Genomic DNA, 91574 nt, shown 5'->3' on the forward strand with positions numbered 1-91574 from the left:
CCAGATAGTCGCTGCCCGCCACGAAGATGTGCGTCGTCACCGGGCTGTGCCCCTCGGCGCCCACGATGAAGTGGACGTGGGCCGGACGGTAGGGGTGACGGCCGGTCGCCTCCAGCAGCGAGCCGACCGGCCCGTCCGTCGGAATGGGATACGGGCTCGGAACGCACGAGCGGAACCAGAACCGCCCCTCGGCGTCCGCTGTGAACAGCCCGCGCCCATTGCCCGGCGGCTGCTTCTTCGGCTGCTGGACGTCGTAGAAGCCCTGGTCGTCGGCCTGCCACACGTCCAGCGTCGCGGCGGGCAGCGGGGTGCCGTCGACAGAGACGACCCGTCCGCTGATCACACACGGCTCGCCGCCGCCGACCAGATCGATGTTCGCCCCGAGTTCACGGACCGGGGACTCGGTCATGTGGAAGGGGCCGAGCACCGTCGAGTCGGTCGCGGCGGCCGCCTTGTGGTCGTTGATCGTCTCGACGAGCATCGACACACCCAGGACGTCCGACAGCAGGATGAACTCCTGCCGGGTGTCGTCGCACATGTGCCCGGTCGCGGTGAGGAAGTCGATCGCCCGCTCCCACTCGGCCTGGGTCGGCTCGATGTCCCGTACGAAATCGTGCAGGTGACGCGTCAGGGAGACCAGCACCTCGCGCAGTCGGGGATCGGACGTGTGGGCGAAGCTTTCCAGCACGGCCGTCGTCGTCGCGGTCTTCGCGGTGAGGTCCACGGCCGCTCAGCCCCGCCCGAGGATCTGCCGCAGTGCGTCACTGAGTGCGGCCGTGACGTCGCCGGTGGCGTCCTGGCGGCGGAAGGCCACGTGGTTGTCCGGCCGCACCAGCAGCGCGCCCGAGTCGCCGATCTCCCGCAGCCGGGCCCAGTCCCCGTACGGGTCCTCGTACTCCTGGCCGGGCCCGATGACCGCCGTGGCGATCTCCAGGCCGAGCTCCTTGCCCACGATGCGGGCGGCCTCCGCCCAGGGCTCGCCGCCGATGCCGGTGATCAGGGTGAACCGGCCCTGCCCGCCCAGGTCCAGGGTGGACAGGTTGCGGGTGCCTGCGGAGATCCAGGCGTGCGGGAGCTTGGCGCCGGGGCGGGTGCTCGGCTGGAAGTGCAGCTCGGGGTCGCGGGCGAAGCCGGGGTCCTCTGTGCCGTCCGGGACGATCGCGGCGGAGGTGTAGCGCTGGTTGAGGTCCACGCCGTGGGCGTTGAACTCGTATGCCTTGAAGGCGATCGCCTCCCGCAGCCGCTCCCGCTGCTCCTCCGCCTCCGGGGTGGCGTCCTTGCGCGCGGCGATGTTGCGCCACAGCTGCTCGGGGGTCTGCGGGGACAGGCCGCCGAGCGCCTCGAAGACGGGTGCCGTTTCACCGATGGACTGGTTGGCCCGGGTGACGACCTGCTTGCCGACCGGTGCCCGCTCGTCACTGTAGGTGTCCAGAAGGGACGGGGACGCGGTGCCGTCCAGGACGAGCTTCAGCTTCCAGGCCAGGTTGTAGGAGTCCTGGATGGAGGTGTTGGAGCCCAGCCCGTTCGACGGTGGGTGCCGGTGGCAGGCGTCGCCCGCGCAGAACACCCGGCCGCTGGAGTACTTCTCGGCGTACATCTCGTTGACCGTCCAGGCGGAGGACGACTTGATGGTCACCGGTATCTCGTCGTCGCCCACCAGCTTGCGCACGACCGACAGGGCGTACTCCTCGGTGAGGTCCGGAGGGCCGCCCTCGACGTCGTACCCCCACACGATCAGCCACTCGTTCCACGGCCGTACGCAGCGCACCAGGCCTGCGCCGATGCCGCCGACGGTCGCGCCTGGCGCCAGCACCCAGTAGAGGGTGGCGGGCCGGTGCGCCACGTACTTGGTGAGATCCGCGTCGAAGACGATGTTGATGCTGCCGGCCACGCCCATCTGGCCGCCCATCGGCAGCCCGGCGTCCTCGGCCACCTTGCTGCGGCCGCCGTCGGCGCCGATCAGGTACTTGGCGCGGATCGCGTAGGTGTCGCCGCGCACCCGGTCGCGCACCGTGGCGGTCACGCCGTCCGCGTCCTGCTCGTGCGACAGGTACTCGGTGTCGAAGCGCAACCGGGTGCCGCGTTCGACGGCCGCGGTCACCAGGACCGGCTCCATCAGGTGCTGCGGCATGTCGCACATCCGGGTGGGGCTGGCCAGCTCGTGCGCCGCCTGCACCAGCGGCTCGTTGCCCCAGGAGCGGAGCCGGCCGAGTTCCTCACCGGCGATGGCGGTGCAGAAGACGGTGTTGCCCATCAGGTGTTGCGGCGTGGCCTTGACGATCACGTCCTGTTCGACGCCGAGATCGCGCAGCACCTCCATGGTGCGCTGGTTGGTGATGTGCGCCCTGGGCGTGTCCGCCAGCCGTGAGTAGCGCGTCACCATGATGTTCGGAACGCCATAGGTGCTCAACGCGAGGCCGGCGCTCGCGCCCGCCGGTCCGCTGCCCACGATGAGCACATCGGTCTCCACCATCGTCATCGGGCGTCCTCCTCCACCGCTGCCGGCTGCTTGCCCAGCCAGGCCATCAGCGCCTCCGCCACCTCGTCGGAGTTCTTCTCGCCCATGGGCAGATGACCGTTGCCGGTGATCCCCATCTCCGGCAGGCGCAGCAGCTCGGCGTCCGCACCGGCCTGCGCCAGATAATCGGCGACGCCGTGCCCGGACGGCGCGAACGGCGAAGTGTCGGCCACGACGACGGCGATCGGGAAGCCCTTCAAGTTGGGCAGGGACCGGACGGGTTCGTCCTGCACGAGGCAGTCCTGCACCCCGTCGGCTCCGGCTGCCCGGAGCCTGGTGCGCAGCTCTTGCGGATCCCGGACCGGCGGCTCGTAGGTGATCGGGGCCGCGGTGAGGCCCCAGTCCAGTCGGCCGAAGCCGGGCAGCTCGGTGAACGGCGGCCCGATCGGCTCCACCGCGATGATCGCCTTGACCAGCCCGGGCCGGGCGTCGGCGACGAGCCACCCGAAGGGGCCGCCCATCGAATGGGTGATGAGCACAGCCGGCCCGATGCGGTCGAGCAACTCGGCCCCGCAGCGCCGCATCTGCTCCTCGTTCTCGGTGAACGTGGGCAACGCGGGTCCCTGGCTCGCCATCAACTGGTCCAGCGCGGAGTCGTCGCCGATCTGGCCGCTGCCGGGCCACTGGCTACCGGGTCGCCCCGCCCCGTCGCAGAACAGCCAGCGGATGAACTCGTACGTCGGCGCCGCGCCCTCCAGGGGCCCGAGGACATCGGGGTGGTACGGGGAGCGCCCGTGACCTGGACGGTCGACCACGTACACGGCGTAACCGGCCTGGAGGAACCGGGTGGCCCAGCCGGGTCGCCCGTCCGGCGTCGACAGGTAGTCCGTGCCCTGGCCGCCGCCTCCGTGGACCATCACCACGGGCAGCGGATACCGGAGATCGGCCGGGATCTGGTACTGGACGTACATCGCGGCCTCGGCGGCGGTCCCGGCCTCGGTCGGCTTGCGCCCGACACCGACCCAGAACGCGCCTTGCTCGCTGATCGTCAACGACGAGGCGGCACGGGCCGGCTCGGCGGTCCCGGCTGGTGGGGAGATGGTCATCGGCGAACCTCCGTCACGGCGTCTGCGCCCATGCCCAGCACTATTGGTGACCGGCTCCGGGGCGGTCCAATGCCGGTTGGGGACGCCGTGATGCATGGCGCTCATCAAGGCCGTTGACCACTGACATGGTCGTGGCGAACCGCTGGCCGATCAGTCAAGGCCGCCTCGGCCCGTGATCGTCGGGCTCGCTGCTGATCCCGCCCGGTGGCTCGGCCTGCAGATCCCCCAAGCGCGGCACCACCCTGACGCCGCCGATCCGCGGCAGGACTCCGCGTCCTCGCCTCGCTGTGGGTGTCGAAACACGGCCGCTGCAGCCTGACCTGTACACCAGGCGCGTGGGTTCGTACTCGTTGATCAGGCCGCGCGGACTGATCAACGAGTACCGACCGCCTCGTCGAGGAAGCCACCGGACTGGTGGCGCCACAGCTTCGCGTACGTCCCGCCCACGTCGAGCAGTTCCGCGTGGGTGCCCTGTTCGACGATCCGGCCCCGGTCGAGCACGATCAGCCGATCCATCCGCACGACCGTGCTCAACCGATGTGCCACGACGATCGCGGTGCGGCCCTCCATGAGCCGCCACAGCGCCTCTTGGACCAGCACCTCGCTCTCCGAGTCCAGCGCACTGGTCGCCTCGTCCAGCAGCAGGATCGGCGCGTCACGCAGGATCGCGCGGGCCAGCGCGACCCGCTGCCGCTGTCCGCCGGACAGTTTGACGCCGCGTTCGCCGACCATCGTGTCGAACCCATCGGGCAGCGCGTCCGCGAACTCCGTCACGTGCGCCGCATGCGCGGCACGGTAGATCTCGGCGTCCGTCGCGCCTGGCCGTGCGAACGCGATGTTCTCGCGCAGCGTCCGGTGGAACATGGCCGGGTCCTGGGGCACGTACCCGATCAGGCCGCGCAGGTCGGCCTGACTCAGGCGGGCGATGTCCTGACCGCCGATGAGGACGCGGCCCCGATCGACGTCCATCAGCCGCAGGAGCAACCGGGTGAGCGTGGTCTTGCCGCCGCCGGAGCGGCCGACGAGCCCTATCCGCGTGCCCGCCGGGATGTCCAGGTCGAGCCCGTCGAACAGCGGCTCACCGCCGCCGTGCGTGAACACCACGTTCTCGAACCGGACCTGGGAGTCCTTCACTCGCAACGGTTCCGGGTGCACAGGGTCGAGCACGACCGGCGGGTCGAGCAGCAGTTCGGTGAACTGAGCTGCCTCGGTGAGCGCACTCTCCACCTGCCGGTAGATCTGGTTGAACTCGAACATGATCCGCGTCGCGTTCCCGAAGTAGGCGAACGTCACCACGATCGCCTCCACGCCGAGCCCATCACTGACCCCGATCGCGACCACGAGGCCGAGCACGTTGGTGAGCACGGACAGCGGCGCGATCACGGTGTCGATGCGCAGGTTGTTGTAGTCCCACGACCGCAGTGCCAGCGTTCGCTGCTTGGCGGCACGGGTCCGGTGCTCCGCGCCCTCGCGCCGCTCGGCGGCGAACGCCCGCACCGTCTCCATGTTCGTCAGCGTGTCCGAGACATGGCCGGACACCTGGGCGATGGCGGCCTCGCGCTCGTCGACCAGCCGCTGGCGTTGGCGGATGAGCGGCGCGACCACACATCCCGTGACCAGGATCAGGCCGACCAGCACCGCGACGAGCATCGGGTTGTAGCGCCACAGCACGACGCAGGCGAAACCCAGCGGGATGAGGTTGGCGAAGATCTTGAACGCCAGCGTGTCCACGAAGTCCTCGAAGCGGAACGCGAAGCTGAGCACCCGTTTGGTGAGCGAGCCGGCGAAGTTGTCGTGGAAGAACGCCGCGTCCTTCCCCAGCAGTTCATCCATCGCGAGGGCGGACAGGTTCTCGATCCCGCGGCCGTCCACGCGGTTGAGGCAGTGCAGGCCGATGCGCCACAACAGTTCCGAGAGCAGCATGAAACCGGCGAAGGCCAACACGTACGGCAGGACGGAGTCGAGACTTGTGCCGCCACCGCCCGCGAGCTTTCCCACGAGCCCGCCCACCGCCAACGGCGCGAGATAGAGCTGACACGTGACGCCCAGCGCGGGCAACACGAGTGCGCCCGCGGTGAGGAACCCGTGGCGCCGCAGTTCCTTTCCGTACAAGCGCAGGGCGAGCGGCACCGCGTTCTTGCGGACGGGCCTTTCCGAACCTGGCACGACCATCCGCCCCCTCCGGACACCTCGGCTTCCTCATGCTGCCGCAGAGGGGCGGATGGCAGCGATCGAATATCGCCGCGTGGGGCACGGCCGGCGGAGTGACTCGCGACGATGCGGTCGCGATCTCTGCGAGGCGGCGGAGCCGCGATCCGAGGCGTTGTGGGGGCGCCAAAGCACGGCCTCATCCGTCTGACCCGCGCGTCAGGCTGCCACAGGTTCGCCGCCGCAAACACCCATCTGCCCGAACTGGAAGGGCACCGCTCCCGTACGTTGCACCCGAAGGCGGCAGCTGGTCACCTCCTCCGCTTGGCCGCCCACATGGGCCTCGCACGTCCACGGGCGTTCGTCGTCGACGCCGTCATGCGCCGGCGGCACCCGCGCTCGGCTGCCGGTAGGGCCGCACGGCACGGCGCGCGATGGCGAAACGGTGCGTCTCCGACGGCCCGTCGTAGATCCGGAACGGTCGCACCTCCCTGAGCAGACGGGCCAGCGGGGCGTCGGCCGCCGAGATGCCGAGTGCTCCGCAGATCTGCACCGCCCGGTCGACCACCCGGTTCACGGCCTCCGCCACGAAGGTCTTGGACACCGAGGTGAGTTGCGCGGCGGCCGAGCCGGTGTCCAGTTCCCAGGCGGTACGCAGGATCAGAGCACGGCTCGCCTCGATGTCGATCTCGGAGTCGGCCAGCATCTGCTGCACCATGCCGAGGTCCCCCAGGACGGAGCCGAACGCCATGCGACTGCCCGCCCGTTCCAGTGCGGCGTCCTGGGCGCGCCGCGCGGCTCCCAGCCAGCGCATGCAGTGCGTCATACGGGCCGGGCCGAGTCGGATCTGGGCTCCCTCGAAGCCGTGGCCGACCGCGCCGAGCACCTGGTCGTCCCCCACCACGCACCCGTCGAAGACGATCTCGCTGTGCCCGGCGAAGAGCCCTTCGTCCAGGGTCTCGATGTCCCGGACGATGGTCATGCCGGGTGTACCGGCGTCGACCAGGAACATGGTGGCGCCGCCTGGGTCTCCGGGGTTGCCGGCGGTGCGGGCCATGACGATGGCGAAGCCGGCACCGCGGGCGCCACTGATGAACCACTTGCGCCCGTCGATGCGCCACCCGCCGGGAACCCGGGTCGCGGTGGTCCGCAGGGAGCGGGGATCGGCGCCGGCTCCCGGTGCCGGTTCGGTCATGGCGAAGCAGGACCGCACCTCGCCGGCGGCGAGCGGGCGCAGATAGCGCTCCTTCTGGTCTTCGGTGGCGACCTTCTCCAGCAGGTGCATGTTGCCCTCGTCCGGGGCCGCGCAGTTCAGCGCCAGGGGGCCGAGCAGCGAGTAGCCCGCGGCTTCGAACACCACCGCCTGACCGCGCAGGTCGAGTCCGTGCCCGCCCCACCGCGTCGGCACGTGCGGAGCGAACACGCCCGCCTCACGGGCGCCTTTCTGCAGGGTTTCCCGCAGGGACTCGGGGGCGTCGTGCACGGACCCGCCGCAGGCGCGCTCCGCCGGGATCACCACCTCGCGTACGAACGCCGAAGTGGACGCGGCAAGTTGGGCAACAGTCGGATCGACATCGAACTGGATGGGCACGGGACCTCCCGCCGACAGGCGTACGGGCATCGGACCCGCCGCGTCCCTAGAAACTGTATAGCGTCTTCAGTATCTTGCCGAGAGACACCCTGCGACGGGATGACGACAGGAGAGACGTCCCATGAGCCACCCTGCGAGCACCGAGCCGGTCCGGGTCGTCCGTCACACCGACGGAGTCGTCGAGGTGAGGCTGGACGCCCCCGAGCGGGGCAACGCCCTTGACCTGGCAACGGCCGAGGCACTGCGGGACACGACCGCCCAAGTGGCCGCGGACCCAGGCGGCGCGGTCCTGCTGCGGGCGGCGGGCGGCACCTTTTGCGTGGGCGGTGACCTGCGCGCTTTCGCCGGTCGCGGCGAGGGGACGGGTGCCTATGTGCATGCCGTGGCGACCGCCGCGCACACCGCGATACAGGTCCTGCACGAGCTGCCGGTACCGGTGGTGACCGCCGTGCGGGGCGCCGCCGCGGGCGGCGGGGTGGGCCTCGCCCTCGTGGGCGACATCGTCCTGGCGGGCCGGTCCGCACGGTTCCGGCTGGCGTACACGGACGTCGGGCTCACGCCGGACTGTGGGGCCTCCTGGTTCCTGCCGCGTCTGGTCGGTCCCCGGCTGGCGGCGGACCTGATCCTCACCAACCGGGTCCTGACCGGGGACGATGCCGAACGGTGGGGGCTGGTCTCCCGGTCGGTCGACGACGCGGAGCTGGACGCGGCGGCGCACCGGACCGCCGCCGGACTGGCCGCCGGCGCCGGTGCCGCGCTGCGCGCCGCGAAGGGCCTGCTGCGTGGCCGTGCCGGGCACGGACTGGGCCGCCACCTCGTCGAGGAGGCGCGGCAGATCGCCGCCCTGGCGGACGGGTGGGAGGCCCAGGACCGCATGGCGTCGTTCCTCGCCGCCCGGGACCGCGCTCGGGCGGGCTTCAGGGAGCCCGAAGGTGTTTCTTGATTCCCTCTTCACTAACTGGCCCGCCGGAGCGTAACCTCCGGGCAACACAGAACCGAGGAGCCGGTTCACCACAGAACCGGGGAAAAGGTGTGGCGATGCAGCCTGCTGCCGTGGACCTTCCGGACTCTCCCGACGACACGCTCGCCGAAGCCCTCGTCGACCTCGTTCTGCGTGGCATGTGGCACGGCAGGCCAGAGTCGGAGCACCGCCCCTTGGTCGACGCCGGGCTGGCGATGGTGAAGGGGCCGATGGCGCTGCCGACCGAGCGTGCCAAGGCCGCCGCCTCGCGGATCCTGCGGATCTCCCCGGGATCAGCGCAGGAGGCGCAGATCACCGCGGCGTACGAGGCCTTCCTGCCGCTCAATAGGAAGATCCGCGAGGTGTGCACGGCATGGCAGTGCCGCCCCGACGGCACCGCCAACGACCACTCCGACAGCGTCTACGACGCCGGGGTGCGCGAGTCGCTGGAAGACGTGCACGAGGCCATCCAGCCCGTGCTGCGCAGGCTGGAGCGGGTGCTCGAAGGCAGCGGACGGTACCTCACCGCCCTGGAGGAAGCCCTCGACCGCTTCGACGACGGTGCGGTGCAGTGGCTGGCCTCGCCCCTGTGCGACTCGTACCACACCATGTGGATGCGGCTGCACCAGGAGTTGCTGCTCGTGCTGGGGATCAGCCGGGCCGAGGACGAGGCCCGGGAAGAGGAACTGGTCACGAGGAGCCGGGGTTGAGCGTCACCGACCGCGAGACGGGCCCCCTCACACCGTCCGAGGTCCCCGGCCGGATCCTGGTGCCCTACGGGCAGGGGCGGATCCGGGGGCTCGACGCCGACGAACTGGGCGCTCACGGCACAGCGATGGACCGTCTGGTGGCCCTCGGGCTGCCGGTCGTACCGGGGCTCACCGTGCCGGCCAGCGCCTCCGCGTCGCTGTGTGAACCCGGCACCGCCGAAGCCGCCGTCGACCTGATCGAACAGCTCTCGGGGCGGCGGATCGGCGACGCCGGCCGCCCGTTGCTGCTGCGCCTGTCGGCGAGCGCGCCGACCGAGATCGCCGGACTGCCGCCCGACCTTGCCTGCCTCGGCATCACCTCCGCCGGCGCCGACAGCCTGTGCGCCGTCATCGGGCGCGAAGACGCGCTGTACGAGGTGTGGGCCACTACCGTGCGGATGATCGCCGAGTACGCCCTCGACGTACCCGGCGCGGTGCTCGACGACGCTCTCCTCGACACGCCCGAGCCGCGGGCACGGGTCGATGCGCTGCTGTCCCTGGTCGCGCGGCACGGTTCACGGCCCTTCCCCGACGACCCGGCCCAGCAGCTCGCGCTGGCCGCCCGTGCCCTCCTCGTTCGGTGGGACTCACCGCGAGCGAGAAGATCCCGCAAGGCACAGCGGCTGCCCGCCGATCTCGGTATCGCCCTGCACGTGCAGGCGCTGCGCATCGGCCCGGCGGACCACTCCGGCTACGGCACGGCGGTCAGCCGCCATCCCGAGACCGGCCGCCTCTCTCCTCAGGGCTCGTTCTTCCGGGGGGTGCGCCGCAGCGCCCCACCACCGCACACCAGTGAACCGCTGGACCGGCTCGCGGGCGGAACAGCTCTCCTGGAGCATTCCCTGCTCACCCTCGAACGTCATCTGCACGCACCCGTCTCCGTCGACTTCGAGGTGCGCGACGGCGAGATCTCCCTGCTCGCCGCCGCCGCGCAACAACGGCCGCCGCTGCGGGCCTCGGTGTGCCTCGCCGCCGACCTGGCACGCGACGGCGCACTCGGCCTCGATGAGGCCGTGCTCCGGATCAGTCCGGCGCAGGTGCAGGAACTGCTCCATCCCCAACTCCGGCTGACCGGCGGCGAGGAGCTCCTGGTCAAGGGACTGCCCGCCTCGCCTGGCGCGGCGACCGGTGTGATCGTGCTGTCCAGTGAACGTGCCCTCGAACTGGGCGCGGACGGCACACAGGTCGTGCTCGCGGCCCACGAGACGAGCCCGGCGGACGTCCCGGGAATGCTGGCGTCCGCCGCCGTACTGACCGGCACCGGCGGTATCGCCTCGCATGCCGCCGTGGTGGCGCGGGGCGCCGGCAAGCCCGCGGTGTGCGGCGCCGAGGGGCTGCGCGTGGACCGGGCCGCCGGGACGGTGCGGATCGGGAACCGGGTGCTGCGCGAGGGCGACCCCGTCTCGATGGACGGCCGTACCGGCGCCGTCTACGCGGGGACGCTGAGCGTCAGTGTCGCCGGACCACCGCCCGAACTGTCCACCCTGCTGGAGTGGGCGGACGGCATGCGCCGGCTGGGTGTGCGGGCGAACGCCGACAGCGCCGCGGAGGTGAGCACCGCCGTCGCGCTGGGGGCGGAGGGTGTCGGGCTGTGCCGTACGGAGCACCAGTTCCTCGGTGAGCGGCTGCCGCTGATCCGCCGGGTGATCCTGGCCGCCGACCCGGCGGCCCGCGACGAGGCGCTGTCGGCACTGGAACACGCCCAGCACCAGGACTTCAGAGCTCTGCTGGCCGCGGTCGGGAACCGTCCCGTGACCGTGCGGCTGCTGGACGCCCCGCTGCACGAGTTCCTGCCGGGCCCGGGACAGGCCGAGAACGCCGGAGAGGAGCAGCGGGCCGCCGCGCTGCGTGAGGCGAATCCGATGCTCGGGCTGCGCGGGGTGCGGCTCGCGCTGCTGCACGAGAGGCTCTACCCGGCGCAGGCCGAAGCGCTCTTCGCCGCCTGGGCGGATGTCGCCGCCACCGGGGTCCGGCCCGAGCTGGAGGTGATGATCCCGCTCGTCAGCGTGCCGGAGGAGCTGGCCGCCGCGGCCGCGTACGTGCGCGGGGCCGCCGAGGCAGTCGCCGCCCGCACCGGCGTGCAGGTTCCGTACCGGTTCGGCACGATGATCGAGACGCCGCGGGCCGCGTTGCTCGCCGGCGAACTCGCCGACCACGCCGAGTTCTTCTCCTTCGGCACCAACGACCTCACCCAGCTGACCTACGGATTCTCCCGGGACGACGTCGAGCGCCAGGTGCTCGCCAACTATCAGGAGCGCGGTTTGCTGACGGCCAGCCCCTTCGCGCGGCTCGACCCGCACGGGGTGGGTGCCCTGGTCGCTCTGGCGGCCGAGCGGGCACGGAGCGTGCGGCCCGGTATCAAGCTTGGCGTGTGCGGAGAGCACGGCGGGGATCCGGAGTCGATCGCGTTCTGCGACGGCCTGGGCCTCGACTACGTCTCTTGTTCCGCGCACCGCGTGCCGGTGGCCCGGATGGCGGCCGCGCACAGTGCCCTGCGCGAGCGGCGTGACGAGATCGGGAGTGCGCGATGACGAGCACCGTGACCGACGGCACGGCGCTGTCGGACGGCGAACTGGACGACCTGCGCGAGACCGTGCGGTCCGTGTGCGCGGACGCCGGGGGCACCGCGGCGGTGCGCCGGCTGCCCGAGCGCTCCCCCGGCATCGACGCCGCGTTGTGGGACACCCTCGGCCGGCAGGTCGGCCTCGCGGCCCTCGGTCTGCCCGAGTCGGTGGGAGGCATCGGCGGCCTGGCCGAGATCGCCGTGGTCTGCGAGGAGTTGGGCAGGACGCTGGCACCGGTACCGCTGCTGTCCTCCACCGTGCTGGCCGGGCAGGTGCTGGCCGGCTGCGGTACGGCCGACAAGGCGCTGGCCGAACTGGCCGAGGGCACGGTGCACGCCCTGGCGGTGGCGGCGCCCGACGGAACATGGCGGCCCGACGCCGTGCCGGTGGCCGTCTCCTGGCAGGGCGGTGTCCCGGTCCTCGACGGCACCGTGCCGTTCGTCCTCGACGGCGCCGATGCCCAGGCGCTGGTGGTGGCCGGCATCGGGGCCGACGGCGTGGACCTCTTCCTCGCCGGCCCGAGCGAGCCGGGGGTCACGGTTCGCCGGGTGCCCACCCTGGATCTCAGCCGTGGCCAGGCGGTCGTCACCTTCTCCGGCGCCCGCGCCCAGGCGCTGACCACCGGGGGCGAGGGCGCGCAAGTCGTCTCCCGCACGCTGGACGTGGCCCTGGTCGCCCTCGCCGCCGAGCAACTCGGCGGTGTGCAGGCGGCGTTGGACATGACGGTGGCCCATGTGCGGGACCGCACCCAGTTCGGCAGGGCGATCGGCAGCTTCCAGGCGGTCAAGCACACGTGCGCCGACATGCTGCTCCAGGTCGAGTCCGCACGGTCGGCGGTGGTACGCGCGGTCCGGGCGGTCGGCTCGCCCGAGGCGCTGGCCGAAGCGGCGGCGGTGGCCCAGGCGTGGTGCTGCGAGGCGTTCGTCTCCGTCGCCGCCGAGTGCGTTCAGCTCCACGGCGGCATGGGCTTCACCTGGGAGCACGACGCGCACCTGTACTTCCGGCGTGCCCAGTCCGACGCCGTCCTGCTGGGCGACGCCGCGCATCACCGGGAACGACTGGCCGGGCTGCTGTCCTGGTGACGAGGAAGGCGGGAACGTCATGACCACCAGACTCGTGGCCGAGGACCTGTTCGAGGGTGTCGATCCCATGCGGCTCGTGGGCGCGCGATGCTCCGGATGCCACACCGTCGTCTTCCCCCGGCAGGACTCGTGTCCCCGGTGTGCGGACGGCGCCATGTCCGCGCATGTGCTGCCGGTGCGGGGCCTGGTGTGGTCGTGGACACTCCAGGCGTTCCCGCCCAAGCCGCCGTACCGGCCGCCGGCCGGGGGCTTCCAGCCGTATCACGTGGGCTATGTGGACCTCGGTGAGGTGCTGGTCGAGGCGCGGCTGGAGGTGCCCCGCCGGGAGATGCGGATCGGGCTGCCGGTCCGGCTCACCACGATGCCCGCCTACCACGACGAGGACGGGACCGAGGTGCTGACCTTCGCGTTCCGCCCCGACCCGTCCCCGGAAGAGGACCGATGACCGAGGGCCGACCGACGACCAGGGCGAGGTCCGACGAGGTTTACGTGGTCGGCTGCGGTATGCATCCCTTCGGCCGCGACGACACCGTCACCGGGATGGCCATGGCCGAGCGGGCCGTGCGCGAGGCGCTGGCCGACGCCGGTGTCGGCTGGGAGGACATCGGCTACGCGGCCGGCGGCTCCGACGTGTCCGGCAAGCCCGACACGCTGGTGGGCCGCCTGGGCCTGACCGGAGTGCCGTTCGTCAACGTGCAGAACGGCTGCGCGACCGGCGCCTCGACCGTGCTCGCGGTGGCCAACGCCCTCCGCGCGGGCGAGGCCTCGCTGGGCCTGGCGGTGGGCTTCGACAAGCACGAGCGGGGCGCTTTCAACGTGTCCGCGGCCCGCTACGGACTTGGCGACTGGTACGCCGAGAGCGGCATGATGCTGACGACCCAGTTCTTCGCCCTGAAGACCCAGCGGTATCTGCACGAGCACGGAGTCTCGGAACGAGCGCTGGCCATGGTCGCGGCACGGGCCTTCCGCAACGGCGCCCAGCACCCCATGGCCTGGCGGCGCAAGCCGCTCACGGAGCAGGAGATCCTCGACTCCCCCGAGGTCAGTCCCCCGCTCACCCAGTACATGTTCTGCTCGCCAGGGCAGGGTGCGGCGGCACTCGTCCTGGCCCTCGGCAACCGCGCCTTCGACCTGTGCGAACGTCCGGTCAGACTGGCGTCGTTGGCGCTGCGCACCCGGCGGTTCGGGTCGTTCGAGGTGTTCTCGCCCTGGCTACCGCCGGGGCCGCACCGCAGCCCGAGTGTGGACGCCGCGGAGGCGGTCTTCCGCAGGGCCGACCTGCGGCCGGCGGATGTGCGGGTCGCCCAGTTGCAGGACACCGACAGCGGCTCGGAGCTGATCCACCTGGCGGAGACCGGGCTGTGCGACCACGGCGAGCAGGAGGAACTGCTGGCCGCCGGGGACACCGACGCCACGGGCCGGATCCCGGTCAACACCGACGGCGGCTGCCTGGCCGGCGGTGAGCCCGTCGGCGCCTCGGGGCTGCGCCAGTTCCACGAAGTCGTACGGCAGTTGCAGGGCCGGGCGCCGGGAGCACAGGTACCAGGCGCTCCCCGGGTGGGCTTCACGCATGTGTACGGGGCGCCTGGGATCAGCGCGTGCGCGGTACTGACGGTCTGAGAGTCCGCGGACACAACCCTGCGATACGGCAGTGTGAGCCGGTGTGTGTCAGGTCTGTGCGGCGGCCGGCTTCTGGTCGGGGGCGACGATGCGCAGCGCCAGCGACCTGACCGCCTCCAGCACGGCCTGGGACGGCAGTTGGGACAGCGGCCCTCCCTCGGCCCGCAGCGCCGTGACGAGCATGGTCGTACTGATCAGGGTGCGGACCGCGAGTGCCTGCGTGGCGTGCCGTGACTTGGCCGCCCGTGGGCTGCGGGTGATGCCCTCGGGCAGATAGTCGTAGCCTCGCTGGATGTGCCGCTGTTCGAACTCGTCCCTCAGCGCCTTGACGCTGCCGCTGGCCGAGGCGATCTGTACCTGGTAGAGCCGGGCCTCGTCCGGGTTCCGCTCCACCCAGTCCCACACGGCGTCGATGACCCGCAGCAGGCCCTCCGCGTCACCGGGCTCTGACTCCGGCCTGGCCGCCTCCACGACCGCGTTCAGCTGGTCGAAGACCCGGCGCATGGCGAGTTCGAGCAGCTCCTCCTTGCCGTCGAAGTGGTAGTAGACGGCCGTGGGCACCACTTGGGCCTCGTCGGCGATGTCCTGGATGCTGGTCTCCGCGAATCCGTTCCGGCCGAACACCCGTACGGCGGCAGTGATGATGTGCTGCCTTCGCGAGGGGCGATGGGCGGGCTGCTTGCCGTTCTCCGTGCTGGCCATCATGCTCCCTGCGACTGCCGTGAACCCGCGTCCGCGCGTCCCGTGTACTGACCATGCTATCCAGTAACTCCGACGTTGGAACGCGCAATTCCAGCTGCACAAGTGACTCCAGAGCTCAAGGCTCCCGGCATACTTGACATCATGACGACATCCAGAGCCCGCGCCGCTCACCGCCCTTCACGCAAGCAGTGGGTGATCGAGGCGGCAACGGAGCTGTTCGCCACCCAGCCGCCGGACGAGGTGACGGTGGCCGACATCGCCGCTCGGGCGGAGATGACCTCGGCTGCGGTGTACTACCACTTCTCCTCCAAGGACCACGTCCTGGTGGAAGGTATGCGGGTGTTCGCGGCCGCGCTGCGCGAGCAGATGGAGGCGCTCACGGAGGCCCACACTCCAGACTCCGACATCGGTCCCGCCGTCACCGCACTGTTGGCCTGGCTGGGCGAGCACCGGTCGGCCGCCACCGTGTTCTTCGTGTCGTCGGCCGGTATGAGCCAGGACGCGGAGGCGCTGCGGCAGGCGAGCCGTACGGAGCTGGTGCGTGAACTGGTGCTGCTGATCCGCAAGGCCCGCACGTCGGTCTCCGACGCTGAGGCGGCGGTGATCGCCCTGGGCCTGCTGGCGCTGTTGGAGACCGCGGCGATCTCACAGGTCCGCGGCGACGACGTCTACCGCTCGCTCGGCCACCGCTCCTTCGTCCGTGAGGTCGGCCTGCTCGCAGAGCGGATCGCCGACCCGGCCACCTGAGCGGACCGGATCGCCGAGGCCTCGGATCACACCAGCAGGCGGAGGGGCTTGCGCAGCAATTCACCGACCGTGCGCAGATATTCGGCCGCGGGTGCCCCGTCGACGGCGCGGTGGTCGAAGGTCAGGCTCAGGGTGAGCACCCGCGTCCGCACGGGCCGGTCGTCCACCCACTCGACGCCGTCCTTGAGCCTGCCCACACCGAGAATCGCGACATTTCCGGTGTTGATGACGGGTGTGAAGAAGTCGACGCCGTATCCGCCCAGCGAAGTGACCGTGAAAGTGGCGCCTTCCAGCAGGGCCGGGGAGATCCGCCCCTCGCGCGCGGCCTCGGCCAGTGCCCTCGACCGGCGGGCGATCTCGGGCAGCGGCAGTGCCTCCGCGTCCTCGATCACCGGGACCAGCAGGCCCCCCGGAACGGCCACCGCGAACCCGAGGTGGATGTCACCGAGTAGATGGATGCCGTCCTCCCGCACCGTCGCGTTGAGCAGCGGGTGTCGGCGCAGGGCCAGCGCGGCGGCCTTGAGCAGGAAGTCGTTGAGGCTGGGCACCGGCAGGTCGCCGTCGGCCCACTCCTCCTTGAGCCGCTCCCGCAGGGACACCACGGCGTCCATCCGCACTTCGTAGCCGTGTGTCAGCTGCGCCATCTCCTGGAGGCTGGCGTGCATCCGGCGGGCGATGGTGCCGCGCATCCCGGTGAGCGGGAGGACGTCGCCGGCCTGGGGTTCGGCCCCAGGGCGCACGGGCGTAGGCGCGGGCGTTGGCGCGGGCGTCGGCGTGACGGCCTCGAGGTCGGCCCTGCGGATCCAGCCGCCAGGGCCGGTGCCGTTCACCTCGGAGAGATCGATGCCCCGTTCCTTCGCCAGCTTGCGCACCAGCGGTGAGACGGAAGCGCTCGGCGGGGCCGGTGCGACGAGGCCCCTGGGGAAGTCCGCCAAGAACTCCTCCACGTCCTCGGAGAGGATCCGTCCACCGGGCCCGGTGCCGCGTACCGCGGTGAGATCGACGTCGGCCGCGGCCGCCACCCGCCGAGCGTTCGGTGAGGACAGGAGCCGGCCATCGGCGCCGCGTGGGGCGGCGCTGCCATTGGGAGAGTTCGCCGCGCCGCTCGGGGTCGGCACCGCGGAGGCAGCCACGACACGCACGGGCTCCACGGCCGCGGGCCCGGCCCCAGGCCCGGCGGGCATCGGCGTACCCCCTGGGTCCGGTGGCTGCTCGCCCTCGGCCAGCAGCCAGCCGATGAGGGCCCCGGCCGGGACCGTGGTACCCGCCGGAACCACGGGGTGGAAGATTCCCCCGGCCTCCGCCTCGATGTCCACGTCCACCTTGTCGGTGGCCAGCCGCAGCAGTGCGTCGCCCTCGGCGACGACGGCGCCGGTGACCACGAGCCATTCGTCGATCATGCCTTCCTGCATGGAGAGGCCGATCTTCGGCAGCAGAACCTCGACCGCCACGTCGGTCACGACCTTTCGAGGAGGCGGCGGCAGCCCTCGGCGATCCGCGCGCGATCGGGCACGTACGCCTTCTCGAGGACCGGGGAGAAGGGAACCGGGGAGAAGGGGGCGCCGATGCGCAGGACCGGCGCGTCCAGGTGGTCGAAGGCCGCGTCCTGGATCTGGGCCGCGATCTCCGCGCCCAGTCCACCGAAGGTGACGGCCTCGTGCACCACGAGCACGCGGTTGGTCCGGCGCACGGAGGCGAACATGGTCTCGGTGTCCAGTGGCTGCACGGTACGGGGGTCGATCACCTCGATCTCCACCCCCTGCGCCGCGAGTTCGTCGGCCGCCGCGAGGGCCTCGCCCACCATGCGACCCAGGGCGATGACGGTGACGTCGGAGCCCTGCCGCGCGGTGTGCGCCTGGCCCAGCGGAATGCCGTAGATCTCCTCGGGCACTTCGCTGGTGCTGCCCAACAGGACCTTGTTCAGCATCACGACGACCGGGTTGTCGTCCCGGATGGCCGAGACGGTCAGGCCCTTGGCGGTGTACGCGTCGGACGGCATGACCACCTTGAGGCCCGGAACGTGGGCGAGCCAGGCCTCCAGGCTCTGGCTGTGCTGGGCGGCTGCGCCGAGGCCCGCGCCGGAGGCGGTGGTGATGGTGAGCGGCACGGACAGGGCGCCGCCGAACATGTACTTCATCTTGGCGGCCTGGTTGACGATCTGGTCGAGGCAAACGCCGATGAAGTCCATGAACATCAGGTCGACCACGGGTCGCAGGCCACGCGCGGCGGCGCCGACGCCGAGGCCGACCAGCGCAGCCTCGGAGATGGGTGTGTCGATCATGCGGCGGGGCCCGAACTCGTCGAGCAGGTTGTCGAACATGCGGAACACGCCGCCGTAACCGGCCACGTCCTCGCCGGCGACGAAGACGTTCTCGTCCTCGCGCATGGCCTGCGCGAGTCCCTCGTTGAAGGCCTTGACGTAGGTCAGTTTGCGGGCCACGACGTTCGGTGCGGCGGCCGGTGCTTCCTTGACGATGGTCATGGCGGTCATCCCGAGTAGACGTTGAGCAGCAGGTCGGCTGGATCGGGCAGGGGGCTCGCCTCGGCGTACGCGATGGCCTCGGCGATCTCGTCGCGGGTGCGCTGCCACACGTCGTCCAGCTCGGCCCGCGTCGCGGTGCCGTCGGCGACGGCCCGTGCCTCCAGCAGGTCGATGGGGTCACGGGCCTTCCACTCGGCGACCTCCTCGGCCGAGCGGTAGGGGTGACGCAGTCCCTTGACGCCCTGATGGTCGTAGAAGCGGTAGGTCTTGGCCTCGATCATCATCGGGCCGGCGCCCGCCCGAGCCCGTGCGACGGCGTCGGCGGCGGCGCGATGGACGGCGAGCGCGTCCATGCCGTCGACGATCACACTCGGCATGCCGTAGGCGGCGGCACGGTCGGCGACGTCGGTGAGCAGCATGTGCCCGGACTGCGGGGTGAACTCCGCGTAGCCGTTGTTCTCGCAGACGAACACCACCGGCAGGCCGAGGATCGCGGCCATGTTCGCGCCCTCGTGGAAGGCGCCGATGTTGGTGGCGCCATCGCCGAAGAAGGTCACAGCAACGCTGTCCTCGCCCTTGTACCGGGCAGCGAAGGCGGCACCCACGGCGATCGGCACGCCCGCCCCGACGATGCCGTTGGCGCCGAGCATGCCGCGGGTGAGGTCGTTGATGTGCATGCTCCCGCCGCGGCCGAGGCAGGCGCCGGTGACCCGGCCGTACAGCTCGGCGTACATCTCGCGCAGGCCGACGCCCTTGGCCACCGCGTGCCCGTGGCCCCGGTGGGTGGAAGTGATCTGGTCGTCGTCGCGCAGGGCCGCCATCACGCCGGCGGCCACGGCTTCCTGGCCGACGTAGAGGTGCAGGAAGCCGGGCAGCCTGCCCGCCTCCATGAGCTTTCCCGCCTCGGTCTCGAACAGCCGGATGCGCACCATGCGCTCGTGCAGATCCTTGACGACCTGCGCGGATTCCTGGTTCGCGGCCGGATCGGCCGACTTCTTCGATGCCCTCTGAGCCATCGTCCGCCCCTTCGCCCCGAGCGAGGTGTAACCAGCGATCGGACTTTGTTGTGTCGGCATACAGTAACTAGCAGGGGGCACCTTACTGAAGAGGTTCTCAAATTACTATGGGCAGGACCTCAACCGGCTTCGAGACCGCCGCCACGCCGGTCCACGACCTCCACACCGTTGCCCTCCGGATCAGCCCAGAAACTGATCCGCCGACCCGCGCGCCGACACCACGACCGGCGACGACAGCGGACTGGCACCGGCAGCCGGCAGCACGGCGACAAAGGGCGCGACATCGTCCACGTGGAAGGTGAGGTAGGCCAGACCGCAGCGCTCGGCGAGCGGTACGGCCGACGGGAACGACACCGCACTCGCCTGGGGCTGGATCAGCTTGATCCGGCCACCGGACGGCACCTCGAGCCAGACGACGAGGAGCTGTCCGCCCAGTCCGGCCGGGCCGGCGATCGCCTGCGGAATGCGGGAGCGGTGCACGGGGACACAGCCGAGCGCCTCAGCGTAGAAACGCTCCATCACCTCCATGTCCCGGACCACGACCCCCGCCTCGAAGGGCTGGGTCATCTGCCCCCTTCCGGGCGTCTCGGCCGGACCGGTCGCCTCATCGACCATCGGGCCCACCTCTCCGTCGGCCTGCCAGCCATCTCGTCCCAGTAGCTGGAGCCATTCACTAGAAAGATCCCACAGAGCCGAGCGTGACTCTGCCACAGAAGACGGGGTGACCTGTGGGATTCCACCCCACGAAGTTCGGCACTTACTATTGACACACAACACTAACTCCTGTTGTTGTGTCGGTCACAGCGCAGCTGTAGCACCAGGACCCCTTCACCAGCTCGCGGCTGGGAGGATTGAGGACACCGTGGTCCAGATCAATTCACCGGAGACCCGAACGGCGGACGACGATCGTCCCCTGCCGCCCCCCGCTCCGGAATACACGTCATGGATCGGCCAGGACCGCTCCACGGACGCCGCGGGCGTCGCGACGCGGCAGGACGCGGCCGAGCTCGCCGAGCGTGTCGTCGAGCACTACATCAACAACACCACGCACGAGGCCGAGGAGCAGTGGACGGAACCCGTCGACAACTACCTCGACGCCGACCGCTGGCTGCGGGAGATGGACGCCGTCCACCGGAGCGTTCCGCTGCCATTGGCCATGTCGTGCGAGCTCCCCGGACCGGGCACCTACAAGGCGTTGGACGTGCTCGGCGTCCCCATCCTGATCACCCGGGACCGCAAGGGCGTCGTGCACGCGATGATCAACGCCTGCCGGCACCGCGGCGCCGAGCTCGTCGAGCCGGGCTGCGGCGTGGCGAAGCGGATCACCTGCCCTTACCACGCCTGGTCGTACGACCTGTCGGGCGAGCTGCGCGGCGTGTACGCCGAGAAGACCTTCGGCGAAGTGCCACGCGAGAAGCGAAGCCTGATCCAGCTCCCCGTCGGTGAGCGCGCCGGCATCGTCTTCGTATCGCTCGATCCGGCCGCCGAGCACGACCTGGACGCCTGGCTGGGAGACCTGCGGCCGCTCCTGGAAGGGCTCCGCTTCGCGGACTGCCACCACTACGCGACCCGTGAGCTGACCAGTCCGAACTGGAAGGTCACCCTCGACGGGTACCTGGAGACCTACCACTTCGCGTCGCTGCACACGAAGACGGTCTTCGAGACGAACTTCTCCAACATGATGGCCCATGACACCTGGGGCCCTCACCAGCGTCTCGGCGCCGCCCTGCGACCCGTCGCCGACCTGGTGGAACTGCCCCAGGAGCAGCGCGATCCGGGCGACGTCGTAGGAGCCATCTACTGGCTCTTCCCCGGTATGGCGATCGCCGGCACCTGGCGCAACAAGATCGCCGTCTCCATCGTGATCCCCCGCACTGCCACCGAATCGGTGACCCAGCAGATCATCCTGCTGCGCGAGCCCGTCGTCACCGAGGAGGAACGTCACGCCGCCGACCAGTTCGGCGAGTGGTTCTACGAGGTGGTCCGCGACGAGGACTACGCGACCACCTACGGAGTGCAGCGGGGGCTGAAGGCCCTCGCCGGGACCGACTTCGTCTTCGGACGCAACGAACCCGGTCTCCAGCACTTCCACCGCACCATCCACCGCCTCCTGGACGAGGCGTCCAGATGACGAACCAACAACCCTCGCAGGAGAAGAACATGGTGGCTACGGGCAGCCTCGACGGACGTGTCGCGGTGATCACGGGCAGCACGCGCAGCATCGGCCGCGCCATTGCCGAGGCCTTCCTGGCCGACGGGGCAACGGTCGTGCTCAGCGGCCGCTCGGAGATCAAGGGCAAGCAGGCGCTGGAGGAACTCGAGGCCGGCGAGAAGGCCGTCTTCCACGCCTCCGACTCGAGCAGCCAGGCGGACATCGAGGCACTCGTCGACTGGACGGTCGAGCGCTTCGGCCGACTGGACATCATGGTCAACAACGTCGGCGGCACCGAGGGCTTCGCCCCGGTCCACGAGCTGAGCGACGAGGCGTGGCACAAGGCGCTCGACCTAAACCTCAACGCCTACTTCTACGGCACCCGCCGCGCGCTGAAGCCCATGCTGGAAGGCGGCTGGGGGCGGGTCATCAACATCTCCTCGGTCGAGGGCAAGCAGGCCAACAAGCCCGCGATCAGCCACTACATCACCAACAAGCACGCCATCCACGGTCTGACCAAGGCGACCGCCTTCGAGTACGGCACCCTGGGCATCACCTGCAACGCGATCTGCCCCGGCGCCGTCGACACCGACCTGATGCGTGCCGCGGGACCGGCCGCGGCCGAGGCAGAGGGCATCAGTTACGAGGAGTGGCTGGGCCGGTTCGCCGAGCACGCCGCCACCAAGAAGATCACCACCGTCGAGCAGATCGCGGGAGTCGCCAGGCTGCTCGCGAGCGACGCGGGCGCGGGCATCACCGGCACGCTGATCAGCGTCGACGGCGGCACGGCGCAGTGGTGAGCGGCGCGACGGACGGCGGGAGCCCCACCACCATGAAGCACTGGATCATCGACTGGCAGCGCAACGAGCGACTGCCCCACTACACCAGGGCCAACGCGGGCGAGACCCTGCCCGAGCCGGCCAGCCCGCTGGGCTGGAGCCTGGTCTGGGGGCGCGGCCTGCAGGGCTGGCGCCGCGGCTTCGTCGACTTCGGCATCTACCGCGAGGAGGAGGTCGCCGGCACCCGGCCCCCGTTCGTCGGAATCTTCGGCGGCTACTTCTACCTCAACCTCTCGCACCTGCGGCTGTTCGGCATCCGCATGGGGCAGACCGCCGACCAGATCGACGCGGCCTTCGTCGGCCAGCGCTCCGACACCCCGGTGTACGTGGCGCACCCCGACGACCAGGACGCGGAGCTGACGGCCAAGGCCGGAGGGATCCTCCAGCAGATGCTCGGCCGGAGCGGCTACCCGGAGGGCGACGCCGACCACGAGCGGCTGCGCCGGATCCGCCGCGAGCGGCCCGACCTCTCGCGGTTGTCCGACGCCGAACTGGTGGCGCGTGCGCGCGGCCTGCTCGACGACGTCGAGACGACCTTCCAACGGCACGTCGAGTCGTCGCTGCCCGCGTCGGTCGGACCGGCGATTCTCGGCCCGCTGTGCGCGAGCGTCGATCGTCCCGGCGCGATGCTCGACCTCATCGGAGGGCTGGGTGACGTCGACTCGGCCGGCCCCTCGGCGGGCCTGTGGACGCTGTCCCGGCAGGTGGCGGCCTCCGCCGAACTGACGGCACTGTTCGACCAGGGCCCGCTGGCGGTGGAGCAGTCGCTCGAGGGAGGGACCGGGGACGTGAAGGCGTTCCGGGACTCCTTCGCCGAGTTCCTCGCCGAGTCCGGCGACCGCGGCCCCAACGAGTGGGACATCCACGCGCTGTCCTGGGAGGCCGCCCCGATCCAGGCACTGTCCCTGGTCGACCGGATCCGGCACAGCTCCGACGGCGATTCCCCGGCCGCGCGGCACCAGCGGCTCACGGCACACCGTCAGGCGACGGCGGCGGAGGTCCGTGGGGCCCTCCCGGAGGACGTGCAGCCGATGTTCGACGCCGGAATGCACGCGTCCAACGTGTGGATCCCGGCGCGGGAGCGGACCAAGGCGAACTGCGTCACCGTCATCAACGAAATCCGGATGGCGATCCGCGAACTCGGCCGCCGCGGCACCGAGGCAGGACGCTTCGCCCAACCCGAAGACGTGATGATGCTGCTGGACACCGAGCTCGACGACTATGTCGCCGATCCGGACCGCTTCGGCCCAGTCATCGCCCAGCGGCTTCAGGAGTACGGCGAACTGCGCGAACTGGAACCGCCGTTCTTCATCGCGGACGACTCCCGGACCGAGATCGACAGCTGGCCGAAGCGGAGCGAGGAGCACACCGAGGCCGCTGTCGAGGGCGACGTCCTCAAGGGCGTCGGCGGTAGCCACGGCACGTACACCGGCAGGGTCCGGGTCGTCGCCGACCCGGCCTCGTGCGAGGCGCTGGAGCCGGGCGAGGTGCTGGTGGCACCGATCACCGACGCCGCCTGGACCCCGCTGTTCCTCGTCGCCGGAGCGGCCGTCGTGGATGTCGGCGCGCTCAACAGCCACGCCGTCGTGGTCTGCCGCGAGCTGGGCATCCCCGCCGTCATCTCCGTCGAGGGCGGTACGCAGCGGCTGCGGGACGGCATGGTGATCACGGTCGACGGTGAGCAGGGCACGGTCACCGTCGACCGCGTCCCGGTGGCCGCCCATCTCTGAAACCGACCGAACGCCACCCTCGGGTCGCTGCCGTGCGCAGCGACCCGAGGGTGAGCCTGGCCGTCAGCAGCAAGGGCCAGCCTCCTCGCCCAGCACATCCGCCGGAACACGCCGGGCGGCGAGCTCCACGTGGTCGCCGGGCGCTACGACGACGCATTGCGCCGTACGCCGACGGCTGGCGCTTCACCACCGCACCCTGACGCGCAGCTGGTCGGACGGCAACCCTGCCGTGGTGGCCTGCCGATGGCGCAAGGTGGTAACACGAGGAAGGGACGACTGTGTCCGAGGAAATCATCGTCGCCGGATGGATGGAGTACGCGCCCGAAGAGCGCGACACCATGCTGGGTCATCTCGTCGAGGTCCAGGAGCGCACCCTGGCGACGGAGCCGGGCTGTCTGGACTACGCCATCACGGCGGACCCCACACAGGCGGGGCGCATTCGGGTGTTCGAACGCTGGGTCTCCCAGCAGGCCCTCGACGAACACTTCACCACCCCGCACATCAAGGATTTCCGCACGGCGGTGGCCGGGCTGACCAGGGTGGGAGTCTCCCTGAACATGCACAGCGTCGCCGAAACACGAGCCATGCGCTGAGACCGTGTCTCTTCCCTGGGGTCGAGTAGGCCGGGGACCTGGGGGGGTACCTCCCACGCCCTTCAAGGCAGTGTCCGGCATGCCGAGCAAGCCGCTCAGGCCGGCGTGCCGTCCTACGCGTCCGGCGTGAGCCTCACCAACATTTTGCCGATGTTGCCACCGCCGAGGAGGGAGAGCAGTGCCTCAGCCGCGTGCTCGAGGCCGTCCACCACTGTTTCGCGGGCGACGATCCGGCCCGAGCGCAGCCAGCCCGCGACCCGCTGCTCGAACTCCGGCCGCAGGTCGTCGTGGTCGCGGACGATGAAACCGCACAACGTCAGCCGCTTGAGGACCGCTTGGATCAAGTGGTTGATGTCCACGGTCCGCCGGCCGCCGCCGAACTGCGACATCATGCCGCACAGGGCGATTCGGCCACCGGTCCGCAACGCGTGCAGGGCCGCGGCGAGCTGCTCACCGCCCACGTTGTCGAAGTACACGTCGATTCCATCGGGTGCCAGCCGGGCCAGCGCCTCGCGCACCGGCTCGGCACGGTGGTCCGCGGCCGCGTCGTAGCCGAACTCCTCGACCAGCAGGGCGCACTTGTCGGGGCCGCCGGCGGTGCCGATCACTCGTTCCGCGCCCAGCATGCGCGCGAACTGGCCGGCGGCGGTGCCGACTGCCCCGGCAGCCGCCGACACGAAGACGGTGTCGCCGGGGCGAAGCGCCGCGATCCGGGTCAGGCCCACGTACGCGGTGAATCCCGTCTGGCCGAGCAGCCCCAACCATGTGGGCAGCGGGGCGAGTCGCGGGTCGATGAGATCCGCCCCGTCGGTGTCCGCCCCGGCCAGGACGGCTCGCTCCCGCCAGCCCAGCTGGTGACGTACGAAGGCACCCGGCGGTACGGAGGGACAGCGGCTCTCCTCCACGACACCGAGGGCGCGCCCGTCGAGCGGTGATCCGGGGGCGAAGTTGTGGGTGTAGTGCTTCTCGGTGGTCTCCAGCCGCCCGCGCGTGGACGGGTCCACGCTCATGTAGAGATTGCGGACGAGGACCTGCCCCTCACCGAGGGGCGGCAGGGGACGTTCCTCGACGGCGAAGTCACCGGGGAGCGGTTCTTTCCCGGGTCGGCGTACGAGACAGACCACCCGTGTGGTGCGGGGTGTCACCGGCTCACTCCTCCGGCTGCCGGGCGACGCGCCGCTGGGCGAGCCGGCCCACCCAGCCGGCCATCTGGAGGTCCGCGTGGCGCAGTTCGCCCGACTGCCAGCGGGCCTGGAAGTCGAAGATGCCCTGCGCTCCGGTCCCGGGATCGGTCACCTCGACCAGGCCGTCCTCGGTGAGCCGGTAGACATGCCCGGTCAGCGGGTGGATCACTTGCTTGGGCATGGATCCTCACTCCTGCACTCGGCGGCGCACGCCGCGCTTGGTCACGGTCACCGGGCCCTCGACCCGGAGCCGGCAGGCGAGCCGGGTCACGCCGTCCGCCGGCATGCGCAGAGCCTCGATGCCCTCGCGTTCCAGCGGGCCCACCGGCGAACAGTTCTCGGCACCGTCCTCCACCCGAACGAAGCAGGTACGACAGGTTCCCTTGCCGCCGCAGACGGTGGGCCAGCGGTAGCCGAGCCGCTGGGCGGCGGTGAACAGGTCCTCGCCGTCGAGGACGTCGATCTCGGCGCCTGAGGGCCGGACCGCCACCCGGTGGGTCACGGTCACCGCTTCATCCACTGGTCGAGAGTCTGGTTGAAGTGACGGATGCGGCTCTCCTGGTAGTTGGCCAGGGTGATGCCCGGCTTCCGCATCGTCTTCAGGCCCTCCTGGACGTAGGGCAGGTTCTCGCAGTCCTGGTCGAAGACGGGCCCGAGCACACCCAGTTCCGGGATGTCCGCGAAGAGCACGTCCTCGGGCACCCAGCGGATCTTGACCGGCGGCGGCATCTCGCCGGGCTGCTTCGGGGCGGACATGAAGATGATCTCGGCGGTGCAGGAGTCCGGGTCGAGACCGTTGGGCCGGAACCGGTAGATGATGTTGGACTTGGCGCCGCCCCAGGGGTTGAAGTTGGGGAAGAGCAGGTAGTTGATGGCGTCGAGCAGCTCGGTGTCGGCGGTCTGCGAGAAGTCCTGGTGCGAGGTGGCCGCCAGCTGCTCCCGCATCCGCTGGGCGAGGACCTGACGGGCGGTGCCGCCGGGCGGGATGGCGGGGAGGTCGTCCCCCTCCTTCATCACCAGGTCACGGCCCTGGGCCGCCGAGTAGAACGAGCGCGAGTCGTAGAACGTCTCCAGAACGTCCTCCTCCGTGACGGAGTCCGCCACGTGGGGGCTGGGAGCGCCCTGGATGTTGATCATCCGGTTCCAGTTGGGCTGGTCGGCCATGACGTCGTACTGCGAGTTGGCGTCGGCGAGCCACGGCAGCATCTGCGGGTGCGTGGCGATCACGTGGAACGACTCGATGAACGCGTCCTGCGCGATCTTCCAGTTGCAGGGCAGCACCTTGCCGATGTGGAGCGACTTGTAGCGCTCCTCCAGCGGCCAGATGTAGTACTCGTCGAAGGTGCCGCGGTAGCTGTCGAAGGACTCCGCGTACGGGTCCATGTTGACGAAGACGAAGCCGCGCCAGGTGGCCACCTTGGCCTCGGGCAGCGTGAACTTCTCCTGGCTGACATGGGGGAAATCCCAGGCGCACGGCGGGCTCTGGAAGGAGCCGTCGAGGTTCCAGGTGAACCCGTGGAACGCGCAGCGGAACTCGCCGACGTTGCCGCCGCTCGTGCGCAGTTTGCGGCCGCGGTGCAGGCACGCGTTGACGAAGGCGCGGATCTCGTCAGGGGCCGTCCGCGCGATGATCAGCGAGTCGTTGCCGATCTCGTAGATCTCGTGGTCACCGACCTCGGGTATCTCGCTCTCCAGGCAGGCGAACTGCCAGACGCGGCGCCACACCTGCTCCATCTCACGCTCGGCCCATTCACGGGAGGTGAAGCGCGCGGCGTCGATGTCCTCGCTGCCGAGGTGGTCGTTGTGGTCGAACCTCAGCGCCGGTGGAACTGGCCGGCTGTCCCGGTCGAGGTAGTCCTGGACGCTGGGTCCGGGGCACCGAGCCGATCCCAGCCCCGATGATTCGTCCATCATCTCTCCTCCGGCAGAAACTTTAGATTGAGTGTAGTTACTATCTCCAGCCGGGAGCAACACTCACGTCGGTGTCTGAACGTTCACATCGCGCGAGGTCTCCAGGAAGTACGTCGCCTCCCGTGGAATTACTTGGGGCAGCGTCCGCCCCGAGCCCGCTGGGCCGTGCCACACTTCAACGCGCTTGAGGCTGTATTACCTCATAAGTTTCTTGGTGGAGGTCGTCGAGCCGGCGCGGCAGGGACTTGTCCTGACACCCAGGGTGGGGACGGGTAAGGGCGACGGGGGCGAAAACATCGCCCTGCCCACACGCCCCCGCTCAGCCGTGCGGCAGCACCGTCCGTGCCACACAGCGCCGCAGCACCGTCAGGAACTCCGGTGTCTCCCACGGCCCCCGGTCCACGCGCCTGGTGTCGGCCACACCGAGGTCCTGCATGTCGTAGCGGCCGCGGCAATGGCCGAGGGTGAAGTAGCAGACCTCGCCGAGCCCGTACCGGTTGAGATACAGCACCGGCCGGGGTGCGTTGTCGGTAGCCGCCGTGCCGCTCTCGTCGAACCCGCGGCACGGCCCCGTGTACTCGGCGTGCAGCAGCACCTCCAACTCCCCGTGCAGCTCGCACACGTACAGCTCGTCGGTGACCGTGAACGGTTCGATCCCGGCGACCAGCGGATGGCCGGGCCGGGTCACCCGCACCTCGTATGGTTCGATCGGCGGGTGGGCCAGGAACTGGCTGCCGAGCACGACCGCTACTTCGCCGAGGAGCCGCGGAGTTGTGAACACACGCGGTCCTCCGGAAGCCGGCGGCTCGATCACCGAGTTGGTGCCGTGCAGGGCCAGCCAGCGACCGCCCCGCTCGACGAACCGTGCCAGCGCGGCCCGCTCTGCCGGGCTGGGCCGGACATCGCAGGTGTAGGTGACCATCAGGTCGGCCCCCTCCAGCGCGGCGACACAGTCGTAGTCCTGGAAGACCGTCGTGCGTACCCTCGGATGCTCTCCGAGCAGTTCGAGCAGCCGGAGCCGCGCGTAGTCGAAGTCGTGCCACCTGCCGCCGCAGACCAGTACGGCGTCCAGGCGGCCGGCCGGGCCCGCCACGGCTCAGTACTGGACGCGGGTCAGCAGCCCGCCGTCCACCACCAGGTTGACCCCGACGCAGAAGGAGCCGGTCCGGCCGAGCAGGAACGCCACGGCGGCCGCCACGTCCTCCGCGGTGCCGTAGCGGCCGATCGGCAGCTTGGCGAGGACCTCCTCGTACACCTCAGGACGGCTGGTGCGGATGGTCTCCCAGGCGCCGCCGGGGAAGTCGATCGGGCCGGGCGAGACGGTGTTGACGCGGATGCCCTTCGGCGCGAGGGCGTGCGCGAGGGCCGAAGCGTGCTGGACCACGGCGGCCTTCAGGGCGGAGTAGGAGTTGGCGCCGGCGGGCCGGGCGGTGTCGGAGGCGTTGGTGGTGCCGATGGCGACCACGGCGGCCCGGTCGGAGACCTCCAGGTGGGGCATGGCCGCCTCGACGAGTCCCGCGAACGGGATCAGGTCGCCGCGCAGGCTGGCCTCCCACGACTCGGGGCCCTTGACGTTGCCCGCCGACACGTTGGACACCAGCAGGTCCAGGCCGTCGAGTTCACCGGCCGCCCGCTCCACGAAGCCCGCGAGCGCGGCCGGGTCGGTGACGTCGACCGGCTCGGCGAACACCGTCGCACCCTCGCCGCGCAGTTCGGCCGCGGCCTTGGCGAGCGCCTCCTCGCCCCTGGCGCACAGTGCCAGCGCGCAGCCCTCGGCCGCCAGGGTTGCGGCGATCGCCCGGCCGATGCCCCGGCTCGCGCCGGTCACCAGTGCCTTCGCGCCGGTCAGTCCCAGATCCATCGATGTCACTCCTTTGTGATTGCGGAACAAGCCCCGGTGATTGCGGGAACGAGCCGCGAGGCCCCTCGGGTCGTCGTCCCTCAGTTGCCGGAGATCTGCGAGAACGGCACCCGGTCCACGCGCGGCTCCGGCGGCAGCTTCAGCACTCGCTCACCGATCAGATTGCGCTGGATCTGGTCGGTGCCTCCGGCCAGCCGGTAACCGGGAGCGCCGAGCAGATGCTGCGTCCAGGCGAACGTTCCCGGCTCTCCCGTGTCGGCGCAGATCCGGGCGCCCATGAGTTCGGCGGCGACCTGCCCGGTGCGGGTGAGCAGATCGGAGGCCATGAGCTTGGTCAGCGACGCCTCGGGGCCGGGCCGACCGCCGGAGGCGCTGGTTCTGGCGACGCGGTCCACGGTGGCGGCGCGCAGCGCGGTGCGGACGTACAGGTCGGCAAGGCGCTGACGGATCAGCGGGTCGTCGGTGCGGCCGAGAGAGCGGGCGAGGGCGAGAACGTCCGTGAACGTGCCGCCCTTGCGCCGGTTGCCGCTGCCGGAGGCGGTCCGTTCGAAGCCGAGGGTGGTGGTGGCGACCTCCCAGCCCTGACCCAGGCGCCCGATCCGGAGCCGGTCCGGGACGCGTACACCGGTGAGGAAGACCTCGTTGAAGGAGGCACCGCCGCTCATCTGGCGGATGGGGCGCACCTCCACGCCGGAGGCGTCCAGCGGGACCAGGAAGGCGGTGATGCCCGCCTGTTTGACGACATCCGGATCGGTGCGGGCGAGCAGTAGGCCGAAGTCGGCGAACTGCGCTCCCGAGGTCCACACCTTCTGTCCGTCGACGACCCAGTCTCCCCCATCCTCCTGCCGGGCGCGGGTGCGCAGAGCCGCGAGGTCGGAGCCGGCGCCGGGTTCGCTGAAGAGCTGGCAGGCCAGCAGGTCGGTGCGGAGGAACGCGCGTGCGTACTCGTGGCGCTGCTCGGCCGTCCCGAACAGGGAGACGGCCATCGCGACCAGGCGCACGGTGACACTGATCAGCTCGGTGGACGGCGGCACCTCGAAGGCCGACTCCTCCTGGGCGAAAGCCGCCGCGTGGGCGGCGGTGAGGCCGGCGCCGCCCTTGTCCCGGGGCAGGGTGAGGGCCTGGTACCCGGCGTCGAAGCGGGCTCGCTGGTAGGCGCGGCAGCGCTCCAGCAGCAGGCGCTCCTCGGCTCCGGGGAGGTTGTGGAACACGGCGAGGCCGGCGGCCTCGCCGGTCGTCTCCTGCGCTCGCACGGGTTCGAGCACGGTGGCCAGCCACTGTCGGACCTGTGTGCGCCATGCGTCCGGATCGGGCTGGGACATGGCTCCTCCTTGGGACGACACTTACCAGACGACAGTTGCAGTAACAGTGATCAGAAGGAATCCGAGCCATCCGCTTGAACATGTGTGGATGCGCTCTGCTTGGTGGGGAGTGTTCCGCACTTTCTTGATAAACGCTACAGTCTGCGCATCGACTCTCCCTGTGAACGCGGGAGAGGACCGAGAGCCGCCGGAGGAGCCATGTCGCTGCTGCCACTCGACCGTCGCGCCCAGGAGACCCCAGCCGAACCCGCCCTGGTGGACGACTGGGGAGTGCTGTCCTGGTCCGGGCTCGCCGACCAGGTGAGTCGGGCGGCGGCACGGCTGCTGGAGATCGCCCCCGGCCCTCACGACCGGGTCGTCGTGCTGGGCGACAACGCCATACCGACGGTGGTGGCCCATCTGGCCGGACTGCGCGCCGGTGTGGGGACCGTGGCCGCGTCCCGGCATCTGACGCCGGGCGAGCTCGTGGACCAGATCATCGACGCGGGGGCGACCGGGATCATCGCCGGCCCCGCCGGGGCGGGTGCCGCCCTGGACGCGGCCAGGGAACTGGGCCTCCCGCTGGTGATGCACGGCACTCCCGCGATCGGGCACGCCTTCGACTGGGACCTGTGGCTGGCGGCCACGCCCGCCGGCCGCTCGGTTCCCGCGGACCGGCCCGCCCGGCCACCCCTCGTCTACACCTCGGGAACCACGGGCCGGGCACGCGGCACCGAGGTGCGCTGGGTGACCGGCCCGGTCGCCGACAGCGCCGCGTATCTGGCCGCGATGGCCGCCCGGCCCGGATTCCCGCCGGGACCGCACGTGGTGTGCGGCCCGCTGCAGCACAACGCGCCGCTGACGTCGCTGCGGCACCTTGTGGCCGGTCAGCCGGTGGTCGTCCTCGGCAGATACGACCCGGCGACATTCCTGAGCCGCGTCGCGAAGTGGCGGGTCACCTCCACCGTCATGGTGCCCACCCACTTCCAACGGCTGCTCGCCCTGCCGGAAGAGGTACGTGCGCGGTACGACGTCTCCAGCCTCACCCAGGTGTCCCACACGGGATCCGCGTGCCCGCCGGACGTGAAGCGGGCCATGATCGAGTGGTTCGGCCCGGTGCTGACCGAGTCGTACGGCGCGAGCGAGGCGGGCACCGTGGCCCGCATCAGCAGCACCGAGTGGCTCGAACACCCCGGCTCGGTGGGACGCGCCCAACCCCCGTTCGAGGTCCTGGTGACCGATGACGACGGCCGGCCGCTGCCGCCCGGCGAACGGGGACTGCTCGCCTTCCGCGCGCCCGAGGACCGGGGCGTTCGCTACCACGCCGACCCGGACAAGACGAAGGCCGCCTATCTCTCCCCCGGCGTCTTCACCCTCGGCGACATCGGCTACGTCGACGCGAACGGCTACATCTTCATCACCGACCGAGCCGCGGACGTCGTGGTCTCCGGTGGTGTCAACCTGTACCCGGCGGAGAGCGAGGCGGTGCTGCGGCAGCACCCGGCGGTCGCCGAGGTCGCGGCCATCGGCGTGCCCGACCCGGACTTCGGCGAGTCGCTTCGGGCGCTGGTCGTGGCAGCCGTGGACGGGACGCGGGCCGAGGAACTGGACCGGTTCTGCCGCGATCGGCTGGCCGCCTACAAGTGCCCGAAGACCTACGAGTTCGTTCCTGAGCTCCTGCGCAACGCGATGGGCAAGGTCGACAAACGCGCGATGCGCCGGCCCTACTGGCGCTCCGAGCGGACCATCGCGGGCTGAGCCGGGCCGAGAACCGCCGACAACCGCCGACCCCTCGCCCCGAACAACATCGACCTTAGGGATCAGTCATGACCGAACTCCTGCTCATCCGGCACGGCCTCCCGCTGGCAGGCGTGTACGACCCGGGGCTGTCGCCGGAGGGCACCGCGCAGGCCGAGCGCCTCGCCGCCTGGCTGGTGCACGAGGATGTCGACGCCCTGTACACCAGCCCGTTCCGCCGTGCCCGCGAGACGGTGGCTCCCCTGGAACGGCTCACCGGCATGACCGCAACCGTGCTGGACGACCTGCGCGAGTGGGACACGGACGTCTCACACCCCTACACGCCACCCGAGCAGATCGGCGCGGACCATCCCCAGGCGGCGGCGCTCGCCGAGGGACGGTACGAGGACTTCGTGCCCGATCTGGACCGTGACGCCTTCCGCGCGCGTGCCGTACGGGCCATGAACACCATCCTCGACACCCACTCCGGCGGGCGGGTCGCGGCCGTGTGCCACGGCGGCATCACGAACACCTATCTGGCGACCGTGCTCGGCCTACCCACGATGTTCTGGTTCCACCCCGGCTACACCTCGGTCTGCCGGGTCCGGCGGCTGCCGGGCGGCCGGATCGTTCTGCACTCGGTGAACGAGACGGCCCACATGATCGCCGAGCGTGCCGTCGACGCGGTCGCCTGACCCCGCCTCTGTCCCCCGGCCCGACCCGACCCACTCCCCCAGGAGGTCCCGGCCATGCCCGGATCCGTCATCGTCGCCGGAGTCAGAACGCCCATCGGCAGACTGATGGGCACCCTGAGCACCGCGTCCGCCGTCGACCTCGGCGCCCATGCCATCAGCGCGGCACTGAACGCCGTGCACCTGGACCCGGCCGCGGTGGAGGCGGTCGTCATGGGCCATGTCGTCCAGGCCGGGGCCGGCCCCAATCCGGCACGGCAGGCCGCGATCCGTGCCGGAGTTCCGTTCTCCGTCCCCGCGAGCACCGTCAACAAGCTTTGTCTGTCGGGTCTGCACGCCATCGCCCTGGCCGACCTCATGATCGCGTCGGGCCGTCACGAGGTGGTCGTCGCAGGCGGCATGGAGTCCATGTCGGGCGCTCCGCACCTGTTGCGCGGAGCGCGCACCGGCTGGAAGTACGGTGCGGCCGCCGTCGAGGACGCTCTCGACCGTGACGCCCTCGTCTGCGCCTTCGACGGCGTCTCCATGGGCGTGGCCACCGAGCGGTACCAGCAGCCGTTCGCCCTGACCCGCGAGGAGCAGGACGAGTACAGCGCGCTCTCCCACCGACGGGCCGCCCGCGCCCAGGAGTCCGGCGCGCTGACCGACGAGATCGTCCCCTTCACGGTGACGGGACGGCGCGGCGAGACGGTGGTGGACACCGACGAGGGCGTGCGGCCGGGAAGCACCGCCGACGGCCTGGGGCGCCTGAGACCCGCCTTCTCCGGCGGGGGCACCATCACCGCGGGCAACTCCTCGCAGCTCTCCGACGGCGCCGCGGCCGTCGTCGTGATGAGCGCCGAACGCGCCCGGCGGGAGGGCCTGGCCCCGCTCGCCGAGATCGGCGCCTACGGCACAGTCGCGGGCCCCGACCCCTCCCTGCTGGTTCAGCCGGCGGGCGCGGTCCGCGACGCCCTGTCCCGGGACGGCCGGTTCAAGGCCGCCGACCTGGACCTGTTCGAGATCAACGAGGCGTTCGCCGGAGTGGCCCTCGCCTCCGTACGAGAGCTGGACATTCCCTTGGAGAAGGTGAACGTCAACGGCGGCGCCATCGCCCTCGGCCACCCCGTCGGCATGACGGGTGCCCGCCTGGTGCTGACCCTCGCGGCGGAGCTGCGGCGGCGCGGCGGCGGTACCGGGGCGGCGGCCCTGTGCGGGGGCGGCGGCCAGGGCGACGCGCTGCTGCTGCACGTGCCGGCGCAGGCCTGAATCCCGGAGCTGATGCGCGATGAACGACCAACCACCCCTGGCCGAGACGATCCTCACCGTGGCGACCCGCGCCTCCGCAGCCGACGGAGTCGTCTCCCTCACCCTGCGCCGCTCGGACGGCGAGGCACTCCCAGCCTGGACGCCGGGTGCCCACATCGACGTAGTCCTGGACAGCGACGACGGCGACCTGATCCGTCAGTACTCCCTGTGCGGGCGCCCGGAGGAACGCGAGGCCTGGCAGATCGCCGTGCTGCGCGAGCCGCAGGGCCGCGGCGGCTCCGCGTACGTCCACGACCACGTGCGCGAAGGCAGTACCGTCCGGGTCCGCGGCCCACGGAACAACTTCCCGCTGCGGCCCGCCCCACGCCATCTGTTCGTCGCAGGCGGCGTCGGTATCACCCCGATCCTGCCCATGGTCGAGGCCGCCGAGGCCGCGGGGACCGACTGGCGTCTGCTGTACGGCGGCCGCACCCGCACCAGCATGGCGTTCCTGGAGCGTCTCGCCCCGTACGGGGACCGTGTGCTGATTCGCCCTCAGGACGAGTACGGCCTGCTGGACCTCGCCGCCTTCCTCGGTCCACCGGAGCCGGACACGCTGGTGCACGCCTGCGGTCCCGAACCCCTGCTGCGGGCCGTACAGGAGAAGTCCGCGGACTGGCCGCCGGGCACGCTGGGCGTCGAGCGGTTCGCCCCGGCCGAGGCGGCCGGGGCCGGTCCGGCCCAGGCCTTCGAGGTGGAGCTCGCCCGTTCCGGGCTCACCCTCACCGTGCCGCCGGACCGCTCGGTGCTCGAAGCCGTGGAGGAGGCCGGTGTCGCGGTGGCCTTCTCCTGCCGGGAGGGCACATGCGGTACCTGCGAGACCGACGTGCTCGACGGCAGGCCCGACCACCGCGACTCCCTGCTGTCCGAGGACGAGCGCGCCACCGGCGACACCATGCTCATCTGCGTGTCACGTTCGTGCGGGCCTCGTCTGGTTCTCGACCTGTGAGCAGTGGGGCTCCCTCACCCTCCCTCTGCCGCTGCTCACATCGCCGTCGCCTCCAGCACTTCCTGAACGGCCGGTGCCGGTGATGCCGAGCACCGGCGTGACCCGTGCCGCCGTCGTCACCAACCGACGAGTTGGTGCGCCGCTTCCACGTCGACCCAGCAGGACAAGATGCGGATCGCGGTCGACCCGACCCTGTGCCGCTCGAAAGTCGTCACCGCTGCTGGAGCGAGGGCGTCACCGTCTTGAGAGCATGGCCGGGTGATCGTGTCCCTGCTGTACGAAGGTGACCCGCAGGCCGACCAGCTGCGCGCACGTCAGGACCACGTCGTGAAGTTCTTGCACACCTCGGACTGTAAGCGGCCGCGGTCGCCTCATCGACAATGCTGCGGGCTCATCACCTTCTCGAACCTGAACATGCGATCGGTCCCGTCCCCGTCCTGCGAATCGCCCGGCGAGGCCCGGTACGTCTTCATGCCGCTCCGTTCCACAATGGAATCGGCGGCGACGTGGGTCCGACCGTCTCGTGAGAGCACGCACGACAATCACCGGCTCGCGGTCGAGCGAGCCGGCCCGTCGGGCATCAGCGAGTTTCAGCCGCGCACTTGACGTCACTCGGACGTTGTCCGCCGAGCAGGTACTCGGTCACCTTGTCGTTGGCGCACTTGTTCTTGCCGAGCAGGTAGGCGCCGTGCCCGCCTTGGTCGACGGTGATCATCGCGGCCCGGTCGCCGAACGCGCGGCGCGTCGAGTGGGCGCCGACGAGCGGCGTGGCGGGGTCGCGCTCGTTCTGCACCATGAGGACGTTGCGCGGTCCGCGATCGGACGGCAGCACCTGCTTCTCCACCGGCTTGGGCCAGAACGCGCATGGGTAGATATTCGCCCCTGCGGCACCGAACATCGGATACCGGACGCGGTCCACGGCGACGTTGCGCTCGTAAATGCTGACAGACGAAGGCCACTGGGAGTCGCCGCAGATCACGTGCAGGCGGCCGGAGATCAGGCTTTCCATGCGCGGGACCTCCGGTACCTCCTGGGGTGGCAGCGGCTGGTCGTTGTCGAGCGCCTTCCACTGCGCGGCCATCTTCGAGAACGCCGCGTCACCGGTGGCGTAGAGGCCGCCGAACACCAGCATCCGGAACTGCTGACCGGTGAGCCCCTCGACGGACGGCTTCGCGTCCAGCCTGCCCGCGAGGTCGAAGTACTTGGCGCGCACCTCGTGCGGCGTGGTGCCCAGCCCGTACTCGGGGTGTGCCGCCGCCCACTTCGCGAAGTCCGGGAACGTGTCCTCCACGCCGCGGCCGTGCATGCGGCCACCCTCGACGTCCCAGCCACCCTCGGGGAGGTTGCTGTCGATCACGACGCGGTCGCTGGTCCTCGGGAACAGCGTGGCGTAGACAGAGCCCAGGTACGTGCCGTACGAGTAGCCGAGGAACGAGGCCTTCTTCTCACCCAGTGCGGCGCGGACGCGGTCCAGGTCGCGGGCGATGTTCGCCGTTGTGTTGTACGGCAGTTCGTCGGCGGTCGACGACTTGAGGCACTGCTGTGCCATCGTCTTGACCTCCTCAGCGCGCTTGGGCACATCGGCCTGCGTCACGGCGTACGGCGGCACACTGCCCGCGGCCATCTGCGCATCGGTCAGGTCGCACGTGGCAGGCGAGCTGTAGCCGATGCCGCGCGGGTCCATGCCGATCACGTCGTACACGTCCAGCACGCTCTGCGGCATTCCCATTGTCTTCAGGAAGACCGGGAACGTCAGGCCCTCACTCGGCCCGCCGGGGTTGGTCAGCAGGATGCCTTTGCGCTTCTCCGGGCTCTTGCTCGCCAGCCGGGTGATCATCACCTCGGTCTGGCGGCCTTCCGGCTTGCGGTAGTCGAGCGGCACCCGGAGCTTTCCGCACTCCAGTCCGGGAAGCGCCACGTCAGCGGGACACGTGACCCACTGCACCTGCTTCACGAGTGGTGCGGCGGACGCCACCCCCGTTACCGCCACCAGCGCTGCGGCGGCGGTCACGACCGCGGCCAGCGACAACGCTTTTCGCATTAGCAAATACCTCCCCGACGGCGCGCCCCTTCGGCGTGCCAAACCGATGAATGTCAGCCGTTCATGCGGATCAGGACGTCGATCTGGGCCTTGTTGTAGAGCTCGACCACGACCTTGGCCATCGTCTGCATCGCGAACTTCTCGCCCCGCGGCGAATCGCCGTACATGCCGACGGCATCCGGGAACGCCGCACGCATCTCCTGCACGTACGGGAGCGCGCTCATGCGGTCGGCCAGGCGTTGGCGAGTCTCCTCGTCCGCGTCCGCGGGCAGGTTGTCGAACTCCGCGATCGCGATGTCCTTCGAGTGGCCCTTCAACACCTCGTTGTAGGTGGCCAACGCCTCCGGTGAGAGCAACTGAGCGATCACGACGGTCGCCGCGCGGTCTTGCGGGGACAGGTTCGCCTCCGCGACCGTCGCCGCGATGTCGGGCGGCAGGTCGGTCGGCGCCCCCTGGCGCAGGATCAACGCCAGTTCGACGCGGATCCGTTGCAGCCGCTCGATCGTCGCGGCCAGCTCGGCGTCGAGCACGCGCAACGCCTCGCCGGGATGTTCGTCCCCGTCACCGAGTTCCGCGATCTGTGCGAGCGACAGCCCGAGATCGGTGAGACGCCTGATCCTCAGTACCCGCACGAGATGGGTCACGCCATAGCTCTTATAGCCGTTGGCGCGGCGTTCCGGCTCGGCGAGCAGGCCCACGTCGTGGTAGTGCCTGATCGTGCGCAACGTCGTGCCGGCGAGTTCGGCCAGCTGGCTGGTGCTCCACCCCACGACGTTCCCTCCGTTCGGTCTCTGACACGACCAAGTTGAAACCATGCCGCTACGGCATGGTCAAGGCAGACCGGATCTTCGTGGTTCATGTGGGCAACTCGCGGATCCGTCCAACTCACGAGTTGCGAGATCCGGTCGGCGAAGGACTGCGCGGAGGATGCATCGGCGCCACGTCGTCATAGTGAATCTGCAGGCGTTGCTCGCGGACTTGATCGACCGGCTCCTCGCCCACACCTTCTTCTACGGGTCCAGCGGTCCGCACAAACAAACAGATGTGGCAGTGCCTCGAGCAGGTGGTCTTCTCGGACGTAGAGGTTCCGCGGTTCGCCTTCGGAACGTCGCTTGGCGCTGGTGAAGCCATGCCGGCATCGATACCCCGCTCGCCCATGAACCCAGTGCCCGTCCATTCGCCGGCCACAACGCCCGCACACGACGAGTCGACGTCCTCCCGGTGCAGCCGCCTTCAGCGTGCAGCTCGCTCGTTGTCGCGGTTGCATGGTTCTCATGGCTCCGCTTCCGATCCGTGATCGCGCAGGCAACGCGTTGGTGGAGTTTCGTCTCGTCACCGATATGGAGTTGGAGCACCTGGGTGATCGGGTGGGCATTCCGGCGGCCGTGGTAGTGGTCGAGCACGCGGACCGCATACTCCTGATGTTCGACAGTTGGCGGAAGCAGTGGGAACTCCCGGGAGGAGCACGCGAGCCGGGCGAGACGCCGCGTCAGACCGCGGTCCGGGAGCTGCACGAAGAGACCGGCATCCACGGAGTGCAACCGGACGGCGTCGCGGTAGCCGAGTTCGATCTCATCAACCCGGACCGGCACGAACTGCTCGCCGTCTACCGGGTCCGGCTCCAGGCCGCGCCCAGCCTGCTGGTCAACGCCGAGGCGCTCGACTTCCTGTGGTGGCCACCGTCGGTGAGGACATGACCCCGCTCGACGCCGAGATCGCCAGACGCGTCACCCACTCCTCGACCGAGTGAAAACGACCAGACCAGACCGCGAGTGCTGACGAAGGTCCTGGAGAAGCTCGGGTTCGCGCGTGAAGGGACGTTGCGGGAAGACTGCGTCGTAAACGGCGACGTATCGGACTCGTGGGTGTACGAGCTGCTCAGGCGAAAGCCCTCACCTGAACCCGTACCCGCGCGCTGAGTCTGGTCACAGGTTGTGCGCGATGGGATGAAGCGGCTGATACAAGGGCAGCTCGGCTCCACTTGGCATCCGTACCGCGGTCAGTCGGCCCCACCGCGCCTCGGTCACCGGTCGAGTTGTTTCGACACCGGCTGCGGCCAGGTCGGTCAGCACCGTGTCCAGGTCGTCGCACATCAGGTAGAACTCGTGCTGCGGTACCCCGTCGGTCGGGTGGACGGCTACCTCGGCCGGCGGCAGTTTGAAGATCAGCCATCCGTGTCCGGCATCTACGTGAGGGAACCCAAGGACGTCCGCGATGAAAGCCCGATCCGCCTCGGCGTCCTGGCTGTATAGGATCACATGCGCGCCGCTGAACATGGCCCACAATGCCTCGCGAAGCCGTTGCCCCGCAAGTCAAGGCCGTCCAACGGCCGACTGCCAGTTCGGAGCCGACGGCGATCCGTCATCGCTCACGATCAGCGTAGTCATTTCGCGAAACCGCTGACTGTCACGGACTCCGCTCTCACCGGCACCCACCACCACAGCCACCCCGAGCAGAACGCCGCGATCGCCGCCTACATCCGCTGACGCCTGAGGCTCATGTCTCAGTCATGGGCCCGTCCACCGCGAACAGCACGGCAGGGCCCTCTTCCTCCTTCAACAGCAACAGGTACGGCGGTTGATCAACAACGCCGAGGGCTGTAGTCCTATTAGGACACGGGAGAAGTCCGCAAGTTTCAGCCCCAGCGCATCACAGTGCGCGCCCGTTACCGGACCCCACGTCGCCGGATGCACGTGCGCCTCAACCGATCGGCGCATGCCGAGCGGCCTGAGCGCGCAGCAGGGCGAGGGCGAACAGCCCCGCCGGGATGATCAGCCAGCAGGAGAACAGCCGGTAGCCGAGGACGACGGCCGCGGCAGGCGCCTGGTGCGCACCCGCCGCGATCAGCCCGGCGAGCAGGCTCGCCTCGATCATGCCCATCCCACCGGGCGTCAGTGGCACCTGGCGCACCAGTTGCACGACCACGTATGCCGTGCCCACCTCGAAGAAGGTCAGCGGCAGGTGGAACGCCTGCGCGACAGCGGCCAGGCAGCACAGGTCGGCCAGCCAGTTGACCATCGCGAAGACGAGGGCGCCGCGCCGGTAGCGCGTCGGCAGGGTCACCATCGCCGTCACCGCGTGCCGCGCGCTCGCCCGCCAGCCGCTCGACGTCCAGTCGTCCTCGGATCCGGGGACGCCGTGTGTGTCAGGCCCGCGCCGACAGATCGCCTCCCACACTGCGAACAGCAGCAGGACGACCAGGATCACCACCGCGACCACCGAGGCGACCGGGTGCGTCCGCCAGGTGTCCTGCGGGTGCTCCGCCAGCAGGATGAGGAATCCGAACAGGCACAGCAATGCCAGACCCGCCGTCGACAACACCCCGGACAGCAGGAGCACAGTCGCCGCGACCTCGGTGCTCGCCCCTGCCTTGCGGAAAGCCTTGAAGGCGAAGCCCGCCGAGACCGCCGACCCCGCAGGCATGCTGATGGCGATGGCCGAACGCCCGTAAGTCACTGCGATCGAGCGCCAGATCCTCAGCGACACTCCGAAACCCCGCAAGAGCCACCACTGCTGGCGGGCGAACATCCTCATCGAGACCAGTTCGGCCACCAGCGCCACCAACAGCCAGCCGGCGTCGGCCGTCCGGACGACCGGCACCAGGTCGGACATCTTCGGCAGCGACCGATACACCAGTGCGCCCGCCGCAACGAGTGCCAACGCGGTGAGCATTGGTCTCCACCAACGTCTCATCCACTTCTCCCGACACTTACTAGACGCAATAGTTCCGTTTCGGTGACGGTAAACCCACCGCCTCACCGGCACAACAACCAGGGGTCCGTGTCGCTCCCGGTGGTCGGCGTGGACAACCGCCGGTTGTCCATCCACGTCATCCCTTGATCGGCAGACCGTCACTTGTTAGCGTTCACACCCGCTCGATGCGCGGCTCACCCGAACGCCGTGCTCCGGCACGCCCCGGGAACCGTGGCGATCGTCAACAACGATGTTGATCCGCGCGAGGAGCGGGCATGAGGTCAGTGAGAGCAGTGCTTCCCGTGGTCGTGCTGCTGGTCGCGGCGTGCGGCGCGCCGGCGACCACTCAGCAGGCCGGGACCGGCGACGGTGTGCTGGTGGGCGTCACCATGCCGACGACGTCGTCGGAGCGCTGGATCCACGACGGCCAGAACATCAAGCGCGACCTGGAGAAGCAGGGACACCGGGTCGACCTGCGGTACGCCGAGAACGACGTGCCGAACCAGGCGAAACAGATCGAAAGCCAGATCGCCGACGGCGCGAAGCTCCTGATCATCGCGTCGGTGGACGGTTCCGCGCTGACCCAGCCGCTCCAGCGGGCCGCGGACGCCAGGATCCCGGTGATCGCCTACGACCGGCTCCTGCGCGGCAGCCCGTACGTCGACTACTACGCGACGTTCGAGAACTTCCGGGTCGGCGTGTACCAGGCCGAGTCGCTGCTGACCGGGCTCGGCCTGCGCACCGGCGACGGCCAGCCCGGCGCCGCGGCGGGTCCGTTCAACATCGAGCTGTTCGCAGGCTCGCCGGACGACAACAACGCGACGTTCTTCTTCAACGGCGCCATGTCCGTGCTCAAGCCGTACCTCGACGCCGGCACGCTGGTGGTGCGGAGCGGCCAGACGGACTTCAATTCCGTCACGACACCGCGGTGGGACGGCGAGACCGCCCGCAAGCGCATGGAAGGCCTTCTCACCACGACCTACCGCCGTGTCAAGGTGAACGGCGTGCTCTCGCCGTACGACGGCATCTCCCTCGGCATCCTGACCGCGCTGAAGAACAACGGCTACGGCCCAGTCTTCCCGATCGTGACCGGCCAGGACGCCGAGCTGGGTTCGGTGAAGTCCATCATCGCGGACCAGCAGTACTCGACGATCTACAAGGACACCCGCGAACTGGCGACCGTCACGGCGCTGATGGCCGACGCGGTGCTGAAGGGCCGGACGCCGCCGCAGCTGAACAATCTCAACGACTACGACAACGGCGTGAAGGTCGTCCCGGCCTTCCTGCTGAACCCCGTCAGCGTCACCAAAGCCAACTACCACAAGGTTCTCGTGGAGTCCGGGTACTACACCGACGACCAACTCCGCTAGTGCGGCACCAGGTGAGCATGCCCAGGGCCGAACACCTCGTACCTGATGTCGTCGGCGTAGATGCCACGACCGAGGAGGCGGCCACGCACGTCGCGCATGAACGCGATCGGGCCGCACAGGTAGACGGTCGCATTGGCGGACAGGCCGATCGCGTCCACCTCGACGCGATCGGCCTGTCCGCCTTCGTCGCCGTGCTCGTACCAGGTCAGTTGCTCGAAGCCAAGGGCTGCTCGTCGACAACCAACACGGTCCGGACTGGACGGTCAGGAATCCGTTGCCCTTGTCATACGACGGGGCGGACATCTCGTGCAGGTGTGACCGATCTGCCTGGTTGATCTTGATGGTCCCGGCGGAGGCGTAGTTGGAGTTCGACCGTCCGCTCGTGCCCTGGGAGTGGACGAACAGCTCGGTGCGGTACCGGCAGCCGTTGTGGCAGACCTTGTCACCGAGGCTCCAGACCCATCCTCTGGCAGTCATGTGCGGCCGAGTGCTCTGTGACGACGTCAGGTCTTCAGCGCAAGAATCCCCTTGGCGAGATCACCTCACTGTTTACCAGTCCGTTGTCGGCGTCACTCAATCAGGCGTTCTTTGTCAACCGGAACGGGTAATTGTGTAGGGGACTTGGGGCGCGACAGGATCGCTACGTACTGTCACACCAAAAATGATCGACGAAAATCGATCGCGGCAGACGGGACTGGAAACAGCAGAATGACGAAACAGGATGTCCAGCCAGGGTCATTTAAACGTGCAAGATCGCTGCCAGGAAGGTCGGTATACCGCCACGAACCACTTGCTGCGCGCCGCCGCCTGTTCGGCTTCCTGGCGGCGCTGACAATGGTGACGACGCTCGTCACCACCGGCGGCACCTCTTCTCCTGCGGTCGCGCAGGAAGAAAATGCCGCGGCCGCTCCCGTCGGCCGGCTGGAGGTGTTCGCCCGCGGTAGTGACAAAGGCCTTTGGCATATCTGGCAGACCGCACCCAACAACGGCTGGTCCGGCTGGGGTCCCCTCGGCGGCGGGATCGACCTGCTCGAAGTCGGCCGCAATGCCGACGGCCGGCTCGAGGTCTTCGCCCGCGGCTTCGACGGGGCCCTGTGGCACAAATGGCAGACATCGCCCGGCGGCGGCTGGTCCGGCTGGGTCTCGCTCGGCGGCTGGATCGACCGGATCGCCGTCGGGAACAACAAGGACGGCCGGCTCGAGGTCTTCGCCAGGGGTTCGGACAATGCCCTGTGGCACATCTGGCAGACCGCACCCAACAACGGCTGGTCCGGCTGGGCCTCGCTCGGCGGCTTCGTCGACCAGATCGACGTCGGCAACAACAAGGACGGCCGGCTCGAGGTTTTCGCCACGGGCAGAAACAGCGCCCTGTGGCACATCTGGCAGACCGCGCCGAACAGCGGTTGGTCCGGCTGGGCGTCGCTGGGCGGTTGGATCAGCAAACTCGCCGTGGGGAGCAACAGGGACGGCAGGCTCGAGGTCTTCGCCATCGGTATGAACAACGCCCTGTGGCACATCTGGCAGACCGCACCCAACAACGGCTGGTCCGGCTGGGCCTCGCTCGGCGGTTGGATCGACCAACTCGCCGTCAGCCGGAACGGGGACGGCAGGCTCGAGGTCTTCGCCAGGGGATCCGACAACGCCCTGTGGCACATCTGGCAGACCGCACCCAACAGCGGCTGGTCCGGCTGGGCGTCGCTGGGCGGCTGGATAGACCGGCTGGCGGTCAACTCGAACAAGGACGGCAGGCTCGAGGTCTTCGTCCGCGGTAGTGACAAAGGCCTTTGGCATATCTGGCAGACCGCACCCAACAGCGGCTGGTCGAGCTGGGCCTCGCTCGGCGGCTGGATAGACGAACTGGACACCGCACAGAACGCGAACTGAAAGAAGCCGCAGTCGGCGCCGGGCCGAAAGGTCCGGCGCCGACCGGCATTTGGCCGGCGCGACGAAGGACGCCGAGTCTGCGGAAGAGGAGCCATTCTCACCCGGCCTGGTCTCGGCGACTGGTGAGTTCGCTTCGCGGACCGCGCCGCCGCGAGTGGCTCCTTTGTTGCAGGGCACGTGTCTTGGGTCATTGTGGACGTTGACCAGAATTGACCGCGCTCGCGCCCGGCGCCGCGCAGCGGGCTTCGCCAGGCGGGGCAGCCCGAGGCCACGAGCCGCCACCGGAAGACCCTCCGCGGGATCGAGTGGCCACCGATCGAAAATAGGCCTCGGCAACACCGGTGCGTGGCGGCCCAGTTTCGCGCCACCTCACAGAATCCGACCGCGGCCCGTGGTTGGCGGGTCGGAACTTCCTGGGGTACAGCCGTTTTTCTTACTGCGGCGGCGCCCCGGCACTGCGGTCCAAAGACCGCAACCCGTCTCTCTCCCCCTGATGTAGCACCTGCTTCAGCACGTCGAACACCACGGCGCACAGATGAACGGACGTCTACTCCGCTACGCAGACCTGCCGACGGTGGCGAGCTGGGATGGCCGCACCGGGCCTGGTGCTCCGGCTGCGACAGGTGCCAACGGCCCAGGTGTGTCGCTGTCCATCGGGAGGTCCGTCATCGACGTGGCTCCCGGCGGCGCTCCCAGAAGGTCGCTTCGGGCCACCGCCGCTCCTGCGCGTAGAACGCGTACCGCTGGGCGAGGAACGTGTCGAACGACTGCCGAATCCCGTCGGCGTACCGTTCGGTTGCCGTGCCGTCCCCGTCCAGACACGCCCGAATCGTGTCCGCCGCCGCCAGACCGTTCGACAGCGCCTTGTGGATGCCCTGTCCGGACAACGGGTCGAACGATGAGGCGGCGTCGCCCGCGGCGAGCCAGTGCGGACCCGCGGGGCGGTCCAGGACGAAACACGGCACCGGGCACACCCTGAGGCTGCCGGGAATGTAGAAGGACTCAGACAGGGCCGGAGCCAGGAACGCGGTCTGGCCGAGCCGTCTGAGCCACGACGTGCTCTCGTGCAACGTCGCGGACCTCAGGTCGTCGCCGTCACAGGCGAACGCGACGGCGATGCGCCTGTCTGGCAGGCGCGCCGCGTACCACCATCCGTCGGGGACGGCCTCCAGCATCGTGAGTTGCGTCAGCTCTGCCTTGTCGCGCAGGTGAAAGTAGCCGGTCGCGCAGAAGAACCGGTCGTGGACCAGCCGCCGGGCGCCGAGGTTGCGGGCGAGGCGCGCCCTGCTGCCCGTGGCGTCGACCACGAACGACGCCTTCAGTTGACGGACACCGGCCGAGGTCTCCAGTTCGACGACGAACGCCGGTTCGCCGGTGTGTGGCCGCACCGATCGAAACCGTGCGCCCGTGACCAGATGTGCGCCGGCCTTGCTCGCCCGCCGTGCCAGGAAGGCGTCGAAACGTCTGCGGTCGAGGTGGAGACCCGTCCCGTTGGGATTGACGGTGAAGTCGTTGTAGCCAAGGACGTAGTCGCCCCATGAGGAGCAACTGCCGTAGCACGGCTCGTGTCCCTCCAGCTCGAACGCGTCCAGGAGGCCCAGGCGCGAGAACAGCCGGCGGATGTCAGGCGGGACGCTCTCCCCTATCCGGTCGGACCTGTATGCGCCGCTCTCCGCGACGACCACGGTCCCACCACCGGACTGGCGCAGCGCGATGGCTGCAGCGCACCCCGCCGGTCCACCACCGAGGATGACGAAGGTCGGTTCCGGCACGTGTCGGTGATCCTTTCGCGCGTCCGGCTAGTCGCCCCCTCGCCTGTTGATCGGCCACTGAGGAACGAAGGACGTCCCGTCCTCCTCGAACAGGCTCGCCACCTCGAGGAACGTGTCCGAAGGCAGCTTGTCGATCGCGTCCTGGTTCTCCAGGCCCTCGATCTGGGTTCGCTGCACGATCGTGCCGATCCGCCACCAGTTGAGGATGATGTCCTCGCGCTCCTGGAAACGGCCGGTGTTCGCCTCGTTCAGGGAGTTCGTCCCAGGGCCTCGGAGTGACCACCGTTGGCCCGGCAGCTGATCGTCCTTCTCGGACACGCCTTCGCCGGGCGGGCGCGTGTCGGTGGCCACGTTGACGGCGACCGGGCGCTGAGCCGGCCACGACCAGTACAGCGTGGTGTTCCCAGGCGGGTTCGGGTTCGGTTCGTGGGTGGCGCAGGAGTTGTAGTCGGTGTGCCACGGGACCGACATGAACTTGGAGTGGTCGCCCGGCTCGAGCCCATCGCCGGCCTGATGCCGGGGGACGTCCGTGCGGTAGGGGACGTAGCCTTCCCCCAGCACGGGCAGGTCGGAGGGTGGCAGCTTCGAGTAGTCGAGGACCTTCTGCCGGACCCGGAACGGACCGTGGGTCTTCCAGTCGTCGTTCCAGGTCTCGCGAAGGCGCACGGGGAACGTCATGTCGATCCCTGGGCTGAACCGCCCGCCCAGGCAGTTGATCAACGACGCCTTGTCGAGGTACTCGCCCGGTCCGAGCGGAGGCCGGTTCTTGGTCACGCGTTTCGCGTCCCACTGCTCGAGGAAGAAGTACTGCGTCTTGCTGACTGACAGGAGTGAGTCTCCGGAGTCGCCGAGCGACAGCGGCATGAGCGGCGCGCCAGTCGCGTGCTGCTTCGGGGCATTCGGATTCCGCACATATCCCAACCCGGCCAGGATGGTGGTGGCGGGGTCGTCGTCCTCGGTGATCCGCCCCACTGCCTCGTGCGCCTGGATCGCGCCTTCCGGCAGGTTGGTGTTCCACCGCTGGACCCGAGTCGCCTGGAAGATCGGGTTGATCTGCTGGCCGAAGTCCGGGTGGTAGTCCGTGTTGAACTTGCCGTCGCTGAACAGGTCGGGTTCGAGGGCGAACTCGCGTACCCACGTGTCGTAGATGTCGTCCCACAGTGAGATGACGTTCAGCGTCTGCGGGGCGAACCCCGGGTCGGTCGAGATCACCCAAGCCCCGGCCACGTCGCTGGTGGTGCCGTCCGTGAAGACGAGGGTGGCGTTGACCGGCCCGTCGGCCGTGTCGTCGAACCAGCCGTCGTTGTCGACGTCGGAGTTCAGCGGGTAGTGCACGGAGGAGCCTTGTGGGCACCAGGCCGCGGTCCGGCCGAACGCGGCGACCACGTGCAGGCGTCCGTCCTGGTCGGTGACCAACTCGCCCAGCGTGTCGATGCGCCCGAACGGTTCGTACAGCGGTGAGAACCTGTCGTCGGGGAAGGACTTCGGATAGTTCGGCACGACTTCGATCTCGGCGTCATGTCCGTAACTCGCGTCGCCCTTCTTGCCCATGTCGACACGGTCAGTCGCGGTGCCCGTGATGGCCCGGGGTCCGGGATCGATGGTCAGTCTCCGGACTCGTTCCGGGTTGCTGGACCACTCCCCCTCGGCGAGGTTGCGCAGGGGCGGGGTGCGACCGTTCTGGTACTGCAGGAGCGTGTACAGGGCCGAGGTCCCCGGCGCCTCGAGCAGGTAGCTGTTGGCCTTCTTGTTGGCGACGTGCACGGTCCAGACGATGTCCGCCACCTTCTTGTCGCCGACGGTCGACCCGATCTTGATCTCGGTGCCGGTGTTCGTCGGGTAGCGACCCACGGCATCGTCGTCGTAGGCGAAGATCCTGAACCGGGCGGCCTGCCTCTTCAGCCTGCCTTTGCTGTCCCGTACGTCGCTGCTGGTGATCGTGGCCCCGTCGAGCCGGAGCGGAAGGCCGCCGACCGTGCCCGCGTACTGTGCGGTCTCGTGGCCTCCGTCGGGCAGTGGCAGCGCGGCCATGGTCTCGGGCGCCAGGTTGTACTCGTCGCTGTTGCCGACGCGGGCGAAACCGATCGATGGGTGCACCCTGAACGTGGTCATGTCCCGCTCCTGACATCCGAGAACTCGGGCACGACGCCCTGGCGCCAGCAGGCTTGGATGTTTCCACCCACCGTGGGCATGAGCGCGCCGAACGGCTCACGGTCGGGCCAGCCGTTGAACATGTCCTGAATCAACACGGTAAGCTTCTCGAAGTTCTCCGCCAGCACCCGCTGTGGTTCGGTGCCGACCAGGGTCGGGTCGGCGTGGTAGGTCTCGGGGGCCAGACCCGCGAGGAAGGCGTCGCGAATCGCGTTGAACTTCCGGAAATGACTGTCCGCCGCGTCGTAGCCGTCCGCTGTGTTCTGGTAGGGCAACGGAATGTCCTCGTCGACGTTGTTGCGACCCTCACCCTGCTCCGTGATCACGTCGATGAGCTCCAAAGCCTGGTTCAGCCCGGCCGGGCCGTCCTTGGTCACCGTGGTGTGGCTGAGGTTGCGGTAGAAGCTCGAAAAGTGGTCGGACTGGTTGTGGTTGCCGCGCACGTCGTCCGCGTGCTGCTGCATGCCGTACCGCAGCGCGATGTAGAAGTCACCGAGAGTGGCGTAGTGGTCCCGGTGCGGATCCAGCGGAGGCGGCTCGGACTCGGGCAACTCGATCAGGCACATCGTGCCGAGCCGGACGAGGTCCAGGCCGCCGAGCTGGGCATCGGGCTCGCCGTACTTCTTGACCGCCTTTTCGTCCAGCCAGAAGTCGAGGTGCGGAACACCGCCCGCCTTCGAGTAGTTGAACGGGCCGATCTCGAGCCGTTTCGTCGGCTGGAACGCGTTGTAGACGTTGGCCGCCAGCTCGGCGTGCATCATCTCCTGGTTGGCGACCGACCGGATCAGCCGGTAAACGGGATGGTTGATGTCCTTGATCGAGTACATCACCGTCAGGTAGTAGGGGATCGTCCAGATCTCCAGGTTCACGGCGTACTGCAGATGGGCGTGCACGTCCGCCAGAGTCCAGTGCGTCACCCGCTTGGGTCGTGGGGCGCGCACGAGGGGCGCCACCGCCGCCCGGTCCCTCCTCAACGAGTCCACCACAGCGCTACACCTCGCGCCTGGTGAGGACGTTGCACGTCGGGTGCGGGAAGGTGTACATCGTCCCGTTGATCGGGATGGTGAGCAGTATTCGTTGCGTGTACGCGAGGATGTCGTAGTCGGACCCGCCGTCGTACGACAGGAGCCAGTACTCCGCGCTGTAGCCGGCAAGTGCCGCCCTCCGCTTCTCGAAGGGAATGTTCACCACTTTCCCGCCGTGGTCCTCCGAGTCGACCCGGCAGTGGATGTAGTTGCTAACGGGATGGCCGGCGGCGGCCAGATCCTCGATCGCGTTCTGCAGAGGCAGGTGGATCTGCTCGGTCAGCATCGGGCTCGGGTTCTGGTAGTTGTCGGGAGCGTTCAGCTCATCGCGGTACGGACCGACGTCGATGCCCTCGGGGGTCGGCAGGACCGGCGCGGCGTCCGGGATCTTCGGCTCCCCGGTGGACACCGAGAAGCTTCCCAGCGCCAGGACCGACACCCCGTGCGGCACCGAGATCTGCTTACACATCGTTCGTTCCGGGGGCTGCGGCCGCGGTTTGCCCTTCTCGTAGGCCGGATCGTTCGGCGGGTAGGGATAGGGCCCGATCTGCTGCTTCTCGGTCGCGAGGTGCAGCCACGCCCCGTTCTCCTCGTGGACGATCGTGCCGATGCCGGGACCTTCCGCGAAACGGATCTGCTGGTCGTAGAACAGCACGTACGGGGTCTGCTGGTAGACGCCGCCCCGGTTCGGTGCCGAGATCGGGCTGGCCACGGCTCCCGGCCCCTTGAACTCGATCGTCTCGTAGTACGTGAAGTTCTTGAGGATGTACCCCAGATCCATCCCGTGCTGCGGCGACTCCTGCGGCAGCACCATCACGTTGTACGAGTACGGGCTGTTCTTGTCGCCCTTGTTCGTACCAGGCAGGTTCTGGTTCGTCCACGTGCCGATGAGCTTCTGCTGGAAGATCGACAGTTCCGCGGTGTCCGCCTTACGTGGCATCAGATGCTCCAGTGCTTTCGTCGGAAATCGCGCCACTCAGTGTCTGGCCGGCCCGTGTCGTCCACAATGGAATCGACCGGCCCTACCCGTCCGGGATCGGCCGTTCACCGTTCAGTGGCGCACCGCTGCTACGCGCCGGAAACACCCCTCAGACGAGGGGCTGTCCTACCGGGTTGTCGCCCGTCGCCTGAACCCACATCGTTACTCAGCGCGTTGTCCAACACGACCGAGTTCCCAGCGTGCCGCGACGCGGATCTGTTCAACCGTGCGAGACGTTCCTCTGGATATTGTGGATCGTCTGCGGCCAGCCGGTTTTGCCCGAACGTGACGTTGGTGCCGCTAGACGGTCCGAACGCGCTCTTCGCTCCAAAACCAGGGGCAGTGACGGACAAGCACACGTAGAAATCGTCTACAACCACCGCTGCCGACCAAGCAAAGGGCGGACATGAACTCCTCAAAAGCGTCGCCGGTTTCCCTTCCGCTCAGCAGACAGCTTCTTCTTCTCATCGTTGATCATCTGCGGAAGCATCACAAATCGAATGTCGCGCGTCACCCAGAGGGCGAGCAGCGTTGGCCGCAGGAGTGCCCGCGGTGGTGAGCGACGGCGATCCGGAACACCTGGTGCACGCCTGGTCCGACGCCGACACCGTGGTGATCGTCGACGCCGTCCGCGCTTTCCCGCACAGCCCGGCCGTTGGTATCGCACAGAGCTGCCGCACACCATTCCGCTTGCCGGTCGCCGTGGACCGAGCGTTCCCGACGGAGTGCGGCTCGCTGACGAACTCGACCTGCGGCCCGAACACCTCGTGGTGTTCGGGATCGAAGTCGCCGGCACCGGGTTCGACCCGGCAGTGGCGTCCGAAGTCGTCACCGCGATCGTGGCGGGCTCGGCTGATCGGCGTTCACACCACCCGGCGCACACCCGGGATTCGCGTCACGAAGTAGCCGACGACGAAGCACAACGGCACTCCGACCACCGCGACCAGCACGAACTTCGCCTCCGGCGGCCAGGGAAGCGGCCGGGCGGCGAGCGACAACAGCACCAGGACGGTCGGATGCAGCACGTAGGCCGCGTAGGAACCTCGTCCGGCACGAACCGTCACCTCGCCCGCCACGCCGTTCCACCGCGAGGAGAACCACCGCACCAGCCAGACCGACCCGAGGACCGCGATCACGCCGTCCAGCAGGGCGAAAGCCACCACGCTCCAGTGCCATCCCCCGATGATCGCTCGCGGCCCGTCGTCGGTCAGCGTCAGCGCCCACGTGCCGCTCAGCGCGATGATCGCGGCCAACGCCACCCGTCCGCAGGCGCCGGAGAATCGCCGCGGCACGTCGTCCAGGTCCACCATCGCGCCGAGCACGAACATCCCCGCGGCTTGCGTCCAGTGCGCCAGCTGCAGGTTCCACAACGTCGGAGTGGCGTAGCCCACCCACTGCCACAACACCAGGTCCGCCACCGCGATCAGCGCGGCAACCGCCACGACGACCCGCACGCCGCTCTTCCCGTGCGGCAGCGGTACCACCGCGTACAGCGTGGAGAACACCAGCAGGGCGACCACGAACCACATCGGACCGAAGTCGCGCTCGCCGAACGGGTCGGCGAGGTGGCTTCCCAGCGTTCTCCCGGTGCCGCCCAGCCAGTCGGTGAACGGATCGACCAGCAGCAAGAACACCAACGCCGGTACACCGAGCCGAAGCACCCGTGATCGCACGAACGACGCGGCACCGTGCCGGGAGACCGAGATCCGCGCGAGCCAGCCCGAGATCAGGAACAGCGGCGCGAGGCCGTAGACCGCCCCGAGCGCCAGTGGCAGGGCGGCGACGTCCGTCACGACAGAGGAAGTCGTCCGCTCCTCGTAGTACCACCCCGCCAAGTCCGACAAGTACGCGGTGGCCACGTGCACGACGACCACGCCGGCGATGACCGTGATCCTCAGCCGGTCGATCCAGGCCAGCCGCATGATCAGGTCCGGCGTAGCGGCATGCGGCAGGGCCGTACGGTTCGCCAGGACGCCGCCTCTTCAACCGCTGCCGACTGCTCACAGAGGACCTGGGGCCGGATCTCGTCTCGCTGCACGAGCTGAATGAGCTGCATGACCGGAGGGTCCGCTGCCACCCGCCCGTGCCGACAGGGGCGTAGGGACCGGCGGCGGCGACTTCGGTCCTCGCCGGAACAGGACCTCCAGCCCGGTTCCGCGCGGCTGCGGCCAGCGGTTGTCGTCCGGGTGGTCGCCGGTGCCGGTGCCGTCGTCGGCGTGGCCGTGCTCGTGGTCGCGGTCGGGCCCGTGCTGGTGCCCGTGGCCGTCTGAGTGATCGAGGTGCTCGGTGGGTGTTTCGACGAGCTGTACGGGTACGTCGCTCGCGTCGGCGTGCCGACCGGGTCACCGCAGCTCGCGCATCCCGGCGGCCTCCAGGCCTTGCGGCCAGGACGTTGCACCCAGGCCGCCACGAGGGCCTGACCGAGGCGTACGAGGTCGTCTTCGCGTGGCTCCACGGGCATGGCAACCACCAGGCGGGGCCGCTTCGGGAGCGGTACCTCGCCGGGCCGGACACTGTTTCGGACCCCGCGGACCACCTCACCGAGATCGTCCTACCGGTGCGCGGCGGCGCCTGAGGTGCCGTGCATCCACTGTGCACGTTGACAGAAGTTGATCAGAGTCGTCAGCGCGACGTCCAGTCGGGCGCGATCCGCTCCCACTCCCCTGCCCAGCGGCGCAGGCGAATCCTCTTGTGGGTGAACCGCACCGCCAGGTACAGCAGGCTCATGGCGGCCGCCACCGCGGTCCACAGCAGCACCGCGACCGCGACCGCGGTGGAAGCGGCACCTCCGCCCGTGAGGGGTGGCTTGGCCACATCACCGTTCTGGTCGACCCAGATCCGGACCGTGGTACCGACCTGGGCGTCGTAGTTCGCCGGCACCGCACCGTGGCGCTCCGCGCCGTCGGCAGCTCGCCACCTGGCCGGCACGAGCGGGGACTCGACCACTCCGCCGCGTTCGGCGGTCCAGGTCGACGGCGGGGCGTCCTCGATCAGCACCGCCTCGATGCGGTGCCGGGTCTGTTGTTCGCTCGCCACCTGACTTCGCTGCGTCGCGTACAGCTCCGATCCGGTCGCCGCGGCAACCGGCGCGGCGAGCAACGCGACCAGCACGGCGATCACGAGCACCGCGCCTTCGAGCCGATCGCCCGCCGTGGCGAGCTCGTTGCGGCCGGGAAACGCCTGACGAGCCAACCGGGAGATCGGCTTCGTGTCCATGGTCCACCTCCGCCGTCAAGGTTTCCTCGCCGCGGGCACGCCCCCCAGGGCCCTTCGTCGTCGTCTCGATGAGACCGTGGGCTCATGGCAGGTGGGGTCCGGCCGCCCACCGGTGCCGGACACCCTCCGCGCGTTCCCGTTCCTCCAACTCGAGCTCGATGCGGACAAGCGCGTCGCACAGCAGGGGAACCCAATGCCGCCGCAGCACCCGCACGCGTTGCCGGGTCGCGTCGGCCTCGGTGGACACCAGCCGCAGTGCGGCAACGGCCACAGCGTGCTGGACGGCCGCTTCGAGCGCCCTGCGTTGTTCCTGCGCCGCGCGGGTGATCGCCGTGCCACCGGGCAGGGTGGACTCCGAGTCGGGTGGGGGTGCGCACGTCGCCGCGGCGGGATAGCGCACGCCCAGCGTCGTGGTCCACGAGACGGTGACCTCCGCTTCGGCGGAGCTGCCCGCCAGGCGGATGCCGCGCCTGCCTCCCACCAGCGCGCCGCGCAGCGTCCAGGTGCGCGCTTCGGCGAGGCGGGCGCGCCACTCCTCGCCGCTGCGGCCGACGACGGCTTCGAGCCGTCGTTGTTCCGCGTGCAACGCCCGCAGCTTCTGTTCCAGCAACTCGGCCGCGCGCTCCGCGCCGGTCAGGCGGCGGCGCAGCCACGAGCGGCCGGAGCGGCCAGGCGGTACCCGGATCGCGGTCATCGCTGCTCCAGCAGGGCGGTGGGCAGCATCGCGAGTTCGGAGCGAGGCAGCCGCAACAGCACGCGCCACGCCCGCTCCAGCGTGTCGTCCAACGAGCGGGTCTCCCCGCGGCGCTGGCCGAGCAGCTCGCCGCGGAACGCCTCCTCGAACTCCAGATACGCCCGGTCGGTGCGGCTCAGTCCGCTCAAGCCGATCAGTTCGGCGAGGTCGCGAACCTGCTGTGCCCGAGCGAGGGCGGCCAGCAGCTGCGCGGCGACGTCGAGGTGGTCCGCGCGCGTGCGGCCGGCGCCCGCGCCGTTGCGCATCAGCCTCGACAACGACGCGAGCGGGGCGACCGGCGGGTACACGCCGCGCGCGTGCGCCTCGGCGGAGAACACGATCTGTCCCTCGGTGATGTAGCCGGTGAGATCGGGCACGGGGTGCGTGATGTCGCCGCCCGGCATGGTGAGCACCGGCAGCACCGTCACCGATCCCGGCCTGCCGCGGATCCGGCCGCAGCGCTCGAACAGCGAGGCGAGGTCGCTGTAGAGGTAGCCGGGGTACGACCGTCTGGCCGGGATCTCGCCGCGCGCCGCAGACACCTCGCGCAACGCTTCGGCGTAGCTGGTCATGTCGGTCATCACCACCAGCACGTGCCTGCCGCCGCGGAACGCCAGTTCCTCGGCGACGGTCAGTGCGATCCGCGGGGTCAGGATGCGTTCGACGACCGGGTCGTCCGCGGTGTTGAGCAGCAGCACCAGTTCTCCCGCGGCTGAGCGCTCCTCCAGCGCGTCTCGTGCGAACGCGGCGTCGGCGTGGGTGAGGCCGATGCCGGCGAAAACCACGCAGAACTGTGCTCCCCCTACTGTGGATTGTGCGGCGATCTGCGTCGCGAGCTCCAGGTGCGGCAGTCCCGGCAGGGAGAACAGCGGCAGTTTCTGGCCGCGCACCAGCGTGGTCAGCGCGTCGATCGCCGACACACCGGTGAGCACGGGCTCCGCGGGCGGTTCGCGCCAGGTCGGGTTCAGCGGGGCTCCGGTCACCGGCTCGCGGCGTGTGCCGAACACCGGCGGACCGCCGTCGATCGGCTGGCCGCGGCCGCCGCACACCCGGCCGAGCCACCCGGTGCCGACCGGAATGCCGAACGGGCTGCCGGTGAACTCCAGCGCCGTGCCCGCGCAGCTCATCCCGGCGGTGCCCTCCAGCACCTGCACGACGGCGAGGTCGTGGTCGACCTCGAGCACCAGACCGTGCCGCAGCTCACCGGAGGACAGCCTGATGCGCACGAACTCGTCCCAGCCGACGCCCGTGACATCCGCGACCACCACCAGCGGTCCGCGCAGTTCCCGCACCCCGGTGAACTCGACCCCTCCTGTCACGTCAGCCTCCGCAACCCGGCCAGCACCGCGTCCCGGCTCCGGCCGATCAGCTCGACGTCCCGCGGCCCGGCCCGCTCGCGCAGCCGAACCAGCTCGGTGAAGTCGAACTCCTCGACGTCCTCGACGGCGACGCCCGCGCCGACCAACCGGCGGCACTCGTCCACCACCGCGAGCACGGCCTCGACGAGTGCCGCGGCTTTCTCGTCACCACCTGAAGCATCCACTGTGGACAGTGCGCTCTGCTGGAGGACACCGTCGCGCAGAAGCCGCCCGCCGAGCAGCACGACCCGTTCGGGGGCCGAGAGCGTGGCGGCACCGACCAGCTCGGCGAGTGCGGCGAGCCGGTCGGCCTCGGCCAGCAGCGCGATCACGCGGTCGCGCCGCGCCGGCCAGTTCGGGTCGTTCTCGCGCACGTGGTGGCTGCCGATCGCGGGCGCGTCCCTGGAGAACGACGAGGACCACGACACCGCCGGGTAGTGCCGGGAATAGGCGAGGTCGCGGTCGAGCGTCCACCTTGCGCGCACGAACCGTTCGGTGTGCGCGGTGACCGGCTCGGTCATGTCCCCGCCCGGTGGCGACACGGCGCCGATGATCGTGACCGAGCCGCTGGATCCGCCGAGCGTCTCCACAGAGCCGGCGCGTTCGTAGAACGCCGCGAGCGCCGAGGCGAGGTCGGCGGGATACCCCTCCTCGGCCGGCAGCGCCCCGGTCCGGGAGGCGAACTCGCGCAACGCCTCCGCCCAGCGCGACGTGGAGTCGGCGATGACGACCGCGTGATAGCCCATGTCGCGGTAGAACTCCGCCACGGCGACGCCGGTGTAGATGCTTGCCTCGCGCGCCATCATCGGCATGTTGGAGGTGTTGGCGATGACGACGGTGCGGTCGGCCAGCCGCCCGCCCGTGCGCGGATCCGTGAGCTCGAACAGCTCCGCGACGACCTCGGCGAGCTCGTTGCCGCGTTCACCGCATCCGATGTAGACGATCACGTCCGCGTCGCACCACTTGGCGAGTTGTTGCAGCAGCACGGTCTTCCCGGTGCCGAAGCCGCCCGGCACGGCGGCGGCACTGCCGCGTGCGATGGGGAACAGCAGGTCCACCACGCGCTGACCGGTGCGCAGCGGCTCGACCGCGGTCCGGCGAACCCGGTACGGCCGCGGCACCCGCACGGGCCAGTCCGCGCACAGGCCGACCGGCACGCCGCCCACGGTCGCGATCACCGCGTCGGCCGCGCATTTCCCGTCCGCCAAGCACTCCACGACACCCGACGTGCCCGGCGGTACGAGCACGCGATGCTCCAACGCACCGGCGTCGGCGACCACGCCGAGCAACTGCCCAGGCCGCACCGCATCACCCTCGCTCACCCGCGCCTCGAAGTACCACGCCTGGTCGCCGTCCTTGATCGCCGCGCCCGGCCGGAGAAAGGCGGGGGCCGACGACAACGGGCGCAGCAGTCCGTCGAACACCCTGCCGAGCAGGCCGGGGCCGAGCCGCACCGACAACGGCCTGCCCGCGGGCACGGCCGCGGCACCGGGGCCGAGCCCGCCCGTGTACTCGTAGGCCTGCAGGCTCACCAGACCGTCCCGAATCGCCACGACCTCACCAGGTATGGCCGACGGGCCGAGCGTGACCAGGTCGTGCATCGCCACCGGGCCGATGTCGCGCACCTCGACGAGCGGCCCGGCCACCCGGACGACCCGGCCCGCGGTCACGGCGCCCACAGCTCTCGAACCTCGTCACCCAGCGCCTCCACAGCACGATCGGTGACCGCACGGACGCCGAGGTCGAGCCGCCTGCCCGGGACGTCGCCGAGCACGCCACCGCCGTCTCCGTCGCGCACCGACGCGTCCGGCCCCAGCTCGGCCCGCACCGCCGCGACGAGTCGCGCGCGCATCATCGGATCACTGAAAGCCCGCGCCACGGCGGCGGCGACCCGGTGGACGAAATCGTCGTAGATTTCGCGCTGCACAGCCAGTTCCAGCGCACGGGCCGCGCGGCGGGCACGCTCGTGCTCGGCGGCGATCGACTCCGCAGCGGCAGCTCTGCCCGCGGCCGCGGCCTCGCCCAGGATCCGCCGTGCCTCGGCTCGGGCGTCCGCGAGCGTGCTGTCCGCCTGTCGCCGCGCGGCGGTGACCTCCTGTTCCGCTTCGGCTCGCGCACGCGCCAGGAGTGCGGCGATCACCGGTGCCAGTGCGTCCAGCTGGGCGTTCACGGCGGCATCACCACCACGAGCGGCCAGGACGTGGCGACGAGTTCGGCCCTCAGCACGCGGGCGGCCTCCTCGGTGAGCAGCACCACCGACACGTCGTCCTCCAGCGAGCTCCACGCCATGCGCACGGACGCGTCGTCGCCCACCTCGTGCACGCGTGCACCGGCAAGCGCCCAGCCGTCCACTCCGGTGCCGATCACGGCCACCGCGCCCACGACTCACGCCTTCCCGATGAGGATCACGGCCACGATCAGGCCGTAGATCGCGATGCCCTCGGCGAGGCCGACGATCACCATGGCCCGCCCGAACAACTCGGGACGCTCGCTCAGCGCGGCCAGAGCGGCCGCTCCGGTGTAGGCCACGGCGATCGCGGCGCCGATGGACGAGCCGGCGACCGAGATCGCCGCGCCGATGAGCGCCGCCCAGTTCGCCGCGGGCGGGGTGCTCTGGGCGACGGTCAGCGGTGCGGCGGCCGCCTCGCCGCCGCTCAGCGCGACGACGAGCGCGATCGCCGCTCCCACCAGCAGAAGTGCGTTCAGCCCGAGGAACACGGTGAGAGCGGCGCGTCCCTTGCGCCGCACCAGCAGCACCGCACCCGCGCACGCCGCGACGAGCACCGGCAGACCTGCCAACCAGACCATCATCGTGCCTCCCCGTGCCAAGGGCGGAATGGCCGGCCCTCGATCTCGAAGACCCGCGAGAACAGTTCGTAGAACTCCAGGCGCAACGCCTGGATCGCGGCGACCAGCGCCTCGAGGGAGAACGCCAGGGCGTTGCCGAGCAGGAAGAGGACGACCGCCGCGCCGACCCCGGCCACCCCGTGGCCCGCCAGCGCGGTCGTGCCCAGCCACACCAGGGAACCGATCGCCGCGTGCACGAGGCCGAACGCCGCGAGCCGGGCGAAGGACACCAGGTTCGACCCGGTCCTGATCACGATGTCGAACAACTCCACCACGGCCTGTGCCACGCCCGCGGCACCACCGCCGGACGCGGCCGCGAAACCCACCCCGGCCAGCGTCAGCCCGGCCACCGCCGTGACGGCGCCGGCCACGACGACGAGCCCGGCGTGGAGCAACAGGCCGCCGGCCACGCCGGCGATTCCCAGGAACAGCGCGGCACCGGCAACTCCCGACGCCGCGTACACCGCGAGCCGCGGACCGCCCTCCCGCCACCGGTTGACGATCGCGACGGCGTACGCGGCGGCGAGCAGCACCGCCCCCACCGCCACGCCGGACCCCAGCAGCAGCACGGGGTCCTCCAGCGGATCGACCCACAACGCCGCAACGACACCGGTCGGCCCGAAGAACTCCCCGTAGAGCACACCGAAAAGGGTGCTCGCCACGCCTGCCCCGGCGACGAACGGCCACGCCGCGCGCCAGCGCGCAAGCCGGGACCAGCCGCGCAACAGCGCCGCGACCGCCACCAGCAGCAGCCCCTGGCCGGCGTCGCCGAACATCATCCCGAACATCAGCACGTAGGCGGCGCCAGCCAGCAACGTCGGATCGACGTCCTGGTACGGCACGGTGCCGTACGTGCTCACGAGCGGTGTGAACGAACGCCGCACCGACCCGGTTTCGCGCAGCAGAGTCGGCGGATCCACACCGCGCGGCGCGCGCATGGGCACTATCGCGGCACCCACCTCGGCGAGAGCGGCCGCGATGCCGGGCCGGTCGTCGGCCGGGCACCAGCCCGCCAGCGCCGCGACCTCACCGCGCCGGACCGCGCCGGCGATCAGCTTCTCGAGTTCCTCTTCCGTGCGGTCGATGTCAACCAGGCCCGACAGCTTCAGCACCGCGTCGCGCAGCACGTCGCCGGGGGCGACGATCGCCACCCGTTCCATCCGGACCGGAGTCACCGCTTCAGGCAAGGGCATCGAAGACCTCCACCGGCCGTCCACCGCGTGCGGCGAGCTCGAGCGCGGCACGCACCCGCCGGGCGTCCAGCGCGAGCAGGGCGACGCATCCGACCACCGGTTCCGGCCCGAACCCCGGCCCCCGCAGCAGCGTGTGCGCGTCGTTCTCGACGCGTGTCCACCACCGTTCCTCGGCACGCCAAAGATCTGCGGGGTCCCGCACGTCCGCGAGCGCCCACGCCGCCTCACCCGGCAGCGCACCGGCGAACGCCGTCAGGTCGCCGGGCGACTCCGGTCCGAGCAGCGCCGAGTCCGGTACCGGCCGGCCGAGCAGGAACCGCACCCGCGCGACCAGCAACGCCGCCGCGCCCGCGGCCCACGCCGCCGCCTGCGGCACGCCACCCGCCACTCGCGCCGCCCAGCCGAGTTGCACGCCACAGGCGATCCGCCACGGGTCGTGCGCACCTGGATCACCCCAGGGCGAGGCTGCGAGTGCGTGCCGCAGCCCGACGAGCGACGTGGTGGCCGCGAGCCGGGGCCAGGCGGTGGCGAGCGTGCCGAGCCGGTACAGCTCACCTGAGCTCTCCCCGGCCAGTGACCGCACGTGCTCCAGCACGTTCGCGACCTCGAACCACCCGGCCAGCAGCCGCACCAGCTCGGCACCCGCACGCGGCTGCCACCCCGCGAGCACCCGCAGGTGCCACAACAGGGTCGCGGCGACCGCGTGCTCGGTCTGCTCCAGCGACTGCCCCACTCGCACGTACCGCTGATAGGGACCGGTGTCCAGCAACCGTTGCGCGTCGGCCAGCGACACGCAGCCCGCCACCTCGCGCGCGCCGAGGGCACCGGACCGCCGGCGCAGCAACGCCTGTGCCCGCACCCCGCCCGCGACCCACGCCGCGCTCACGGCACAGCCTCCTTCAGCACCGCGAGCGCCGACGCCACCGCCCGGTCCACGAGCCGGGGCATGCGAGCCGCGGCACGTGCACGCGTCTGTTCGGAGCGCTCCCGCACCGCCGCGACGAGCTGTTCGCCGTCCGGAGCCGCTTTTGCCCGCGCACGGGCGGCCGTACGCGCACGCACCGTCGCTGCACGGTCTTTCGCCTCGACGCGGAAGTTCTCGGCTTGGCCTGCTGCCCGCGCACGAATCCCGGCCGCCTCCGCCCGTGCCTCGATCCGGATGCGCTCCGCTTCCTGCTCGGCCTCGGCCAGCAACGCGAGCACCGGCCCCAGCTCGGCGTCCAGCTCGGCAGCCCGGTCCGCCGGCACTCCCGGCCGCGCCGCCGCACCCGGCGTCCCCGCCGGGCGGTAGCGCTGCAGGAGATCGCGGAGCCTCGTCACCGGTCCATGGTCGCGACGCGCTGCCGTGTACGGCAGTGACGGACCTCCCCGTTGCACAGGGACCTCGGCCCCTTGAGCGCCCCCCATCCGGTGCGGGCCTCGGGATCAACAGGGCAGGGCGACCGCCCGATCCCGGTCCCAGGCCGCCACCGGCACGTCCACTCGACGAGCAGTTCGTGCGCGAGCAACGGATCAGTGGCGGCGAGCTTCCGTGCCTCGGCCCGTCGTGCCCGAGCGGTCAGCGCCTGCTCGATCTCCGAGGCACTGGTGCCCTCTGGGCGGTGGGAGACCTTGCGCGGCAACAACAGTTGGTGCACGCATGCCGTCACGATCAGCGCGATGCCGCCCATGCCGGCGACCGTCGGCAGCACCTGGCCCGCGGTGCCCACCGAATTGCCGTTCGCGTCGACCGGGCGGCGGTGCACAGACCGGCAGCCCCAGCGCCACCACCCTGTTGGCCGCCGCGAACGACGGCCCGCCACGGCCGAACTACCCTGTCCGGCCACCTCGGCCTGCGGGATCCTTCACGTGGACAGCACACCGCGAGGAGGAGGGCATCTCGGCACGCGGAGATGATCTGCGCCCGATGCGGACGACGTCAGCCGCGGGTGCCGACCGCGAACGCGACCCGCTTGGCGACGGACACCGCATGGTCGGCGAACCGCTCGTAATAGCGGCCCAGCAGCGTGAGGTCCATCGCGGTCTCGACGTCCCACCGGTGTTCGACGACCAAGCTGCCGTACAGGGACGTGAGCAAGGTGTCCATCTCGTCGTCGGCTCGGTCCATGACCACTGCCGCGTCGGCGTCTCCGGTCGTGATCGCCTCCTGTGCGGCCGCGGCCAGCCGAGCCGCCACCGCCCCCATCTCGATGATGGTCGGACGCACCGACTGCGGGACCACCGGCCGGGGATGCCGTTGCCGCACCAGCTCGGCGACATGACGGGCCAACGCGGCCATGCGCTTGAGGTCCGCGCTCGTCCGCAGACCCGCGACGATCGTGCGGAGATCACCTGCCACGGGCTGCTGCAGCGCCAGCAAGGCGAGGGCCTGCTGGTCGATCCGGTGGTGCGCCTCGACCAGTTCCTCGTCCTCGCCGATCACGTCGGCGGCCCCGGTGAGCGAGATGTCCAGCAGGGCGGTGGTGGCGCGGGTCATCGCGTCCTGGGTGCGCTGGGCCAGATCGGCCAGCTGCCGGCGGAACGCGGCCAGTTCCGCTTCGAACGCCTCACGCATGACGATCACCTCTTCCGCGGTCCGTTCAGCCGAACATCTCGACGCGGCGGGGACGCTGCGTGTCGTCCCACTCGTACGCCAGGTTGTTCTCCAGACTGACGACGCCCGGCAGCGCGCGGACGAAGTACGCGGCGAGGTCCACGTCGCTGCGCCGCTCCAGCAGTCCCCGCATCGTCACCACGCCGTCGTGGACCGTGATGTCCACTGTGGCCGGATTGATCCAGGTCGAGCTGCCGAAGACCTCGTCCTGGATCTCGGCCCGCAACGCCTCGTCGTCCTTCACGAAGACCTTGAGCAGGTCCCGCCGCGACAGCACGCCGACGAGCGCGCCGTCCACGTCGACCACGAACAACCTGCGAACGCCGGCCTTCGCCAGCTCCCCCGCCGCGGTGCTCGCGGAGGCGTCCATGCGGATGGTGCGGACCGGTGTCGTCATGACCTCACGCGCGGTGCCGCCGAGGGCCCTGCGCCAGCGCCGCTTCTCCGCCCGGCTCGACAGGATCGCGGGCCTGGCCGTGGTGCCACCGCGGAACTCCTCCTTCGGCAGCAGGTCGGCCTCCGAAACCACGCCCACGGCGTAATCCCCCTCGACGATCGGCACCGCGCTGATGCTGTGTTTCCTCATCAGCAGCGCCAGATCCTTGAACGGCGTCTCCGGAATCGCGGTGATCACCTCGCTGGTCATCAGCGAGGCGACGGAAAGCCTGCGCATGGCGTTCTCCTCTCGCCGGGTGGTCGATGAGCGCACCGTCCAGGCTTCTCCCGTACCGCCGCGCGCCACAGGGACCTTCGTCGCCACGGCGGTGAGCCGATGTGCTCCGGGCGATCACCTCTGGGGTGACGCCATCCGATAGGGCTGCACAACTCCGGTGCGCCACGCCGCGGGATCGCGTTCGATCTCCGGATCGCTGAAGTAGATCTCCCAGGCGTCACCCACGACGTCGCCGCCCCGTGCCCGCACCCACGACGTCAGCGCGCCGTACGCCGACTCCATCGCCTCATACGGCCCGAGGTGGACCGTCCTGGCGGCCGGGCCACCGGGAAGCACCGAGGGATGCACCCCGTCCGCGCGGTCGATCGCCACGCCTACCGGGTAGCCCGCCTCCACCCGGAACCGGCCGTCCGCCAACCGGTGATAACGGGCGAACGGCGCCCCCGTCGGCTCGATGCCGCAGCCCGCGAGGACGGCCGCGATGTCGTTGTACGTCTTCGTCAGCCACGGACCGATCTCCGACACCGCCACCGTCCCCATGGCGACCGCTGTCGGCTGCTCGGCGAGGATCTGGGGCTGGATGTCGTATCGCTGCATCATCACGTCAGGCTCCTTCGCCGTCCGTTCGCGTTGACAGTGCCGCGCGTTCGGGGTCCTCCGGCACGGCCGGTCGGGACGTTCATCGGGGTCCTCGCAGCCGAGCTGTGTCGCCGTTCCGGCCTCGGTGTGGCTGACCCTCTGACAGAGCATCGCCTTCTGGCGAAGTGGTCATCAGGGACGTTCGGCGCTATCACCAGATCCGAAGGTCCCGTCTCCGATCGGCCGAGCGGGAGCTGGTCTCGGTGACGGTCGAAGTGCGCCATCGGGGAACCGCACACACCGCCTTCCGGCCCCCGCGGAACAGGACCTCGTGCCCGGTTCAGCACGCGCCGCCGGACGCGACCCTGTCCGTGGAGGTGAGTGCGGTGAAGGCATGGCTGACGGCGCACCGGCCCCTGGTGGCCGGCGCGATGGTGCTGGTGCTCGCGGGCGTGGCGGTGGTGGTCTTCGCGTTGCTGCGGCCGGCGCCCGAACCGCCGGTAGCGGCACCATCGAGCACCTCGGCCAGTCCGACGACGACCACCACCACCACCGGTTCGAGCACACCGCCAACGACAACGGCGCCGACAACCACTCGGACACCTCCCCCAGCGGTTCCTTTCCCGGAGTCGTTGCGCGGCCAGGACATCTCCAGACTGCCGACCGACCGCAAGGTCGTCGCACTCACCTTCGACGCGGGCGCCAACTCCGCGGGACTGCCCAGCATCCTCCGCACCCTGGCGGACCAGCGGGTGCTCGCGACCTTCTTCCTCACCGGCAACTTCGCCCAGGCCGAACCGGGTACCGTGCAGGCGATCCTCGCCGCCGGGCACCGCATCGGAAACCACTCGATGACACACCCCTACCTCACCCGACTGCCCGACAACGAGATCGCCGCCGAACTGACCCGTGCCGAACAGGTCCTCATGCGCACCGGCGCCGACCCCCGACCGCTGTTCCGCTTCCCCTACGGCGACCGCGACGCACGCACGATCGCGGACGTCAACGCCCAGGGCTACGTCGCGGTGCGCTGGACCGTCGACACCCTCGGCTGGCAGGGCACCACCGGCGGCAACAGCCCCCAACGAGTCGTCGAACGCACGATCACAGCACTGCAACCAGGCGAGATCGTGCTGATGCACATCGGATCCCACCCCACCGATCGATCCACTTTGGACGCCGACGCCCTACCGGACGTCATCGCCGCCGTGCGGGCACGCGGCTACGACTTCGTCACCCTCGACACCCTGCTCGGCGAGGGGACGACCAGGAGGTGACATGGACGTCGAGGCATGGCTGCTGGACGGCGATCCCGCCATCCGGTGGCAGGTGATACGCGATCTTCAGGACGGGCCGGAGGCGGAGTGGCGGGCGGAACGGGCACGGGTCGCGACCGAGGGCTGGGGTGCGCGGCTGCTCGCCCATCGCGACGATGGCGGCCGCTGGACCCCGCGCCTGTACGGCCGGAAGTGGATCTCGACCACGTACTCGTTGTTGCTGCTGCGCCAGCTCGGCCTGCCTCCGGACGATCCGCGGGCCCGCGAGTCGTGCGCGCTGTTCCTGGAGGAAGGACTGTGGGAGGACGGCGGCATGAACCTCTCCGTGACCCAGCGGCGCAGCGAAACGTGCATCACCGGGTTCGCGCTCGGTCTGCTGTCGTACTTCGGGTCCCCGGACCCGCGCCGGGAACTGCTCGCCGCCTACCTGAAGCGCGAACAGATGCCGGACGGCGGATGGAACTGCCTACGGCACCAGGGCGCCACGCACAGTTCGTTCCACACCACCGCGAACGTGCTCGACGGTCTGCGCGACTACGGCGGGGCCGAGCAGGAGGAGGCGCGCGGCCGGGAGTTCCTGCTGGCCCACCGGCTCTACCGTTCCCACCGCACCGGCGCCGTGGTCGATTCCGCGATGCTCCGCCTGACCTTCCCACCCCGCTGGCGCCACGACGTGCTCCGCGCACTGGACCACTTCCGCGCCGCCGGAGCGCACCGGGACGAGCGGCTGACCGATGCCGTCGAAGCGGTGCGGACCAAGCAGGGCCGGGACGGCAGGTGGACGTTGCAGCGGCCCCACCCCGGCGCGGTCTGGTTCGACCTGGAGCAGGCCGGTGAACCGAGCCGCTGGAACACGTTGCGCGCACTGCGCGTGCTGAGATGGTTCGACAGACCCTGACGGTGCGCGTCGGACTGTCGTCAGTCCAACGAGGTGATGCGGTCGAGCTCAGCGCGCACGGCACGCGTGAGCACATCGAGGTCCGGGAACCGGTCCAGATCCGCGATCACGGTGATGGTCACGGTGCCCGCGTAGGTGAACACGTCAAAATAGACGGTCACGTTCCCGGCACCGAGCGATCCGATCGGGACGGCCGATCGGATCGGCCAGCCGCTGAAGGTGATCGGATCAGCAGGGCCGCGGACGTGGCTGACCAGGGTGTGCATTCGACGCTGATGGTTCATGTACCAGCGGTAGACACCGAGTGCGGCGAGCGGCCGGAACAGCCAGCCGAGCAACGCGATCAGCGGCGGTCCCTGAGCGGAGGACTTGTGCGCGCGAACTCGGGCTTCGGTGCGCCGCAGGCGTTCTGCCAGGTCGCCAGTGGCCGGTACGGGCACCAGGAGCGGGCTGACCATGTTTCCCCGCGCGGGCTCTTCCGACACGTGACCGGACACCGGCACGCCGACCATCACGGTGTCGAGGGACTCTCCGCTGGCCAGCAGCACGTCGTTCAGTGCCGCTCCCACCGCCGTCAGTATGGCGTCATTGGCAGTGGCGCCGTGCCGGTGCGCCGCTGCCCGAAGCGCCTTCGCGGGGACGCGGACCACAGCCGACCCGCCGCGTCCTCCGGTCTGCCGCAACAACGAGCACGGCACCGCACGCGGAGGATGCAGCCCTCCCGCGGCGGCCGTCGACATGCGCAGCAAGCGCAGAGCCGCGCCAGTCCGGAGCACGGCGCGAACCCGTTCCGACACGGCGTCGAGGGCCAGCGCGGTTGCAGTCGGACGCGGTCGGGGAAAGACCACCGGGGGCGCGGACGTTCCCGGATCGGCCAGGCGGGCCAGGATGGCAAGCCCGCCGACCCCGTCCGCGAGCACGTGATGCAACACGATCACCAGCGCGACCTGCCGGTCGGCGAGCCCTGTCACGAACACCGCCGACCAACGCGGGCCTGGCAGCGGCAGCGGGGTCGCGACGAGGGAATATGCCCTGTCGAGCAAGGCCCGTTCGTCCCACGGCTCCGCGCAGCGCACCACGCGAACCTGGTCACGGATGTCGAAACGTTCGTCGTCGACCCAGATCGGCCCGCCGCACCCGAGCGGCGTCCGGATCAGTCGCTGCCGCAGCCTGGGCACCGCCACCACTCGGTCGGCGAGCACCTGCCTGGCACGATCCAGGTCGAACCCGTCGGCCTCGTCGAACAGCAGAACCACTCCGAATTGCTCGGGAGCACGGGCGTCATCCATCGCCAGAAACGCGCGGTCGGTCGGACTCGCCCGGTCGATCATCGGGTGTCCGGGCGCATGCTGACGGCCATCACGACGAGCGCGACAAGGAACACTCCCACGACGAACGGTTCGGCCGGATCGAACCCACGAGCGCCGGCGACCGCTGCTCTGGCCTGGAACACCAGGGCCACGACGTAGTTCACCTGATACAGCGCACCGAACACGAGCACCGCGGTGGCGAGCACGAATCCCCAGGACTTTCGGCGCCACAACAGGATCGACGCCAGCACACACACCGGCGCGAAGAACGCGAGGTCGAGTACGTACGCCAGATGCACCGCCGGCATCGGCAGCACCAGCTCGCTCTCGTCCGGAAGCGCCCCGGTGAAGGCGAAACGCAACGAGTAGAACACCCATGTCCCGGCGAGGCCGAGCCCTACGAGCATCAGCACCACGCTGATCGTGCGCACCGGCGTGCCCCGCCTGAACCGCCGGTGGATGGCGGCAGCATCGACGTTCCGAGACAGGAGCACCGCGGCCACGACTGTCAACGGCAACAGCGCCACGTGCACGAGAAACATGTCGTTGAACGCCGACCCGAAGACGTAGATCGCGTAGTTGTAGCCGGCGTACATGAGCAGACCGAGCCAAACCTGCCGTGCGCCAAGAGATCCCCGTCGTTCCATCACCAACGCACCGACCAGCAACGGCGTGGCCAGCAGCAGGGTGACCAGGTCGTAGGCCCGAAGTTCCGCACCGATCTCCGGAGAGTCCTGGTAGAGACCGGGAATCCACAGTCCGGCCGCGGACGACACGACCATCAACGCCGCCACCACCGCTGAAACCAGGCGGGCGGCACGGAGGCCGTCCTTCTCGGTCTGCGTCTCGCCCATGTCGTCCCTCCTCGGCCGAGCCTCCGCGGTCAGGTGAAGATGATCTGGCCTCCCGCCGCGCGCTCGTAGAACCCTCCGACCGTGATGATGTCCTGCACCTGGACGATGAACTCCTCTTCGGACAGTCCGAACGGTTCCGCCGCCGAGGATCACGATCCGGTTGGTCATGTCTCGAGTCTTCGGCTCGGCGCGACCCGCTCCCAGGGGACTTCGTCCCCGCGCACACGGGTCCATCGACAGCGTCCACGGCCAGCCAGCCGGTTTCACGATGAGCGGGTGACCAGCAACGTTCCTGACGCACCGGCCGCGCCGCTGGTGGACCGCATCCGACGCGGCCTCATCGGCGACGGCGAGGTCCTGGACGGGCCTTACGGTCCGCGCAGGATCATCTACGCGGACTACACCGCGTCTGGGCGTGCGCTGGACTTCATCGAGGACTTCATCCGCGCGCACGTCCTTCCCCGCTACGCCAACACCCACACCGAGAGCTCGGACACGGGGCTGTACACGACCAGGCTGCGCGAACAGGCCAGGCGGCTCATCCGCGACTCGGTCGGCGGCACGGACGACGATCTGGTCGTCTTCTGCGGCTCGGGCGCGACAGCGGCGATCACCAAGCTCATCGGCATTCTCGAGATCCGGCTCCCCGCAGGGTTGAGCGACAAATACGCGCTGATGGGCCAGATCCCTCCGAACGAGCGGCCTGTGGTGTTCGTCGGCCCGTACGAGCACCACTCCAACGAACTGCCGTGGCGCGAGTCGATCGCGGACGTAGTGGTCATCGGTGAGGACGTGCACGGCCACGTCGACGTCGCCGAGCTGTGCCGTCAGCTGGTCCGGCACGCGGATCGGCCACTGCTGATCGGTAGCTTCTCCGCCGCTTCCAACGTCACCGGCGTCCTCACCAACACCGACAGCATCGCCGCGCTCCTGCACGACCACGGCGCACTGTCCTTCTGGGACTACGCGGCCGCCGCCCCGTACGTGCCGATCCGCGTGCAAGAGAGCGCGCCAGGCAGTGGTGATCACAAGGACGCGATCTTCCTGTCACCGCACAAGTTCGTCGGTGGCCCACAGACCCCTGGGGTGCTGGTCGTACGCCGCGAGCTGGTCACCAACACGGTGCCGACGGTGCCGGGCGGTGGCACGGTGGCGTTCGTCAGCCCCGGCGGGCACCGCTACCTGGACGACCCGGTCGCCCGCGAGGAAGGTGGCACACCCGCCATCGTCGAGTCCATCCGGGCCGGTCTGGTGTTCGCGCTCAAGGACGCCGTCGGCACCCGGCTGATCCAGGCGCGCGAGGAACGCCTGTGGCGGTACGGCCTCGCCGCGTGGGAGGACGAGCCCGGCATCGAGATCCTCGGTGACCACGACGCGGCCCGGTTGTCGATCGTGTCGTTCCGCGTTCGCCATGGCGAGCGGTTCCTGCACCACAACTTCGTGGTAGCCGTGCTCAACGACCTGTTCGGCATCCAGTCCCGCGGCGGTTGCTCGTGCGCCGGACCGTACGGGCACCGGTTGCTCTCCATCGACGCCGCGCACTCTCATGGCTACGACCACGAGGTCGCCGTCGGCTGCGCCGGCGTCAAGCCCGGCTGGGTACGCCTGAACTTCAACTACTTCATCACCGACGCCGTCCGTGACTATCTCGTCGAGGCGGTGCGGCTGATCGCCCGGCACGGCCACCGCCTGCTGGCCGACTACGTCTTCGACCCGCACACCGGACGGTGGCGGCACCGCGCCAAAGCCGCTGTGCCGCTCGAGCTGCCGGATCTGCGCTCTGTCACGACCGCGAAGCCTCCCGTCACAGCGGCCCAGGCCGACGACGGCATCCTGGCCTCGCAACTGGACGACGCCCGGTGCCTGCTCGCCGCACGGGCCGACCTGATCGACGACGCACCCACCGGACTGTCCGAGGACTTCGAGGCACTGCGCTGGTTCGTCCTGCCGCCGGTGTGCCTGCTCGGCGCTCCCCCGCACCGGCAGCCTGCGGCAGCCAGAAACGTCTGAGGTGAGAAACCATGCAGAACAACATCTTCTTCATCGTCCTGTGGACGGCGTGTGTCGTCGCGACGATCATCGGTGCCGCCTTGGCGGTCCGCCGGCCGGTGGGCCGCTACATCGGCCGAGTCGCGGTGGGCGTGCTGTTCGTGGTCGGCGGCGCGCTGTTGCACGTGATCAACCTGGTCCGCGGGGACGACTACGCCGGCTTCGCCGACCCCGCCCATTTCGCCTGGGTGACCACCGCGTGGCGAGCTGTCGTGCCGCCGAACCACGTGCTGCTGATCGGCCTGCTGATCCTGTTCGAGGCCACGGCCGGAGTGCTCGTGATCAGCGGCCGGTGGACACGGCTCGGCTACGTCGCAGTGATCGCCTTTCACCTGCTGCTGTGGCTGTTCGGGTGGTTCGAGACCGTGTACGCCCTGATCATGCTGCCGCCGCTCGTGTTGCTGCTCCACGCCGAGACGCGGCTCAACCGGCATCGTGATCGCCCGGCAGTGCCCTCCCGGTGAAGCCGACGTGCGCCTCGCGGCGAGCGCGCTCGACCATGTGCGGGTGGTGCAGGTCGAACGCGGGCCGGTTCGAGCGGATCCGGGGCAGTTCGGTGAAGTTGTGCCGCGGCGGCGGGCACGTGGTGGCCCATTCCAGCGAGTTGCCGAAGCCCCACGGGTCGTCGACCGTGACGATCTCGCCGTACCAGTAGCTCTTGATGACGTTCCAGATGAACGGCAGCGTCGAGGCGCCGAGAACGTAGGCACCGATGGTGGACAACGTGTTGAGCGTGGTGAAACCGTCCGTGGCGAGGTAGTCGGCGTAGCGGCGCGGCATGCCCTGGTTGCCCAGCCAATGCTGCACCAGGAAGGTGACGTGGAACCCGATGAACGTCGTCCAGAAGTGCAGCTTCGCCAGCCGTTCGTCCATCATCCTGCCGGTGATCTTCGGGAACCAGAAGTAGATGCCGGCGAAGGTCGCGAACACGATCGTCCCGTACAGCACGTAGTGGAAGTGGGCCACCACGAAGTAGGTGTCCGAGACGTGGAAGTCCAGCGGTGGCGCCGCGAGCAGCACGCCGCTCAGCCCGCCGAACAGGAAGGTGACCAGGAACCCGATCGAGAACAGCATCGGCGACTCGAACGTGAGCTGTCCCTTCCACATCGTGCCGATCCAGTTGAAGAACTTGATGCCGGTCGGAATGGCGACGAGGAAGGTCAGCAGCGCGAAGAACGGCAGCAGCACGGCGCCGGTCGCGTACATGTGATGCGCCCACACCGCGAGCGACAGCGCGGCGATCGACAGCGTCGCCCAGACCAGTCCTTTGTAGCCGAAGACCGGTTTGCGCGAGAACACCGGGACGATCTCGGAGATCACCCCGAAGAACGGCAGCGCCAGGATGTACACCTCGGGGTGGCCGAAGAACCAGAACATGTGCTGCCACAACACGACTCCCCCGTTGGCGGGGTCGAAGACGTGGGCGCCGAGCAGCCGGTCCGCCAGCAGGCCGAACCCCGCCGCCGTCAGGATCGGGAAGACGACGAGCACCAGGATGCTGGTGACCAGGATGTTCCAGGTGAAGACCGGCATCCGCCACATCGTCATGCCGGGACCACGCAGGCACACCACGGTCGTGACCATGTTGACCGCACCGAGGATGGTGCCGAGACCACCGACGGCGACACCGACGATCCACAGGTTGGCGCCGACCCCGGGCGAATGTTCCGCGCCGGACAGCGGGACGTAGGCGAACCAGCCGAAGTCGGCGGCGCCACCGGGCGTGACGAACCCGCCCAGCATCAGCAGACCGCCGAACAGGAACAGCCAGAACGACAACGCGTTCAGCCGGGGGAACGCGACGTCCGGTGAACCGATCTGCAACGGCAGCACGAAGTTGGCGAACCCGAACACACTCGGCGTCGCGTACAGCAGCAACATGACCGTGCCGTGCATGGTGAACAGCTGGTTGTACTGCTCCGCGGACAGGAACTGCAGACCCGGCCGCGCCAGCTCGCCCCGGATCAGCATCGCCATCGCCCCGCCCACCATGAAGAAGGCGAACGTGGTGACCAGGTACATCACACCGATCTGCTTGTGGTCGGTGGTGCGGAACAACCCCAGCAACGCCGAACCCTTGCGCCCGGGCCGCGCGGGGCCGGGGCGAACCTCGATCGGGGTGGGAACCAGTGCCGTCACGGATCACTCCAGTCTCGTCCGAGGGGAACTCCGACAGGGTCGTCCGAGCGGAAGCGAACCTTCAGGGCCGAAGGTCACTCCGGCCCAGGGACCTTCCGGTTCGCATGCCGCAGGTCACCGGTCCTCGCCTCCACCTCGGTGACTCGCCCAGGGACCAACATCCCGGTCCACGGTTCCGCTGGTCCTCGGTGTCCTCGCCACTAACCGTCCAGGCGAGCCTCGTCCATCTGTTCGTCCAGTCCGGGTCGCACCAGAAGCACCGGACATCGCGCGTGGCGCAGGACCGACTGGCTCGTCGAACCGAGCATCATCCCTCTGAGACCGCCCCTGCCGCGGGACCCGACCACGAGCAGGGAGGCGCCTTCGGAGTGCTCCACGAGCCGCTGGGCGGGTGAGCCGTGCACGACGTGCGCCTCGACCCGCACGCCGGGATGCCGGTCCGCGCAGGCCTCCAGCCGCTGCTTCACGAGGGCGTGGCGGACGGAGTCGAGCTCTGACCACACGATGCCGACGGTCTCGGCGATCCGCGCGTTGCGCATCGGCGGGTGCCAGGCGTGCACGGCGACCAGCGAGGTGCCTCTCGCCTCGGCTTCCTCGAACGCCCGGTCCAGCACGTGCCAGTTCTGCGGGGAACCGTTGACCCCGACGACGACGGGTCCGTCCAGTACTGGATCGGCGCCCCTGACGATGACCACCGGGCACTTCGCGTGGCACGACAACGCGACAGCTACCGAACCGAGCAGCAGACCGGTGAATCCGCCGAGGCCTCGCGATCCGACCACGACGAGGGCGGCGTCCGCCGACTCCTGCTCCAGCAGCCACGCGGGCGTGTTCACCTCGACCCGTACCTGGACCTCGACGCCGGGCGCGACCTCGTTGGCCTCCGAAACGGCCTTCTGCACCCAGGCGATGGCCTCATCGTGCAGCGCGCTGCGGGCCATGCCTGTCATGTCGAGCGCGTCGGCGGGTAACGGCAGCTCGGCGTGCACGATGCGCAGGGACGCACCGCGCCGGACGGCTTCCTCCGCCGCCCAGGACACTGCCCGCTGGGCGGCGTCCGATCCGTCCAGACCGACGACCACCACGTTCGAATGTCCGATCGGAACGGTCACCCGGTTCACCGCCCGGTCCAGTCCGGGGCGATCCGCCGCCACTCGTTCGCCCACTGGCGCAGCCGGATCCGCTTGTGCGTGAACCTCGTCGCCAGGTACAGCAGCGCCATCGCGCCCGTTACAGCGCTCCAGAGCAGGAAGGCGAGGATGATCGCGTTGACTGCGGCGCCTTCGCTCGTCATCGGGGGTTCCGTCACCCGGCCGCTCTCGTCGATCCAGACCGGCACCCTGGCGCCGGACTTCGCGTCGTAGTGCGCCTGCACCACACCCTCGCGGGTGGTGCCGTCCCGCAACCGCCACCTCGCGAGGACGGGTGCCGACTCGACGACGCCACCGCGCGCGGCGGAGCCGATCGTGATCGGCGCATCTTCGATCAGGAAGGCTTCCACGTGCTGCTTGCTCACCTGCTCGACGGCAACCCGTGCCCGATCGTTCGCGTACGTCTCGGAACCTGTCGCACCCGCGACCGGAATCGCGATCAGCGACACCGCGACGCCGAGCGCCAGCATCACGCCTTCGATCCGGTCGCCGGTCGTCGCGAGCTCGTTGCGGTAGGGGAAGGCCTGATGCACGAGTCTGGTCATCGGTTTCGCGGTCATGGTCCACCTCCGGTACCAAGATTTCCGGGCGGACGCGGCGATCCCCAGGGACCAACGTCTCGACACCGATGAGCACCTGGTCTCAGCCGAAATGGAGTCCCCGTGCGGTGTTCGCAGCCGGTGCGCGGGAGAAGTCTGGAACAGACTTCGATTCCAGGGAGAACGCCATGACCACCCCACTCCTCATCACCGGCCAGGAGCACTACGCGGACGTCCCCGACCGTCGCCTGGCCGCGATGCTCGCCGAGGAGGACGCGGCGGAGGAGCTGGGTCTGAACCCACTGGAGCGCGTCTCCTGCCGGCTGCACCGCCGGTGGCTGCACCACTGCGTGCACTCCGCGGACCACGTCATCAAGGTCACCGGGCACCGGTGGTGCCGCGACTGCTCCTCGACCGCCTCAGTAGGCGTCGACGAGCTGACCGGCGACGTCCTGGTGCGCTGCGAAAAGTGCCACGAAGTCCCCAGAAGCGCCGCCACCCAGCAGATCGTCCGCGCGTGCCGGGCGAGCCTCGCCGCCGCCCAGGGCTTCTTCGCCGATCAGGCGATCGCCGTCGCGATCACGAGGTAGATCGGCAAGAACTGCACGACCGTCGCGAGCGGACCGGAGCGGAACGCGGGGTCACGGTCCAGCCAGTGGGAACACCCACGGCAGCACCATGGCCATCGCTGTCGCGATCGACGAGGCCACCGGCGATGCGGCGGCCGGTCGAACCAGCCGCCGCAGGTGATCAGTCGCAGTTCGGGGCAGGACGTCTGCGCGTAGACCACCCGCGAGATCTCGATGCCGTCGCCGAGGGACGATCTCGTGCGGGATGAAAGGACGCGTGGTTCTCACACCCGCGGAAGAGGAGAAGGCGCACACGATGGCCCTCGCCTCGTGGCGGGGTGGCGGCGATGGAGTTCGAACGGCGGGACGTCAGGGCCTCACGCGAGCACGCGTCAGGAAAGCAACGCCCGCCGCCAGCGTGGTGAGTCCGCGCTGGTCTTCCTCGGTCACCGGCAAGCCGCTGCGCTTGCTCAGTTCCGCCGCGTAGGCCTGGAAGTCGATGGAGTCGAGGTCGAGTTCCTCGCGCAGGTCGGCGTCCGGGGCGACGTCACCGAGCTCGGCGTCCGGCGCGACGGTCAGCAGGGCGGCCTGGATCATGTCGCGGGCGTCGTCGGGTGTCATTGTTCCTCCGGTGTGGTCAGCAGTTTCTCGACGATCTCCAGGTAGCGGGCGCCGGTGTGCCCGTCGGTCGCGCGGTGGTCGGCCGACAGCGTCACGGTGACCACGGGACGCACGCCGAGCAGGCCGTCGACGGCCCATGGGCGTTCGACCACCTTGCCGACGCCGACGAGAGCGACCTGCGGCGGATGGATCACGCCGAAGACCGACTCGACGCCGCGGTCTCCGAGGTTGGTGACCGTGATGGTCGCCTCGGTCAGCTCACTGCCGCGCAACCGCCCGCCGCGGGCGCGGGTGACGAGGTCGCGCACCCGGTCCATCATCTCGACCGGCCCGAGGCTGGTGGCGTCCGCGATCACCGGGACGATCAGCCCGCCACCGCGCAGCGACACGGCCATCCCGAGGCGCACACCGTCGCCGGCCTCGAATCCTTCGCTGTTCCAGAATCCGTTGAGCTGCGGCACTTTCTCCGCCGCTCGCGCGCACGCTCGCAGCACGAGAGCGACCGGCAGGACACGGCGCTCGACCGGCAGGTCGCGGTTCAGCTCGGCCAGTCTCGCCATCGCGGTGGTCATGTCGATCGTGGTGCTCAGGTAGTAGTGCGGGATTTCCCGCTTCGACCGCGCCATCAGCTTCGCGGTGGCCAGCCGCAGGGTCGCGGTTCGATCGACGATCGGCGCGGCCGGTTTCTCGGCCTGCGGTGGGGGTTTCACCGCACGGATGTCGGCCGCGCGAACGTCGGCCGCCCGAACGACGCCGTCGCGCGCCGAGACGCGGATGAGATCGACGCCGAGCTCCTTCGCGAGACGCCGTGCGTAGGGCGTCGCCCTGGTCCGTACCGGCGACTCGGCCACGGCTCGCGGCCGGGCGGCCCGCTGCACGTCCGCACGCGTGATCGCGCCGCCCCTGCCGGTGCCACGGACTCCGGCCAGGTCGACGCCGAGCTCGGCGGCCTGCTTGCGCACCAGTGGCCCTGCGACGGGAGTTCGCGGCTTCGGTGCCGGCGCGGGGGCGGACGGCGCGGCTGGAGCGGGCGCCGTCGGCTTCGGTACCGGCACGGGCTTCGCTGTCGCACCGTCCACTGTCCCGATGGTGGCGAGCGGCGTGCCGACCGGCACCGACTTTCCCGGCTGCACCAGGATGTCCTCGATCACGCCGCTGTCGAAGCATTCGACGTCGACCGCGGATTTCGCGGTGTCCACGACCGCGACGACGTCGCCTCGTGCGACGGTGTCGCCCGGCTGCACCAGCCACTCGATCACTGTGCCCTCGTCCATGTCGGCACCGAGCGAGGGCATCCGAAATTGCTTTGGCGTGAACTCAGCCACCGCGCACCACCTCGCTCGCCGCCGCAGCGATCGACGCCGGTTGCGGCAGCGCCGCCTCCTCCAGGTGCTGGGCGTACGGGATCGGCACCTCCGCGCTGCAGACCCGCCGCACCGGGGCATCGAGGTCGTACAGTGCCTCTTCGGCGATGCGCGCGGCGATCTCGGCCGACAGGCTGCCGCTGCGCCATCCCTCGTCGACGACCACGGCACGGTGCGTGCGCCGGACGGATTCGAGGAACGTGTCCGCGTCCAGCGGGCGCAGCGTGCGCAGGTCGATCACCTCGGCGTCGATGCCGTCGGCCGCGAGGTCGTCGGCCGCTGCGAGGGCCTTGGCGAGGCTGCCGCCGTAGGTGATGAGCGTGACGTCCTTGCCGGGCCTGCGCACCGCGGCGCGGGTGATGTCCACCGGGCCGGCGTCGTCGGCCAGTTCGCCGGAGAGGTTGTAAAGAGCGTTGTGCTCGAAGATCAGCACCGGGTCGGGGTCGCACAGCGCCGGCCACAGCATGCCGCGCGCGTCCTCCAGCGTTGCGGGCGCGAGCACCCGCAGGCCGGGGATGTGCGCGTACCAGCCCTCCAGGCTGTGCGAGTGCTGCGCGGCGAGCTGCCGGCCGGCGCCAGTGGTCATCCTGATCACGAGAGGCACGGGGAACTGGCCGCCGGACATGTGCAACAACGTGGCGGCGTTGTTGAGGATCTGGTCGAGCGCGAGCAGGCTGAAGTTGACCGTCATGATCTCGACGATCGGCCGCATGCCGTTCAGTGCCGCACCGATGCCCGCGCCGACGAACGCCGACTCCGACAGCGGGGTGTCACGTATGCGCTCCGGCCCGAAGTCCTCCAGCAACCCGAGGCTGACCGCGTAACAACCGCCGTAGCTGCCGACGTCCTCGCCCATCAGGAACACGCGGTCGTCGCGGTTCATCGCGTCGCGGATGGCCTCGCGCAGGGCCTCGCGGTAGGTGGTTTTCACGGGCTCACCTCCGAGGTGACGAACCGGGTGAGGTCGGTGACCGGCTCGAAGTCCGCGGTCTCCGCGGTGGCCACGGCGTGGTCGATCTCCACCGACACCTCGGACTCCAGCGCCCCCAGTTCATCGTCGGTGAACTCGGGCCGAATCAGCTCGACGAGCCGGTCGATCGGGTCGAGGTCGCGCCACTGCGCCACCTCTGCCTTGTCCCGGTAACGCTCAGGGTCGTACATCGAGTGCGCGCGGAACCGGTACGTGCGCAGCTCCAGCAGGCACGGGCCGCCGCCGGCGCGGATCGACTCGGTGGCGCGGCGGGCCGACTCCTTCACGGCGAGCACGTCCATGCCGTCCACCGACCAGGCCGCCAGTCCGTACGACGAAGCGCGCAACGCGAGGTCACCGGCTGCGTGCTCCTTGGCGAACGCCGTGCCCATCGCGTACTGGTTGTTCTCACAGCAGAACAACACCGGCAGTCGCCACAGCGCGGCGAGGTTCAGCACCTCATGGAACTCGCCTTCCGCGGCTGCGCCCTCACCGAAGAAGCACGCCACGACTCGGGGTTCGCCCCGCATCACGTGCGCCAGCGCGAGTCCCGCCGCGACGGGCAGCCCGCCGCCGACGATCGCGTTGCCGCCGAAGAACCGGTGGGTCGCGTCGAACAGGTGCATCGAGCCACCCCGCCCCCGGCTGCATCCGGTCTCCTTGCCGAACATCTCCGCCATCACGGCGTCCATCGGCACGCCGCGGGCAAGCGCGTGCCCGTGGTCGCGGTAGGTGGACACGACCGCGTCCTGCGGGTCCAGTTCGGACATCACACCGGCCGCCACCGCCTCCTCACCCACGTACAGGTGCAGGAAACCGCGGATCTGAGCGGAGCTGTACAGCTCGGCGCACCGCTCCTCGAACCGGCGGATGCGCAACATCTCGCGCAACAGGTCCAGGTGTTCTTTCACCGTCCCACCTCCAGCGTGGACGTGTCACCTTCCGGCAACCCCAGTTCGCGTGCTTTCAGCAGCCTGCGCATCACCTTGCCGCTGCGGGTGTGCGGCAGGTGCTGGTCGAACGCGATCTCCTTGGGCGCCACGGCACCCAGTCGCCGTCGGCCGAACGCGATCAGCTCGGTCCGCAGGTCCTCAGTCGGATCGTTGCCCTCCCGCAACGTCACGAACGCCTTCACGACCTCGCCCACGACCGGGTCCGGCTTGCCGATCACCCCCGCCTCGGCGACCGCCGGGTGTTCCATCAGCGCGCTCTCCACCTCGAACGGCCCGACGAGGTGGCCCGCCGACTTGATCACGTCGTCGGCCCGGCCGACGAACCAGTAGTAGCCGTCGGGGTCGCGGCGGGCGAGGTCGCCGGTGAGATACCAGCCGTCCACAAAGGACTCCGCGTAGCGCACGTCATCGTGCAGATAGCCGCGGAACATCGACGGCCAGCCCGGCCTCAGCGCAAGCTCGCCGACCGCTTCCGGGTCACGCACCTCCACCACGCGTCCGCCGTCGCCCATCACGATCCCGGCCTCGACGCCGGGCATCGGCCGGCCCATCGAACCGGGCAGAATGTCCTCCGCGGCATAGTTGCTGATCATGATCGCGCCGGTCTCGGTCTGCCACCAGTTGTCGTGCACCGGCAGGCCCAGCGCTTCCTGGCCCCACACTACGACTTCCGGGTTCAGTGGCTCACCGACGCTCGCGACGAACCGCAACGCCGAGAGGTCGTACCGCTTGGCGAGTTCGGCACCGGAGCGCATCAGCATGCGCAACGCGGTCGGAGCGGTGTACCAGACCGTGACGTGTTCGTCCTGCAGCACCTCGTACCATCCGTGCGCGTCGAAGTCCGAAGCGTCGACGATCATCGTCACGCCGTGTGTGAGCGGCGCGATGATGCCGTACGAGGTACCGGTCACCCAGCCTGGATCCGCCGTGCACCAGTAGACGTCGTCCGTGTGCAGGTCGAGCGCGTACGCGGCTGTCACGTGATGCGCCAGCACGGCCCCATGCACGTGTACCGCGCCCTTGGGCTGTCCTGTGGTACCGCTGGTGAAGTGCAGGAGCGCCATGTCGTCGGGCGACGTCGGTGGGATGGTGAACTCGTCGCTCGCTTCCGCCATCGCCTCGGCGAACGACCGGGTGCCGGGCGGCGCGTCGCCGATCACCAGCACGTGTTCCAGCTCCGGCAACGACTCCCGCAACTGCTCGACCCGCTTGCGGTACAACTGCGGCGTCGTGACCAGCACCCGCACGTCGCCGAGCCGCAGGCGTTCCCGCACCGGCTCCGGACCGAACGCGGAGAACAGCGGCGCGTACACGCTCGTGTTCTTCACTGTGCCGATGGCCGTGACATACAGCTCCGGCACTCGGCCGAGCAGCGTCGCCACGCGAGCACCCTTGCCGACGCCGAGTGACCGCAACACGTTCGCGAACCTGTTGGTGGCACGCCTGAGTTCGTCGTAGGTCAGCTCCGTCGTGTGTCCTGCGCGATCCCGGCAACGCAACGCGACCTTGTCCCGCAACGGACCGGCCGCGTGCCGGTCCACCGCCTCGTACGCCATGTTGAGACCACCACCGGGCAAACCGGTGAGCTGCTGCCGCGCGCCTTCCCAGCTGAAGTCCGAGCGCGTTCGCTCGTAGTCCAGCAGGTTCGGCGTGACAGTCCCGGCAGGACGCTTCCTGATCGGCTCCCATCCCATGCCTCCAGGTTGGAGCGGCACGGGTCCGGGCAGCAGGGACGAAGGTCCTCGGTGTGCCCGGCATCGGTCCGCGGAACCCGCACCCGCGGCCCGACGGTCCCGGCGAGACAGTGACGTGCGACCTCCCGCGCGAGGTCGCTCGAACGACGATGGCTCCTCGCGACCGCGTTGGTCGCCGCGGTCGCGAACGAGCCCCTTCCATGGCCGACCGCCGTGGGCCGTGGCGTGCTTCTCCTCATCGCCGACCCGGAACTGCTCCACGGCCGGTTCCTCGAGAACCTCAGCGACATCCACTACCCCACCGTCGACAAGGCGAGGTCGCACCCTTGATCATCGTCTTCGACCGGCTCTTCCGATGCACCTGATCCCGGCACAACCCTGGTGACGGCCTTCTGGATTCACACGACTGATCACCGCGCTACCTGCGGAGCCACGTCAGAGCTCGAACACCAGCCGTGCGGGCACGCGGCCGTTGAGCACGTCGTCGAAGGATTCGTTGACCTGGTCCAGCGAGCGTGTTTGCGTGATCACCCTGGTGCGCCCGGCCGCGTGCAGCGCGAACACCTCGGCAAGGTCCGCGCGGGTGCCCACGATCGAGCCGATGACCGAGATGCCGCCGAGCACGGTGTCGAAGATCGGGACCGTGATGGCGGCGTCGTCCGCGGGCAGCGCGACCATCACCAGCCGGCCACCGCGCCGGAGTGACCGGTACGCCTGGGCGAACGGCTTCGGCGACGCGGCCAGCACCACGGCCACGTCGGCGCCGCCGACCTCGCGGATGGCCTCGACCGGATCGGTCTCCGCCGCGTTCACCAGGTGGTCCGCGCCGAGCTCGGCGGCGAGGTCGAGCTTGCTCTGCTCGATGTCGACGGCGGTGACGAGGCCACCGACCAGCCGCGCGTACTGCACCGCCATGTGCCCGAGGCCTCCGATGCCGAACACCGCGACCCGCTCCGCGGGCACCACCCTCGCCACCTTGACGGCCTTGTAGGTCGTCACCCCGGCGCACGTCAGCGGTGCGGCGTCCACTGAGGACACACCGTCGGGAACCTCGACGACGCCGTTGGCGTACGCGAGTGCGTACTCGGCGTAGGCACCGTCGACGGAGTACCCGCTGTTGATCTGGTTCTCGCACAACGTCTCCCAGCCGGAGATGCAGTACCCGCAGTTCCCGCAGGCCGAGCCGAGCCACGGAATGGCGACGCGCTTGCCCACCCATTCCGGTGAGACTCCGTCGGCGACGCTCTCGACGCGGCCGATCCCCTCGTGGCCGGGGATGAACGGCGGCGACGGCTTGACCGGCCAATCGCCGTGCGCCGCGTGGATGTCGGTGTGGCAGAGCCCGGATGTCTCGATCCGCACCAGCATCTGACCGGAGCCGGGGACGAGGTCGGGAATCGGCACCTCCCGGATCTCCAACGGCTTGCTGAAGTTGGTCACGACCGCTGCTTTCATCGCAGTTTCCTTTCCTGGAAGGGGATGATCACGCTAGACACGCTGACGCTGCGAAGACGCTGCAACCGGCTGCGCTCAGGGTGTGTCGGACGGCAGGCCGCGAACTCGCCCCGCCGCGACGACTCTGTCGCCCCTGGCCGAACCACTACGACAGCCTCGCCCGTCTCCCCACCCTCGCGGGGTCCCGGCGGCTTCTACCTGATCAACAGCACTCGAACGTGCGGCGGACAACCCGATTCGCTCAGCAAGCGATCGTCGTCCCCGCAGCGCCACGCAGGATCGCCTCCGCGTCCACAAGCGCACCGATGGCCGCCGCTGATCCCGTTGCCCGCACGAACCGGCGGCACGCTTCGATCTTCGGCCCCATCGAGCCGGGAGGGAACGTCATTTGCTCGAGTTCCGCCAGATTCAGACGGTGCAGCGGCTCCGCATCGGGCAGGCCGAAATCGGTCATCACGGCCGGTATGTCGGTCAGCAGGAGCAGGCGGTCGGCTTTCAGCGCGATCGCGAGTTCGGCCGACGTGAGGTCCTTGTCCACGACCGCCTCGACTCCATGCAGTCGCCCGTTGTCGACGACTGGGGCTCCTCCCCCGCCGGCGCAGACCACGATCGTCCCGTCGCTCACCAACTGCTCGATGGACTCCTGTTCGACGAGCCGGAGCGGTTCTGGGGAGGGCACGACGCGGCGCCAGTGCGGGCCGTCCGCGGCCATGGTCCAGCCGTTCTGCTCGGCGAGTCGGTCGGCCTGGGCGCGGTCGTAGATCGGGCCGATGAACTTGGTCGGTGCGGCGAAGGCCGGGTCCGCCTTGTCCACGACGGTCTGAGTCACCACCGCGAGGACCGGCTTGCGAACGCCGGCGTTGCGCAGTGACTGGGCGAGCCAGTAGCCGATCATGCCCTGGGTTTCGGCGCCCAGGGTGTCGAGCGGGTACGGGCGGGTGAGCGACGGGTCGGCCTCGCTTTCCAAGGCCAGCAGGCCGATCTGCGGGCCGTTGCCGTGACACACCACCAGTTCGTGGTCGGCGGCCAGCGGCGCGAGGGCTCGCGCCGCCGCTTCGACGTGGTGAAGCTGGACGGAGGCGTCGGCGCGTTCTCCGCGCACGAGCAGGGCGTTGCCTCCGAGTGCGACGACGATGCGCATCAGGAGGCCAGCCCTGCGATCATGACCGCCTTGATCGTGTGCAGACGGTTCTCGGCCTGGTCGAAGACGACCGAGTTGGGCGAGTTGAAGACCTCGTCGGTGACTTCTGCTCCGTCCAGCCCGTACTGGTCGTGCACTCGACGGCCGACGGTCGTGGTGCGGTCGTGGATGGACGGCAGGCAATGCAGGAACTTCGTGTTCGGGTTGCCAGTGGCCTTCATCAGTTCAGCGGTGACACGGTAGGGCGTCAGGAGCGGGACTCGGCTGTCCCACGCTTCCTGGGAGTCGCCCATGCTGACCCAGACGTCGGTGTAGATGAAGTCGACGCCGCGGACGGCCTGGTCGGGGTCGTCGGTGACGAGGACGCGGGCGCCAGTCGCAATGGCGAGCTCGCGTGCCTTGTCGATCACGTCGGCCGGTGGCTGCAACGAGGTGGGGGCGGCGATGCGGACGTCCATGCCGAGCAACGCGCCGGTGATGAGAAGCGAGCGGGCCACGTTGTTGTGGCCGTCGCCGACGAAAGCGAAGCTGATCTCCTCGACCGGGCCGCCGTGGTTCTCGACCATGGTCAGCACGTCGGCGAGCATCTGGGTCGGGTGCCAGGAGTCGGTGAGGCCGTTCCAGACCGGGACGCCGGCGTGGTCGGCGAGCTCCTCGACGGTGTCCTGGGCGAAGCCGCGGAACTCGATCCCGTCGAACATGCGGCCGAGGACCTTGGCGGTGTCCGGAATGGACTCCTCGCGGCCCATGTGGGAGCCGGTGGGGTCGAGGTAGGTGACGTGGGCGCCCTGGTCGTGGGCGGCGACTTCGAAGGCGCAGCGGGTGCGGGTGGAGCTCTTCTCGAAGACCAGGGCGATGTTCTTGCCGGTGAGCAGCGGGTGTTCGGTGCCGGATGCCTTGGCGCGCTTGAGGCCGCGGGCTTGGGAGACGAGGTCGAGGAACCTGTCCCTGGTGAGGTCGAGTTCCTTCAGCAACGAGCCGGGGTGTCGCATCGAAGTGGTCCTTTCAGATGCCGTCGCGCTGGATCGGACAGGTCATGCAGCGGGCGCCGCCCCGGCCGCGGCCGAGTTCGTTGCCGGGGATGGAGATGACCTCGATGCCGTGATCGGCGAGCATGGTGTTGGTGACGGTGTTGCGCTCATAGCCGACGACGACGCCGGGTGCGAGAGCGAGGAAGTTGTTGGCGTCGTCCCACTGTTCGCGTTCGGCGGCGCTGGCGTCCTCAGCGGCGCACAGCACGCGGAGTCGGTCGAGGCCGAGCTGGTCCGCGATCACCTGGAACACCGAGTCACGTTCCTCGACGTGCAGACCGGCCGAGGCGTGTTCCACGACCTCCAACGGGTCTGCCGGAGTGATCAGCCACGTGCGCAGCTGCACGGGATCCAGTTCCGGATAACGGATGAACGTGGCCTGGTCGAGCATCGTCATGACCGTGTCGAGGTGCATCAGCGCGTGCGAGCGCGGCAGGCCGACGGCGATGACCGAGGTGGCCTGGCCGGTGCGGAACAGTTCCCGCGCAAGGATTTCCACTCCCATCGGGGTGGTCCGCTCCCCCATGCCGATCAGCACGGTGCCGCGGCCGAGGACGAGGATGTCGCCGCCTTCCAGCGTGGCGGGCTGGTGGTTGGCGTCGTCGGCGCCGTAGTAGGTCGGGAACGTCGCGTCGGCGAACAACGGGTGGAAGCGGTAGACGGCTTGGCAGTGCAGGGATTCGCGGCGGCGGGCGGGCTTGGCCATCGGGTTGACGGTCACGCCGCCGTAGACCCACGCCGAGCTGTCGCGCGGGAACAGTGTGTTCGGCAGCGGTGGCAGCACGAAGTCGTCGAGGCCGAGTGAGCTCCACCGAAGGCTGTGCACGCCGAGTGGAGACAGGTCGGCGCGGGTGACGCCGCCGACGAGCAGTTCGGCGAGTTGCAGGGCGTCGATCTTCTCGGCGAACTCGCGCACGGGGCGCACGAGCGTGGGGCCGAGGAGTTCCGGCGTGCAGACGCGGTCGAGGACGAACGCGCGAGCTTCCGGCAGTGCCAGGGTCTCCGCGAGCAGAGTGCCGGTGTGGTGCACGGTGACGCGACGGGCGCGCAGGGCGTCGGTGAAGTGGTCGTGTTCCTCGCGGGCCTTCGAGGCCCACAGGACGTCGTCGAAGAGCAGTTCGCCGCAGTTGCGCGGGGTGAGGCGGGACAGCTCCAGGCCCGGCCGGTGGACGATGACCTGGCGGAGCGTGCCGACTTCGGAATGGACGCCGAGGGTCATGACCTCGCCTCGCCGTACTCGCCCCTGCCGACCTTGAGCCAAAGGTAGAGCGGCACGCCCAGCAACAGGCAGACAGCTCCGTAGTAGACGGCCTGGTAGCCGCTGCCGGCCAGGGCCCAGAAGGAGAAGACGAGGGCGAGGACCGAGACGACGCCGTCGCGGAGCAGGTGCGGCCATTCGGCCTTGCGGCCGCGGACCAGCAGCCAGAAGAGCTGGGCGGCGGCGCTGAACAGGTACGGGACGACCGCGGTGAACACCGACAGCAGCACGAGCGTGGTGAAGACCTGGTCGAAGCTCGTGTAGCTGACGATCACCAGCGCCGAGGCGAGGATGGTGGAGCTGACGATGCCGAAGCTGGGGATGTCGCCTCGGGTGCGCAGGAACGCCACCGGGAACAGCTTGTCCTTCGCGGCGGCCATGGGCATCTCGCCGACGATCAGGGTCCAGCCGATCAGGCAACCGATCCCGGACACGACCGCCGCGATCGCGATGGCCTGGCCCGCCCACTGGCCGCCGAAGATGGCGTTGGCCGCGTCGGTGAACGGGGCCTTGGTCTCCCGCAGCGCGCTGTTGGGCACGGTGCCGAAGACGGTGAGCGTGCCGAGGATGTAGATGACCGCGCAGCCGATGGTGCCGAGCACGGTGGCGCGGCCGACGTTGCGCTCAGGATCGCGAACCCGACCGGCGGCGACGGAGGCGGTCTCGATGCCGATGTAGCTGAACAACGCGATCGCGGCAGCTGCCGTAATGGCGCCGCCGATCGAGGTGCCGCTGGCGTTGAACGCGCCGAAGTTCGCGGACTTCACGAAGAACACTCCGACAATTGCCATGAACAGCAGCGGCACGATCTTCAGCACGGTGAAGACGATCTGCGTGACGGCCATGCTCCGCAGACCGGACAGGTTGACCAGAGCGGGGATCCACAGACCCGCCAGTGCGATCGCGATCGACCAGCCGACCTGGTGCTGGGTGTTCACGAAGACCTCGACGTAGCCGACGAGCGCCACGACGATCGCGGCGTTGCCGGCCCAGGCGGTGATCCAGTAGCACCAGGCGTTGAGGAACCCGGCGAACTCACCGAACGCGTCCCGCGCGTACACATAAGGGCCGCCGGAGCCCGCGATCCGCTTGGACAGCGCGCCGAACGCGAGCGCGAGAGCCAGTGCACCGATCGTGACCAGCACGAACGCCACGAGGCTGACCGGTCCGAACGGCGCGAGCGCCGCGGGCAAGCCGAATACACCCGTCCCGATGACGGAACCGACCACCAGCGCGATCGCGGTGGGCAGCCCGAACCTGGAGGGTTTCGGCGTATTGCCGCCGGGGTCAGGCCGCGTCGCGGCGGCCGGTCCTGAGATGTCTGTGCTCACGACGCGCTCCCAACTCCGATGTGGACTTTGCTGTGAGCAGCCTGCGCTCGGCGCTTGCGCGGTCCCACCGACTCATGACTTGTCGGTGCCGGGAACTTGGTCCTCTTCCGCCCGGGACCCCGGTCTCTGCACACCGCGAGACCGCGCGAGAAGCCAAGGCCCGAGATCAAGGACACGACCGACGCGATCGTGCGCGTCAACGCAGTCACCATCACCACGGGACTCTTCGACACGGCGTACGAGGTGTTCGAGAGCGCCGGCGACGGCGGAGCGCTGAAAGTGGTTCTGCGGGCTTGAGAAACCGAGAGGTACCGGGTGAAGCCAACGCTTTTCTTGTGCTCATGCCCTTCTCCCCCAGCGGAAGTAGGCGAGTGGCCCGGCGAAGTTCACCAGGATCGCCAGCGCCCACCACCCCTTGCGTCCGCGCACGAACTCGCGCGGCCGCAACGCCAGGTCGGTCCACGCCGCAGCGGCCAACAGCACCTGCACGACGCCCATGGTCACCAAGGTCCTGCGCTGCGCCTCGGTGAGCTCGCTCCACCGTCGTCTCGCCATGATCAGATCCGTTCGGGTGTGGTGATGCGCACGTCGGTCACGCCGGCGACCGCACGGGCCAGCACCTCGGCCACGTGCCGGTCGGTCGCATCGTCCATCATGTCCACAATGGACACTTGCCCGCCCCTCACCTCAACCTGCCACCGGTGCGAAGCGCCCAGCACGCCGAGTCGGTGGCGGATCTCCGCCTCCATGACCCGGTCGTCCCGGCTGATCGAACGCAGCATGTCCCGCCGGGTCACGATGCCGACGAGACGGCCCTCGCGCACGACCGGGACGCTGCGCACGCCGTGGTCGAGCATCAGTTCGGCGACCTCCGCGAGGTCGGTGTTCGGGGTGACCGTCACCGTCGGCCTCGTCATCACCTGGGCCACCACGTCACCGGGCGCGTGCCGGGGCACGGGCGGTTCGCCGTGCACCAGCCACCGGGGGTCCTGCGGCAGCCGGTCACGCAGCAGTTCGGCCTCGCTCACCACACCGACGAACGTTCCTGTGGCGTCGACCACGGGCACTGCGGTGAAGCCGCGTTCGGCCAGCAGCCGGGCGGCGTCACGGGCGCCCGTGTCCGGGCTGACCACCACCACGTCGGTCGTCATCACGTCTCGAGTCCTCATGTGCGTGCGCTCCTTCAACCGAAGATCTCGGTCTGACGGGGGTGCGTCGTGTCGTTCCACTCCGGCAGCAACCGGTTCTGCAGGTCGACGACGCCGGGCAACGACCGGACGAGGTGATCGGCGATGTCGATCTCGCTCTGCCGTTCGAGCCGTCCCTGCAACGTCACCACGCCGTCAGTCACCTCGACGTCGACGGTGTCCGGGTCGACCCACAGCGTGCGGCCGAGGATCTCGTCCCGGATCGTCGTGCGCAGCTCGTCGTCCTCGCGCAGGTAGAGCTTGAGCACGTCACGGCGCGACAACACGCCGACGAGCGCACCGTCTCCGTCGATCACGAAGAGCCTGCGGACACCGGCCGCAGCGAGCTCCCTGGCTGCCGCGCTGACTGAGGTGTTCGGCGAGACGCTCTTGACCGGGCTGGTCATCACGTCCCTGGCGGTCAGCCCCGCGGCCTGCTCCCACCGGTGCTTGGTGTCGCGTCCGGCGAACAGGCCGGGTGCCTCGGCGGTGCCACCGCGGAACTCCTCCTTCGGCAGCAGGTCGGCCTCCGACACGACGCCGACGGGGTAGCCGCCGTCGAGCACGGGAACAGCGCTGATGCCGTTCTCCTCCAGCAACTCCACCAGGTCCTTGAACGAGGACTCGACGTCTGCGCTGATCACCTCCCGCGTCATCAGCGAGGAAACAGTCGGTTCACGCATGACACACCCTCCGGTGATCCGTTCGTTCACGTGCGTCCCAGCGTTGTCGAGCACAAGGCGGCAGCACACGTGCCAAAGGCGGCACCGCACGGGGACAGCGGTCCCGGTTCGCAGGGGACCTAGGCCCCTCACCCCCACCCCGCGGCGCTGCGAGGTTTGAGTGTGGAACTGGAGACCTGGAGGTGAGCCGGATGAACCGCGGTCAGCCGGACGAGAACACCGTGCGGGCGGCGGTCGCGCTCGCCTGCCGCGCGCCGTCGGTGCACAACTCCCAGCCGTGGCGCTGGGAACTCGGCAGGCACAGCCTGCACCTGTATGCCGATCGCACGCGCAGCCTGCCCGCGATCGACCCGCTGGGCGCCGACCTGATCATCAGCTGCGGTGCCGCGCTGCACCACCTGCGAGTGGGCCTGGCGGCGCTCGGGTGGCGCGCGGTCGTGCACCGCCTGCCGAACCCCGGACAGCCCGACCACCTCGCGGCGATCGAGTTCGAGGCACGCGAACCCAACGAGGCGCACGTCGCGCTCGCGGCCGCGATTCCACGCAGGCGCACGGATCGCCGCGCGTTCTCCTCCTGGGCGGTTCCTCAGGGGATCACCGCGCAGCTCGTGGCCTGTGCGCTGGCGGAAGGTGTCGAGGCGCAGGAGGTGGTTGGCCGCGCACGGGACGAACTGCTCATGGCCATCGCCACGGCCGCGACCGCCCAGGAGGCCGATCCGGCGTACCGCGACGAGATCCGCAAGTGGACCGGTGTCCATCCGGGCGCCTCGTCGGGTGTGCCCGCGGCCAACATCCCGGCCGGCTCTCGGCAGTACGGCAACCTCCAGATGCGCGAGTTCGCACCGGGTGAGCTGCTGCAGACCGACCGCCGGCTGCTCAGCGAGGACGCCGGATCCCTGATCGTGCTCAGCACCTCGTCCGACGACCAGCTGTCCCGGCTGCGCGCGGGCGAAGCGACGAGCGCCGTCCTGCTGGAGGCCACGTCGGCCGGCCTCGCGTGCTGCCCGCTCAGCCAGCCGCTGGAGGTCGTGGAGACCAAGGAGCTCGTGCGCGACCACGTGCTGGGCGGCTCGACATGTCCACAGCTCGTCATCCGGGTCGGCTGGGCCGGCTTCAACGCCGATCCGCTGCCTGCCACGCCTCGCCGGCCCGTCATCGACGTCCTCACCCCGCAGGAGCGGCCATGAGCAGCTACATCCGCGACTTCAGCAGCCTCGGCAAGAACGACACGGACATAGCCGGCGGAAAGGGGGCGAACCTCGGCGAATGCACCCGTGCGGGACTGCCCGTGCCGCCCGGTTTCGTCGTGACCGCCGAGGCGTTCCTGAACTCGATGAGCCAGGTCCGCGACGACCTCGCCACCGAGCTCGCGATCGCGCTCGACCGGGCGACCTCTCCCGAACGGCTCGCGGAGTCCGCCGAGCGAATGCGGGAGCTCGTGCGCAAGGCGGGTGTCTGCGATGACGTTCGGCACGAGGTGCTGCAGGCCTACCGCGAACTCGGCCAGGACGAGTCCGTCGCCGTGCGCTCCTCGGCCACATCGGAAGACACCGCCGGAGCTTCGTTCGCCGGAATGAACAGCACGTTCACCAACACCCGAGGTGCGCATGCCCTGCTGGACCGGCTGCTGGACTGCTGGGTGTCGCTGTTCGGCACGCGCTCGGTCGCCTACCGCGCGGAGCAGGGCATCACCGACGAACCCGCGATCGCCGTCGTGGTGCAGCGGATGGTGAACTCCGAACGGTCCGGCGTCATGTTCACCGCCGACCCGTCCTCCGGTGACCGCGACAAGTTGCTCGTCGAGGCGTCCTTCGGACTGGGCGAGGTGGTGGTGAGCGGCTCGGTCGAGCCGGACACCTACGTGCTGCGCCGCAATGGCGACTCCCTGTCTGTTGTGGACACTCGGGTCGGCCGCAAGTCCCACAAGATCGTGCGCGGTCCGGACGGAGCCGACCAGCGGATCGACCTCACGACCGAGGAATCCCACGCCCAGGTCCTCACCGAGGCCGAGGCGATCGCGATCGGACAGCTCGGGGTGCGCGTGCAGCGCCATTACGGCGAACCGCAGGACACCGAGTGGGCGATCGCCGACGGCAAGACCTGGCTCGTGCAGTCGCGGCCCATCACCACGCTGCCCGATGCCACCGTGACGCTCGACGGTCCCCTGGTCGCCGGTCTGGCCGCCTCTCCCGGCATCGCGTCCGGACGGGTCCGGGTGCTGCGCTCCCCCGATGAGGGTGCACGACTGCGTGACGGCGAGGTCCTCGTCGCCGAGATGACGAACCCCGACTGGGTGCCCACGATGCGCCGCGCGTCCGCGGTGGTCACCGACGGCGGCGGCATCACCTGTCACGCCGCGATCGTGGCCCGCGAGCTACGCGTCCCGTGCGTGGTCGGCACTGGTTCGGCGACCATGGTTCTCAAGGAAGGGCAGCAGGTCACCGTGGACGGCAGCGCGGGTGAGGTGCGCGCCGGCTCGGCACCGATCACGACCGCGCAGCGGATCGTCGCTCCTGCCATGCCGTCCACCGAAGCCCTCGGCACGCGGGTGTACGTCAACCTCGCCCTGCCCGAACACGCGGCCGAGGTGGCCGCGATGCCGGTCGACGGCGTCGGCCTGCTCCGAGCGGAGTTCATGCTGACCGAGGCACTCGGCGCCGAACACCCCCGCCGGTTCCTCGCCCAGCACGGCACCGAAGACTTCCTCAACGCGATGACGTCCGCTCTGCTGCAGATCACCCACGCGTTCGCGCCGCGGCCCGTCGTCTACCGCACGATGGACTTCCGCACCAACGAGTTCCGCGAGCTCAAGGGCGGCGACAAGTTCGAGAAGCACGAGCACAACCCGATGATCGGCTACCGCGGCTGCTACCGGTACGTCGACGACCCGATGCTGTTCAGCCTCGAACTCGAAGCACTCGCTCGGGTGCGGGAGCAGACGCCGAACCTGCACCTGATGATCCCGTTCGTCCGCACCAAGTGGGAGCTCGACGCCTGCCTGGAGCACATCGACCGCAGCCCACTCGGCCGCCAGCGCGGACTGCACCGCTGGGTCATGGCCGAAGTGCCCTCAGTGGCGTACTGGATCCCCGAGTACGCCCGGTCCGGCATCGACGGGGTGTCCATCGGCAGCAACGACCTCACCCAGCTCATGCTCGGCGTCGACCGCGACTCCGAACTCTGCGCGGACCTGTTCGACGAGTCCGACCCCGCCGTGCTCGACATGATCGGCCGCATCGTCGGCGCCGCTCGCGACGCCGGCATCACCTCGTCGCTGTGCGGCCAGGCACCGTCCAACAAACCCGAGTTCGCCGAAAAGCTCGTCGAGTTCGGCATCACCTCGATCTCGGTCAACCCCGACGCCGTTCCCGCGGCACGAGCGGCCATCGGGTCCGCCGAACGCCGGCTCCTGCTGCGCAACCACCGCTGACCACCTGGAGTTTCAATGATCAGGTCAAGTGATCTGGGCTGTGAGTGGTGAGCGATGAAACTCCCGGCCGTCACGCAGCAGTGCCCAGATGACGTCGACCA

General features: G+C 69.8%; 87 protein-coding genes (1 of these 87 running past the window's edge). 27 read left to right on the forward strand and 60 right to left on the reverse strand.

Annotated elements, in window-relative coordinates:
* The 5 genes from JOD27_RS37115 to JOD27_RS37135 all read right to left on the reverse strand — a co-directional run.
* A protein-coding gene (locus tag JOD27_RS37115) for an intradiol ring-cleavage dioxygenase (protein WP_204767026.1) crosses the window boundary here: on the reverse strand, positions 1-724 show its 5' portion. The gene continues 146 nt to the left of window position 1, outside the view; 724 of the gene's 870 nt are visible here — the first part of the coding sequence; its start codon is at positions 722-724; its stop codon lies off the left edge, out of view.
* A 6-nt stretch (positions 725-730) separates the two neighbouring features.
* A complete protein-coding gene (locus tag JOD27_RS37120) occupies positions 731-2479 on the reverse strand; it encodes an FAD-dependent oxidoreductase (protein WP_204767027.1) in 1749 nt (582 codons plus the stop codon).
* A complete protein-coding gene (locus tag JOD27_RS37125; RefSeq protein ID WP_204767028.1) occupies positions 2476-3564 on the reverse strand; it encodes an alpha/beta hydrolase in 1089 nt (362 codons plus the stop codon). Before JOD27_RS37125 ends, JOD27_RS37120 begins: the two co-directional genes overlap by 4 nt.
* A 372-nt stretch (positions 3565-3936) precedes the next feature.
* Positions 3937-5736 (reverse strand): ABC transporter ATP-binding protein, encoded by a 1800-nt coding sequence (locus JOD27_RS37130; RefSeq protein WP_204767029.1) that lies wholly within the window; start codon positions 5734-5736, stop codon positions 3937-3939.
* 352 nt (positions 5737-6088) lie between these two features.
* On the reverse strand, positions 6089-7303 hold the full coding sequence (locus JOD27_RS37135; protein ID WP_204767030.1) for an acyl-CoA dehydrogenase family protein: 1215 nt from the start codon (positions 7301-7303) through the stop codon (positions 6089-6091).
* A 121-nt stretch (positions 7304-7424) separates the two neighbouring features.
* On the opposite strand from JOD27_RS37135, the gene JOD27_RS37140 reads away from it, so the two are divergent.
* The 6 genes from JOD27_RS37140 (at position 7425) to JOD27_RS37165 (ending at position 14279) form a co-directional block, all read left to right on the forward strand.
* On the forward strand, positions 7425-8246 hold the full coding sequence (locus JOD27_RS37140; RefSeq protein WP_204767031.1) for an enoyl-CoA hydratase/isomerase family protein: 822 nt from the start codon (positions 7425-7427) through the stop codon (positions 8244-8246).
* A 95-nt stretch (positions 8247-8341) separates the two neighbouring features.
* Complete coding sequence (locus tag JOD27_RS37145; RefSeq protein WP_204767032.1) at positions 8342-8974, forward strand: hypothetical protein; 633 nt, start codon at positions 8342-8344, stop codon at positions 8972-8974.
* A complete protein-coding gene (locus JOD27_RS37150) occupies positions 8971-11544 on the forward strand; it encodes a putative PEP-binding protein (protein ID WP_204767033.1) in 2574 nt (857 codons plus the stop codon). The genes JOD27_RS37145 and JOD27_RS37150 overlap by 4 nt, the downstream gene beginning before the upstream one ends.
* The gene (locus tag JOD27_RS37155; protein ID WP_204767034.1) at positions 11541-12659 is read left to right on the forward strand and encodes an acyl-CoA dehydrogenase family protein; all 1119 of its coding nucleotides are present in this window, start codon (positions 11541-11543) and stop codon (positions 12657-12659) included. Before JOD27_RS37150 ends, JOD27_RS37155 begins: the two co-directional genes overlap by 4 nt.
* Positions 12660-12678: 19 nt before the next feature.
* Entirely contained in the window at positions 12679-13104 is a 426-nt protein-coding gene (locus tag JOD27_RS37160) for a Zn-ribbon domain-containing OB-fold protein (protein WP_204767035.1), read from the forward strand.
* The gene (locus JOD27_RS37165; protein WP_204767036.1) at positions 13101-14279 is read left to right on the forward strand and encodes a thiolase family protein; all 1179 of its coding nucleotides are present in this window, start codon (positions 13101-13103) and stop codon (positions 14277-14279) included. Before JOD27_RS37160 ends, JOD27_RS37165 begins: the two co-directional genes overlap by 4 nt.
* A 48-nt stretch (positions 14280-14327) precedes the next feature.
* On the opposite strand, the gene JOD27_RS37170 is transcribed toward JOD27_RS37165, so the two are convergent.
* Positions 14328-14981 carry a TetR/AcrR family transcriptional regulator gene (locus JOD27_RS37170; protein WP_204767037.1) on the reverse strand — a complete coding sequence of 218 codons (654 nt, stop codon included), beginning with the start codon at positions 14979-14981 and terminating at the stop codon, positions 14328-14330.
* A 141-nt stretch (positions 14982-15122) separates the two neighbouring features.
* Here JOD27_RS37170 and JOD27_RS37175 point away from each other — a divergent pair, with 141 nt between their 5' ends.
* Complete coding sequence (locus tag JOD27_RS37175; RefSeq protein WP_204767038.1) at positions 15123-15728, forward strand: TetR/AcrR family transcriptional regulator; 606 nt, start codon at positions 15123-15125, stop codon at positions 15726-15728.
* A gap of 26 nt (positions 15729-15754) precedes the next feature.
* Here JOD27_RS37175 and JOD27_RS37180 read toward each other — a convergent pair whose 3' ends face one another.
* The 4 genes from JOD27_RS37180 to JOD27_RS37195 form a co-directional block, all read right to left on the reverse strand.
* A complete protein-coding gene (locus tag JOD27_RS37180) occupies positions 15755-17188 on the reverse strand; it encodes a dihydrolipoamide acetyltransferase family protein (RefSeq protein WP_204767039.1) in 1434 nt (477 codons plus the stop codon).
* Positions 17185-18210 carry an alpha-ketoacid dehydrogenase subunit beta gene (locus JOD27_RS37185; protein ID WP_239570713.1) on the reverse strand — a complete coding sequence of 342 codons (1026 nt, stop codon included), beginning with the start codon at positions 18208-18210 and terminating at the stop codon, positions 17185-17187. Before JOD27_RS37185 ends, JOD27_RS37180 begins: the two co-directional genes overlap by 4 nt.
* A gap of 5 nt (positions 18211-18215) precedes the next feature.
* A complete protein-coding gene (locus JOD27_RS37190; RefSeq protein ID WP_204767040.1) occupies positions 18216-19226 on the reverse strand; it encodes a thiamine pyrophosphate-dependent dehydrogenase E1 component subunit alpha in 1011 nt (336 codons plus the stop codon).
* 180 nt (positions 19227-19406) lie between these two features.
* Entirely contained in the window at positions 19407-19841 is a 435-nt protein-coding gene (locus JOD27_RS37195; protein WP_204767041.1) for a VOC family protein, read from the reverse strand.
* Between the two features lie 247 nt (positions 19842-20088).
* On the opposite strand from JOD27_RS37195, the gene JOD27_RS37200 reads away from it, so the two are divergent.
* The 4 genes from JOD27_RS37200 (at position 20089) to JOD27_RS37215 (ending at position 24540) form a co-directional block, all read left to right on the forward strand.
* On the forward strand, positions 20089-21357 hold the full coding sequence (locus tag JOD27_RS37200; protein WP_204767042.1) for an aromatic ring-hydroxylating oxygenase subunit alpha: 1269 nt from the start codon (positions 20089-20091) through the stop codon (positions 21355-21357).
* Positions 21354-22178: an SDR family NAD(P)-dependent oxidoreductase gene (locus tag JOD27_RS37205; protein ID WP_204767043.1), complete on the forward strand. Its 825-nt coding sequence runs from the start codon at positions 21354-21356 to the stop codon at positions 22176-22178. Before JOD27_RS37200 ends, JOD27_RS37205 begins: the two co-directional genes overlap by 4 nt.
* Positions 22179-22210: 32 nt before the next feature.
* Positions 22211-23947: a PEP-utilizing enzyme gene (locus tag JOD27_RS37210; protein WP_204767044.1), complete on the forward strand. Its 1737-nt coding sequence runs from the start codon at positions 22211-22213 to the stop codon at positions 23945-23947.
* Between the two features lie 278 nt (positions 23948-24225).
* Entirely contained in the window at positions 24226-24540 is a 315-nt protein-coding gene (locus JOD27_RS37215; protein WP_204767045.1) for a putative quinol monooxygenase, read from the forward strand.
* Positions 24541-24653: 113 nt separating this feature from the next.
* Here the strand turns inward: JOD27_RS37215 and JOD27_RS46975 are convergent, their stop codons facing one another.
* The 7 genes from JOD27_RS46975 to JOD27_RS37250 form a co-directional block, all read right to left on the reverse strand.
* Complete coding sequence (locus JOD27_RS46975) at positions 24654-25685, reverse strand: NADP-dependent oxidoreductase (RefSeq protein WP_204767046.1); 1032 nt, start codon at positions 25683-25685, stop codon at positions 24654-24656.
* Positions 25686-25689: 4 nt separating this feature from the next.
* Positions 25690-25905 (reverse strand): transposase, encoded by a 216-nt coding sequence (locus JOD27_RS37225; protein WP_112273664.1) that lies wholly within the window; start codon positions 25903-25905, stop codon positions 25690-25692.
* A 6-nt stretch (positions 25906-25911) separates the two neighbouring features.
* Entirely contained in the window at positions 25912-26232 is a 321-nt protein-coding gene (locus tag JOD27_RS37230) for a 2Fe-2S iron-sulfur cluster-binding protein (RefSeq protein WP_204767047.1), read from the reverse strand.
* Positions 26229-27635 carry an aromatic ring-hydroxylating oxygenase subunit alpha gene (locus tag JOD27_RS37235; RefSeq protein WP_204767048.1) on the reverse strand — a complete coding sequence of 469 codons (1407 nt, stop codon included), beginning with the start codon at positions 27633-27635 and terminating at the stop codon, positions 26229-26231. The genes JOD27_RS37230 and JOD27_RS37235 overlap by 4 nt, the downstream gene beginning before the upstream one ends.
* Before the next feature lie 319 nt (positions 27636-27954).
* Positions 27955-28728: a ThuA domain-containing protein gene (locus JOD27_RS37240; protein WP_204767049.1), complete on the reverse strand. Its 774-nt coding sequence runs from the start codon at positions 28726-28728 to the stop codon at positions 27955-27957.
* Positions 28729-28731: 3 nt separating this feature from the next.
* On the reverse strand, positions 28732-29496 hold the full coding sequence (locus tag JOD27_RS37245; protein ID WP_204767050.1) for an SDR family NAD(P)-dependent oxidoreductase: 765 nt from the start codon (positions 29494-29496) through the stop codon (positions 28732-28734).
* 80 nt (positions 29497-29576) lie between these two features.
* A complete protein-coding gene (locus JOD27_RS37250; protein WP_204767051.1) occupies positions 29577-30818 on the reverse strand; it encodes an acyl-CoA dehydrogenase family protein in 1242 nt (413 codons plus the stop codon).
* Positions 30819-31016: 198 nt separating this feature from the next.
* Between JOD27_RS37250 and JOD27_RS37255 the strand changes: the two genes are divergently transcribed.
* The 4 genes from JOD27_RS37255 (at position 31017) to JOD27_RS37270 (ending at position 35462) form a co-directional block, all read left to right on the forward strand.
* Entirely contained in the window at positions 31017-32555 is a 1539-nt protein-coding gene (locus JOD27_RS37255) for an AMP-binding protein (RefSeq protein ID WP_204767052.1), read from the forward strand.
* A gap of 68 nt (positions 32556-32623) precedes the next feature.
* On the forward strand, positions 32624-33229 hold the full coding sequence (locus JOD27_RS37260; protein ID WP_204767053.1) for a histidine phosphatase family protein: 606 nt from the start codon (positions 32624-32626) through the stop codon (positions 33227-33229).
* Positions 33230-33283: 54 nt separating this feature from the next.
* On the forward strand, positions 33284-34474 hold the full coding sequence (locus JOD27_RS37265; RefSeq protein ID WP_204767054.1) for an acetyl-CoA C-acyltransferase: 1191 nt from the start codon (positions 33284-33286) through the stop codon (positions 34472-34474).
* A gap of 19 nt (positions 34475-34493) precedes the next feature.
* Entirely contained in the window at positions 34494-35462 is a 969-nt protein-coding gene (locus JOD27_RS37270; protein ID WP_204767055.1) for a PDR/VanB family oxidoreductase, read from the forward strand.
* 580 nt (positions 35463-36042) lie between these two features.
* Here the strand turns inward: JOD27_RS37270 and JOD27_RS37275 are convergent.
* From JOD27_RS37275 to JOD27_RS45520, 3 genes are all read right to left on the reverse strand, one after another.
* The gene (locus tag JOD27_RS37275; protein ID WP_204767056.1) at positions 36043-37503 is read right to left on the reverse strand and encodes an alpha/beta hydrolase; all 1461 of its coding nucleotides are present in this window, start codon (positions 37501-37503) and stop codon (positions 36043-36045) included.
* Between the two features lie 53 nt (positions 37504-37556).
* Positions 37557-38273 carry a helix-turn-helix domain-containing protein gene (locus JOD27_RS37280; RefSeq protein ID WP_204767057.1) on the reverse strand — a complete coding sequence of 239 codons (717 nt, stop codon included), beginning with the start codon at positions 38271-38273 and terminating at the stop codon, positions 37557-37559.
* A 176-nt stretch (positions 38274-38449) separates the two neighbouring features.
* Entirely contained in the window at positions 38450-38917 is a 468-nt protein-coding gene (locus tag JOD27_RS45520) for a recombinase zinc ribbon domain-containing protein (protein WP_307830557.1), read from the reverse strand.
* Here JOD27_RS45520 and JOD27_RS37290 point away from each other — a divergent pair.
* Positions 38844-39200, forward strand: a complete 357-nt coding sequence (locus tag JOD27_RS37290; protein ID WP_239570720.1) for an NUDIX hydrolase — start codon at positions 38844-38846, stop codon at positions 39198-39200. The genes JOD27_RS45520 and JOD27_RS37290 overlap by 74 nt on opposite strands.
* Before the next feature lie 228 nt (positions 39201-39428).
* Here JOD27_RS37290 and JOD27_RS37295 read toward each other — a convergent pair whose 3' ends face one another.
* Together JOD27_RS37295 and JOD27_RS37300 are read right to left on the reverse strand one after the other, a co-directional pair.
* Positions 39429-39779, reverse strand: coding sequence for a VOC family protein (locus tag JOD27_RS37295; protein WP_239570723.1), 351 nt, complete (start codon positions 39777-39779; stop codon positions 39429-39431).
* 424 nt (positions 39780-40203) lie between these two features.
* A complete protein-coding gene (locus tag JOD27_RS37300; RefSeq protein WP_204767059.1) occupies positions 40204-41175 on the reverse strand; it encodes a lysylphosphatidylglycerol synthase transmembrane domain-containing protein in 972 nt (323 codons plus the stop codon).
* Between the two features lie 296 nt (positions 41176-41471).
* Here JOD27_RS37300 and chvE point away from each other — a divergent pair, with 296 nt between their 5' ends.
* Entirely contained in the window at positions 41472-42566 is a 1095-nt protein-coding gene (gene chvE / locus JOD27_RS37305) for a multiple monosaccharide ABC transporter substrate-binding protein (protein WP_204767060.1), read from the forward strand.
* Here chvE and JOD27_RS37310 read toward each other — a convergent pair.
* Positions 42563-42724, reverse strand: a complete 162-nt coding sequence (locus JOD27_RS37310; RefSeq protein ID WP_204767061.1) for a hypothetical protein — start codon at positions 42722-42724, stop codon at positions 42563-42565. The two genes, chvE and JOD27_RS37310, sit on opposite strands and share 4 nt — an antisense overlap.
* A 550-nt stretch (positions 42725-43274) precedes the next feature.
* On the opposite strand from JOD27_RS37310, the gene JOD27_RS37315 reads away from it, so the two are divergent.
* Positions 43275-44450, forward strand: a complete 1176-nt coding sequence (locus JOD27_RS37315) for a PLL family lectin (RefSeq protein ID WP_204767062.1) — start codon at positions 43275-43277, stop codon at positions 44448-44450.
* A gap of 665 nt (positions 44451-45115) precedes the next feature.
* Here JOD27_RS37315 and JOD27_RS37320 read toward each other — a convergent pair.
* From JOD27_RS37320 to JOD27_RS37340, 5 genes are all read right to left on the reverse strand, one after another.
* The gene (locus JOD27_RS37320) at positions 45116-46222 is read right to left on the reverse strand and encodes an FAD-dependent oxidoreductase (RefSeq protein ID WP_204767063.1); all 1107 of its coding nucleotides are present in this window, start codon (positions 46220-46222) and stop codon (positions 45116-45118) included.
* Between the two features lie 27 nt (positions 46223-46249).
* Entirely contained in the window at positions 46250-48334 is a 2085-nt protein-coding gene (locus tag JOD27_RS37325) for a LodA/GoxA family CTQ-dependent oxidase (RefSeq protein ID WP_204767064.1), read from the reverse strand.
* A complete protein-coding gene (locus JOD27_RS37330) occupies positions 48331-49356 on the reverse strand; it encodes a ferritin-like domain-containing protein (RefSeq protein WP_204767065.1) in 1026 nt (341 codons plus the stop codon). The genes JOD27_RS37325 and JOD27_RS37330 overlap by 4 nt, the downstream gene beginning before the upstream one ends.
* Positions 49357-49363: 7 nt before the next feature.
* Positions 49364-50338 carry a heme-binding protein gene (locus JOD27_RS37335; protein WP_204767066.1) on the reverse strand — a complete coding sequence of 325 codons (975 nt, stop codon included), beginning with the start codon at positions 50336-50338 and terminating at the stop codon, positions 49364-49366.
* 902 nt (positions 50339-51240) lie between these two features.
* Complete coding sequence (locus JOD27_RS37340; protein ID WP_204767067.1) at positions 51241-52299, reverse strand: acyltransferase family protein; 1059 nt, start codon at positions 52297-52299, stop codon at positions 51241-51243.
* A 132-nt stretch (positions 52300-52431) separates the two neighbouring features.
* On the opposite strand from JOD27_RS37340, the gene JOD27_RS37345 reads away from it, so the two are divergent.
* Positions 52432-52647, forward strand: coding sequence for a hypothetical protein (locus JOD27_RS37345; RefSeq protein ID WP_204767068.1), 216 nt, complete (start codon positions 52432-52434; stop codon positions 52645-52647).
* 20 nt (positions 52648-52667) lie between these two features.
* On the forward strand, positions 52668-52952 hold the full coding sequence (locus JOD27_RS46275) for a GyrI-like domain-containing protein (RefSeq protein ID WP_307830558.1): 285 nt from the start codon (positions 52668-52670) through the stop codon (positions 52950-52952).
* Positions 52953-52999: 47 nt separating this feature from the next.
* Here JOD27_RS46275 and JOD27_RS37355 read toward each other — a convergent pair whose 3' ends face one another.
* The 14 genes from JOD27_RS37355 to JOD27_RS37420 form a co-directional block, all read right to left on the reverse strand.
* A complete protein-coding gene (locus JOD27_RS37355; RefSeq protein ID WP_204767070.1) occupies positions 53000-53593 on the reverse strand; it encodes an Rv1733c family protein in 594 nt (197 codons plus the stop codon).
* An 82-nt stretch (positions 53594-53675) separates the two neighbouring features.
* Positions 53676-54287 carry a V-type ATP synthase subunit D gene (locus JOD27_RS37360; protein ID WP_204767071.1) on the reverse strand — a complete coding sequence of 204 codons (612 nt, stop codon included), beginning with the start codon at positions 54285-54287 and terminating at the stop codon, positions 53676-53678.
* Complete coding sequence (locus JOD27_RS37365; protein WP_204767072.1) at positions 54284-55645, reverse strand: V-type ATP synthase subunit B; 1362 nt, start codon at positions 55643-55645, stop codon at positions 54284-54286. The genes JOD27_RS37360 and JOD27_RS37365 overlap by 4 nt, the downstream gene beginning before the upstream one ends.
* Positions 55642-57363 carry a V-type ATP synthase subunit A gene (locus tag JOD27_RS37370; RefSeq protein WP_204767073.1) on the reverse strand — a complete coding sequence of 574 codons (1722 nt, stop codon included), beginning with the start codon at positions 57361-57363 and terminating at the stop codon, positions 55642-55644. Before JOD27_RS37370 ends, JOD27_RS37365 begins: the two co-directional genes overlap by 4 nt.
* Positions 57351-57854, reverse strand: a complete 504-nt coding sequence (locus tag JOD27_RS37375) for a hypothetical protein (protein ID WP_204767074.1) — start codon at positions 57852-57854, stop codon at positions 57351-57353. Before JOD27_RS37375 ends, JOD27_RS37370 begins: the two co-directional genes overlap by 13 nt.
* Complete coding sequence (locus JOD27_RS37380) at positions 57851-58066, reverse strand: V-type proton ATPase subunit F family protein (RefSeq protein WP_204767075.1); 216 nt, start codon at positions 58064-58066, stop codon at positions 57851-57853. The genes JOD27_RS37375 and JOD27_RS37380 overlap by 4 nt, the downstream gene beginning before the upstream one ends.
* Positions 58067-58069: 3 nt before the next feature.
* Positions 58070-58495 carry an ATP synthase subunit C gene (locus JOD27_RS37385; RefSeq protein WP_204767076.1) on the reverse strand — a complete coding sequence of 142 codons (426 nt, stop codon included), beginning with the start codon at positions 58493-58495 and terminating at the stop codon, positions 58070-58072.
* Complete coding sequence (locus JOD27_RS37390; RefSeq protein ID WP_204767077.1) at positions 58492-59724, reverse strand: V-type ATPase 116kDa subunit family protein; 1233 nt, start codon at positions 59722-59724, stop codon at positions 58492-58494. The genes JOD27_RS37385 and JOD27_RS37390 overlap by 4 nt, the downstream gene beginning before the upstream one ends.
* A complete protein-coding gene (locus JOD27_RS37395; RefSeq protein ID WP_204767078.1) occupies positions 59711-60610 on the reverse strand; it encodes a hypothetical protein in 900 nt (299 codons plus the stop codon). The genes JOD27_RS37390 and JOD27_RS37395 overlap by 14 nt, the downstream gene beginning before the upstream one ends.
* Positions 60607-61044, reverse strand: coding sequence for a hypothetical protein (locus JOD27_RS37400; RefSeq protein ID WP_204767079.1), 438 nt, complete (start codon positions 61042-61044; stop codon positions 60607-60609). The genes JOD27_RS37395 and JOD27_RS37400 overlap by 4 nt, the downstream gene beginning before the upstream one ends.
* A complete protein-coding gene (locus tag JOD27_RS37405) occupies positions 61041-61469 on the reverse strand; it encodes a hypothetical protein (RefSeq protein WP_204767080.1) in 429 nt (142 codons plus the stop codon). Before JOD27_RS37405 ends, JOD27_RS37400 begins: the two co-directional genes overlap by 4 nt.
* Before the next feature lie 173 nt (positions 61470-61642).
* Positions 61643-62278 carry a phosphate signaling complex protein PhoU gene (gene phoU / locus JOD27_RS37410; RefSeq protein ID WP_204767081.1) on the reverse strand — a complete coding sequence of 212 codons (636 nt, stop codon included), beginning with the start codon at positions 62276-62278 and terminating at the stop codon, positions 61643-61645.
* Between the two features lie 25 nt (positions 62279-62303).
* Positions 62304-62990 (reverse strand): CBS domain-containing protein, encoded by a 687-nt coding sequence (locus tag JOD27_RS37415; RefSeq protein WP_204767082.1) that lies wholly within the window; start codon positions 62988-62990, stop codon positions 62304-62306.
* Positions 62991-63104: 114 nt separating this feature from the next.
* Complete coding sequence (locus JOD27_RS37420; RefSeq protein WP_239570786.1) at positions 63105-63590, reverse strand: GyrI-like domain-containing protein; 486 nt, start codon at positions 63588-63590, stop codon at positions 63105-63107.
* Positions 63591-63955: 365 nt separating this feature from the next.
* Here JOD27_RS37420 and JOD27_RS37425 point away from each other — a divergent pair, with 365 nt between their 5' ends.
* Positions 63956-64846 carry a polysaccharide deacetylase family protein gene (locus JOD27_RS37425; protein ID WP_204767083.1) on the forward strand — a complete coding sequence of 297 codons (891 nt, stop codon included), beginning with the start codon at positions 63956-63958 and terminating at the stop codon, positions 64844-64846.
* Between the two features lies 1 nt (position 64847).
* A complete protein-coding gene (locus JOD27_RS37430) occupies positions 64848-65744 on the forward strand; it encodes a squalene cyclase (protein WP_204767084.1) in 897 nt (298 codons plus the stop codon).
* Between the two features lie 20 nt (positions 65745-65764).
* On the opposite strand, the gene JOD27_RS37435 is transcribed toward JOD27_RS37430, so the two are convergent.
* Together JOD27_RS37435 and JOD27_RS37440 are read right to left on the reverse strand one after the other, a co-directional pair.
* Positions 65765-67075 carry a wax ester/triacylglycerol synthase domain-containing protein gene (locus tag JOD27_RS37435; protein ID WP_204767085.1) on the reverse strand — a complete coding sequence of 437 codons (1311 nt, stop codon included), beginning with the start codon at positions 67073-67075 and terminating at the stop codon, positions 65765-65767.
* Positions 67072-67908 carry a hypothetical protein gene (locus JOD27_RS37440; RefSeq protein WP_204767086.1) on the reverse strand — a complete coding sequence of 279 codons (837 nt, stop codon included), beginning with the start codon at positions 67906-67908 and terminating at the stop codon, positions 67072-67074. Before JOD27_RS37440 ends, JOD27_RS37435 begins: the two co-directional genes overlap by 4 nt.
* 276 nt (positions 67909-68184) lie before the next feature.
* Here JOD27_RS37440 and JOD27_RS37445 point away from each other — a divergent pair, with 276 nt between their 5' ends.
* Both JOD27_RS37445 and JOD27_RS37450 read left to right on the forward strand, forming a co-directional pair.
* Positions 68185-69918: an aminotransferase class V-fold PLP-dependent enzyme gene (locus tag JOD27_RS37445; RefSeq protein ID WP_307830559.1), complete on the forward strand. Its 1734-nt coding sequence runs from the start codon at positions 68185-68187 to the stop codon at positions 69916-69918.
* A gap of 11 nt (positions 69919-69929) precedes the next feature.
* A complete protein-coding gene (locus JOD27_RS37450) occupies positions 69930-70421 on the forward strand; it encodes a DoxX family membrane protein (protein ID WP_204767087.1) in 492 nt (163 codons plus the stop codon).
* On the opposite strand, the gene ctaD is transcribed toward JOD27_RS37450, so the two are convergent.
* The 3 genes from ctaD to JOD27_RS37465 all read right to left on the reverse strand — a co-directional run bounded on the left by ctaD (position 70381) and on the right by JOD27_RS37465 (position 73807).
* A complete protein-coding gene (ctaD, locus tag JOD27_RS37455; protein WP_204767088.1) occupies positions 70381-72096 on the reverse strand; it encodes an aa3-type cytochrome oxidase subunit I in 1716 nt (571 codons plus the stop codon). The two genes, JOD27_RS37450 and ctaD, sit on opposite strands and share 41 nt — an antisense overlap.
* A 200-nt stretch (positions 72097-72296) precedes the next feature.
* Positions 72297-73208, reverse strand: coding sequence for a universal stress protein (locus JOD27_RS37460; protein ID WP_204767089.1), 912 nt, complete (start codon positions 73206-73208; stop codon positions 72297-72299).
* Positions 73209-73213: 5 nt separating this feature from the next.
* The gene (locus tag JOD27_RS37465; protein ID WP_204767090.1) at positions 73214-73807 is read right to left on the reverse strand and encodes an Rv1733c family protein; all 594 of its coding nucleotides are present in this window, start codon (positions 73805-73807) and stop codon (positions 73214-73216) included.
* Between the two features lie 167 nt (positions 73808-73974).
* Here JOD27_RS37465 and JOD27_RS37470 point away from each other — a divergent pair, with 167 nt between their 5' ends.
* Positions 73975-74376 (forward strand): hypothetical protein, encoded by a 402-nt coding sequence (locus JOD27_RS37470; RefSeq protein ID WP_204767091.1) that lies wholly within the window; start codon positions 73975-73977, stop codon positions 74374-74376.
* Positions 74377-74724: 348 nt separating this feature from the next.
* Here the strand turns inward: JOD27_RS37470 and JOD27_RS37475 are convergent, their stop codons facing one another.
* The 13 genes from JOD27_RS37475 to JOD27_RS37535 all read right to left on the reverse strand — a co-directional run bounded on the left by JOD27_RS37475 (position 74725) and on the right by JOD27_RS37535 (position 88043).
* Positions 74725-74976 carry a phosphopantetheine-binding protein gene (locus JOD27_RS37475; protein ID WP_204767092.1) on the reverse strand — a complete coding sequence of 84 codons (252 nt, stop codon included), beginning with the start codon at positions 74974-74976 and terminating at the stop codon, positions 74725-74727.
* Entirely contained in the window at positions 74973-76271 is a 1299-nt protein-coding gene (locus tag JOD27_RS37480) for a dihydrolipoamide acetyltransferase family protein (RefSeq protein WP_204767093.1), read from the reverse strand. The genes JOD27_RS37475 and JOD27_RS37480 overlap by 4 nt, the downstream gene beginning before the upstream one ends.
* A 22-nt stretch (positions 76272-76293) precedes the next feature.
* Positions 76294-77271: an alpha-ketoacid dehydrogenase subunit beta gene (locus JOD27_RS37485; protein WP_204767094.1), complete on the reverse strand. Its 978-nt coding sequence runs from the start codon at positions 77269-77271 to the stop codon at positions 76294-76296.
* Positions 77268-78221 carry a pyruvate dehydrogenase (acetyl-transferring) E1 component subunit alpha gene (gene pdhA, locus JOD27_RS37490; protein ID WP_307830560.1) on the reverse strand — a complete coding sequence of 318 codons (954 nt, stop codon included), beginning with the start codon at positions 78219-78221 and terminating at the stop codon, positions 77268-77270. Before pdhA ends, JOD27_RS37485 begins: the two co-directional genes overlap by 4 nt.
* Positions 78218-79957, reverse strand: coding sequence for an acetate--CoA ligase (acsA, locus tag JOD27_RS37495; RefSeq protein ID WP_204767095.1), 1740 nt, complete (start codon positions 79955-79957; stop codon positions 78218-78220). Before acsA ends, pdhA begins: the two co-directional genes overlap by 4 nt.
* A gap of 435 nt (positions 79958-80392) precedes the next feature.
* Entirely contained in the window at positions 80393-81412 is a 1020-nt protein-coding gene (locus JOD27_RS37500) for a zinc-dependent alcohol dehydrogenase (protein WP_204767096.1), read from the reverse strand.
* A gap of 241 nt (positions 81413-81653) precedes the next feature.
* Positions 81654-82553, reverse strand: a complete 900-nt coding sequence (locus tag JOD27_RS37505; protein WP_204767097.1) for a carbamate kinase — start codon at positions 82551-82553, stop codon at positions 81654-81656.
* Positions 82553-83545 carry an ornithine carbamoyltransferase gene (argF, locus tag JOD27_RS37510; protein ID WP_204767098.1) on the reverse strand — a complete coding sequence of 331 codons (993 nt, stop codon included), beginning with the start codon at positions 83543-83545 and terminating at the stop codon, positions 82553-82555. Before argF ends, JOD27_RS37505 begins: the two co-directional genes overlap by 1 nt.
* A 13-nt stretch (positions 83546-83558) precedes the next feature.
* Complete coding sequence (locus JOD27_RS37515) at positions 83559-84803, reverse strand: arginine deiminase (protein WP_204767099.1); 1245 nt, start codon at positions 84801-84803, stop codon at positions 83559-83561.
* Complete coding sequence (locus JOD27_RS37520) at positions 84800-86173, reverse strand: amino acid permease (protein WP_307830561.1); 1374 nt, start codon at positions 86171-86173, stop codon at positions 84800-84802. Before JOD27_RS37520 ends, JOD27_RS37515 begins: the two co-directional genes overlap by 4 nt.
* A gap of 339 nt (positions 86174-86512) precedes the next feature.
* Entirely contained in the window at positions 86513-86728 is a 216-nt protein-coding gene (locus JOD27_RS37525) for a PLDc N-terminal domain-containing protein (RefSeq protein WP_204767100.1), read from the reverse strand.
* Between the two features lie 2 nt (positions 86729-86730).
* Entirely contained in the window at positions 86731-87342 is a 612-nt protein-coding gene (locus tag JOD27_RS37530; RefSeq protein ID WP_239570725.1) for a CBS domain-containing protein, read from the reverse strand.
* Between the two features lie 14 nt (positions 87343-87356).
* Positions 87357-88043 (reverse strand): CBS domain-containing protein, encoded by a 687-nt coding sequence (locus tag JOD27_RS37535; RefSeq protein ID WP_204767101.1) that lies wholly within the window; start codon positions 88041-88043, stop codon positions 87357-87359.
* A 191-nt stretch (positions 88044-88234) separates the two neighbouring features.
* On the opposite strand from JOD27_RS37535, the gene JOD27_RS37540 reads away from it, so the two are divergent.
* Complete coding sequence (locus JOD27_RS37540) at positions 88235-89230, forward strand: Acg family FMN-binding oxidoreductase (protein WP_204767102.1); 996 nt, start codon at positions 88235-88237, stop codon at positions 89228-89230.
* A complete protein-coding gene (ppsA, locus tag JOD27_RS37545) occupies positions 89227-91473 on the forward strand; it encodes a phosphoenolpyruvate synthase (protein WP_204767103.1) in 2247 nt (748 codons plus the stop codon). Before JOD27_RS37540 ends, ppsA begins: the two co-directional genes overlap by 4 nt.
* Positions 91474-91574: the final 101 nt, after the last annotated feature.

The sequence above is a fragment of the Lentzea nigeriaca genome, from assembly GCF_016907955.1.
In the GTDB taxonomy this organism is placed as follows: Bacteria; Actinomycetota; Actinomycetes; order Mycobacteriales; family Pseudonocardiaceae; genus Lentzea; species Lentzea nigeriaca.

Bases quoted from the DNA above. Each gene is read 5' to 3' on its own strand.
- JOD27_RS37290 (WP_239570720.1), top strand. From the start codon at position 38,844: ATGGAGTTGGAGCACCTGGGTGATCGGGTGGGCATTCCGGCGGCCGTG.
- JOD27_RS37195 (WP_204767041.1), bottom strand. From the start codon at position 19,841: ATGGTCGATGAGGCGACCGGTCCGGCCGAGACGCCCGGAAGGGGGCAG.
- JOD27_RS37245 (WP_204767050.1), bottom strand. From the start codon at position 29,496: ATGGATCTGGGACTGACCGGCGCGAAGGCACTGGTGACCGGCGCGAGC.
- JOD27_RS37160 (WP_204767035.1), top strand. From the start codon at position 12,679: ATGACCACCAGACTCGTGGCCGAGGACCTGTTCGAGGGTGTCGATCCC.
- chvE (WP_204767060.1), top strand. From the start codon at position 41,472: ATGAGGTCAGTGAGAGCAGTGCTTCCCGTGGTCGTGCTGCTGGTCGCG.
- JOD27_RS37450 (WP_204767087.1), top strand. From the start codon at position 69,930: ATGCAGAACAACATCTTCTTCATCGTCCTGTGGACGGCGTGTGTCGTC.
- JOD27_RS37530 (WP_239570725.1), bottom strand. From the start codon at position 87,342: ATGAGGACTCGAGACGTGATGACGACCGACGTGGTGGTGGTCAGCCCG.
- JOD27_RS37235 (WP_204767048.1), bottom strand. From the start codon at position 27,635: ATGGACGAATCATCGGGGCTGGGATCGGCTCGGTGCCCCGGACCCAGC.
- JOD27_RS37385 (WP_204767076.1), bottom strand. From the start codon at position 58,495: ATGATGGTCTGGTTGGCAGGTCTGCCGGTGCTCGTCGCGGCGTGCGCG.
- JOD27_RS37355 (WP_204767070.1), bottom strand. From the start codon at position 53,593: ATGGACACGAAGCCGATCTCCCGGTTGGCTCGTCAGGCGTTTCCCGGC.
- JOD27_RS37325 (WP_204767064.1), bottom strand. From the start codon at position 48,334: ATGACCACGTTCAGGGTGCACCCATCGATCGGTTTCGCCCGCGTCGGC.
- JOD27_RS37515 (WP_204767099.1), bottom strand. From the start codon at position 84,803: ATGACCCTCGGCGTCCATTCCGAAGTCGGCACGCTCCGCCAGGTCATC.
- JOD27_RS37260 (WP_204767053.1), top strand. From the start codon at position 32,624: ATGACCGAACTCCTGCTCATCCGGCACGGCCTCCCGCTGGCAGGCGTG.
- JOD27_RS37470 (WP_204767091.1), top strand. From the start codon at position 73,975: ATGACCACCCCACTCCTCATCACCGGCCAGGAGCACTACGCGGACGTC.
- JOD27_RS37170 (WP_204767037.1), bottom strand. From the start codon at position 14,981: ATGGCCAGCACGGAGAACGGCAAGCAGCCCGCCCATCGCCCCTCGCGA.
- JOD27_RS37340 (WP_204767067.1), bottom strand. From the start codon at position 52,299: ATGCGGCTGGCCTGGATCGACCGGCTGAGGATCACGGTCATCGCCGGC.
- JOD27_RS45520 (WP_307830557.1), bottom strand. From the start codon at position 38,917: ATGCGGTCCGCGTGCTCGACCACTACCACGGCCGCCGGAATGCCCACC.
- JOD27_RS37420 (WP_239570786.1), bottom strand. From the start codon at position 63,590: ATGATGCAGCGATACGACATCCAGCCCCAGATCCTCGCCGAGCAGCCG.
- JOD27_RS37155 (WP_204767034.1), top strand. From the start codon at position 11,541: ATGACGAGCACCGTGACCGACGGCACGGCGCTGTCGGACGGCGAACTG.
- JOD27_RS37315 (WP_204767062.1), top strand. From the start codon at position 43,275: ATGACGAAACAGGATGTCCAGCCAGGGTCATTTAAACGTGCAAGATCG.
- JOD27_RS37295 (WP_239570723.1), bottom strand. From the start codon at position 39,779: ATGTTCAGCGGCGCGCATGTGATCCTATACAGCCAGGACGCCGAGGCG.
- JOD27_RS37505 (WP_204767097.1), bottom strand. From the start codon at position 82,553: ATGCGCATCGTCGTCGCACTCGGAGGCAACGCCCTGCTCGTGCGCGGA.
- JOD27_RS37415 (WP_204767082.1), bottom strand. From the start codon at position 62,990: ATGCGCAGGCTTTCCGTCGCCTCGCTGATGACCAGCGAGGTGATCACC.
- JOD27_RS37265 (WP_204767054.1), top strand. From the start codon at position 33,284: ATGCCCGGATCCGTCATCGTCGCCGGAGTCAGAACGCCCATCGGCAGA.
- JOD27_RS37465 (WP_204767090.1), bottom strand. From the start codon at position 73,807: ATGACCGCGAAACCGATGACCAGACTCGTGCATCAGGCCTTCCCCTAC.
- JOD27_RS37500 (WP_204767096.1), bottom strand. From the start codon at position 81,412: ATGAAAGCAGCGGTCGTGACCAACTTCAGCAAGCCGTTGGAGATCCGG.
- JOD27_RS37430 (WP_204767084.1), top strand. From the start codon at position 64,848: ATGGACGTCGAGGCATGGCTGCTGGACGGCGATCCCGCCATCCGGTGG.
- JOD27_RS37360 (WP_204767071.1), bottom strand. From the start codon at position 54,287: ATGACCGCGATCCGGGTACCGCCTGGCCGCTCCGGCCGCTCGTGGCTG.
- JOD27_RS37250 (WP_204767051.1), bottom strand. From the start codon at position 30,818: ATGTCCCAGCCCGATCCGGACGCATGGCGCACACAGGTCCGACAGTGG.
- JOD27_RS37145 (WP_204767032.1), top strand. From the start codon at position 8,342: ATGCAGCCTGCTGCCGTGGACCTTCCGGACTCTCCCGACGACACGCTC.
- acsA (WP_204767095.1), bottom strand. From the start codon at position 79,957: ATGGGATGGGAGCCGATCAGGAAGCGTCCTGCCGGGACTGTCACGCCG.
- JOD27_RS37270 (WP_204767055.1), top strand. From the start codon at position 34,494: ATGAACGACCAACCACCCCTGGCCGAGACGATCCTCACCGTGGCGACC.
- JOD27_RS37225 (WP_112273664.1), bottom strand. From the start codon at position 25,905: ATGCCCAAGCAAGTGATCCACCCGCTGACCGGGCATGTCTACCGGCTC.
- argF (WP_204767098.1), bottom strand. From the start codon at position 83,545: ATGCGACACCCCGGCTCGTTGCTGAAGGAACTCGACCTCACCAGGGAC.
- JOD27_RS37210 (WP_204767044.1), top strand. From the start codon at position 22,211: ATGAAGCACTGGATCATCGACTGGCAGCGCAACGAGCGACTGCCCCAC.
- JOD27_RS37140 (WP_204767031.1), top strand. From the start codon at position 7,425: ATGAGCCACCCTGCGAGCACCGAGCCGGTCCGGGTCGTCCGTCACACC.
- JOD27_RS37185 (WP_239570713.1), bottom strand. From the start codon at position 18,210: ATGACCATCGTCAAGGAAGCACCGGCCGCCGCACCGAACGTCGTGGCC.
- JOD27_RS37130 (WP_204767029.1), bottom strand. From the start codon at position 5,736: ATGGTCGTGCCAGGTTCGGAAAGGCCCGTCCGCAAGAACGCGGTGCCG.
- JOD27_RS37525 (WP_204767100.1), bottom strand. From the start codon at position 86,728: ATGGCGAGACGACGGTGGAGCGAGCTCACCGAGGCGCAGCGCAGGACC.
- JOD27_RS37175 (WP_204767038.1), top strand. From the start codon at position 15,123: ATGACGACATCCAGAGCCCGCGCCGCTCACCGCCCTTCACGCAAGCAG.
- JOD27_RS37540 (WP_204767102.1), top strand. From the start codon at position 88,235: ATGAACCGCGGTCAGCCGGACGAGAACACCGTGCGGGCGGCGGTCGCG.
- JOD27_RS37165 (WP_204767036.1), top strand. From the start codon at position 13,101: ATGACCGAGGGCCGACCGACGACCAGGGCGAGGTCCGACGAGGTTTAC.
- JOD27_RS37345 (WP_204767068.1), top strand. From the start codon at position 52,432: ATGACCGGAGGGTCCGCTGCCACCCGCCCGTGCCGACAGGGGCGTAGG.
- ppsA (WP_204767103.1), top strand. From the start codon at position 89,227: ATGAGCAGCTACATCCGCGACTTCAGCAGCCTCGGCAAGAACGACACG.
- phoU (WP_204767081.1), bottom strand. From the start codon at position 62,278: ATGCGTGAGGCGTTCGAAGCGGAACTGGCCGCGTTCCGCCGGCAGCTG.
- JOD27_RS37440 (WP_204767086.1), bottom strand. From the start codon at position 67,908: ATGGGCGAGACGCAGACCGAGAAGGACGGCCTCCGTGCCGCCCGCCTG.
- JOD27_RS37275 (WP_204767056.1), bottom strand. From the start codon at position 37,503: ATGCGAAAAGCGTTGTCGCTGGCCGCGGTCGTGACCGCCGCCGCAGCG.
- JOD27_RS37120 (WP_204767027.1), bottom strand. From the start codon at position 2,479: ATGACGATGGTGGAGACCGATGTGCTCATCGTGGGCAGCGGACCGGCG.
- JOD27_RS37205 (WP_204767043.1), top strand. From the start codon at position 21,354: ATGACGAACCAACAACCCTCGCAGGAGAAGAACATGGTGGCTACGGGC.
- JOD27_RS37435 (WP_204767085.1), bottom strand. From the start codon at position 67,075: ATGATCGACCGGGCGAGTCCGACCGACCGCGCGTTTCTGGCGATGGAT.
- JOD27_RS37535 (WP_204767101.1), bottom strand. From the start codon at position 88,043: ATGCGTGAACCGACTGTTTCCTCGCTGATGACGCGGGAGGTGATCAGC.
- JOD27_RS37335 (WP_204767066.1), bottom strand. From the start codon at position 50,338: ATGCCACGTAAGGCGGACACCGCGGAACTGTCGATCTTCCAGCAGAAG.
- JOD27_RS37390 (WP_204767077.1), bottom strand. From the start codon at position 59,724: ATGCCCTTGCCTGAAGCGGTGACTCCGGTCCGGATGGAACGGGTGGCG.
- JOD27_RS37255 (WP_204767052.1), top strand. From the start codon at position 31,017: ATGTCGCTGCTGCCACTCGACCGTCGCGCCCAGGAGACCCCAGCCGAA.
- JOD27_RS37300 (WP_204767059.1), bottom strand. From the start codon at position 41,175: ATGCTCACCGCGTTGGCACTCGTTGCGGCGGGCGCACTGGTGTATCGG.
- JOD27_RS37125 (WP_204767028.1), bottom strand. From the start codon at position 3,564: ATGACCATCTCCCCACCAGCCGGGACCGCCGAGCCGGCCCGTGCCGCC.
- JOD27_RS37190 (WP_204767040.1), bottom strand. From the start codon at position 19,226: ATGGCTCAGAGGGCATCGAAGAAGTCGGCCGATCCGGCCGCGAACCAG.
- JOD27_RS37475 (WP_204767092.1), bottom strand. From the start codon at position 74,976: ATGACACCCGACGACGCCCGCGACATGATCCAGGCCGCCCTGCTGACC.
- JOD27_RS37480 (WP_204767093.1), bottom strand. From the start codon at position 76,271: ATGCCCTCGCTCGGTGCCGACATGGACGAGGGCACAGTGATCGAGTGG.